General features: G+C 69.7%; 101 protein-coding genes, 1 tRNA gene, 1 pseudogene and 1 riboswitch (1 of these 104 cut by a window edge). Of the genes and pseudogenes, 62 read left to right on the forward strand and 41 right to left on the reverse strand.

Annotated elements, in window-relative coordinates; all coding sequences use genetic code 11:
• The 3 genes from ASD30_RS27620 to ASD30_RS18635 form a co-directional block, all read left to right on the forward strand.
• Positions 1 to 180, forward strand: a 180-nt coding sequence (locus tag ASD30_RS27620) for a hypothetical protein (protein ID WP_235532630.1), incomplete at its 5' end; no start/stop codon positions are given.
• A 139-nt stretch (positions 181 to 319) separates the two neighbouring features.
• The gene (locus tag ASD30_RS18630; protein ID WP_056685288.1) at positions 320 to 1,546 is read left to right on the forward strand and encodes a sensor histidine kinase; all 1,227 of its coding nucleotides are present in this window, start codon (positions 320 to 322) and stop codon (positions 1,544 to 1,546) included.
• The gene (locus ASD30_RS18635; protein WP_056685292.1) at positions 1,543 to 2,226 is read left to right on the forward strand and encodes a response regulator transcription factor; all 684 of its coding nucleotides are present in this window, start codon (positions 1,543 to 1,545) and stop codon (positions 2,224 to 2,226) included. Before ASD30_RS18630 ends, ASD30_RS18635 begins: the two co-directional genes overlap by 4 nt.
• Positions 2,227 to 2,259: 33 nt before the next feature.
• On the opposite strand, the gene ASD30_RS18640 is transcribed toward ASD30_RS18635, so the two are convergent.
• Positions 2,260 to 3,009 carry an SDR family NAD(P)-dependent oxidoreductase gene (locus ASD30_RS18640; RefSeq protein WP_056685295.1) on the reverse strand — a complete coding sequence of 250 codons (750 nt, stop codon included), beginning with the start codon at positions 3,007 to 3,009 and terminating at the stop codon, positions 2,260 to 2,262.
• Positions 3,010 to 3,147: 138 nt separating this feature from the next.
• Between ASD30_RS18640 and ASD30_RS18645 the strand changes: the two genes are divergently transcribed.
• From ASD30_RS18645 to ASD30_RS18665, 5 genes are all read left to right on the forward strand, one after another.
• Positions 3,148 to 3,498, forward strand: a complete 351-nt coding sequence (locus ASD30_RS18645) for a hypothetical protein (RefSeq protein WP_056685298.1) — start codon at positions 3,148 to 3,150, stop codon at positions 3,496 to 3,498.
• Positions 3,499 to 3,623: 125 nt separating this feature from the next.
• Positions 3,624 to 4,883, forward strand: a complete 1,260-nt coding sequence (gene mshA, locus ASD30_RS18650) for a D-inositol-3-phosphate glycosyltransferase (RefSeq protein WP_056685301.1) — start codon at positions 3,624 to 3,626, stop codon at positions 4,881 to 4,883.
• Positions 4,867 to 5,382, forward strand: coding sequence for a YbjN domain-containing protein (locus ASD30_RS18655; RefSeq protein WP_056685304.1), 516 nt, complete (start codon positions 4,867 to 4,869; stop codon positions 5,380 to 5,382). Before mshA ends, ASD30_RS18655 begins: the two co-directional genes overlap by 17 nt.
• 9 nt (positions 5,383 to 5,391) lie before the next feature.
• Positions 5,392 to 5,748: a DUF1304 domain-containing protein gene (locus ASD30_RS18660; protein ID WP_056685319.1), complete on the forward strand. Its 357-nt coding sequence runs from the start codon at positions 5,392 to 5,394 to the stop codon at positions 5,746 to 5,748.
• A 238-nt stretch (positions 5,749 to 5,986) separates the two neighbouring features.
• The gene (locus ASD30_RS18665; protein WP_056685322.1) at positions 5,987 to 7,369 is read left to right on the forward strand and encodes a peptidase C39 family protein; all 1,383 of its coding nucleotides are present in this window, start codon (positions 5,987 to 5,989) and stop codon (positions 7,367 to 7,369) included.
• A gap of 112 nt (positions 7,370 to 7,481) precedes the next feature.
• Here ASD30_RS18665 and ASD30_RS18670 read toward each other — a convergent pair whose 3' ends face one another.
• The 3 genes from ASD30_RS18670 to ASD30_RS18680 all read right to left on the reverse strand — a co-directional run bounded on the left by ASD30_RS18670 (position 7,482) and on the right by ASD30_RS18680 (position 10,425).
• Complete coding sequence (locus ASD30_RS18670; protein ID WP_082563994.1) at positions 7,482 to 8,420, reverse strand: DMT family transporter; 939 nt, start codon at positions 8,418 to 8,420, stop codon at positions 7,482 to 7,484.
• 200 nt (positions 8,421 to 8,620) lie between these two features.
• Positions 8,621 to 9,298 carry a response regulator transcription factor gene (locus ASD30_RS18675; RefSeq protein ID WP_056685326.1) on the reverse strand — a complete coding sequence of 226 codons (678 nt, stop codon included), beginning with the start codon at positions 9,296 to 9,298 and terminating at the stop codon, positions 8,621 to 8,623.
• The gene (locus ASD30_RS18680; RefSeq protein WP_056685329.1) at positions 9,295 to 10,425 is read right to left on the reverse strand and encodes a sensor histidine kinase; all 1,131 of its coding nucleotides are present in this window, start codon (positions 10,423 to 10,425) and stop codon (positions 9,295 to 9,297) included. Before ASD30_RS18680 ends, ASD30_RS18675 begins: the two co-directional genes overlap by 4 nt.
• Positions 10,426 to 10,545: 120 nt before the next feature.
• Between ASD30_RS18680 and phoU the strand changes: the two genes are divergently transcribed.
• Entirely contained in the window at positions 10,546 to 11,196 is a 651-nt protein-coding gene (gene phoU / locus ASD30_RS18685; protein WP_056685333.1) for a phosphate signaling complex protein PhoU, read from the forward strand.
• A 102-nt stretch (positions 11,197 to 11,298) separates the two neighbouring features.
• Here phoU and ASD30_RS18690 read toward each other — a convergent pair whose 3' ends face one another.
• Both ASD30_RS18690 and ASD30_RS18695 read right to left on the reverse strand, forming a co-directional pair.
• Complete coding sequence (locus ASD30_RS18690) at positions 11,299 to 13,302, reverse strand: M4 family metallopeptidase (RefSeq protein WP_082563995.1); 2,004 nt, start codon at positions 13,300 to 13,302, stop codon at positions 11,299 to 11,301.
• Positions 13,303 to 13,425: 123 nt separating this feature from the next.
• Positions 13,426 to 14,328: a hypothetical protein gene (locus ASD30_RS18695; protein ID WP_056685336.1), complete on the reverse strand. Its 903-nt coding sequence runs from the start codon at positions 14,326 to 14,328 to the stop codon at positions 13,426 to 13,428.
• Between the two features lie 142 nt (positions 14,329 to 14,470).
• Between ASD30_RS18695 and ASD30_RS18700 the strand changes: the two genes are divergently transcribed.
• The gene (locus ASD30_RS18700; RefSeq protein WP_200949848.1) at positions 14,471 to 15,103 is read left to right on the forward strand and encodes an NAD(P)H-binding protein; all 633 of its coding nucleotides are present in this window, start codon (positions 14,471 to 14,473) and stop codon (positions 15,101 to 15,103) included.
• A 91-nt stretch (positions 15,104 to 15,194) separates the two neighbouring features.
• On the opposite strand, the gene ASD30_RS18705 is transcribed toward ASD30_RS18700, so the two are convergent.
• The 3 genes from ASD30_RS18705 to ASD30_RS18715 all read right to left on the reverse strand — a co-directional run bounded on the left by ASD30_RS18705 (position 15,195) and on the right by ASD30_RS18715 (position 17,438).
• Positions 15,195 to 15,938 carry a phosphoglyceromutase gene (locus ASD30_RS18705; protein WP_056685339.1) on the reverse strand — a complete coding sequence of 248 codons (744 nt, stop codon included), beginning with the start codon at positions 15,936 to 15,938 and terminating at the stop codon, positions 15,195 to 15,197.
• Complete coding sequence (locus ASD30_RS18710) at positions 15,938 to 16,510, reverse strand: hypothetical protein (RefSeq protein ID WP_056685342.1); 573 nt, start codon at positions 16,508 to 16,510, stop codon at positions 15,938 to 15,940. Before ASD30_RS18710 ends, ASD30_RS18705 begins: the two co-directional genes overlap by 1 nt.
• A gap of 142 nt (positions 16,511 to 16,652) precedes the next feature.
• Complete coding sequence (locus ASD30_RS18715; protein WP_056685345.1) at positions 16,653 to 17,438, reverse strand: UbiA family prenyltransferase; 786 nt, start codon at positions 17,436 to 17,438, stop codon at positions 16,653 to 16,655.
• 214 nt (positions 17,439 to 17,652) lie between these two features.
• On the opposite strand from ASD30_RS18715, the gene ASD30_RS18720 reads away from it, so the two are divergent.
• The 8 genes from ASD30_RS18720 (at position 17,653) to ASD30_RS18755 (ending at position 28,405) form a co-directional block, all read left to right on the forward strand.
• A complete protein-coding gene (locus ASD30_RS18720; protein WP_056685347.1) occupies positions 17,653 to 18,138 on the forward strand; it encodes a CarD family transcriptional regulator in 486 nt (161 codons plus the stop codon).
• A gap of 295 nt (positions 18,139 to 18,433) precedes the next feature.
• Positions 18,434 to 19,936, forward strand: a complete 1,503-nt coding sequence (locus ASD30_RS18725; protein ID WP_321163491.1) for an MFS transporter — start codon at positions 18,434 to 18,436, stop codon at positions 19,934 to 19,936.
• 7 nt (positions 19,937 to 19,943) lie between these two features.
• Positions 19,944 to 22,088, forward strand: a complete 2,145-nt coding sequence (locus ASD30_RS18730) for a molybdopterin oxidoreductase family protein (protein WP_056685350.1) — start codon at positions 19,944 to 19,946, stop codon at positions 22,086 to 22,088.
• Complete coding sequence (locus ASD30_RS18735) at positions 22,085 to 23,464, forward strand: FAD-dependent oxidoreductase (protein ID WP_056685351.1); 1,380 nt, start codon at positions 22,085 to 22,087, stop codon at positions 23,462 to 23,464. Before ASD30_RS18730 ends, ASD30_RS18735 begins: the two co-directional genes overlap by 4 nt.
• 189 nt (positions 23,465 to 23,653) lie before the next feature.
• Positions 23,654 to 26,221 carry a nitrite reductase large subunit NirB gene (gene nirB, locus ASD30_RS18740; RefSeq protein ID WP_056685354.1) on the forward strand — a complete coding sequence of 856 codons (2,568 nt, stop codon included), beginning with the start codon at positions 23,654 to 23,656 and terminating at the stop codon, positions 26,219 to 26,221.
• Complete coding sequence (gene nirD, locus ASD30_RS18745) at positions 26,218 to 26,562, forward strand: nitrite reductase small subunit NirD (protein ID WP_056685357.1); 345 nt, start codon at positions 26,218 to 26,220, stop codon at positions 26,560 to 26,562. Before nirB ends, nirD begins: the two co-directional genes overlap by 4 nt.
• Positions 26,559 to 27,671, forward strand: a complete 1,113-nt coding sequence (locus ASD30_RS18750) for a uroporphyrinogen-III synthase (protein ID WP_056685361.1) — start codon at positions 26,559 to 26,561, stop codon at positions 27,669 to 27,671. The genes nirD and ASD30_RS18750 overlap by 4 nt, the downstream gene beginning before the upstream one ends.
• Positions 27,668 to 28,405 (forward strand): sirohydrochlorin chelatase, encoded by a 738-nt coding sequence (locus tag ASD30_RS18755; protein WP_056685364.1) that lies wholly within the window; start codon positions 27,668 to 27,670, stop codon positions 28,403 to 28,405. The genes ASD30_RS18750 and ASD30_RS18755 overlap by 4 nt, the downstream gene beginning before the upstream one ends.
• 12 nt (positions 28,406 to 28,417) lie before the next feature.
• Here the strand turns inward: ASD30_RS18755 and ispF are convergent, their stop codons facing one another.
• Positions 28,418 to 28,891, reverse strand: a complete 474-nt coding sequence (ispF, locus tag ASD30_RS18760; RefSeq protein WP_235529955.1) for a 2-C-methyl-D-erythritol 2,4-cyclodiphosphate synthase — start codon at positions 28,889 to 28,891, stop codon at positions 28,418 to 28,420.
• A gap of 9 nt (positions 28,892 to 28,900) precedes the next feature.
• Between ispF and ASD30_RS18765 the strand changes: the two genes are divergently transcribed.
• From ASD30_RS18765 to ASD30_RS18785, 5 genes are read left to right on the forward strand one after another with little or no spacing between them, the layout of a single operon-like run.
• Positions 28,901 to 30,445 (forward strand): molybdopterin-dependent oxidoreductase, encoded by a 1,545-nt coding sequence (locus ASD30_RS18765; protein WP_235532631.1) that lies wholly within the window; start codon positions 28,901 to 28,903, stop codon positions 30,443 to 30,445.
• A complete protein-coding gene (locus tag ASD30_RS18770) occupies positions 30,442 to 31,206 on the forward strand; it encodes an SDR family NAD(P)-dependent oxidoreductase (protein ID WP_056685367.1) in 765 nt (254 codons plus the stop codon). Before ASD30_RS18765 ends, ASD30_RS18770 begins: the two co-directional genes overlap by 4 nt.
• A 53-nt stretch (positions 31,207 to 31,259) precedes the next feature.
• Positions 31,260 to 32,690, forward strand: coding sequence for a cysteine--tRNA ligase (gene cysS / locus ASD30_RS18775; RefSeq protein ID WP_056685370.1), 1,431 nt, complete (start codon positions 31,260 to 31,262; stop codon positions 32,688 to 32,690).
• Positions 32,691 to 32,707: 17 nt separating this feature from the next.
• A complete protein-coding gene (rlmB, locus tag ASD30_RS18780; RefSeq protein WP_056685373.1) occupies positions 32,708 to 33,676 on the forward strand; it encodes a 23S rRNA (guanosine(2251)-2'-O)-methyltransferase RlmB in 969 nt (322 codons plus the stop codon).
• A 45-nt stretch (positions 33,677 to 33,721) separates the two neighbouring features.
• Complete coding sequence (locus ASD30_RS18785) at positions 33,722 to 35,302, forward strand: metallophosphoesterase (RefSeq protein ID WP_056685375.1); 1,581 nt, start codon at positions 33,722 to 33,724, stop codon at positions 35,300 to 35,302.
• Here ASD30_RS18785 and ASD30_RS18790 read toward each other — a convergent pair.
• The 4 genes from ASD30_RS18790 to ASD30_RS18805 all read right to left on the reverse strand — a co-directional run bounded on the left by ASD30_RS18790 (position 35,261) and on the right by ASD30_RS18805 (position 38,979).
• Positions 35,261 to 36,475, reverse strand: coding sequence for a DUF4032 domain-containing protein (locus ASD30_RS18790; RefSeq protein ID WP_056685378.1), 1,215 nt, complete (start codon positions 36,473 to 36,475; stop codon positions 35,261 to 35,263). The two genes, ASD30_RS18785 and ASD30_RS18790, sit on opposite strands and share 42 nt — an antisense overlap.
• An 86-nt stretch (positions 36,476 to 36,561) precedes the next feature.
• Positions 36,562 to 38,379, reverse strand: a complete 1,818-nt coding sequence (locus ASD30_RS18795) for a glycoside hydrolase family 13 protein (protein WP_082563997.1) — start codon at positions 38,377 to 38,379, stop codon at positions 36,562 to 36,564.
• Between the two features lie 23 nt (positions 38,380 to 38,402).
• A complete protein-coding gene (soxR, locus tag ASD30_RS18800; RefSeq protein ID WP_056685381.1) occupies positions 38,403 to 38,846 on the reverse strand; it encodes a redox-sensitive transcriptional activator SoxR in 444 nt (147 codons plus the stop codon).
• A gap of 57 nt (positions 38,847 to 38,903) precedes the next feature.
• Positions 38,904 to 38,979 (reverse strand) — tRNA-Thr (locus ASD30_RS18805).
• 154 nt (positions 38,980 to 39,133) lie between these two features.
• Here ASD30_RS18805 and ASD30_RS18810 point away from each other — a divergent pair.
• Together ASD30_RS18810 and ASD30_RS27260 are read left to right on the forward strand one after the other, a co-directional pair.
• Positions 39,134 to 39,715: a TIGR03086 family metal-binding protein gene (locus ASD30_RS18810; RefSeq protein ID WP_056685383.1), complete on the forward strand. Its 582-nt coding sequence runs from the start codon at positions 39,134 to 39,136 to the stop codon at positions 39,713 to 39,715.
• 58 nt (positions 39,716 to 39,773) lie between these two features.
• The gene (locus tag ASD30_RS27260) at positions 39,774 to 40,535 is read left to right on the forward strand and encodes a hypothetical protein (RefSeq protein WP_200949847.1); all 762 of its coding nucleotides are present in this window, start codon (positions 39,774 to 39,776) and stop codon (positions 40,533 to 40,535) included.
• A 153-nt stretch (positions 40,536 to 40,688) separates the two neighbouring features.
• Here ASD30_RS27260 and ASD30_RS18820 read toward each other — a convergent pair whose 3' ends face one another.
• On the reverse strand, positions 40,689 to 41,228 hold the full coding sequence (locus ASD30_RS18820) for a DUF305 domain-containing protein (protein WP_056685386.1): 540 nt from the start codon (positions 41,226 to 41,228) through the stop codon (positions 40,689 to 40,691).
• The gene (gene pdxY, locus ASD30_RS18825) at positions 41,225 to 42,076 is read right to left on the reverse strand and encodes a pyridoxal kinase PdxY (protein WP_056685389.1); all 852 of its coding nucleotides are present in this window, start codon (positions 42,074 to 42,076) and stop codon (positions 41,225 to 41,227) included. Before pdxY ends, ASD30_RS18820 begins: the two co-directional genes overlap by 4 nt.
• A 117-nt stretch (positions 42,077 to 42,193) precedes the next feature.
• Here pdxY and ASD30_RS18830 point away from each other — a divergent pair, with 117 nt between their 5' ends.
• Together ASD30_RS18830 and ASD30_RS18835 are read left to right on the forward strand one after the other, a co-directional pair.
• A complete protein-coding gene (locus ASD30_RS18830) occupies positions 42,194 to 43,816 on the forward strand; it encodes a GMC family oxidoreductase (protein ID WP_056685391.1) in 1,623 nt (540 codons plus the stop codon).
• 4 nt (positions 43,817 to 43,820) lie between these two features.
• Complete coding sequence (locus ASD30_RS18835; RefSeq protein ID WP_056685394.1) at positions 43,821 to 45,374, forward strand: succinic semialdehyde dehydrogenase; 1,554 nt, start codon at positions 43,821 to 43,823, stop codon at positions 45,372 to 45,374.
• 91 nt (positions 45,375 to 45,465) lie between these two features.
• On the opposite strand, the gene ASD30_RS18840 is transcribed toward ASD30_RS18835, so the two are convergent.
• Positions 45,466 to 46,245: a dioxygenase family protein gene (locus ASD30_RS18840; RefSeq protein WP_056685396.1), complete on the reverse strand. Its 780-nt coding sequence runs from the start codon at positions 46,243 to 46,245 to the stop codon at positions 45,466 to 45,468.
• 129 nt (positions 46,246 to 46,374) lie between these two features.
• On the opposite strand from ASD30_RS18840, the gene ASD30_RS18845 reads away from it, so the two are divergent.
• Positions 46,375 to 47,079 (forward strand): uracil-DNA glycosylase, encoded by a 705-nt coding sequence (locus ASD30_RS18845; RefSeq protein ID WP_056685399.1) that lies wholly within the window; start codon positions 46,375 to 46,377, stop codon positions 47,077 to 47,079.
• A gap of 75 nt (positions 47,080 to 47,154) precedes the next feature.
• Positions 47,155 to 52,698, forward strand: a complete 5,544-nt coding sequence (locus ASD30_RS18850; protein WP_056685402.1) for an ATP-binding protein — start codon at positions 47,155 to 47,157, stop codon at positions 52,696 to 52,698.
• 60 nt (positions 52,699 to 52,758) lie between these two features.
• Here ASD30_RS18850 and ASD30_RS18855 read toward each other — a convergent pair whose 3' ends face one another.
• From ASD30_RS18855 to ASD30_RS18870, 4 genes are all read right to left on the reverse strand, one after another.
• A complete protein-coding gene (locus ASD30_RS18855) occupies positions 52,759 to 54,183 on the reverse strand; it encodes a pyridoxal phosphate-dependent decarboxylase family protein (RefSeq protein ID WP_056685405.1) in 1,425 nt (474 codons plus the stop codon).
• Positions 54,180 to 55,538 (reverse strand): MFS transporter, encoded by a 1,359-nt coding sequence (locus tag ASD30_RS18860; protein WP_056685408.1) that lies wholly within the window; start codon positions 55,536 to 55,538, stop codon positions 54,180 to 54,182. Before ASD30_RS18860 ends, ASD30_RS18855 begins: the two co-directional genes overlap by 4 nt.
• Positions 55,539 to 55,650: 112 nt before the next feature.
• Complete coding sequence (locus ASD30_RS18865) at positions 55,651 to 56,976, reverse strand: MinD/ParA family ATP-binding protein (RefSeq protein ID WP_200949846.1); 1,326 nt, start codon at positions 56,974 to 56,976, stop codon at positions 55,651 to 55,653.
• 117 nt (positions 56,977 to 57,093) lie between these two features.
• A complete protein-coding gene (locus tag ASD30_RS18870) occupies positions 57,094 to 58,341 on the reverse strand; it encodes an alpha/beta fold hydrolase (protein WP_056685412.1) in 1,248 nt (415 codons plus the stop codon).
• 55 nt (positions 58,342 to 58,396) lie between these two features.
• Here ASD30_RS18870 and ASD30_RS18875 point away from each other — a divergent pair, with 55 nt between their 5' ends.
• Complete coding sequence (locus ASD30_RS18875) at positions 58,397 to 59,941, forward strand: FMN-binding glutamate synthase family protein (protein ID WP_056685415.1); 1,545 nt, start codon at positions 58,397 to 58,399, stop codon at positions 59,939 to 59,941.
• Positions 59,942 to 60,159: 218 nt separating this feature from the next.
• On the opposite strand, the gene ASD30_RS18880 is transcribed toward ASD30_RS18875, so the two are convergent.
• From ASD30_RS18880 to ASD30_RS27625, 3 genes are read right to left on the reverse strand one after another with little or no spacing between them, the layout of a single operon-like run.
• Positions 60,160 to 61,596, reverse strand: a complete 1,437-nt coding sequence (locus ASD30_RS18880) for an alpha,alpha-trehalose-phosphate synthase (UDP-forming) (protein WP_056685418.1) — start codon at positions 61,594 to 61,596, stop codon at positions 60,160 to 60,162.
• 44 nt (positions 61,597 to 61,640) lie between these two features.
• Complete coding sequence (locus tag ASD30_RS18885) at positions 61,641 to 62,636, reverse strand: adenylate/guanylate cyclase domain-containing protein (protein WP_056685421.1); 996 nt, start codon at positions 62,634 to 62,636, stop codon at positions 61,641 to 61,643.
• A gap of 43 nt (positions 62,637 to 62,679) precedes the next feature.
• A complete protein-coding gene (locus tag ASD30_RS27625) occupies positions 62,680 to 63,090 on the reverse strand; it encodes a Crp/Fnr family transcriptional regulator (RefSeq protein ID WP_082563998.1) in 411 nt (136 codons plus the stop codon).
• A 216-nt stretch (positions 63,091 to 63,306) separates the two neighbouring features.
• Here ASD30_RS27625 and ASD30_RS27630 point away from each other — a divergent pair, with 216 nt between their 5' ends.
• The 3 genes from ASD30_RS27630 (at position 63,307) to ASD30_RS18905 (ending at position 64,915) form a co-directional block, all read left to right on the forward strand.
• Complete coding sequence (locus ASD30_RS27630; protein WP_235532632.1) at positions 63,307 to 63,918, forward strand: hypothetical protein; 612 nt, start codon at positions 63,307 to 63,309, stop codon at positions 63,916 to 63,918.
• A gap of 195 nt (positions 63,919 to 64,113) precedes the next feature.
• Positions 64,114 to 64,410: a DUF3263 domain-containing protein gene (locus tag ASD30_RS18900; RefSeq protein ID WP_056685427.1), complete on the forward strand. Its 297-nt coding sequence runs from the start codon at positions 64,114 to 64,116 to the stop codon at positions 64,408 to 64,410.
• Positions 64,411 to 64,414: 4 nt separating this feature from the next.
• The gene (locus tag ASD30_RS18905) at positions 64,415 to 64,915 is read left to right on the forward strand and encodes a LytR C-terminal domain-containing protein (RefSeq protein ID WP_056685430.1); all 501 of its coding nucleotides are present in this window, start codon (positions 64,415 to 64,417) and stop codon (positions 64,913 to 64,915) included.
• 16 nt (positions 64,916 to 64,931) lie between these two features.
• Here ASD30_RS18905 and otsB read toward each other — a convergent pair whose 3' ends face one another.
• Positions 64,932 to 65,777, reverse strand: a complete 846-nt coding sequence (gene otsB / locus ASD30_RS18910; RefSeq protein WP_056685432.1) for a trehalose-phosphatase — start codon at positions 65,775 to 65,777, stop codon at positions 64,932 to 64,934.
• A 199-nt stretch (positions 65,778 to 65,976) separates the two neighbouring features.
• Positions 65,977 to 66,119: riboswitch (SAM riboswitch) on the forward strand.
• A 9-nt stretch (positions 66,120 to 66,128) separates the two neighbouring features.
• Between otsB and thrC the strand changes: the two genes are divergently transcribed.
• The 3 genes from thrC to ASD30_RS18925 all read left to right on the forward strand — a co-directional run bounded on the left by thrC (position 66,129) and on the right by ASD30_RS18925 (position 68,378).
• A complete protein-coding gene (thrC, locus tag ASD30_RS18915) occupies positions 66,129 to 67,397 on the forward strand; it encodes a threonine synthase (RefSeq protein WP_056685435.1) in 1,269 nt (422 codons plus the stop codon).
• Between the two features lie 87 nt (positions 67,398 to 67,484).
• Positions 67,485 to 67,763: a MoaD/ThiS family protein gene (locus ASD30_RS18920; RefSeq protein WP_056685439.1), complete on the forward strand. Its 279-nt coding sequence runs from the start codon at positions 67,485 to 67,487 to the stop codon at positions 67,761 to 67,763.
• Positions 67,764 to 67,913: 150 nt separating this feature from the next.
• Positions 67,914 to 68,378, forward strand: a complete 465-nt coding sequence (locus ASD30_RS18925) for an OsmC family protein (RefSeq protein ID WP_056685442.1) — start codon at positions 67,914 to 67,916, stop codon at positions 68,376 to 68,378.
• A 250-nt stretch (positions 68,379 to 68,628) separates the two neighbouring features.
• Here the strand turns inward: ASD30_RS18925 and ASD30_RS18930 are convergent, their stop codons facing one another.
• The 3 genes from ASD30_RS18930 to ASD30_RS18940 form a co-directional block, all read right to left on the reverse strand.
• Positions 68,629 to 70,260, reverse strand: a complete 1,632-nt coding sequence (locus tag ASD30_RS18930; RefSeq protein WP_156393708.1) for an AMP-binding protein — start codon at positions 70,258 to 70,260, stop codon at positions 68,629 to 68,631.
• Between the two features lie 179 nt (positions 70,261 to 70,439).
• Complete coding sequence (locus ASD30_RS18935) at positions 70,440 to 71,318, reverse strand: hypothetical protein (RefSeq protein WP_056685449.1); 879 nt, start codon at positions 71,316 to 71,318, stop codon at positions 70,440 to 70,442.
• Positions 71,319 to 71,322: 4 nt separating this feature from the next.
• Positions 71,323 to 71,964, reverse strand: coding sequence for a hypothetical protein (locus ASD30_RS18940; protein WP_156393709.1), 642 nt, complete (start codon positions 71,962 to 71,964; stop codon positions 71,323 to 71,325).
• Positions 71,965 to 72,061: 97 nt separating this feature from the next.
• Between ASD30_RS18940 and ASD30_RS18945 the strand changes: the two genes are divergently transcribed.
• Positions 72,062 to 72,877 carry an SGNH/GDSL hydrolase family protein gene (locus ASD30_RS18945; protein WP_056685455.1) on the forward strand — a complete coding sequence of 272 codons (816 nt, stop codon included), beginning with the start codon at positions 72,062 to 72,064 and terminating at the stop codon, positions 72,875 to 72,877.
• A gap of 12 nt (positions 72,878 to 72,889) precedes the next feature.
• Here ASD30_RS18945 and ASD30_RS18950 read toward each other — a convergent pair whose 3' ends face one another.
• Positions 72,890 to 73,699 carry a hypothetical protein gene (locus tag ASD30_RS18950; RefSeq protein WP_056685458.1) on the reverse strand — a complete coding sequence of 270 codons (810 nt, stop codon included), beginning with the start codon at positions 73,697 to 73,699 and terminating at the stop codon, positions 72,890 to 72,892.
• An 82-nt stretch (positions 73,700 to 73,781) separates the two neighbouring features.
• On the opposite strand from ASD30_RS18950, the gene ASD30_RS18955 reads away from it, so the two are divergent.
• From ASD30_RS18955 to ASD30_RS18975, 5 genes are all read left to right on the forward strand, one after another.
• Positions 73,782 to 74,651, forward strand: coding sequence for an ATP-grasp domain-containing protein (locus ASD30_RS18955; RefSeq protein WP_162251011.1), 870 nt, complete (start codon positions 73,782 to 73,784; stop codon positions 74,649 to 74,651).
• A gap of 59 nt (positions 74,652 to 74,710) precedes the next feature.
• Complete coding sequence (locus ASD30_RS18960) at positions 74,711 to 75,220, forward strand: SigE family RNA polymerase sigma factor (RefSeq protein WP_056685464.1); 510 nt, start codon at positions 74,711 to 74,713, stop codon at positions 75,218 to 75,220.
• On the forward strand, positions 75,220 to 76,428 hold the full coding sequence (locus tag ASD30_RS18965; protein ID WP_056685467.1) for a hypothetical protein: 1,209 nt from the start codon (positions 75,220 to 75,222) through the stop codon (positions 76,426 to 76,428). The genes ASD30_RS18960 and ASD30_RS18965 overlap by 1 nt, the downstream gene beginning before the upstream one ends.
• Positions 76,429 to 76,635: 207 nt before the next feature.
• Complete coding sequence (groL, locus tag ASD30_RS18970; protein WP_056685470.1) at positions 76,636 to 78,273, forward strand: chaperonin GroEL; 1,638 nt, start codon at positions 76,636 to 76,638, stop codon at positions 78,271 to 78,273.
• A 210-nt stretch (positions 78,274 to 78,483) separates the two neighbouring features.
• Positions 78,484 to 79,026, forward strand: a complete 543-nt coding sequence (locus tag ASD30_RS18975) for a hypothetical protein (RefSeq protein WP_056685473.1) — start codon at positions 78,484 to 78,486, stop codon at positions 79,024 to 79,026.
• Positions 79,027 to 79,178: 152 nt separating this feature from the next.
• On the opposite strand, the gene ASD30_RS18980 is transcribed toward ASD30_RS18975, so the two are convergent.
• Positions 79,179 to 79,526: a hypothetical protein gene (locus ASD30_RS18980; RefSeq protein WP_235529952.1), complete on the reverse strand. Its 348-nt coding sequence runs from the start codon at positions 79,524 to 79,526 to the stop codon at positions 79,179 to 79,181.
• A gap of 184 nt (positions 79,527 to 79,710) precedes the next feature.
• Between ASD30_RS18980 and ASD30_RS18985 the strand changes: the two genes are divergently transcribed.
• The 8 genes from ASD30_RS18985 (at position 79,711) to ASD30_RS19020 (ending at position 87,309) form a co-directional block, all read left to right on the forward strand.
• Complete coding sequence (locus tag ASD30_RS18985) at positions 79,711 to 80,334, forward strand: nucleotidyltransferase family protein (RefSeq protein WP_056685476.1); 624 nt, start codon at positions 79,711 to 79,713, stop codon at positions 80,332 to 80,334.
• A gap of 10 nt (positions 80,335 to 80,344) precedes the next feature.
• A complete protein-coding gene (locus ASD30_RS18990) occupies positions 80,345 to 81,226 on the forward strand; it encodes an AAA family ATPase (RefSeq protein ID WP_056685479.1) in 882 nt (293 codons plus the stop codon).
• Positions 81,223 to 82,344 (forward strand): vWA domain-containing protein, encoded by a 1,122-nt coding sequence (locus ASD30_RS18995; RefSeq protein WP_056685482.1) that lies wholly within the window; start codon positions 81,223 to 81,225, stop codon positions 82,342 to 82,344. The genes ASD30_RS18990 and ASD30_RS18995 overlap by 4 nt, the downstream gene beginning before the upstream one ends.
• A complete protein-coding gene (locus ASD30_RS19000) occupies positions 82,337 to 83,527 on the forward strand; it encodes an XdhC family protein (protein ID WP_056685486.1) in 1,191 nt (396 codons plus the stop codon). The genes ASD30_RS18995 and ASD30_RS19000 overlap by 8 nt, the downstream gene beginning before the upstream one ends.
• A gap of 129 nt (positions 83,528 to 83,656) precedes the next feature.
• Positions 83,657 to 83,926, forward strand: a complete 270-nt coding sequence (locus ASD30_RS19005; RefSeq protein ID WP_056685489.1) for a DUF4242 domain-containing protein — start codon at positions 83,657 to 83,659, stop codon at positions 83,924 to 83,926.
• A gap of 82 nt (positions 83,927 to 84,008) precedes the next feature.
• Complete coding sequence (locus ASD30_RS19010) at positions 84,009 to 85,229, forward strand: iron-containing alcohol dehydrogenase (protein ID WP_056685493.1); 1,221 nt, start codon at positions 84,009 to 84,011, stop codon at positions 85,227 to 85,229.
• Between the two features lie 2 nt (positions 85,230 to 85,231).
• Positions 85,232 to 86,638, forward strand: a complete 1,407-nt coding sequence (locus tag ASD30_RS19015) for a MadS family sensor histidine kinase (protein ID WP_056685495.1) — start codon at positions 85,232 to 85,234, stop codon at positions 86,636 to 86,638.
• On the forward strand, positions 86,626 to 87,309 hold the full coding sequence (locus ASD30_RS19020; protein ID WP_056685498.1) for a MadR family response regulator transcription factor: 684 nt from the start codon (positions 86,626 to 86,628) through the stop codon (positions 87,307 to 87,309). Before ASD30_RS19015 ends, ASD30_RS19020 begins: the two co-directional genes overlap by 13 nt.
• Positions 87,310 to 87,317: 8 nt before the next feature.
• Here the strand turns inward: ASD30_RS19020 and ASD30_RS19025 are convergent, their stop codons facing one another.
• The 5 genes from ASD30_RS19025 to mdo all read right to left on the reverse strand — a co-directional run bounded on the left by ASD30_RS19025 (position 87,318) and on the right by mdo (position 93,435).
• Positions 87,318 to 87,941: an acetate uptake transporter gene (locus tag ASD30_RS19025; RefSeq protein ID WP_056685500.1), complete on the reverse strand. Its 624-nt coding sequence runs from the start codon at positions 87,939 to 87,941 to the stop codon at positions 87,318 to 87,320.
• 449 nt (positions 87,942 to 88,390) lie between these two features.
• Positions 88,391 to 89,299 (reverse strand): mycofactocin oligosaccharide methyltransferase MftM, encoded by a 909-nt coding sequence (gene mftM, locus ASD30_RS19030; protein ID WP_056685503.1) that lies wholly within the window; start codon positions 89,297 to 89,299, stop codon positions 88,391 to 88,393.
• Between the two features lie 34 nt (positions 89,300 to 89,333).
• A complete protein-coding gene (locus ASD30_RS19035; protein ID WP_056685506.1) occupies positions 89,334 to 90,857 on the reverse strand; it encodes a VWA domain-containing protein in 1,524 nt (507 codons plus the stop codon).
• Positions 90,858 to 90,866: 9 nt separating this feature from the next.
• Positions 90,867 to 92,057: an AAA family ATPase gene (locus ASD30_RS19040; RefSeq protein ID WP_056685509.1), complete on the reverse strand. Its 1,191-nt coding sequence runs from the start codon at positions 92,055 to 92,057 to the stop codon at positions 90,867 to 90,869.
• An 85-nt stretch (positions 92,058 to 92,142) separates the two neighbouring features.
• On the reverse strand, positions 92,143 to 93,435 hold the full coding sequence (gene mdo / locus ASD30_RS19045; RefSeq protein ID WP_056685512.1) for an NDMA-dependent methanol dehydrogenase: 1,293 nt from the start codon (positions 93,433 to 93,435) through the stop codon (positions 92,143 to 92,145).
• A 229-nt stretch (positions 93,436 to 93,664) separates the two neighbouring features.
• On the opposite strand from mdo, the gene ASD30_RS19050 reads away from it, so the two are divergent.
• The 5 genes from ASD30_RS19050 to ASD30_RS19070 all read left to right on the forward strand — a co-directional run bounded on the left by ASD30_RS19050 (position 93,665) and on the right by ASD30_RS19070 (position 99,714).
• Positions 93,665 to 94,918 carry a hypothetical protein gene (locus tag ASD30_RS19050; RefSeq protein WP_056685517.1) on the forward strand — a complete coding sequence of 418 codons (1,254 nt, stop codon included), beginning with the start codon at positions 93,665 to 93,667 and terminating at the stop codon, positions 94,916 to 94,918.
• 249 nt (positions 94,919 to 95,167) lie between these two features.
• Positions 95,168 to 95,638 (forward strand): (2Fe-2S)-binding protein, encoded by a 471-nt coding sequence (locus ASD30_RS19055; RefSeq protein WP_056685520.1) that lies wholly within the window; start codon positions 95,168 to 95,170, stop codon positions 95,636 to 95,638.
• The gene (locus tag ASD30_RS19060; protein ID WP_056685522.1) at positions 95,635 to 98,091 is read left to right on the forward strand and encodes a xanthine dehydrogenase family protein molybdopterin-binding subunit; all 2,457 of its coding nucleotides are present in this window, start codon (positions 95,635 to 95,637) and stop codon (positions 98,089 to 98,091) included. Before ASD30_RS19055 ends, ASD30_RS19060 begins: the two co-directional genes overlap by 4 nt.
• Positions 98,088 to 98,942: an FAD binding domain-containing protein gene (locus tag ASD30_RS19065; RefSeq protein WP_056685526.1), complete on the forward strand. Its 855-nt coding sequence runs from the start codon at positions 98,088 to 98,090 to the stop codon at positions 98,940 to 98,942. Before ASD30_RS19060 ends, ASD30_RS19065 begins: the two co-directional genes overlap by 4 nt.
• A gap of 4 nt (positions 98,943 to 98,946) precedes the next feature.
• The gene (locus ASD30_RS19070; protein WP_056685527.1) at positions 98,947 to 99,714 is read left to right on the forward strand and encodes an SRPBCC family protein; all 768 of its coding nucleotides are present in this window, start codon (positions 98,947 to 98,949) and stop codon (positions 99,712 to 99,714) included.
• Between the two features lie 523 nt (positions 99,715 to 100,237).
• Here ASD30_RS19070 and ASD30_RS19075 read toward each other — a convergent pair.
• The 3 genes from ASD30_RS19075 to ASD30_RS19085 all read right to left on the reverse strand — a co-directional run bounded on the left by ASD30_RS19075 (position 100,238) and on the right by ASD30_RS19085 (position 104,001).
• Positions 100,238 to 101,386: an HAD family hydrolase gene (locus ASD30_RS19075; protein WP_082564000.1), complete on the reverse strand. Its 1,149-nt coding sequence runs from the start codon at positions 101,384 to 101,386 to the stop codon at positions 100,238 to 100,240.
• On the reverse strand, positions 101,386 to 102,621 hold the full coding sequence (locus ASD30_RS19080) for a helix-turn-helix domain-containing protein (protein WP_162251013.1): 1,236 nt from the start codon (positions 102,619 to 102,621) through the stop codon (positions 101,386 to 101,388). The genes ASD30_RS19075 and ASD30_RS19080 overlap by 1 nt, the downstream gene beginning before the upstream one ends.
• A 105-nt stretch (positions 102,622 to 102,726) precedes the next feature.
• A complete protein-coding gene (locus ASD30_RS19085; protein WP_156393710.1) occupies positions 102,727 to 104,001 on the reverse strand; it encodes a helix-turn-helix domain-containing protein in 1,275 nt (424 codons plus the stop codon).
• A gap of 366 nt (positions 104,002 to 104,367) precedes the next feature.
• On the opposite strand from ASD30_RS19085, the gene ASD30_RS19090 reads away from it, so the two are divergent.
• The gene (locus ASD30_RS19090) at positions 104,368 to 105,108 is read left to right on the forward strand and encodes a hypothetical protein (protein ID WP_156388522.1); all 741 of its coding nucleotides are present in this window, start codon (positions 104,368 to 104,370) and stop codon (positions 105,106 to 105,108) included.
• A gap of 61 nt (positions 105,109 to 105,169) precedes the next feature.
• A complete protein-coding gene (locus tag ASD30_RS19095) occupies positions 105,170 to 105,814 on the forward strand; it encodes a hypothetical protein (RefSeq protein ID WP_056685541.1) in 645 nt (214 codons plus the stop codon).
• A 263-nt stretch (positions 105,815 to 106,077) separates the two neighbouring features.
• On the opposite strand, the gene ASD30_RS26705 is transcribed toward ASD30_RS19095, so the two are convergent.
• On the reverse strand, positions 106,078 to 106,221 hold the full coding sequence (locus ASD30_RS26705) for a hypothetical protein (RefSeq protein ID WP_156388521.1): 144 nt from the start codon (positions 106,219 to 106,221) through the stop codon (positions 106,078 to 106,080).
• 243 nt (positions 106,222 to 106,464) lie between these two features.
• Between ASD30_RS26705 and ASD30_RS19100 the strand changes: the two genes are divergently transcribed.
• The 4 genes and pseudogenes from ASD30_RS19100 (at position 106,465) to ASD30_RS27265 (ending at position 110,066) form a co-directional block, all read left to right on the forward strand.
• Positions 106,465 to 107,421 (forward strand): hypothetical protein, encoded by a 957-nt coding sequence (locus ASD30_RS19100; protein ID WP_156393711.1) that lies wholly within the window; start codon positions 106,465 to 106,467, stop codon positions 107,419 to 107,421.
• Between the two features lie 133 nt (positions 107,422 to 107,554).
• Positions 107,555 to 108,697: a hypothetical protein gene (locus ASD30_RS19105; RefSeq protein ID WP_156393712.1), complete on the forward strand. Its 1,143-nt coding sequence runs from the start codon at positions 107,555 to 107,557 to the stop codon at positions 108,695 to 108,697.
• A gap of 483 nt (positions 108,698 to 109,180) precedes the next feature.
• Positions 109,181 to 109,579 (forward strand): annotated as a pseudogene (locus ASD30_RS28000) (lytic murein transglycosylase); the annotation flags it as partial.
• Between the two features lie 133 nt (positions 109,580 to 109,712).
• The gene (locus tag ASD30_RS27265) at positions 109,713 to 110,066 is read left to right on the forward strand and encodes a hypothetical protein (protein ID WP_200951201.1); all 354 of its coding nucleotides are present in this window, start codon (positions 109,713 to 109,715) and stop codon (positions 110,064 to 110,066) included.
• Between the two features lie 18 nt (positions 110,067 to 110,084).
• Here the strand turns inward: ASD30_RS27265 and ASD30_RS19120 are convergent, their stop codons facing one another.
• Together ASD30_RS19120 and ASD30_RS19125 are read right to left on the reverse strand one after the other, a co-directional pair.
• Positions 110,085 to 111,056 carry a helix-turn-helix domain-containing protein gene (locus ASD30_RS19120; protein ID WP_056685556.1) on the reverse strand — a complete coding sequence of 324 codons (972 nt, stop codon included), beginning with the start codon at positions 111,054 to 111,056 and terminating at the stop codon, positions 110,085 to 110,087.
• 27 nt (positions 111,057 to 111,083) lie between these two features.
• Positions 111,084 to 113,246, reverse strand: coding sequence for an MMPL family transporter (locus ASD30_RS19125; RefSeq protein ID WP_056685559.1), 2,163 nt, complete (start codon positions 113,244 to 113,246; stop codon positions 111,084 to 111,086).
• A 203-nt stretch (positions 113,247 to 113,449) separates the two neighbouring features.
• Here ASD30_RS19125 and ASD30_RS19130 point away from each other — a divergent pair, with 203 nt between their 5' ends.
• Positions 113,450 to 114,547 carry the start of a metallophosphoesterase gene (locus ASD30_RS19130; protein ID WP_056685562.1) on the forward strand. The gene runs 2,439 nt beyond the window's last position, so the window shows 1,098 of its 3,537 coding nt (coding positions 1-1,098); its start codon is at positions 113,450 to 113,452; its stop codon lies off the right edge, out of view.

The raw sequence follows: 114,547 nt of genomic DNA on the forward strand, positions 1-114,547 counted from the left end.
AGCCCCGCCTGGCTGGACTTCCTCCGCCGCCTCCTGCGTCGACTCAACCCCACCCGACGACGACGCTCGGCACCCCGAGTCATCAAGCGCAAGTACGTCAAGTGGCACGTCAAACGCGCCCATCACGCCACCTGGCCCCAGCCCAAGGGCCTACCGACCTACACGGTAACTCCGCCCTAACTGAACGGTATTGACGCTAGGCGCGGGCACCCTGGCCGGGCATCGCGCTGCGGTACCCATCCGGGCTCCGACCCTGGTAGGAGTCGCCACCCGCCCGCGGAGTGATGGCAACGGCGCGTGAGTTCCCTAGGCTGGCCACATGTCTGTCGACCTGGGCGCGTTCGTGCGTGCGCTGCGCGCCCGCATCGAGGACAAGGGCGCCTCCCGCGGACTCGTCTACCCGTGGTGGATCGCGGTCATCACCTCGGTCGGCCAGGTCGGCGCCATGCTGGTCGCGGCCGCACAGCGCGACGTTCTCTGGACGCCGCAGCCCGTGGTCCTGGCGGTGCTGCTGATCGCCGTCCCGCACGCCCTGCACTTCGTGCTGCGCGACTGGCTGCACTGGAGCATCGGCACGGCGTTCGGGTTGGCCGGTGTGGGCTGGATGCTGTCCGCGCCGATGGTCGTCGACACCAACGCCGACGCGACCGTGCTCGCCCTGGCCCTGCTGGTCGGCGAGATGACCACCACCGAAGGTGCGCGCCTCGGCCTCTTCGTGGGCGGGCTGTCGGTGGTGATGATGTTCGTCATCGAAGGACCGGATGCCCTCGAGCTGGGGCTGCCGTCGATCCTGGTGGCGTTCATGATCGGCTACACGCTGCGGTGGCAGATGCGCGCGATCTCCGCCGAACGCGACGCAGTCGACGGCGCCCGCGCCCGTGCCGCCCTCGAGGAGCGCCAGCGCATCGCGCGCGAGATCCACGACCTCGTCGCGCACTCGCTCAGCGTCACCCTGCTGCACGTGACCGGTGCCCGCCGGGCGTTGACCGAGGACCGCGACGTCGACGACGCCGTCCACGCCCTCGAGGACGCCGAACGGATCGGACGCCAGGCGATGGCCGACATCCGGCGCACCGTCGGCGTCCTCAACAACGGCCCGCGCTCCGACGTACAGGCGGCCCTGCCCGCGGCCGGTGACATCCCGGGGCTGGTCGACGACATCCGGGCCGCCGGGCTCGAGGTCGACTTCGCGGAGTCCGGCGACCCGTCCGGCGTGCCCGAGTCGGCCGGCCTCTGCCTGTTCCGTGCGGTGCAGGAGTCACTCACCAACGTGGCCCGGCACGCGCCGTCCGCGCCCGCGCAGGTGCGCGTCGACTACTCGTCGCGCGGCGCGACCCTGACGGTGCGCAACCCGGCGCCGGCGGCGGCGCGACGTGGCACCGGCGGCTCCGGGCTGGCCGGCATGGCGGCCCGGGTCGAGCAGTTCGGTGGCACCTTGTACGCCGGACGCGATCCGGGCGCGGCCGACCAGTGGTTGGTGGAGGTGGACCTCCCGGGTTCGGCGGAGTGGTGCGTGGTGAAGCGGATGAAGGGAAGGGCTCGATGAACCCGGTGCGGGTGCTGCTGGTCGACGACCAGGAGCTGGTGCGGTCCGGGCTGCAGCGCATCCTGCGCCGCCGTGACGGGTTCGAGGTCGTCGGCGAGTGCGCCGACGGTGCCGAGATCCCGGGCACGCTGGCCGAGCTCGCCGCGGCGTACGACGGCACGGGTGCCCCGGTCGACGTGGTGGTGATGGACCTGCGGATGAAGCGGGTCGGTGGCATCGAGGCGACCACGCGGCTGCGCACCGACCCGGAGGCGCCACCGGTGCTCGCGCTCACCACGTTCGACGACGACGAGCTGCTCTCCGGTGCGCTGCGCGCCGGAGCCGCGGGGTTCGTGCTCAAGGACTCGCCCGCCGAGGACCTCATCCGCGCCGTGCGCGCGGTCGCCGCGGGTGACTCGTGGCTCGACCCCGGCGTGACCGGGCGGGTGCTGAGCACCTACGTGCGCACCGGCCCCGAGTCGGCACAGCGCCCGGAGGAGCTGACCGCCCGGGAGTACGAAGTGCTCCAGGCCATCGGGCGCGGCCTGGCCAACAGCGAGATCGCTTCGGCGCTGCACATCTCCGAGCTGACCGTGAAGAGCCACATCGGCCGGGTGTTCACCAAGCTGGACCTGCGCGACCGTGCGGCCGCCGTGGTCTATGCGTTCGACCACGGCATCGTGACGCCCGGTGGCTCCTAGCAGGGCTCGGTCCAGAGCGAGGGCGCCCGGGCACTAGTCGCTGGTGCGGTGCACGTTGTTCTGGGCGGCTTGGGCACGCGGCTTGATGACCAGCTCGTCGATGTTCACGTGGGCCGGTCGGGTGGCCACCCACGCGATGGCGTCGGCGACGTCCTCGGCGACCAGGGGGTCGGGTACGCCGGCGTACACCGCGTCGGCCTTGGCCTGGTCGCCACCGAAGCGGACCAGGGAGAACTCCTCGGTGTGCACCATGCCGGGCGCGATCTCGCTGACCCGGATCGGTTCGCCGAGCAGCTCGAGGCGCAGGGTCTGGGTCACCACCTTCGTGCCGTGCTTGGCCGCGACGTAGCCGGCGCCGGTCTCGTAGGGGACCCGCCCGGCCGTGGAGCCGACGTTGACGATGACGCCGTCCCCGCTGGCTCGCAGGGCCGGCAGCAGCGCCTGCGTCACCCGCATCAGCCCGACCACGTTGACGTCGTACATCGCCTGCCACTGCTCGGCGTCGGCCGACTCGACGGGCGCGGAGCCGAAGGCGCCGCCGGCGTTGTTGACCAGCACGTGGACCGATTCGCCGACGGCTCGTGCGAGGCCGTCGACCGACGCGGCGTCGGTGACGTCACAGGCCACCGCGAGGCCGTCGATCTCGGCGGCGAGCTGCTCGATCCGGTCGGTACGGCGTGCGGCGCAGACCACCCGGAACCCCTCGGCGGCGAGCGCTCGGGCGGTGGCGGCGCCGATCCCGCTGGAGGCTCCGGTGACGACTGCTGTGCGGCGAGTGCTCATGGCGAGGATTGTGCCGGATGGAGAGACGAGTGGCAGGGACGGGCCAGCCACGGCACACTGGGTCGGTGGCGCGTCGGGGTGGCGTGCCTGCGCGTGCACGAGAGCGCGCCTGCGTGTGCACAGAGAGGAAGCGTCGACGTGCGTGGACTGGCCGCCGTGACCGGGATCCTGGGTGGGCTGTGCCTTGTCGTCCGCCACTTCATCGACAGTGCCGATCCCTTGCAGTGGGCGGGCTTCGGACTTCTGGGCGTCGCGGTCCTCTGCATCGGGCTGATGCTGGTCCCGAAGGCTCCGGTCTGGCTGCAGGCCATCGTCGCGGTCGGCGTCGTGTGCCTCGCCGGCTCGGTGCTGGTCACCCTGCACAGCGAGCTCGACCCTGACCCGGTCGATCTCGGCGTCGGTGTCCTGGCCGTCCTGCTGTTCCTGTTCCTCGCCGTCCGGTGGCGTGGGTCCCGTGCGCCACGCACCCACGGCTCGCACAGCCGCTGACGCCTGCACCCTCCCGCATGCCGCATGCCGCCTGCCGCCTGCCGCCTGCCGGCGGGAACAGCCGGGAATAGCAGGCCTGCCACCGTGGTTCTGGGGAGGATGACCCGAGGAGGTACGACGCGCAGATGAGCCGCATCGCGATGATCAGCCTGCACACCTCGCCGCTGGACCAGCCGGGCACCGGCGACGCAGGCGGCATGAATGTCTACGTGGTCGAGCTGTCCCGACAGCTGGCCCGTCGCGGCATCGCCGTCGACATCTTCACCCGGGCCACGTCGTCGACACTGGATCCGATCGTCGAGTTCTCCGACAACATCCTGGTGCGCCACGTGCACGCCGGACCCTTCGAGGGGCTGACCAAGTCCGAGCTCCCGGGGCAGCTGTGCGTCTTCGCGCGCGAGGTGCTGCGCGCCGAGGCGGCGAACCTGCCCGGCCACTACGACGCGGTGCACTCGCACTACTGGCTCTCCGGACAGGTCGGCGCGCTGGCCCGTGACCGTTGGGGCGTCCCGCTCGTCCACTCGATGCACACCATGGCGAAGGTGAAGAACGAGGCGATGGCCGAGGGAGACACCCCCGAGCCGATCGCGCGCGTGCTCGGCGAGGAGCAGGTCGTCGAGGCCGCCGACATGCTGATCGCCAACACCGACCTCGAGGCCAAGCAGCTGATCGAGCTGTACGACGCCGAGCCCGGACGGGTCGAGGTGGTGCACCCGGGTGTCGACCTCAACGTGTTCCGTCCCCGCATCGACGCCCGCGAACGCCTCGGGCTGCCGGCCGACGCCCAGGTGCTGCTCTTCGCCGGTCGGCTCCAGCCGTTGAAGGCGCCCGACGTCCTCCTCAAGGCCGTGCACGTGCTGCTGACCGAGGACCCGTCCCTCCGTGCGCGCCTCGTGGTGCCGATCGTGGGCGGACCCTCCGGGTCCGGGCTCGAGCACCCGGAGGCCCTGGCCGACCTGGCCCACGACCTCGGGCTCGACGACGTGGTGCGGTTCGTGCCGCCGGTCGCCCAGTCCGTGCTGGCCGACTGGTGCTCGGCCGCGACCCTGGTCGCCGTACCGTCCTACAACGAGTCGTTCGGCCTGGTCGCCGTGGAGGCGCAGGCCGCCGGAGCGCCCGTGGTCGCGGCTGCCGTCGGCGGCCTGCCGACCGTCGTCCGCGACGAGCACTCCGGCCTCCTGGTCGACAGCCACGAGCCCCGCGACTGGGCGCACGCCCTCGGCCGGGTCCTCCGGGAGCCCGGGCTGCACGCCCGCCTGGCCGCCGGTGCGGTCGAGCAGGCGCGGCAGTTCTCGTGGGAGCGCACCGCGGACCGTACCCTCGAGGTCTACCGCCGGGCTGCCGGACTGATGAGGGAGGACGAGGCGATTGTCACCGCAGGTTGAGGCAGAACGGCCCGATCACGATCGGGTCGAGGTCGTCCGCGCCTGGCTGGTCGACAACGAGGTCGCCTACGACGAGGGCGCCCCCGGCGTCTTCTCGTTCTCGCTCCCGGGTGAGAACAAGCTGCAGACTCCGGTGCGCGTCGACGTCGGCCCGCACGCGCTCGGCGTCCACGCGTTCGTGTGCCGCAACCCCGACGAGAACCACGAGGGCGTCTTCCGCTGGCTGCTGGAGAAGAACCTGCGGCTGTACGCCGTCGCGTTCGCCATCGACCGGCACGGTGACATCTACCTCGACGCCCGGCTGCCGCTCTCGTCGACCAACGCCGACGACCTCGACCGCCTGCTCGGCACGGTGCTGGCCACCGCCGACGAGTCGTTCAACACCATCCTCGAGCTCGGCTTCGCCTCCTCCATCCGCAAGGAGTGGGAGTGGCGCATCTCGCGGGGCGAGTCCACGAAGAACCTCGAAGCGTTCCGCGGGTGGCTCGAGCAGGAGTAGGTTCCGCCCATGACAACGGTTGCCTACGTGATCGCCGGCCTCGTCGCCGCACTGCACCTCTGGTTCCTGGTGCTCGAGATGTTCCTCTGGACGGCGCCGGCCGGTCGCAAGGCCTTCGGGCTCACGGCGGAGTTCGCGGAGGAGACCAAGGCGCTGGCCGCCAACCAGGGCCTCTACAACGGGTTCCTCGTCGCCGGCCTGGTCTTCGGGATGATCCGCGGCGACGAACCGACGATCGCGTTCTTCCTGGCGTGCGTCGTGGTGGCCGGCGTCTACGGCGCGGCCACCGTGAGCCGCAAGATCCTGTTCGTCCAAGCCGTGCCCGCCCTGATCGGCCTGATCCTCCTCATCCCCGCTCTCACCTGACCCGTCGCCAGTTCTGATCGACCCGTCGTTAGTTTCGATCGACCCGTCGTGAGTTCTGATCGACCCGTCGTGAGTTTCGTTCGACCCGTCGTGAGTTCTGATCGACCCGTCGTGAGTTTCGATCGGCACGAAAGACTGGCGACGGGTCGCCCAGAATTGGCGACAGGTCAACCTGAACTGGCGACGGGTCGCGTGAAGTCAGTCCCACGCGTCACTTTCGTCACTTACGCTGTCGGGCATGGCCTTCCCCTCCGCTCGTCGTACGCCGTCACGCCTGGCCGTCGTACTCCTGATCGCCGCGCCCTTGGCCGCCGCCGCACCCCTGGCCACGGCTGCGCGTCCGGCCGCGACTGCGCCCCTGGCCGCAGCGCAGGTTGCCGCTCCGGCAGCCATCACGTCCTCAGCCGGTACGTCGCACGCGTCGCCCGCGGTCGTCGTACAGCGGGCGGGGGCCGTCACGCCGCGGGTGCAGACCACCCGCTGGAGCAGCAACGCCGAGCTCGCGACCGGCCTGCGCAACGGCAGCCTGATCAGCAACGGATCGCTGCAGTTCGCAGCCCGGCCGATGGGGTCGGCCAGCCTGCGTGATCCCTACGGCTCGGGGCGCTCGGTCCGCTACGACTACGCACGCTGGACCTCGCCGTGGGTGGCGCCGGGCTTCGACGCGACCAACCTCATCGCATCGTGGAACGCCCGCGTGCCGGCCGGCACCTACCTGCGGATCGACGCGCGCACGAAGTCGGCGACGGCGGCCAGCTCGTGGGACACGCTCGCGGTGTGGGGCTTCACCGTCGAGAGCATCCATCGCTACTCCGGTGAGGCGCAGACCGACGACCTCAACAAGCTGAACACCGACACCCTGGTCAGCCAGGGCACCAGCCGGATGCGCCAGTGGCAGCTCCGCGTCACGCTGATGCGGCGCAGTGGCACCACCGCGACGCCGCGCCTCGACTCGATCGGCGCGGTCGCGGCGAACTTCACCACGCGCACCGCGGCGACTTCGCCGACCTCGATGCGCGCGACCAGCGAGAGGGCGGTGCCGAAGTTCTCCCAGATGATCCACACCGGCCACTACCCGCAGTGGGACGCGGGCGGCGAGGCCTGGTGCTCGCCGACGTCGACGGCCATGGTGCTGCGCTACTACGGCCGCGGGCCGAGTCCGGAGCACTACGCGTGGACCGGTGAACGCGATGGCCAGGTCGACCACGCTGCGCGCTACACCTACGACCACAACTACCAGGGCACCGGCAACTGGCCGTTCAACACCGCCTATGCCGGGCAGTACTCCACGGACGCCTTCGTCACCCGCCTGCTGAACCTGCGCGACGCCGAGCGGTTCATCCGGGCCGGCATTCCCGTGGTGGTCTCCATCGCGTTCGCGCGTGGCGGTCTCGACGGGTCGCCGCTGACCTCGACGCCGGGCCACCTGGTGGTGATCACGGGGTTCGCGGCCGACGGCCGGGTGATCGTCAACGACCCGTCTGCCGCGACGAATGCCGGCGTACGCCGGGTCTACCGTCGCGACCAGTTCGAGCGCGCGTGGCTCGGTGGGTCCGGCGGCGTGGCCTACGTGATCCGCCCGCCCGGCAGAGCCCTTCCCGGCGATTCCCCCCGCTGGTGACCCACCCGCGATACTCCCTGACGTTCCGGCCCTCCACCCGCGATACTCCCTGACGTTCCGGCCCTCCACCCGCGATACTCCCCGACGATTCCGTGGTCGGCCGTCGCGGCAGTCATGTCGTGACGGGTTGGTCGGCCGGTACGCCGGCCAACGGCTCCGGCTCGCGGGCCTTCGTACGGCGCCGTGAGACGAGCACGCCGACCACGCACAGCACCCCTCCGACGTACGCCAGTGCCGGAGGCGTCTCGCCGAGCAGCACGGCAGCCAGCACGATCGCGATGACCGGCACCAGGAACGTCGTGATCGCGAGGCGGCCGGCGTCCATGTGGGTCAACGCGAAGGCCCAGGTCGAGAACGCGAGGGCGGTCGGGAAGACGCCGAGGTAGAGGATCCACAGCCACGACGAGGCGCTGCCGTGCTCCACCAGGTCGACGAACTCACCGGTGAACGGCGAGGCGGTGAGCAAGCCGATCACGCAGGCCAGGAACGTGATCTCGAACGGGTGCAGTCGCCGGGTCAACGGCTTCTGGCAGACCACGCCGATGCCGTAGGTGATTGCCGCGAGCACGGTCAGCAGCACGCCCCACAGGTCGCGGTCGCCGGACTGGTCGTTGGCCAGCGCGATGATCGCGACGCCGGTGAAGCCGATGGCGATGCCGACCACCAGCCACTTGGTGAGGCGCTCGTCGAGGAACACCGCGGCAAGCAGCGCTACCAGCAGCGGGCCGATCTGGATCAGCATGGCCGCAGTGCCGGCGTCGATGCGGCGCTCGGCCTCGTTGAGGGCGAGGTTGTAGATGCCGAACCACATCACGCCGCACGCGATGAGCAGCGGCCACTCACGCCCACGGGGCCAGGTGCGCGGACGCCGATAGACCATGATGCCGAGCACGATCGCCGCGATGCCGAGCCGCCCGATGGTCAGCGCACCCGGGGTCACGTCGTGCCCGAGGTGCCGGATCGCCACGAAGGCGGACGCCCAGCACACAAGGGTGAATCCGGCGGCTGCGGTGGGCAGCCAGGTGCGAGTCAGGGCTGGGGAGTTCGTCACTCACCAAGCCTAGGGACCGGCGTACGTCGTTGCCGAGCGATTTTCGGACAGCGTTGCGCGACATCCCGCCGTACTCCCCGATACTGCCTGAGATGTCCGACCTCGAAGGGCCGAAACGTCAGGGAGTATCCCCAAGGAAGGGCCGAAACGTCAGGGAGTATCCCCAAGGAAGGGCCGAAACGTCAGGGAGTATCGGAGAGCTAGAGGTCGAGCTTGTAGCCGAGGCCGCGGACGGTGACCAGGAACTTCGGCTCACCGGGGTCGGGCTCGAGCTTGGCGCGCAGCCGCTTCACGTGCACGTCGAGCGTCTTGGTGTCGCCGACGTAGTCCGACCCCCACACCCGGTCGATCAGCTGGCCGCGGGTGAGCACACGGCCGGGGTTGCGCAGGAACATCTCGAGCAGCTCGAACTCCTTGAGCGGCAGCCGCTGCTCGTTGCCGTCGACGGTCACCACGTGGCGCTCGACGTCCATGCGCACCGGGCCGGCCTCGAGCGTGGCCGGCGACAGGTCGGGCTCCTGCCCGCGGCGGAGTACGGCGCGGATCCGCGCGACCAGCTCGCGGGGGGAGTAGGGCTTGGTGACGTAGTCGTCGGCGCCCAGCTCGAGCCCGACCACCTTGTCGACCTCGTCGTCCTTGGCGCTGACCATGATCACCGGCACCGTCGAGGTCTGCCGGATCTGACGGCACACCTCCGTGCCGGGGATGCCCGGCAGCATAAGGTCGAGGAGCACGATGTCGGCGCCCGCCCGGTCGAACTCGGTGAGGGCGTCGGGGCCGGTGTTGGCCACCGCGACCTCGAAGCCTTCCTTGCGGAGCATGTACGCCAAGGCGTCGCTGTAGCTCTCTTCGTCTTCGACAACGAGTACCCGGGTCACGGACGTGCCTCCTGCTTTTTCCTGGGAAGGGTCAGGGTGAACGTGGATCCCTGTCCCTCGACGGACCATACGCGGATGTCGCCACCGTGGGTGGCCGCGACGTGCTTGACGATGGACAGGCCGAGGCCGGTGCCACCTGTGGAGCGGTGCCTGGCCGGGTCGACCCGGTAGAACCGCTCGAAGATTCGGTCGATCTCCTCGGTCGGGATGCCGATGCCCTGGTCGGTCACCGAGATCTCGACGGACTCCTCGGTGGCGCGCGCGGCGACCAGCACCGACGACCGGTCGAGGGAGTAGTTCACGGCGTTGGCGACCAGGTTGCCCACCGCCACGGCGATCTGCTCGGTGTTGCCGAGGACCTTGAGGCCCTTCTCGCCCGAGGCCACCACCGACAGCCCTCGCGACTCGGCGTCGATCGCGACGGTGTCGACCGCGGTGGCGATGATCGAGTCGACGTCGACCGGCAGCGGCTGGTCGAGCGGGTCGTCGCCCTGGAGCCGGGAGAGCTCGATGATCTGCTGCACGAGGCGGGCCAGTCGCTCGCTCTCGATGATCATCCGGCCGGCGAAGCGCTCGACCGCCTCGGGGTCGTCGGAGGCCTCCTGCACGGCCTCGGCGAGGATGCGGATCGCACCGATCGGGGTCTTCAGCTCGTGGCTCACGTTGCCGACGAAGTCGCGGCGGATCGCCTCGACCCGGCGCTCACGGGTGCGGTCCTCGACCAGCACCAGGATCAGCCGGGCGCCCAACGGCGCCACGCGGGCGGTGACGTGGCGCGCGGGCGCGGCCGACGTACGGGCGACGACGATCTCGGTCTCCCGGATCTGCCCGTCGCGGCGCACCTGGCGCACGACCTCGGAGAGTCCGGAGTCCTTGAGCTCGTGACCGCCGACCAGGCCGAGGGCGTACGCCGGCGCGGAGGCCTTGCGTACGACGTCGTCGTCGTCGATCACCATCGCACTGGAACGCAGCACCGACAGCACCTGGGCCACGCCGGTGGGAACCACGGGCTCGGCGGTGTCGGGGATCCGTTGCTGCTGCCGCTCGCTCATCACGAAGGCCAGCACGACCCCGGCCACGAAAAGGCCGATGAGCAGCGCAAACAGGACCGTTTGCGATGTCGTCACGCCATGATCGTACGCAGCGTTTCACCTGGAGTTCGCCAACGAGTCCAATGCTTCACACTGTTCATCCCCAGTTCACGCATCAGCGACGGCTGGTCACTTGCGCCCCTTACTGTCTCCCGCATGCGTGAGGCCTTCCATGACGAACTCGATTCCATCTTCATCGACCTGGCGGGCATCGCCCGCCAGGTCCAGCACGCCGTGTCGCGTGCCACCGAAGCCTTGATGACCGGTGACGTGCACATCGCCGAAGAGGTGATCAGCGGCGACAAGGCGATCGACCTCGCCCGGGAGGCGGTGGAGGAGAAGTCATTCGAGCTGCTCTCGCTGCAGCAGCCGGTCGCCCGTGACCTCCGCACGGTGGTCGCCGCGCTGCGCATGGTGGCCGAGCTCGAGCGGATGGGCGACCTGTCCGTCCACGTCGCCAAGATCGCCCGGTTGCGCGTCCCGTCGGTCGCCGTACCGGCGCAGGCGGAGCCGACCATCCGCCGGATGGCCACGGTGGCCGAGATGATGACCGCGAAGACCGCGGAGATCATCGAGAAGCGCGACGTCGAGGCTGCCGCCGAGCTGGCCCAGGACGACGACGAGATGGACCGCCTGCGCCGCAACTCCCTGCGTGAGCTGCTCAGCTCGGAGTGGACCCACGGTGTCGAGCCGGCCGTCGACCTGGCCCTGCTGGGCCGCTACTACGAGCGGATCGCGGACCACGCCGTCTCGGTCGCCCGTCGGGTGGTCTTCGTGGTGACCGGCGAGACCGTCGTCGACGACTGAGTCCAGGCTGGGACCGCAAGGACAAGACGTCGGCCCGCACTCCACTGTGGAGTGCGGGCCGATGCCCTTCTCGGCCAGGCCCTCGGGGGACCCGGTCGTCGGTCAGGGCTTGGAGAGCCTCATCGAGTAGTCGCCCGATCCGCGGTAGGACTGGACGACGTACGAGTAGGAACCCGCCGTGCCCTCATAGGTGATCTCCTCGTGCGAGCTCGAGGAGTCACTCTTGGCCACCCGCACCCACGAGCTGCCGTTCCACTTCTCCAGGTAGAGGTCGTAGTCGGTGCCCTCCGGACCGTCGAGGCACGCCTTGTGCGTGCCCGCAGCGGCCGAGGTGTAGTAACCCTCGGCGCCCGGCTCGTACGAGTAGTCGTTCGTGCCGGTCAGGCTGCCGTTGTCGGTGAGCGTGAGGTCCGGGCAGGTGCCCGGCTCCGGGTCGGTTCCGCCGCCGGTGCAGGCGACGTCGTTCTCCGGCACGCCCACGCCGTCCCATGCCTTCTCGACTCCGGCGCACTCAGCGCTGTCGGCACCGTAGATGTCGGTCGCGGCCTGCACCGTCGCGTCACGCGCCTCGGGGTAGGTCGTGGTCGAGGTCATGTAGGCGTCGAGGGCCTTGAACCAGATCTGCTCGACGTTCTCACGGCCGATGCCCTCGACGGTCGAGTCGTCACAGGTGGGGCTGTCGTAGCTGACCCCGTTGATCTCCTTCGCGCCCGAGCCCTCGGAGGCCAGGTAGAAGAAGTGGTTGCCCGGACCCGAGGTGTAGTGCGGGTCGTCGTTGCCGATCTCGGGGGTCCAGCAGTCGTAGCTGGCACCGTCCTTGGAGGGCTGGTCCATGTAGCGCAGGGGTGTCCCGTTGCCGTTGATGTCGATCTCTTCGCCGATCAGGTAGTCGCCGACGTCCTCTGCGTTGTTGGCGTTGAACTCCACCGCGGTGCCGAAGATGTCGCTGGTGGACTCGTTGAGGCCGCCCGCGTCGCCGTAGTAGACCAGCCCGGCGGTCGCCTCGGTGACACCGTGGCTCATCTCGTGGCCGGCCACGTCCAGCTCGGTGAGCGGGTTCTCGTTGTTCTCGCCGTCGCCGTACGTCATCTGCTGGCCGTCCCAGAAGGCGTTGACGTAGTTGTCGCCGTAGTGGACCCGCGAGGGGACGCCGACGCCGTCGTCGAAGATGCCGTGGCGGCCGTGCTTGTCGAGGAAGTAGTCCCACGTCTGCGCGGCGCCGTAGTGCGCGTCGACACCGGCCGAGTGCGGGTCGGCCATCGTTCCGTCGCCCCAGTCGTCGTCCTCATCGGTCATCACCGAGCCGCCGGACTCGCCGTTGCCGAGGTCTATGGTCGTGCCGTTGCCGCGCTCGGTGTCGGTCATCTCGAAGCCACCGCTGACGGCCTTGGTGCCGATCTCGACCTCGCCGACGAAGATTCCGTGGCCGGTGCCGGTGTGGATCTCGTCCCAGCTGGCCAGGGTCTTGCCGGTCTGGGCGTCGACGATGACGTGCAGGCGGCTGGGCGTCTGGTCCTTCTTCACACCCTTCACGACGACGTCGTAGGCCAGCCGGTCGCCACCGTCGGTCGCGAAGACGACCTGCTCCGCGGACTTGCCGGTGACCTTGTAGCCGGCCGTGCGGACGCCCGCGTCGAGGGCCCTGGCCCTGCTGACCTTGGCCGTGCTGCTGGTCGGCTTCACCGCGGCCCGGCTGGCGTGCTGGACGCCGGTCACCGCTCCCTTGGCGTTGGCGTGGACGATCATGTCGCCGCCGATGACCCGCATGCCCTGGTAGGTGCGCTGGTAGCGGGTGTGCGTGACGCCGTCGGTGTCCTTGACCACGTCGGTGGCGGTGAGCTCCTGGCTGGCCGGGAGCCCGATCTTCTTCGCCATCGTCGCCTCGCCGGAGCGGGCCCGGGACAGCAGCTGCTTCTGCTCCTTGACGGTGACCGTCTTGGCGCTGTTGCGCTGCTGGGCCTGGAGGTCAGACGAGCGGTCTTCGCGCGGCTTCTGGACGTCGTCGTCGCCCCCGAATGCCTGCGCGGTCGGCGCGAGGCACATGAGGGCGATCGTCGCGGAGGCCACCAGTGTGCGGCGCCTGCGCGAGATGAGGTTGTGACTCATTGATCTCTCTTTCCCGAGTTGGTGCCGGAGTCGACACTGCCTTCGACCTTGTGTCGTCGTACGCCGGCAGGCAAGAGAGGCGGGCTTGTTAACTTTTGACTCGTGGACGGGCCGACCCGAAGGTCAGTAGTGCCAGGCGAGCCCGGTCGTGCCGGGGGCACAGTCGAGCACCACGTAGTGCGCGTGCCCCAGCGAGTCGACGGTCACCCGCCGGGCCGAGTCGCCACCCTCGTCACGGGGCCGGTGGTAGGCCTCCACCCACTCCGGCAGGTCATTCGTCGGGAAGTGCACCTCGACGACGTACTCGCGGATCGCACGCGCACAGCTGGCGTCGTACGACGTGTCGAGCGGGCCGGGCCCGTCGGCGGTGATCTCGTAGTCGAGCACGACGGTGTCGCCACGGCTCAAGGACTGGGCGAAGCGCAGCTCCGTGCCGAGCACCCGGTGGGCCGTGTCGACGTGCCGGGAGGCGACCTCGGCGCCGGCATGGACGGTGAGCCAGGGGGTCCCGGCGGTGCGGTCCTCGAAGAACTGGGTGACCCCGATGCCCTCGAGGCCGTCGGCGTCGGCCCGGGCGACGGTGCGGATGCGCACCGACTCGATGCGTCGCGCGGCGTCCAGGCGTACGACGTCGTGCTGGCTGATCCGTGTCAGGTGCTGGCCGCCCGAGTGTGCCTGCACCTTCTCGGCGATGCGACGTACGGCCTCGCGCTCGACGAAGCGCGGCACCAGGCCGACCTGCTTCGGGGCCCGGACGGGGCCTCGTGGACGTGGTGCCGGGACCAGCACCCGCAGGCTGCGTGGGGCCAGGCCGAGCACGCTCTCGAGGTGGGCGACGACCATCTGCGAGCGCTTGCGGCCGGGGACCCGGTTGCCGCTCTGCCAGTAGCTCAGCGTGGCGACGCTGACCTCGACCCCGCGTTCGGCGAGACGCTGCTGGATGTTCTCCAGACACAGCCCGCTGCGTTCGACCGCTTCGCGCAGCGCGGTGGCGAAGTCGTTGGGGCGTGTGATCAGCGCGGGCACGGTTCTCCGATCGTGCCCCAACCCATCTCCCCGAGCGTCGAAATCTAGCAGCACGCTCCCGGCAGGCCGCCTGCTGCTGAGCCTCCACGCGTGATCGGGTCCGACTCGTGATCGACCCGGGTGGGTCGCATAGCCTGCATCAGTGACCACACTCCTCATCCTCGGCGCCACGGGTGCCGTGGGCTCCCGAGCTCTCGAGATGGCCCTCGCCGACACCCGGGTCGACCGCGTCGTCGCCCCCACCCGGCGTCCCCTCGCCGAGCGCGACGGTCTGACCAACCCGGTGCTCGACTTCCACGACCTGCCCGGGGACAGCGACATCTGGAGCGTCGACGCCGTCGCCTGCGCCCTGGGTACGACGCGCAAGCTGGCTGGCTCGCGTGACGCGTTCCGACAGGTCGACCACGACCTCCCACTCCGGGTTGCCGAACTGACCCGCCAGGCCGGGGCGTCGTCGTACGCACTGGTCTCGTCGGTGGGCGCCGACGAGAGGTCGCACACGTTCTACCTGCGGGTGAAGGGCGAGACTGAGAACGCTCTCGAGAAGTGCGGCTTCGAGTCGCTGACCCTGCTGCGCCCTGCCGGCCTGGTCGGTGGTGTCCGCACCCGTGCGACCGGCATCGGTGACCACCTCGTCGAGGCCAGTCGCGCGATCAAGCCGCTGATGCCGGCCCGATATCGTCCCGTGCACGTCGACCGGGTGGCCGCGGCACTCGTCGGGTCAGCGGTGGCCGCCGACCCCGGCGTGCACGTGCGTCAGAGCGAGTCGCTCTGACCGCTGGTCTGCTGCGCCCCTGCGGACACTTCGACCCCCGCCAGCAGGGTGCAAAGCAGCATGGACGGAGCGTTACTCGCGGGGTGGGTGGTCAGCGGCCCTGGTTGGCCACGGCGGCGGCGGCCTCGGCGGCGGCCTCGGGGTCGAGGTACTCGCCACCCTTGACCGTCGGTGCGAGGTCGTCGTCGAGGCGGTAGACCAGCGGCATGCCGGTGGGGATGTTCAACCCGGCGATGTCGGTGTCACTGATGCCGTCGAGGTGCTTGACGATCGCGCGCAGACTGTTGCCGTGGGCGGCGACCAGCACCGTCTTGTCGGCGCGCAGGTCGGCGACGATGTCGGACTCCCAGTAGGGGAGCAGTCGCGCGATGACGTCCTTGAGGCACTCGGTGCGGGGCATCTCGTCGCCCAGGTCGGCATAGCGGGGATCGCCCACCTGGGAGAACTCGTCGTCGTCGGCCAACGGCGGAGGCGGGGTGTCGAACGAGCGGCGCCAGGTCATGAACTGCTCCTCGCCGTACTCGGCGAGGGTCTGCTTCTTGTCCTTGCCCTGCAGGGCGCCGTAGTGGCGCTCGTTGAGGCGCCAGCTGCGCCTGACCGGGATCCAGTGGCGGTCCGCGGCATCGAGGGCGAGCACGGCGGTGTTGATCGCGCGGCGCTGGAGCGACGTGTGGACCACGTCGGGCAACAGGCCTGCGGCGACCAGCTGCTCACCGCCGCGGACGGCCTCGGCGCGGCCCTTCTCGGTCAGGGCCACGTCGACCCAGCCGGTGAAGAGGTTCTTCGCGTTCCACTCGCTCTCGCCGTGGCGGAGCAGGATGAGGGTGTAGGTCATCAGTGGTCGTCGCCCTCGGTGGCGTGCTCCTCGCCCGAGTGGCCGACCTCCTGGCCCTCGGTCAGCTCGTCGCCGTCCTGGCCGGCCCACTGGCCGGCGTTGGCCACGATCGGCACCTCCACCTTCACGGGGTCGGAGTGGCTGAAGCTCAGCGTCAGGGTGGCCCAGCCGCCGATCTTGAAGTCGCCGGTGACCTTGATGCCGTCGACCGAGTCGCCGCTGGCGGCGGGCAGGTCGTCGGTGGTGTTCGCGATGCGGGTGGCGCCGCCGGGGGCGACGGTGACCTTGCCCTTGACCTGGGCGGTGACACCCTCGCCGGTGATGCCGGTGAGCGTGTCCTCGTTCTCGAGGTCGTTGTTCGACAGCGTGGTCACCAGGGTGCCCTCGCCGTCGGCGGTGGCGACGATCACGGCGTTGAGCACGTCGACGGCGTGGTCACGGTTGTTCGCGCCGGGAGCCGGCGTGTAGACCTTGTCCGTGGCGTAGTTGAAGCCACACGACGCCAGCATGGGCGCGGCGAGCACGAAGGTGCCGGCAGCGATGGCGCGGGCAATCCGGTTGCGAAGCAGCATCTGAAGGCCTTTGGTGTCGTCGGCGGGCCGTGTCTGACCGGACCGCAGTCGGGTCACAGCCTAGACGACATATTCCGAGTGGGAGATGCCGGGCTCGCGGTGTCCGCATCCCGACCCGGCGGCGGGTTCACGCCTCATTCATTCACTGCACGAGGCCGACGGTGAGGGCGGTCGCGATCAGCGCTGCCCCGACCACGATCGTGTAGATGACGGCGATCACCATCAGCTTCGGAGCCCCCGTCCTCAACGCGATCCGGAGCGGGAAGCTCGTCGTACCGTCCTTGTTGTCGTCGACCAGGCCGGGCAGGGAGACGAGCAGGTGGACGCCGATGCCGAGCAGTGCGGCGCACACGGTGAGGGCCAGGGTCGGCGGACCACCCGCGCCGTCGCCACCCCAGCCGCCGTACGACAGGAACGCGGGGAACAGGCCGAACGTGGCCATCCAGGGCAGGTAGGAGAACTGGCTGCGACGCAGCAGCCCGGCGTTGGTGAGCATGGCGATCAGCAGTATGCCCAGCCAGGTCAGGCCGGACGTGAGGCCGTGGGAGATCGCCAGCGGGATCACCAGCAGTGCCGCGACGGCGATCGAGAAGACCACCGTGCCCTTCTCGAGGTAGCCCGCGGCGACGGGCTTTCCCTCGCGGGCGTGGGACTTGTCGCGGTCGGCGTCGACGAGGTCGTTGTGCCAGCCGAGCAGCACCTGTCCGACGAGTGCGGTGGCCAGCACCAGGCCGACCTCGCGCGTGGGGCGGCCGGCCAGGGCGGCAGCGACCGTGAGGCCGAGCGTGACCAGCACTGCCTGCCGCGGGTGGCTGGCCCGGAACAACGCGACGGGCAGGCTCCGACCGAGCTCGAAGACCGCGCCCGGTGTGCCGTCGGCGCGCGACGAACGGACGCGTCGTGCGGGCTTGTAGTTCTTGGCAGACATAGGCCGAAGTATTGACCAAGGGGCCCGTGATTGCAGGGATTCGACGCGCCAGTGCGGTACGGCGGCGGCGCCCGATCGAGGCCTCGAGAACACTTGCCCACCACAGGCAATGCGGTTCTGTCAAGCCCGGATTGGGCACCTGACCTGCGCAAACGTGGAAAGGGGTGTCTAGAACTCGTGTTAGACTGGTCACCTAGGAAGGGGTACTTGGCACATGACATTTACCGTCGGCGAAACGGTTGTTTACCCAAATCACGGAGCGGCTGTCATCGAGGACATCGAGACGCGCACCATCAAGGGAGAAGACAGGGAATACCTGGTTCTCCGCATCGTCGCACAGCAGGACCTTGTCGTTCGGGTTCCTGCCTGCAACCTCGACCTGGTCGGGGTTCGTGACGTCGTGGACAAGGAGGGCCTCGACCGCGTGTTCGACGTCCTTCGTGCCGCGCACGTCGAGGAGCCGACGAACTGGTCGCGTCGCTACAAGGCGAACCTCGAGAAGCTGCACTCGGGTGATGTGATGAAGGTTGCCGAGGTCGTTCGCGACCTGTGGCGCCGTGAGCGTGACCGCGGCCTGTCCGCCGGTGAGAAGCGGATGCTGGCGAAGGCACGCCAGATCCTCGTCTCCGAGCTGGCCCTGGCCGAGCACACCAACGAAGACAAGGCAGAGGCGATCCTCGACGAGGTCCTCGCTTCCTGATCCCTGTTTCACGCAAGAGCCCCACGGTCCCCAGGGCCGTGGGGCTCTCGTCATTCCATCGACCCGTCGTGAGTTGCGGTTGACCTGTCGTGAACTGCGGTTGACCTGTCGTGAACTGCGACCAGGGATGGAAACTGGCGACGGGTCGATCGGAACTGGCGACGGGTCGGCGGACGCTTGTCCAGTGGCCGTGAGGTGGTGAGGACAAGTTGACACCTGCGTGAAACAAACCGTTCCCGGCCCGAAATCTGCACTGCCTAGGTTCCTCGACATCCGCACACTCGAGGAGTCGATCGTGACCACCACCGCACCCCTGCCCTCCCGGCCCGCGCCGTCCGCCATGAAGGGCGGCACCTGGATCGAGGACTGGCGCCCCGAGGAGCCCGAGTTCTGGGAGAACGGCGGCGCCAAGGTCGCCCGCCGCAACCTGATCTGGTCGATCTTCTCCGAGCACCTCGGCTTCTCCGTGTGGCTGCTGTGGAGCGTCAGCGCCGCCATGCTGCTCAAGGTCGGCTTCGACTTCACCACGTCGCAGCTGTTCCTGCTGGTCGCCGTACCCAACCTGGTCGGGTCGCTGATCCGGTTGCCCTACACCTTCGCGGTGCCCAAGTTCGGCGGGCGCAACTGGACGGTGGTCAGCGCCACGCTGCTGCTGATCCCGACCCTGCTGTTCGCGCACTTCGTGCAGCGCCCCGAGACGCCGTACTGGGTCTTCCTGGTGATCGCGGCGACAGCCGGCTTCGGCGGCGGCAACTTCGCCTCCTCGATGGCGAACATCAACTTCTTCTACCCGGCCAAGCGCAAGGGCACGGCGCTGGGCCTCAACGCGGCCGGCGGCAACCTCGGCGTCGCGGTGATCCAGTTCTTCCTGCCGATCGTGGTCGGTGGCGCGGGTGCCTTCGGCCTGGTCAAGGCGAGCGAGAGCGGCCTGGCCCTGCAGCGTGCCGGCTACCTGTACGCCGCACTCGCGGTGCTGGGTGCGGTCTGCGCCTGGTTCTTCATGAACAACCTGGCCGCCGCCCGCTCCAAGCCGCGCGAGCAGCTGGCCGTCGTGAAGTACAAGCACACGTGGGTGATGTCGTTCCTCTACATCGGCACCTTCGGCTCGTTCATCGGCTACTCCGCCGCGATGCCGCTGCTGATCAAGCTCAACTTCTGGGTGCCCACCGCCGACGGTGCCGGCGCCGGCATCAACTTCGCCTACTACGCCTTCCTCGGCGCACTGGTCGGCTCGGTGGCCCGCCCCTTCGGTGGCTGGCTGGCCGACAAGTACGGCGGCGCGCGGGTCACCCTCTTCACGTTCGGCGCGATGATCGCCGGCACGCTGGCGGTGCTGTGGACCCTCTCGCAGCTCACCCCGAACCCGACCGCGAGCGTGGCGATCGCCGAGGAGAACCAGCAGTGGTTCCCCTGGTTCCTCGGCTTCTTCCTCTTCGTCTTCGCGGCCAGCGGCATCGGCAACGGGTCGACGTACCGGATGATCCCGCTGATCTGGGCCCGCCAGGCCCGCACCACCACCGCGGAGGGCACCCCCGAGCAGGCCGACGCACTGGCCCGCGCGACCAAGGAGTCGTCGGCCGTGATCGGCATCGCCGGGGCCGTGGGCGCCATCGGCGGCTTCCTGATCCCGATGACGTTCGGTGCCCCGTGGATCGAGGACCCGGTGTCGGCCGTCAGGGGTGCCTTCCTCGTCTTCACCGCCTTCTACGCCGTGTGTCTGGGCGTGACGTGGTTCTTCTACACCCGACGCGCGTTCCTGGTCGGCCGGGTGCCGAGCCTGGCCGGCGCCGGAATCTAGGACCTGCATGAGCACCGAGACCCACTGTCCCTACTGCTCGCTGCAGTGCGGGATGCGGCTCGCGCCGGCCGGGGCCTCCGTCGGGGCTTCGACCGGCGCGAAGCCCGCCCCCGCACGGGCCGCCCTCGAGGTCACCGAGTGGCCGGAGTTCCCGGTCAACCAGGGGGCCCTGTGCCGCAAGGGCTGGACGTCGACCGGGTTGCACAGGCATCGCGAGCGGTTGACCCAGCCACTGGTGCGCTCCGCCGAGACCGGGGAGCTGGCGCCGGCGTCGTGGGAGGAGGCCCTCGACCTGATCGGCGACCGCCTGCTCGCCGTGCGCGACGCTCACGGGGCCGACGCGATCGGCGTCTTCGGTGGGGGCGGGCTGACCAACGAGAAGGCCTACCAGCTGGGCAAGTTCGCCAGGGTCGCGATCGGCACCAGCCAGATCGACTACAACGGTCGCTGGTGCATGTCGTCGGCCGCCTCTGCAGGCACCCGGGCACTGGGTCTCGACCGCGGTCTGCCCTTTCCCCTTGCGGACATCGAGCAGCCCGACGTCGTCGTGCTGGTCGGGTCGAACCTGGCCGAGACCATGCCGCCGGCCGCGCGTCACCTCGCCGCACTGCGTGAGCGGGGCGGCAAGGTCGTGGTGATCGACCCCCGCCAGACCTCGACCGCCGCGCAGGCCGACGTGTTCGTGCAGCCCGTTCCGGGCACCGACCTCGCGCTCGCGCAGGCCGTGCTCCACCAGGTCGTCGCCGACGGCAACGTCGACTCGGACTATGTCCAGGCTCGGACGACGGGCTTCTCGTCCGTGCGCGACTCGGTGGCGTCGTGGTGGCCCGAGCGGGCCGAACGCGTGACGGGGGTGCCGGCGTCGGAGATCCGTTCCCTGGCTGCGCTGCTGGGCTCCGCGGACAAGGTGATGGTGTTGACCGCCCGCGGCGCGGAGCAGCACGCGTCCGGCTCCGACACGGTGCTGGGCTGGATCAACGTGGCGCTGGCACTGGGCATGTGCGGCAAGGAGTACGCCGGCTACGGCTGCCTCACGGGGCAGGGCAACGGGCAGGGGGGACGCGAGCACGGGCAGAAGGCCGACCAGCTGCCCGGCTACCGCATGATCGACGACCTGGAGGCTCGCGCGCACGTCGCGTCGGTGTGGGGCATCGACCCCGATTCCCTGCCTGGCAAGGGGAAATCGGCCTACGAGCTGCTCTCCTCCCTCGGTGAACCGGACGGGGTGAAGGCCCTGTTGGTCTTCGGCTCCAACATCGTGGTCTCCGCACCCAACGCCTCGTTCGTGTCGCAACGCCTGGACGCCCTCGACCTCCTGGTCGTCGCGGACATCGTGCTCAGCGAGACCGCCGCGCGCGCGGACGTCGTACTGCCCGTCACGCAGTGGGCGGAGGAGACTGGCACCATGACCAACCTCGAGGGACGCGTCATCCTGCGTCAGCAGGCGATCACGCCGCCGGCCGGAGTGGTCAGCGACCTGGCCGTCCTGCGTGGGCTGGCGACCAGGCTGGACTCGCCGGTCGACTTCTCCACCGAGCCGGAGGAGATCTTCGCCGAGCTGGGCCGGGCCTCCGCCGGTGGCAAGGCCGACTACGCCGGGATCACCTACGACCGGATCCGCGACGAGCAGGGCGTGTTCTGGCCCTGCCCCTCACCCGACCACGCGGGCACACCGCGGATGTTCCTCACGGCCTTCGGCCACCCCGACGGTCGGGCCCGCTTCCACGTCGTCGAGCACCGGGGCGCGGTCGAGCAGCCGGACGCCGACTATCCGCTGCACCTGACCACCGGGCGGGTGCTCGCGCAGTACCAGTCCGGCGCCCAGACCCGCCGGGTGCGCGACCTGCCCGACACCGGACCCTTCGTGGAGCTGCACCCGATGCTGGCCCGGCGCCTGTCGGTGTATGACGGAGAGGAGGTCCGGCTGGCCACGCGACGCGGCGTGATGACCGCACCGGCGCGGGTCGTCGACACGATCCGCCCGGACACCGTCTTCGTGCCGTTCCACTGGGTCGGTGCCAACCTCCTCACCAACGACGCCCTCGACCCCGCCTCGCGGATGCCCGAGTTCAAGGCCTGCGCCGTGGCGGTGTCGCGCGCCGATCTGATTGCGTCCGGTCGTGACCTGCCCGACGTGGTGGCTGCGTCATGAGCGAACGGCTCGTCATCGTCGGCAACGGGATGGCCGCCACCCGGCTGGTCGAGATGCTCGTCGCGCGGCGGTACGACGGACACATCACCGTGATCGGCGAGGAGCCGGTGCCGGCGTACAACCGGATCCTGCTGTCGGCCGTGCTCGAGGGCACCCACCGCGCCGAGGCCCTGACCATGCGCGACCCGGAGTGGTTCGCCTCGGTGGGGGTCGACCTGCGCCTGGGCAGCCGGGTGCTGCAGGTCTCGCGCAAGGAGTCCGACGTCATGCTGGTCGACGGGACGACGATCCCCTGGGACCGGCTGGTGCTGGCGACCGGCGCCATCCCGACGCTGCCACCGATCCGCGGGCTGGTGCAGATGGACGGCCAGCTGCATCCGAAGGTGCACGCGTTCCGCAGCCTTGCCGACTGCAACGGGCTGCTGTCCGCACTGGCGGAACGTGAGGGACAACGTGCCGTGGTCGTGGGCGGCGGACTGCTCGGGCTCCAGGTCGCGCGCGCCCTCAGCGTGCGCGGCGTCGCGACCGAGATCGTCGAGGGCACGGAGCACCTGCTCTCGACCCAGCTCGACGAGCGCGGGGGCTCGATTCTCAAGCGTGGGTTGAAGAAACTCGGCACGGAGGTCTACACCGGCGCACGCGCCGTACGCCTGACCGACGAAGGTCTGAAGCTCGACAACGGCTACACCCTGGAGACCGATCTGGTCATCCTCACCGCCGGCGGACGCCCGTCGACGGCACTGGCTCGGCAGGCGGAGCTCTACGTGCGGCGCGGGATCGTGGTCGACGGCCACCTCGCCTCGATCACCGACCCACGGGTGCACGCTGTCGGCGACTGCGCCGAATTCGCGGGGAAGGTGACCGGGTTCGTGCCACCTGCCTGGGAGCAGGCCGTCGTCCTCGCTGAGCACCTCTGTGGCGGCGACGTGGCGTACGACGGATCACGCTCGGTGGCGCGGCTGAGGGCCAGCGACCTGGAGGTCGCCGTGCTCGGGGACCCGGAGCACACCGATGGTGAGGTGGTCGAGGTGACCAACCCGATCGCCGGGACGCACCGCAAGCTCGTCGTCCGGGGCGGGGTGATCGTCGCCGCCGCGCTGGTCGGGGACCTGGCCCGGGTCGGACTCATCACCCAGCTCTACGACCGGCGCACCATCCTGGGCGCGCACGAGCCGGGGGAGCTCCTCTCCGCCGAGCGCGCGACCGCCTCGGAGGCGACGGAGCTGCCCGACGACGCGGAGGTCTGCGCCTGCGCCGGCGTCAGCGCCGGCCGGATCCGCGGCTGCCGCACGCTCGACGAGGTGCGCGGCTCGACCCGGGCCACCACCGGCTGCGGCGGCTGCAGCTCCGTCGTCGAGCAGCTGCTCGCCCGCTGACGGACGAGTCCTGATCGACCCGTCGTGAGTTTGGATCGACCCGTCGTGAGTTTCGAGAACTGGCGACAGGTCAACCGGAACTGGCGACAGGTCGGTGAAGAAGGGTTTTCATGCCCGAAACAAAGCGAAACCCTCCAGTCAACATGGGCCGCATAACTTCCAGTCACAGGTTGTCAGGAAGGACTCCTCATGAGCACACGCAAGACACTTGTCGTCATCGGGCACGGCATGGTCGGTCACCGTTTCGTCCAGGCTGCCATCGAGCGGGGCCTCACCGAGCGGTTCGACCTCGTGGTGGTCGGCGAGGAGCCGCGTCCGGCGTACGACCGGGTGGCGCTCACCTCGTTCTTCGAGGTCGGCGCCGAGCAGCTCTCCTACCTGCCCTCCGGTGCGTACGACGACCCGCGGGTGCGGCTGGTGCTCGACACCCCCGTCACCGCGATCGATCGTGACGCGCAGACGGTGACCCTGGCCGACGGCGAGGTCGTGGACTACGACGTCGCCGTGCTGGCCACCGGTGCGGCGCCGTTCGTGCCGCCGGTGCCGGGCAAGGACCTCGGCAACGTCTTCGTCTACCGCACGATCGAGGACCTCGAGGCGATCCGCGAGGCATCGAAGACCGCGAAGTCCGGTGCCGTGATCGGCGGCGGGCTGCTCGGCCTCGAGGCCGCGAATGCCCTGCACCAGTTGGGGATCGAGGCCCACGTGGTCGAGATGGCGCCGCGCCTCATGGCGGTGCAGATCGACGATGCCGGTGGTGCCACTCTCAAGCGGCACATCGAGCAGCTCGGCCTCACCGTGCACACCGGCGTGATGACGGAGTTCATCGACGGCAACGATGACGGCCTGGTCAGCGGGCTCAAGTTCAAGGACGCCGACGAGCCGCTCCCGGTCGACCTGGTGGTCTTCTCCGCCGGCATCCGACCGCGGGACCAGCTGGCCCGCGACTGCGGCCTCGAGGTCGCCGAGCGTGGCGGCATCCTGGTCGACCCGCAGATGCGCACCAGCGATTCGTCGATCCTGGCCATCGGGGAGTGTGCGGCGCCCGGGGGGAAGATGTACGGCCTGGTCGCGCCGGGCTACCAGATGGCCGAGGTCGCGGTGGACGGCCTGCTCGAGGGACCGGGTGAGTTCACCGGTGCCGACATGTCCACCAAGCTCAAGCTGCTCGGTGTCGACGTGGCCAGCTTCGGTGACGCGTTCGCGGCCACCGAGGGTGCCCTCGAGCTGGTCTTCGCCGACGCCGTTGCCGGCGTCTACAAGAAGCTCGTCGTCTCCTCGGAAGGGGATCGGCTGCTCGGTGGCGTGCTGGTCGGCGATGCGTCGGCGTACGGCGTGCTGCGGCCGATGGTCTCCAGTGGCATGGCGCTGCCGGAGAACCCGGAGGAGCTGATCCTCCCGGCCGCGCGTGGGGGCGGGGCCGCGAAGCTGGGCATGCCCGACGAGGCCGTGGTCTGCTCCTGCAACAACATCACCAAGGGCTCCATCTGCGGCACCATCGACGCCGAGGGCTGCGCCGACCTGCCGTGCGTGAAGTCGTGCACGAAGGCCGGCACGGTGTGCGGCTCATGCGTGCCGATCGTGAAGAACCTGCTCGCCGAACGACTCGAGGCGGCCGGCAAGGCGGTCAGCAAGGGCATCTGTGAGCACTTCGACCTGACCCGCCAGGAACTCTTCGACGTCATCGCCGTCCACGGCTTCCAGCGCTTCGACGACATCGTCACCGCGCACGGCCGCGGTCGTGGCTGCGACATCTGCAAGCCGGCCGTCGCGTCGATCCTGGCCAGCCAGTTCAACGGCCACGTGCTCGACAAGACCACCGCCAACCTGCAGGACACCAACGACGCCTACCTCGCCAACATCCAGCGCAACGGCACCTACTCCGTCGTCCCGCGTATCCCCGGCGGCGAGATCACCGCCGACAAGCTGATCGTGATCGGTGAGGTGGCCCGCGACTTCGACCTCTACACGAAGATCACCGGTGGGCAGCGGATCGACCTGTTCGGCGCCCGCATGGAGCAGCTGCCACAGATCTGGAAGCGACTCGTCGACGCCGGGTTCGAGTCGGGCCACGCCTACGGCAAGTCGCTGCGCACCGTGAAGTCGTGCGTGGGCTCGACCTGGTGCCGCTTCGGCGTGCAGGACTCGGTGCAGATGGCGATCGACCTCGAGCTGCGCTACCGGGGGCTGCGCAGCCCGCACAAGCTGAAGGGCGGCGTCAGCGGCTGCGCCCGCGAGTGCGCCGAGGCCCGGGGCAAGGACTTCGGGGTCATCGCGACCGAGAAGGGCTGGAACCTCTACGTCTGCGGCAACGGGGGAGCGATCCCGGCGCACGCACAGCTGTTGGCCAGCGACCTGAGCTCCGAGGACCTGGTCCGCTACCTCGACCGGTTCCTCATGTACTACATCCGCACCGCCGATCGGCTGCAACGTACGTCGACCTGGCTCGGCACGATCGACGGTGGGCTCGAGCGGGTCCGTGAGATCGTGGTGGACGACGCCCTGGGTCTCGGCGCCGAACTGGAGGCGGAGATGGCACGGCACGTGGACTCCTACTTCGACGAGTGGAAGGAGACCATCGAGGACGAGGAGAAGATGTCCCGCTTCGTCTCCTTCGTCAACGCGCCGGGTGTTCCCGACCCGAACATCTCTTTCTCCACGACGCGCGGCCAGATCGTCCCGTCGCAGTCGGAGGAGCCGGTCTCGCTCGGCGCCACGATCCCCGTGGGCGCCCCGACCGGAGCGGGTGCGCTGTGACCTCGCGGGAGTGGGAGCCGATCTGCGACCTCGCCGCCCTCGAGGTGGAGCGCGGTGCGACGGCGCTGGTGCACGGGCAGGCGGTGGCGATCTTCCGCACCCATGACAACGAGGTCTTCGCGCTCGGCAACTACGACCCGTTCGCCAAGGCCAGCGTGCTGGCCCGCGGCATCGTCGGCACCCGCGGCGAGATCCCGTTCGTCGCCTCGCCGATGCACAAGCACGCCTTCGACCTGAGGACCGGCCGCTGCCTCGACGACGACCACGTCCAGGTGCCGTCGTACGACGTGCGCGTGGTTGCGGGCGTCGTACAGGTCGGGCCTCGCCTGGAGGTCGCATGACCGTCGACGGGCCGCTGGCCTCCTTCCGGATCGGCGTCACCGCCGCCCGGAAGGCCGAGGAGCAACGCACGCTCCTCGAGCGACGCGGTGCGCAGGTCGAGTGGGCGCCCGTGCTGTCGGTGGAGCCGAACAAGATCGACGCGGTGGCGCTGCGGGCAGCCACCGAGCAGGTGCTCACCGCCCCCGTCGACCTGTTCATCGCGACCACCGGCATCGGCCTGAAGTCGTGGTTCGCGGCGGCGGAGGAGTGGGGCCTGCTCGAGCCGCTCCTCGAGTCCCTCAACGGTGCGGAGATCCTGGCCCGCGGCCCGAAGTCGGTCGGCGCGCTGCGTCGTGCCGGGCTGCGCGAGCTGTGGGCGCCGGAGTCGGAGTGCTTCGAGGACGTGCTGGCCCACCTGCGTGGCCGCGACCTGACCGACCGGCGGATCGTCGTGCAGGAGCACGGCCAGTCGCTCTCGAACGTCGCGCACGCGCTTCGGCGTCAGGGGGCCACCGTCGACGTGGTCACGGTCTACCGCGTCGAGGGGCCTGCAGACCCGGCACCGGTCTTCCGCATGGTCGACCTGATCGCCGACCGCAAGCTCGACGCGGTCACCTTCACCGCGGCGCCGGCGGTGGCGTCCCTGATGGACGTCGCCGGCGCGATGGGCCGCCGCGACGAGGTGATCGCCGCGTTCCAGGCCGACGTCGTCGCCGTCTGTGTCGGCCCGGTGACCGCCGCCGCGTTCGAGATGTGGGGCGTGCCGACGGTCCAGCCGGACCGTGCCCGCACCGCCGCGATGGTGAAGCTGCTCGAGACCGAGCTGCCGGTACGCCGGGCAGGGCAGGCCTTCGACGTAGCGGGCCACGTGCTGTTGCTCCATGGTGACCAGGTGCTGCTCGACGGGGTGGCGGTGCACCTCTCGCCCTCTCCCTTCGCGGTGCTCCAGGCGCTGGCGGTCAATCCCGGTCACGTGGTCCCTCGCCGGGAGCTCCTGGCCGCCCTGCCGACGGGGCAGGCGGCCTCCGAGCACGCGGTCGAGATGGCCGTGGCCCGGTTGCGTGCCGCGCTCGGCACCCGCGTCGTACAGACAGTGGTGAAGCGGGGCTACCGATTGGCGACGCCATGACCGGCGCGGTCACCGCACTGCCGGACGCCGGCCCCGCCGCCGGGCCCTCGCTGGTCACCGTTGCGCACGGCACCAGGATGTCGGCCGGCAACCGGATCGCGGTGGCGATCACCGCCCAGGCCCGACGCCGGTTGGACGTCGCGGCCACCGCGTCCTACGTCGAGCTGTGCCAGCCGCACTTCGCCGACGTGATGACGAGCGCCCAGGGCCCCACGGTCGTCGTACCGCTGCTGCTCTCGTCCGGATTCCACACCCGCGTCGACCTGCCGGGGGCGGTGACCCGCTCGGCGTACCCGGTGCGGCTGGCCGGGCCTCTCGGCCCGCACCCGCTGCTGGCCGAGGTGATGGTGCGGCGGCTGCTGGGGGCCGGCGCCCGACCCGACGACCCGGTGGTGATGGCCGCCGCGGGCTCGAACGATCCTGCGGCGCTGGTCGACCTCGCCGAGATGACCCGGTTGCTGCGGCGTCGCTGGGACGGTCCGGTGCACCTGGCCACCGTCGGCGGTCGCGGCCGTCGGGTGCACGACACCGTCGTGGCCGCGCGCGCCGGGGGGCGGGTCGCCGTGGTGCCCTACCTGCTGGCGCCCGGACACTTCCTCGGACAGGTGCGCCGTCGGGCGGCCTCGGCCGGGGCGACCGTGGTGGCGGATGTGATCGGTGCCGACCCGCTGGTCGCCGAGCTCGTCGTACGCCGGTATCTCGCCTGCACCCGCGACCACACCCTCGCCGCCTGACCCCACGTTTGGTCAGACGATGAGGGCGGTGGCGATCGCGGCGACGCCCTCGCCGCGGCCGGTGAGGCCGAGGCCGTCGGTGGTGGTGGCCGAGATCGAGACGGGAGCGCCGACCACCTCGGAGAGCACCCGTTCGGCCTCGGTACGGCGGTCGCCCAGGCGTGGCCGGTTGCCGATCACCTGGATCGCCACGTTGCCGATCGTGAAGCCGGCCGCACGCACGCGTCGTACGGTCTCGGCCAGCAGCGCGCTGCCCGAGGAACCGGCCCACTCGGGCTCTGCGGTGCCGTAGTTCGTGCCGAGGTCGCCCAGTCCGGCGGCCGAGAGCAGTGCGTCGCAGGCGGCGTGCGCGGCGACGTCCGCGTCTGAGTGCCCCTCGAGCCCGGCCGGCTCGTCGGGCCAGGCCAGACCGGCCAGCATCATGGGTCGATCGACGGCAAAGCGGTGTACGTCGGTGCCGATGCCTGTGCGGGGGGTCGAAGTCACGAGATGATCATGCCTGAGACCATGGACGGCGTGACGACTCCCCGAGGTGCCTGGTCGGCTGCCGGCGCCGTGGCCGGTGTGGCCGGACTGGCGATCAGCCATGCGGCGACGATGGTGCTCACCCTGCGCTCCTCGCCCCTGGTCGCCGTGGCCGAGCTGATCATCCAGCACGTGCCGGGTGGTCTCGCCGAGCGGGCGATCAAGGTCCTCGGCAGCAACGACAAGCCGTTCCTCGTCGTGGTCATCTTCCTGATCATGATGCTCTTCGCGATGTGGGCCGGGCGCCTGGCCGAGCACTCGTGGTGGAAGCCGATCCTGGTCTGGGTGGGCATGGGCGCCGTCGGCCTGCTCGCCGTCCTCACCCGCTTCGACGCCACCGCGCTCGACTACCTGCCGGTGACCGCGGGTGTGGTCACGTGGATCGTCGCGTTGTCGTTCCTCACCGAACCACTGCACCACGTCGACGCGGAGCACGACACCCAGTCCGACGGCAAGTCGCGGCGCAGCTTCCTGATCCGCTCCGGAGTGCTCGGCGCGGCCGGCATCGGGGTGGGCATCTTCGGCCAGAACTTCGGCGCCAAGCGGCGTCACGTCGAGGAGACCAGGCGCCTGCTGAACCTTCCCGTGACCGACCCGAAGGCGCCGCGCGGGACGATGGTCGACGTCCCCGACATGCCGTCGTGGAAGACGCCGACCGGGGAGTTCTACAAGATCCACACCGCCGTCGTGGTGCCGACGATCGAGCCGCAGGACTGGTCGCTGCGCATCCACGGCAAGGTCGACCGCGAGATCACCCTGACCTACCAGGAGCTGGTCGACCGGCCGCTGATCCAGCGCTGGATCACCCTCAACTGCGTCTCGAACCCGGTCGGCGGACCGCTGATCGGCAACGCCTGGTGGTCCGGCGTGCTGCTCGCGGACCTGCTCGAGGAGGCCGGGGTGTCCGGCGACGCCGACGCGATCCTCCAGACCTCGCACGACGGCTGGACCTGTGGCACCCCGCTCGACATGGTCACCGATCGTCAGCGGCACGCGATGCTGGCGATCGCGATGAACGGCGAGCCGCTGCCGATCGACCACGGCTTCCCCGTGCGCACCCTGGTGCCGGGGCTGTACGGCTACGTCTCGGCCTGCAAGTGGGTGGTCGACATCGAGGTCACGAAGTTCGAGGACTTCGAGGCCTACTGGACCGACAAGGGCTGGTCCGAGAAGGGTCCGGTGAAGATCGCCTCCCGCATCGACGTGCCGGAGAACGGCGACGACGTCGAGACTGGCACCGTCAGGATCGGCGGGCACGCATGGGCGCAGCACACCGGTATCAGCGGCGTCGAGGTGGCGGTCAACGGCGGCGAGTGGACGCGGGTCGACATCGGCTCGAGTCCCAACACCGACACCTGGGTCCAGTGGATGACAGAGGTCGATCTCGAGGAGGGCGACCACACCGTGTTGGTGCGGGCCGTCGGCTCCGACGGGGAGACACAGACCGGGGTCGAGCGCGACACCCGGCCGGATGGTGCCACCGGTTGGCACCAGATTGAGATCAGCGCCTCATGACCTTCACCTCAGACGGAGTGGCCCTCGTCGTCGGCGGCAGCGGCGGGCTCGGTGCTGCGATCGCGCGGTTGCTCGCCGAGCGTGGCAGCAACGTCGCGGTCACCTTCCGCGCCAACGAGTCCGCCGGTACGACGACCGCGGCGTCCTGCCGCGAGTGGGGCGTGCGCTCCTCGGCGTACCGTCTCGACGTCGGCTCGTCGACCGACTGCGCCGACGTGGTGGCGAAGGTCGTCGAGGAGTACGGCGGCCTGCACACGCTGGTCCACGCGGCCGGACCGCACGTGCCGATCGTGCACCTGTCCCGCGTGGCACCCGACGACATGGCGCGACAGCTGGCCGACGACGCGGGCGGGTTCTTCAACGTCGTGCATCCCGCGCTGACCCACCTGCGGGCCGACGGCGGGTCGATCGTGGCGGTGACCACGGCGGCGACCGCCCGCTACCCGGTGCGCGACGGCCTCTCCGCCGGACCCAAGGGGGCGGTCGAGGCGCTGGTGCGCGGACTGGCCGCCGAGGAGGGCCGGTTCGGCGTGCGGGTCAACGCGGTCGGGCCGGGCATGCTCACCGACGGCATGGCGGCCCGCCTGATCACCTCCGGCGAGCTGTCCGAGGCCGCCCTCGACGTGACCCGCGACAACATCCCGCTGCGCCGTTTCGGCAATGCCCGCGACATCGCCGAGGCGGTCTGCTTCCTCGCCTCCGACGCCGCCGGCTTCATCTCGGGCCAGAAGCTGGACGTCGACGGCGGCTACACCGTCTGACCTCCTGCCTCGGAAATCGTCAGGGGGGTGGCCGGACCTCTAGGATTGCCCGGGTGAGCCTCAAGTTCTATGACACAGCGACCCGCGAAGTGCGTGACTTCGTGCCCCTCGAGGAGGGGAAGGTCGGCATCTACCTGTGTGGGCTCACGGTGCAGTCGGAGCCGCACGTCGGGCACATCCGCTCGGGCGTGAACTTCGACGTGCTGCAGCGGTGGCTGCGTGCCTCTGGTTACGAGGTCACGTTCATCCGCAACACCACCGACATCGACGACAAGATCCTGATCAAGGCCGCCGAGCAGGGTCGCCCCTGGTACAACCTCGCCTACGAGATGGCGCGCGAGCTGTCGAAGGCGTACGCCGCCCTCAACGTGGCCCCGCCGACGTACGAACCCGCGGCCACCGGTCACATCCCCGAGATGGTCGAGCTGATCTCCGAGCTGATCACCCGCGGCCACGCCTACGCGGCCGAAGACGGCTCGGGCGACGTCTACTTCGACGTCCGCTCCTGGCCGTCGTACGGCGAGCTCTCGGGGCAGCGCATCGACGACATGGAGGCGGCCGCCGACGCCGACCCGCGCGGCAAGCGCGACCCCCGTGACTTCGCCCTGTGGAAGGGGTGGAAGAAAGAGACCGAGCCCGAGACCGCTGCCTGGCCGAGCCCCTGGGGTCCGGGACGTCCGGGTTGGCACATCGAGTGCTCGGCGATGGCCGGCAAGTACCTCGGCACCGCCTTCGACATCCACGGCGGCGGCCTCGACCTGCGCTTCCCGCACCACGAGAACGAGCAGGCGCAGTCCCGCGCTGCCGGGCACCCGTTCGCGTCGTACTGGCTGCACAACGCCTGGATCACCACCTCCGGCGAGAAGATGAGCAAGTCGCTCGGCAACTCGCTGCTGGTGCCCAACGTGCTCGAGCGGGTGCGGCCCATCGAGCTGCGGTTCTACATGGTCTCCGCGCACTACCGCTCGCACGTCGAGTTCAGCTTCGAGGCGCTCGAGGAGGCCGCCGTCGGCTTCCGTCGCATCGAGAACTTCCTGGCCCGCGCGGCGGCCGAGGTCGGCGAGGTGCCGACCGTTGGGTTGCTCTGCGCCGACTTCGTCAACGCCATGGACGACGACCTCGGTACGCCGGCCGCGGTCGCCGCGATCCACGACGTCGTGCGCGAGGGCAACAAGCTGATCGGCACCGGCGACACTGACGCCTTGCGGGGCAATGCGGCGTCGGTGCGCGCCATGCTCGACGTGCTCGGCCTGGACCCCCAGGACCCGTCGTTCGCGACCGGCTCGACCGGCGAGACCGACAAGCTGAGCGCCGCCGTCGACGTACTCATCAACACCCTGCTGGAACAACGCAACGAGGCGCGCGCGGCCAAGGACTACGCCACCGCCGACGCCATCCGCGACCGCATCAAGGCGGCCGGCATCGAGATCGAGGACACGCCCAGCGGTCCGAAGTGGTCTCTCGAGACAGACACGAGCAACTGAAGTGGAGCACAACTGACATGCCCGGGAACTCCCAGCGTCGAGGCGCCATCAAGAAGACGGGCAAGGGCAACCCCACTGCCGGCTCCGGCGGTCGCGTCAAGCGCGGCCTCGAGGGCAAGGGCCCCACGCCTAAGGCGAAGGACCGCCCGAACCACAAGGTCTACAAGAAGATCAACAAGGTCGACAAGTCGGCTGCCGCGCGCCCGAAGCGCCGCACCGCCAAGGGCGGCGACTCCGAGTGGGTGGCCGGCCGCAACTCCGTGGTCGAGGCGCTTCGCGCGCACATGCCGGTGACCGCGCTGTACGTCGTCGAGGGCACCGAGCGCGACGCCCGGCTGCGTGAGGCGTTCGCGCTGGCGGCCGACGGCGGCGTCTCGCTGCTCGAGGTCTCGCGCGGCGAGATGGACCGCCTCACCAGCGGCGCCGTCCACCAGGGCCTCGCCGCGCGCGTCCCTGCCTACGAGTACGCCGACGCGGACGAACTGATCGACTTCGCGGCGGCGAACGACGAGAAGCCGCTGATCGTGGTCCTCGACTCGGTCACCGACCCGCGCAACCTCGGCGCGATCGTGCGCTCGGCCTCCGGGTTCGGTGCGCACGGCGTGGTCATCCCCGAGCGTCGGGCCGCCGGCATGACGGCATCGGCCTGGAAGACCTCCGCCGGTGCGGCGGCCCGCCTGCCGGTCGCGCAGACGGTCAACCTGGTGCGCCAGCTGAAGGCCTACCAGGACGCCGGCTGCATGGTGATCGGCCTCGCTGCCGACGGTGACCTGTCGCTGACCGACCTCGACAAGCCCGAGGTGGACCTCTCGAAGAACCCGCTGGTCGTGGTGGTCGGCTCCGAGGGCAAGGGACTGGGCCGACTGGTCGCCGAGACCTGCGACCACCTCGTCTCGATCCCGATGGCCACCGGCCTCGAGTCGCTCAACGCCGGCGTCGCCGCCTCGATCACGCTCTACGCGATCGCTCAGGCCCGCCAGGCCTGAGGGGTTCGCCTGCGTGGGCCTTGCCGGGTCGTTAGGGTCGAAGGCATGGCTGTCGGGAAACGGAACGTGCTGCGTGCGGGCGGCTACGTGCTGGCCTGGCTGCTGCTCGCCGTGCCCTCGGCGCTGGCGATCTTCCTGAGCTCCAGCACCACAGTCACGGTGGCCAGCCACGACGCGACGGTCAGCCCGAGCCTGGGGCAGTACGTCACGATCCGCACCGGGCCGTTCCTGCCCGACGTGCGCCGTGACTCCGGCGGCCCGATCGGCGTGGACATCGTGCTCGGCAAGACCGAGGCCGACTCCACCGAGATGCTGGTCGAGCGCTACGCGTTCATCGCCAGCCAGCCCCAGTCGCAGGTCGCGATCGTGGAACGCGCGGTCACCCGGCTGGTCTGGGACGCCGCAGCGCGCGGCGCCGTCCTCGCCGTGTTTCCCCTGCTGTTGTGGGCGTTGATCGGCAGGCAGCGCCGCACCGAGATCTTCGGTCGTACGCCGAAGCACCTGATCGTGGCGACACTGGCCACCGGCACCACGATCGCGGCCGTGGTGGTGCTGGTCATCAAGCCCTGGCAGACCGACGAGACGAAGGTCGTCGACCAGTCCCAGTGGCAGAGCCTCCAGTCCTACCTGCCGGAGTTCGACGTACCGGCCGAGGCCCGCGACATCGAGGTGCAGGGCACCCTGGCCGCCAGCGGCACCAAGCGGCTGGTGCTCAGCGCGGTCGACACCTACCGCATGAGCCGGGAGTTCTACGACGCCGCGCGCGACAAGGCCGAGACGCTCGAGCTGCGCAGGCCCGGCGAGGACGAGTCCGTGGCGGTGATCGTCTCCGACCGACACGACAACATCGGCATGGACCAGGTGGCTCGTGCCATCGCCGACCGGGCCGACGCGAGCGCGGTGCTCAACGCGGGTGACGACACGTCGACCGGATCGGAGTGGGAGGCCTTCTCCCTGGACTCCCTCGACGACGCGTTCAAGGACTACGACGGCCGGTTCTCCGTGCAGGGCAACCACGACCACGGCACGTTCGTGCAGGGCTACCTCGACGACCTCGGCTGGCAGACCGCGAGCGGCAGCGTGCTCGAGGGACCGGGTGGTGGGCGTCTCCTGGCCTACAACGACCCGCGCTCCAGCGGGCTGGGCACCTGGCGCGACCAGCCGGGGATCAGCATCGACGAGCTTGCGGTCAACATCGCGGACCGGGCCTGTGAGGCGGGCCAGCGCATCAACACCCTGCTGGTGCACGACATCGACATGGGCACGGTCGCCCTCGAGCGCGGCTGCGTCGACCTCGTCATCTCCGGCCACGTGCACGTGCAGGTCGGACCCGACCTGGTCAAGGGCTCCAACGGCGAGTCCGGCTACAACTACACGAACGGCACCACCGGCGGTGCGGCGTACGCCGTGGCCGTGGGCAGCAAGCTGCGCCGTCCGGCCGAGGTCACGTTGGTGACCTACCGCGACGGCCGCCCGGTCGGCCTCCAGCCGGTGACCCTGCAGACCAACGGCGTCTTCGACGTCGGCGACTACCTCCCGCTCACCTACCGGAGTGAGGACACGCGCCAGGTGGGTGCGAACGGCTCAGGTGGGTCCGGCGGCGGGCAGGACCGGGCGCTTCGGTAGCTCGACGGCGATGTAGTCGCGGGCGGTGTCGAAGATGTCCACCTCGTGGCCGGCCGCCTCGGAGAGGAACCACCGGTGGACGAGGATCTCGTGGAAGATCTCCGCCGGCTCGAGACGGCCACGCAGCTCCGGCGGCACCATCGCCTTGATCGGCTCGTAGACCCGCACGAGCCACTGGTTGGCCACGATCTCCGGGTTCTCGCCGGCCAGCCCGAGGTGCGCGGTGTAGGCGGCCAGGTCGTTGAGCAGTCGCCGGGCCTGGTTCTCCTCGACGCTCAGGCCGGTCAGCCCCTGCAGCTCCCGGGCGTGGTGGCCGAGCTCGACGACCTTCGGCTGCAGCCGGTAGCAGTCGCCCTCGGGTGCGGCGACCATCTCGATCTCGTCGACGTCGAAGCCGAGCTCGTTGAGTCGCTCGATGCGCTGCTCGACCCGCCACATCTCGTCGCGGCCGAACTCCTCCGCGCGGGTCAGCTCGGCCCACAGGAGGTCGTAGCGCTCACGCAGCAGCGCGATCACCTCGGCCGGGTCGACGGAGTCCTTCAGGTCGCCGCTGGCGGTGAGGTCGAGCAGTTCGGCGTACACGTTCTCGCAGCCGACCTCGACGTCGTGCTCGCGCATCGCGTCGGACAGGGTCGCCTTCAGCTCGCCGGTCTCGGCGTCGACGAGGTACGCCGAGAACTCGCCGGCGTTGCGACGGAACAGCACGTTCGAGAGCGACACGTCGCCCCAGTAGAAGTGGGTCAGGTGCAGCCGCACCAACAGGACCACCATCGCGTCGATGATCGCCGGGAGCTCTGCTGCGCCCAGCCCGTTGGAGAACAGCCAGCGGTAGGGCAGCGAGTAGCGCAGGTGCCGGGTCACCAGCACCGACGGCAGCGGGCGGTCCTGGTTGTCGGTGCGGCCGGAGATCACGCACTGCGGCTCGACGCACGGCAGTCGCTTGGCGCCGAGCTCCCGGAGCATGCGGTACTCCCGGTTGGCGATCTCCTCCTCGGTCTCCTTGGCGACATACGTGTTGCCGCCCGGACCCGTGGTGATGATGCGCACGACGTGGCGCGAGAGCCCGCGCGGGAGCGGCACCAGGTGCACCTCGTCCCAGTCGGCCAGGGGCTGCGACCAGGGCAGGGGCAACAGCGCAGGATCGGGTCGAGTCGCCACCACGCGCAACGCCATCTGCCCATCGTGGCGGCTCGCCCGCGGGGGCACAAGGTGGTGGTTCCGACACCCGTCCCCGCGACCACCGAACGCCGGGAGGGCGGTCAGAGGGAGATGACCAACGCCCCGGGGCCGTCGGCGGAGGCGACGACGAGGTGCTGGTCCTGTTGGTCGAGGGTGGCCGACCCCGTGGCGAGCAGCACGGAAGAGGCGCGCAGTCCCGTGATCGTGAGCGCCGGTCCCGCGGAGCGGCGTACGACGACCAGCACGTCGCCGTCGGGGTGCTCCCGCACGAACGCCAGCACGTCGTCCTCGACGTGGACCCAGCGCAGGCCACCACGGCGCAGTGCGACGTGCTCCCGACGCAACCGTGAGAGCGCGGAGTAGACGGCCAGGGTGTCGCGGTCCCAGGACTCGGGACGGTGCCACGGCATGGTGCGGCGGGAGTCCTCGCCGAGCACGCCCTCGAGGCCGATCTCGTCGCCGGCGAAGACCATCGGCACCCCGGGCAGGGTGAACTGCAGGGTCGCGGCGACCTGGTGACGCGCGGCCGACCCCGTCACCGTGCGGATCCGCGCGCTGTCGTGGGAGCCGAGGATGTTCCACGACGACGAGAACGTGCGCCAGCCGTAGCGGGCCAGCCACATCCGCATCGAGGCGACGACCTGCGCGCCGGTGCGGGTCGGCACCGGCACGGGAGTGCCGAACGAGCGTGCCGCCGTGTCGTCCGCGCGCAGCCACTCCCACACCGGCCAGGAGAAGCCGGAGTAGTTCATCGTGCCGTGCCACCCGTCGCCGGGCACGTCCTCCGACCCGTCGTGGTTGTGCTCGCCGAGCACCAGCGCATCGTCGCGGATGGCAGTCGCCGTGCGGCGTACGGCGCGAGCCACCTCGTGGTTCAGGTCGACCTCGCGCAGCCGCCCGGTCATGTTGGCGACGTCGATGCGCCACCCGTCCAGGTCGTACGGCGGCAGCAGCCAGCGCCCCACGACCGAGTCGGGCCCTTCGGTGAACGCAGCCCGCAGGGCCGGATCGCCGTGGTTGAGCTTGGGCAGCGTGTGGTGACCCATCCAGGTGGCGTAGCTGCCGTCGGGTTCGAAGCAGTACCAGCTGCGGTGCGGGTCCTGCTCATTGCCGGCCGCCGAGGTGAACCACTCGTGGGTGTCGCCGGTGTGGTTCGTGGTCAGGTCACCGAGGATCCGCCAACCGCGTTCGTGCACCGCGTCGGACAGTCGCACGTAGGCCTCGTCGCCGCCGAGCAGCGGGTCGACCGACTCGAACGTGGAGGCGTTGTAGCGGTGGTTGGACTCACCGGGGAAGACCGGCGTCGTGTAGACGATGTCGGCACCGACCTCGGCGACGTGGTCGAGGTGGTCGGTGATGCCGTCGAGGTCACCGCCGAAGAACTGCAGGGGAGTGCGGGGGTCGCTGCCCTCGAAGACGACGGTGTCGTCCCACCCGGCCGGCGTGGCCCAGGTCGGGGTCTCGCGTTCGTCGGCCGCGCGCGACCGGGCGAAGCGGTCGGGGAAGACCTGGTAGACGACGCCGTCGCGGGACCAGTCGGGCGCCGGGTCGTGGGAGGACAGCTTGAAGTCGAAGGCGTCGGGGACGTCGTGGTCGAAGACCCCGGCCCCGGTCAGCCAGCGTTGGGTGCGGTCAGCGTGCACGAGCAGGAAGCGGTAGTTCATCACCGGGTTGTGCAGGGGGAGTTTCGCCTGCCACCACTGGTGATTGTCGTCCTCGGTCGCTGCGGCGCGCAGGAAGATCGGCTCTGCGTCGGTCGTCGTACGCACCCAGACCTCGGTGATCGCGTCATCGCGGTGGGTCCGGCAGCGGATGCCGACCAGGTCGCCGGGGGCGGGGGACTCGTCGTCGACGTAGAGGGGTGACCCGTCGTGGTGGGGCTCGCGCAGGAGATCCATGGCTCCAGTGTGGCGGGTCGGGCTCACCGCGGCCTGCTGGGCTCCAGGAACACGGCGCCCGGGCCGCGCGGGGCGACGATGTCGTGCGGATTGCTGAGCGCGCAGGTCTTCAGGCTCAGGCAGCCGCAGCCGATGCAGCCGTCGAGCCGGTCGCGGAGCCGCTCGATGCGCTCGATCTGCTCGTCGAGACGGTCCCTCCAACGCTTGCTCAGCCGGGCCCAGTCGGCCTTGGTCGGCGTACGGTTCTCGGGCAGCGTGGCGAGTGCCTCCCCGATCTCCTCGAGGCTGAGCCCGACGGTCTGGGCGCTGCGGATGAACGCCAGCCGGCGCAGGGTCGACTGCGGGTAGCGGCGCTGGTTGCCCGTCGTGCGCACGGACTGCACGAGGCCGCGCGACTCGTAGAACCTGATCGCCGAGGTGGCCACCCCGGCGCGTTCGGAGAGATGCCCGATCGTCCACTGCTTCATGGTGGCTCCAGACTTCAAGTGACCTTCAACTTGTTGTCCATGGTGCCACGGTCGTGGTGGAGCCGCGTGAGAGAATCGAACTCTCGACATTCGCTTTACAAGAGCGATGCTCTGCCATCTGAGCTAACGCGGCGTGCGCCGTCGTGCAGCGCGGCAGGAAGTCTATCTGCTGGTCCGGTGCGTCGTCGCCCAGACCCGGCCGCAGACCCGGCCGCACACCCGGTCGCCCGGCACCGATGAGTTCCGGGCTCTTCGCGGGTCTCACCTGAAAACCACCAGGAGGACACATGCACGATCTCGGAAACGCCACGAGCGCGATGGCGGCCGTCGTCGCCGGAATCCGCGACGACCAGCTCGCCGTACGCACCCCGTGCCCGGCGTACGCGCTCGGTGACCTGCTCGAACACGTCGACGGCCTGAGCCTCGCCTTCGCCATGGCTGCCCGCAAGGAGCTGCCAACCTCGGCCGGCGCGCCGCCCGCGGGCGACGTCAGCAGGCTGGCCCCGGACTGGCGCACCCGCGTGCCGGAGCAGCTCGAGGCGCTGGCCGCGGCCTGGCGGGAGCCCGACGCCTGGACCGGACAGACCGCGGCCGGTGGCGTCGAGCTGGACGGCGAGACGGCCGGACTGGTCGCCACCAACGAGGTGGTCGTGCACGGCTGGGACCTGGCCCGGGCCTCCGGGCAGGAGTTCCCCATCGACGACGAGAGCGTGGCGCGGGCCCGGGCGTTCGTGGCGATGTTCAGCGGACCCGGCACGGAGGGGATGCGCGGTGACGCGTTCGGCCCCGAGGTGGCGCCGCCCGCCGATGCCTCGCCATTGGAGGAACTGGTCGCGATGAGCGGTCGGGACCCGCGCTGGCAGCCCTGAGCGACGTTCCCCGCCGGTGGGCTCCGGCACGCCGGCAGACGGGCCTACGATGGCGGGCATGGCCACACCGCTGCGTCACAAGATCGTGAACAACTCCGCCTCCTACCTGCGCCCCGGCGAGCAGGTGCAGGCGGTCCTGGCCGGGCAGACCATCACCGGGTGGTGGGCCCTGCTCACCTACCTGTTCTTCTTCTGGCTGCGCTACCGCGCGGTCCTGGTGACCGACCAGCGCATCCTCGTCCTCGACACCGGCAGGTGGTCGATGACCAAGCCGAAGGGTGTGGTCGCGGAGCTGCCGCGCAACGTGATCATCGGGCCGGCCAGTGGCCTGTGGTGGAAGTGCCTGACGCTCGGCGAGAAGCTCTACGTGCACAAGCGCTTCCACAAGGACGTCCTCGCCGCCGACACGGCGCTGATGGAGTCGGGCGTCCCGCCGCAGCAGATCCCGCTCGGCGGCCACGCGCAGTCGCAGGGGCAGCAGTCGCAGGGGCAGCAGTTCCCGGGGCAGGACCAGTGGCAGGCGCCGGGGCAGCACTCCGCGCCCCAGGGTCAGCAGTGGCCGGCGCCGCAGGAGCAGTACGCCGCACCGCAGGACCAGTGGCCGGCTCCGCAGCAGCAGTGGCCCGCGCCGGGCCCGCAGGGCGCACCGCAGGACCAGTGGCAGCAGTGGCCCCCCGCCCCCGGGCAGCAGCAGTGGCCGGCTCCGCAGCAGGCGCCCGAGCCGCCGGCCCCGAAGAAGGCCGACCCCTGGCAGTCGGGAGAGCTCGACGAGCCCGACTTCGACAACCGCACCCGGATCCGCCCGCGCCCGGAGGAGTGAGCCCGGACTGAGCCGTCCGGCGCTCCGAACCCTGCCGCGTCCGGCGGACCGTGGAACATGCAGTTCGGTCGCTGAGGCGCGGCTCTCACGCTCAAGGACGGACGTGGAAGCCCGAACTGCATGTCGGACGGTCCGCGTGAGCCCCGTGGGCGACTAGTCCAGGGTGTCGAGGGCGGCCTGCGACTGGCGCTCGGCCGCTTCGGCGAGCTCGCCGGCCGACTGGTCGGTGCCGTCGTACGCCGAGGCCGCGGTCGTCGTACCGTCCAGGGCGGCGCGGAGCAGCTCGGTGAACGCCGTGGCGAAGTCGTCGCCGGACAGTTCCTCCAGGCCGTGGATGTCGTCCTCGGTCGGCGTGCCCTCGAGGTCGGGGGCGTCCGCCTCGATGCCGTGGTCGACCCCGTGGTCGCGCACGGTCACGGGCACGTCGGCGCCCCACTCGGCCAGCAGGTCGGCCGAGGTCTCGATGCGCGCCGTGGCGTCGGCGCGGACCGTCTCGACCGCCGTCGAGGTGGTCGTGGGCAAGGTCTGGCCGAGGGAGGCGTCGAGCAGGTTGAGCAGCGCCGCGTCGCGGTGCATCAGCTCGGTCGCGAAGGCGGCGCGGTCGGCGCTGCCTTCCTTGGCGTCGGAGTCGTCGGACGAGCAGCCGAACAGCAGGAACGCCAGCAGGCCGGTGACGAGCAGGCGGAACCTCATCGCACCCGACGTACGTCGAACTGCGAGGCAGGGTTGGCGATCGACTCCTGGCCGAGCACGATCTGGAGCTCGCGTTCACCGGAGTCGATCGTCGCCTGGAGCACGCCGAGCACCGACGACGCCGTGGCGCCCAGGGCGTACGCCGGGTCGCCGGTCGTGCGCAGGTGGGCGGTGAACAGGGCGGCGGTGAGGTCGCCGGACCCGTTGGCCTTCAACGGGAGCCGCGGCGTCTGCACGATCCACGCCCCGTCGTCGGTGACCGCCAGCATCTCGAGGGTGTCGGCGGGCGCGTCGGGCTGCTCGACGCTGGTCACCAGCACGGTCGAGGGGCCCATCGCGCGGGCCAGGTCGACAGAGGCGAGGGTCTCGTCCAGGGAGAGTGGCGAGGTGTCGGTGAGGAAGCCGAGCTCGAACTGGTTGGGCGTGATCAGGTCGGCCGCGGGCACCACGCGGTCGCGCAGCAGCGGCGGGATCGCCGGGTTCACGAAGCAGCCGCTCTTCGCGTTGCCCATCACCGGGTCGCACGCGTAGATCGCGGCGGGGTTGGCCTTCTTGACCCGGGCGACGGCGTCGAGGATCACGTCGCCAATCTCCTCGCCGCCCTGGTAGCCGGACAGCACCACGTCGACCTGGTCGAGCACGCCGCGTTCCTCGATGCCGGTGATGACCTCGCGCACGTCGTCCGCGGCGAGCATCGGCCCACGCCAGGCGCCGTACCCGGTGTGGTTGGAGAAGTGCACGGTGAACACCGGCCACACCTCGTGGCCGAGGCGCTGCAGCGGGAAGACGGCGGCGGAGTTGCCGACGTGGCCGTAGGCGACCGAGGACTGGATGGAGAGGATCTTCACCGGCACATCCTCCCATCCGGATTGGCGTACTCAAGGTACGGAAACCCCTTCCCGGCGAAACTAGAACTTGTTACAGTCGGCTGTCCGGCGAGATCGAACACATGAGGGTGGAGAACGATGGCCAAGCAGGGGAGCGTCAACGAGGCCGAGTACGTCGTGGTGGGCGCCGGGAGTGCCGGATGCGCCGTGGCGGGTCGGCTCGCCGACGCCGGGCACAGCGTCGTACTCCTCGAAGCCGGCGGCTCCGACAAGTCGATGATGTTCCGCAAGCCCGGCATGATCACGATGATCCATGCCGAGCCGAAGCTGAAGGCGAAGTTCGACTGGGGCTACTACAACGCCCCGCAGGAGCACCTCAACAACCGCAGGATCCCGGCCACCCGCGGCAAGCTGATGGGCGGCTCGAGTTCGGTCAACGGGATGATCTTCGTGCGCGGCAACCGGGCCGACTTCGACTCCTGGGCCGACGAGGGCAACAAGGGCTGGTCGTACGACGACGTGCTCGAGACCTACAAGAAGCTGGAGAACTGGGAGGGCGGCGCCGACGACTACCGCGGCACCGGCGGACCGGTCCAGGTGATCGAGAACCACGACATCACCGACGCGGCGAAGTCGTTCGTGCAGGCCGGCGAGGCTGCCCTCGGGGTGGCCAGCACGCCCGACTACAACGGCGCCGAGCAGTCCGGCATGCACGTCATCCAGGAGTCGACCCGCGACGGCGTCCGCTACTCCGCGTCCCGCGCCTACGTCACCGACAACGCCTCGCCCGGCCTCTCCGTACAGACCGGCGCGACCGTGGCACGTGTGGTGATCGAGGCCGGCCGGGCCACCGGCGTCGAGGTGATCGAAGGCACCTCTCGCCGCACGATCAGGGCCACCAAGGAGGTCATCGTCAGCGCCGGAGCCTTCGGATCGCCGCAGATCCTGCAGCTCTCCGGCATCGGCCACGCCGACCACCTCGCCGGCTTCGGCATCCAGGTGCACGCCGACCTTCCGGTGGGTGACAACCTGCACGACCACCTGTTCGTGCCGACCACCTGGCACGTCACGAACTCGCCGCACAAGGGCAACGCCTTCTACTTCGGCAAGGGCATCCTCAAGGACCGGCTCAAGCCCGGCCGGACCTTCATGGCCCACTCGGTCTTCGAGTCCGGCGCGTTCGTGAGCACGTCGCTGGCCGAGGGCGGACCCGACATGCAGCTGCTGGCCCTGCCGTGGTCCTACCCGGCGCCCAACCAGGACGCCCCGGTCCGGATGAAGCCCGACCAGCGCACGTCGTGGAGTGCGTTCTCGACGCTGATCCAGCCGAAGTCGCGCGGCACCCTGCGGCTGGCCAGCGCCGACCCGACCGTCGCGCCGATCATCGACCCGCAGTTCCTCGCCGAGCCCGACGACCTCAAGGTGCTGGTCGAGGGGCTCGAGATGATCCGCGAGATCATGCACCACCCGTCGATCGCCGCCACCGTGAAGGGCGAGTACGAACCCGGACCGGCGTACGACGGCCAGAGGCTGGTCGACGAGGTGCTGAACCGGGCCACGACGGTCTACCACCCGGTCGGCTCGTGCCGCATGGGCGTCGACGACCGTGCCGTGGTCGACCCCGAGCTCAAGGTGGTCGGCATCGAGGGCCTGCGCGTCGCCGACGCCTCGATCATGCCGACCATCATCCGCGGCAACACGAACGCACCGTCGATCATGATCGGCGAGAAGGCCGCCGAACTCATCCTCCAGGGAGCCTGACGCCATGAACCGACCTGTCTCCGTCACCGATGCCTTCCTCCAGCAGCTCGTCTCGCGAGTGCCCTCGACCTCGGGCGGCACGTGGAAGCTGACCGAGGTCTACACCGGCGAGGTGCTGGTCGAGCTGCCCCAGTCGACGCCCGACGACATCACGGCGGCCTTCGAGGCCTCTCGCCGCGCGCAGGCGGAGTGGTCGCAGTGGCCGTTGAAGAAGCGGCTGAAGGTCTTCAAGAGGTTCCACTCGCTGGTGCTGTCGCGCAACGAGACGATCGTCGACCTGATCCAGGTCGAGAGCGGCAAGGCCCGACGGATGGCGTTCGAGGAGACCCTCGACATCCCGATGGTGGCCGGCTACTACCTCAAGCGCGCGGCCAGGCTGCTGGCGCCGAAGAAGCATGCCGGCCCGGTGCCCGTGGTGTCGTCCTCCCTCGAGGTGCGCCAGCCCAAGGGCGTCGTCGGCATCATCGCGCCGTGGAACTTCCCCTTCGCCACCGGCATCTCCGACGCCATCCCGGCCCTGATCGCCGGCAACGGCGTGGTGGTCAAGCCCGACAACAAGACCGCGCTCTCGCCGCTGTACGGCGTGCAGCTGCTCGAGGAGGCCGGGCTGCCGCGCGGTCTCTTCCAGGTGGTGTGCGGCGAAGGTCCCGACGTCGGGCCGACATTGATCGACAACGCCAACTACGTGATGTTCACCGGCTCCACGGCCACCGGCCGGGTGATCGGCGAGCGGGCCGGGCGCAACCTGATCGGCTGCTGCCTCGAGCTCGGCGGCAAGAACCCGATGATCGTGCTGCCCGACGCCAACCTCGACGACGTGGTCAAGGGTGCCCTGTTCGGTGCGTTCGGGAACACCGGCCAGATCTGCATGCACATCGAGCGGATGTACGTCCACGACTCGATCTACGACGACTTCAGGTCACGGTTCGTCGCGGCCACGGAGAAGCTGCGGGTGCGGGCGACGTACGACTTCGAGGCGGAGGTGGGCTCGCTGGTCTCGGTCGACCACAAGAACCGCGTCGCCTCGCACGTCGAGGATGCCGTCGCCAAGGGCGCCGTCGTGGTGACCGGTGGGCGCGAGCTGCCCGAGGTGGGGCCGGCGTTCTACGCGCCGACGATCCTCGAGGGCGTCACCAAGGACATGCTGGCCGGCGTCGGCGAGACGTTCGGGCCGGTCGTGGCGCTGCACCGCTACTCGTCGGAGAACGAGGCGATCGCGCTGGCCAACGACACCGACTACGGGCTGAACGCCTCGGTGTGGGGCGGCGACATCGACCACGCGACCAGCGTCGGCCGGCGGATCCACTCGGGCAACGTCAACATCAACGACATCCTCGCCACGGCGTACGCCTCGAAGGGCACGCCGTCCGGCGGCGTGAAGCAGTCGGGCGTCGGCGCGCGTCACGGCGACCAGGGCCTGCTGAAGTACACCGACGTCCAGAACGTCGGCATCCTGCGCAAGCAGGTGATGGGCGCGCCCGACGGCATCCCGTTCGAGAAGAACGTCGAGCAGCAGATCAAGGGCCTGGCCATCATGCGCAAGCTCCGCATCCGCTGATACGAGCCTGCAATTGTTGATGCGCGAACCGGCAGTTGTTGCGTCGCGAACCGGCGATTCTTGATGCGCGAACCGGCAGTTGTTGTTGCGGTCAGGCCATCTGGAACGAGCGCTTCGACAGGCCCATCCAGTAGCCGTCGATCCTCTTGTCCCGCGGGTCGTCGGCATTGCGCGAGGCGCCGAGCGAGATGAACAGCGGGATGTAGTGCTCGACGGTCGGGTGCGCGTAGGGCATGCCCGGCGCCTTCGTCTTGTACGCCGCCAGCTCGTCGATGTCACCACGTGAGAGGGCCTCGGCGGCCCAGAGGTCGAAGTCCTTGGACCATCCCGGTGCGGCGGCCTCGATCGACCAGTCCTTGAGGAACGGCAGCCCGTGGGTCAGGAATCCGGAGCCGATGATCAGCACGCCCTCGTCCCTCAAGGGGCGCAGGCGCTCGCCGAGCTTGAGCAGCTTGTAGGGGTCCTCGGTCGGCAGCGACATCTGCAGGACCGGGATGTCGGCGTCGGGGTACATGATCTTCAGCGGCACCCACGCGCCGTGGTCGAGCCCGCGGCTGCGGTGCTGGTGCACGGGCTCACCCTGCGGCATCATCGCCGCGACGCGCTTCGCGAGTGCGCTCGCGTCGGGCGTCGCATAGGTCATCTGGTAGTACTTCGGCGCGAAGCCTCCGAAGTCGTAGACGAGCGGCACGTTCGACGCGGAGAGGCTGACCGGCGCGGACTCCCAGTGGGCACTCACGATCAGGATCGCCTTGGGGCGCGGCAGGTCGCGCGCCCAGGACGCGAGCTCGCCCGCCCAGACCGGGTCGTCGAGGAGCGGGGGAGCGCCGTGGCCGATGTAGAGCGCCGGCATCGTCATCGTGGAGTCCATGTCTCTCACAATAGTTTAACCTTCAACTTTATTCCACCCCTCTTTCTGGACAGTCCCCAACGTCTGGCACCTCTCCCTGCTCGAATCGGGTGTCAAACGTGGGGGGCCATCTCGGTAGGGTCGGGAGGCATGAGCGTGTTGCCGGGGTTGGTCGAGAAGGGGCTCGTCGCCGAGGACTGGGCCGCTGCCCTGGCGTCGGTCGACGACCAGATCGCCTCGATGGGGCGGTTCCTACGGGAGGAGCTGGCGGCCGGGCGTCCCTATCTTCCGCACGGCGATCACGTGCTCCGCGCGTTCCAGCGCCCGCTCGCCGACGTACGCGTGCTGGTCGTCGGCCAGGACCCCTATCCCACGCCCGGCCATCCGATCGGGCTGAGCTTCGCGGTGGCGCCCGACGTACGACCGATCCCGCGCAGCCTGACCAACATCTATCAGGAGCTGCACACCGACCTCGGCCTCGAACCTGCCGCCCACGGAGACCTGACCGCGTGGTCCGACCAGGGCGTCATGCTGCTGAACCGGGTGCTGACCGTGCGCCCCGGCGAGGCCGCGTCGCACCGCGGGCGGGGCTGGGAAGCGGTCACCGAGTGCGCGATCCAGGCGGTCGTACGCCGGGGAGGGCCGCTCGCCGCGATCCTGTGGGGCCGTGACGCGCAGTCGCTGAAGCCGATGCTGGGCGCCGTGCCGTGGGTGGAGTCCGCTCACCCGTCGCCCCTGTCGGCGCACCGCGGTTTCTTCGGGTCGCGGCCGTTCAGCCGGGTGAACCGGATGCTGGAGGAGCAAGGTGGCCGGGCGGTGGACTGGAGGTTGCCGCAGGTCGCTGCGGCGATGTGACTGGTTCGTAACGTTCAACCCGTGGCAGCCTGCGGACGTGCACACTGTGCGCCACCGTCACCAGGGAGGTCTGCGTTGCTGACTCGAATCGCTGTCGTCAACCGTGGAGAGGCCGCGATCCGGCTGATCCGTGCCGTGCGAGACCTCAACGCCGAGGGCGGTGCCCAGCTCACCACGATCGCCCTCTTCACGGACGACGAACGGTCAGCGATGTTCGCGCGCGAGGCCGACGAGGCCCACGGCCTCGGCCCCGCCTCCGCGCGCCCCTACCTCGACCACGCGGTCCTGGAGCGCGCCCTGGTCGAGACCCGTGCCGACGCGGTCTGGGTCGGCTGGGGCTTCGTCGCCGAGGACCCCGCCTTCGCCGACCTCTGCGACCGGCTGGGCATCACGTTCATCGGCCCGTCCGGTGAGTCCATGCGCAAGCTGGGCGACAAGATCGGCTCGAAGCTGATCGCCGAGGAGGTCGGGGTGCCCGTAGCCCCCTGGAGCCGCGGCGGGGTGGACACCCTCGAGGAGGCGCTGGCCTCCGCCGAGCAGGTCGGCTACCCCCTGATGCTCAAGGCCACCGCCGGCGGTGGCGGCCGAGGCATCCGCAAGGTCGAGAACCCGGCCGACCTCGAGGACGCCTACCAGCGCACCCGCGACGAGGCCGAGCGCGCCTTCGGCAGCGGCGTGGTCTTCCTCGAGCGCCTCGTGACCGGCGCCCGCCACGTCGAGGTGCAGCTGATCGCCGACGGGCAGGGTACGGCGTGGGCGCTCGGCGTACGCGACTGCTCCGTGCAGCGCCGCAACCAGAAGGTGATCGAGGAGTCCGCCTCCCCGCTCCTCGACGAAACCCAGGTCGCCGAGGTCAAGGAGTCGGCCGAACGCCTGGCGCTGGCCGTCGGCTACCGCGGCGCCGGCACCGTCGAGTTCCTCTACCACCCCGAGACGCGCACCTTCGCGTTCCTCGAGGTCAACACCCGGCTGCAGGTCGAGCACCCGATCACCGAGGTCACCACCGACGTCGACCTCGTCAAGGCGCAGCTGCACGTCGCGGCCGGTGGCCGCCTGGAGGGCGAGCGCCCGGCCGAGGTCGGCCACGCCGTCGAGGCCCGGCTCAACGCCGAGGACCCCGACCGCGACTTCGCGCCCTCACCCGGCCGCATCGCCCTGCTGGAGCTGCCCGCCGGCCCCGGCATCCGGGTCGACTCGGGCGTCGCGGAGGGCGACACGATCCCCGCCGACTTCGACTCGATGATCGCCAAGGTGATCGCCTACGGCCGCACCCGTGCCGAGGCACTCGCCCGGCTGCGCCGCGCCATGGCCGACACCACCGTCGTGATCGAGGGCGGCGCGACCAACAAGAGCTTCATCCTCGACCTGCTCGACCAGCCCGAGGTCGTCGACGGCAATGCGATGGTCGACGGCAGCGCGGTCGGATGGGCCGACACCGGGTGGATCGACCGGGTCCGTGCCGAGGGCCGGCTGGTCGCGCACAAGCACTCGGGAGTGGCCCTGGTGGCCGCGGCGATCGAGGCCTACGAGGACGAGGAAGCGGTCGAGATCGCCCGCCTCCTCGAGACCGCCCGTGGCGGTCGCCCGCAGGTGCAGCACACCGTCGGACGGCCGGTCGAGCTCAAGCTGCGCGGCACCGTCTATCGAGTCACGGTGGTGCAGACCGGTCCCGAGACCTATCGGGTGACCGTGGCGCTCGGGGACCAGTCCGAGACGTTGACGGCCTCCCTCGACCGGCTCGACGAGTTCCACGCCCGGCTCACCATCGACGACCAGAGGTTCCGACTGGTCAGCGCCACCCACGGCCCGATGCACCTCGTCGAGGTCAACGGGGTCGCGCACCGGGTCAGCCGTGACGAGGGCGGCGTCGTACGCTCGCCGGCGCCGGCGCTGGTCGTGGCCACGCCCGTCCGTGCCGGCGACGTGGTCGAGGCCGGTACGCCCGTTCTCGTGCTCGAGTCCATGAAGATGGAGACCGTCCTCCACGCCCCCGTCGCCGGGACCGTGAAGGAGCTGCTGGTCACCACGGGCTCACAGGTCGAGACCGGCGCGCCGCTGCTCAGGCTCGAGCCCGACGCCGAGGCCGATGCGGCTCCGGCCACCGCGGCTCCGGGCGAGGCTCCCGGCCTCGACCTGCCGGTCGCCCGTGGTGAGGTGACGCTCGACGAGCGGGTACGCCGGGGTCTCGCTGACCTGAGTGCCGTCCTGATGGGCTTCGACCTCGACCACAGGGCCGACCGTGCGGTGGTCGACGACTACCTGGGCGCCCGCGAGGCATTCCGTGCCGAGGGTGGCGACGTGCTGACCGACGAGCTGGCCCTGCTCGCCATGTTCGCCGACTTCGCCGAGCTCAGCCGCAACCGGCCGGCCGGGGAGCAGCTGCACACCGAGCTCCGGGTGCACAGCTCGCGTGAGCACTTCCACACCTACCTGCAGAGCCTCGACGTGGAGCGCGGCGGCCTGCCCGACGAGTTCCGACAGCGCCTGATCCGTGTGCTGGCCCACTACGGGGTGGTCGACCTCGACCGTACGCCGCAGCTCGACGAGGCGGTCTTCCGGATCTTTCTCTCCCAGCAGCGATTCGCCACCGACCTCGCGCTGGCCACGTCGCTGCTCGAGCGCTGGATGGCCGAGCCTCCGCCGGCGACCGAGATCGGCGCCGGCGTGCGCGAGCTCCTCGACCGCCTGGTGCGTGCCACGCAGCTCCGGTTCCCGGTGGTCGGCGACCTGGCCCGCAGTGTGCGGTTCCGCTGGTTCGACCAGCCGGCCGTCGACGCCGAGCGCGCCGGCGTACTCGCGGCCGGGCGCAACGAGGCCGCAGCGCTGGCCGCGGACCCGGACCTCTCCGATCGCGACGCCCGCCTCGACGCCCTGGCCGACATCCCGGAGCAGATCGTCGGGTTCCTCGCCGAGCGGCTCGAGAAGGGCATCCCCGCCCACGAGCCGATGCTGGAGGTCCTCTTCCGCAGGCACTACCGCGAGTACGACCTGCACGACGCCCGGCCGGTCCACATCGACGACCGCCCCTGCGCGGTCGCCGACTACACGCTCGACGGACGCCCCACCCACCTGGTCTCCACCGTCGGACACGTCTCGGAGCTCGTCCCCGGCAGCGGACTGGGCGACGCCGTCGACCAGCTGGTCGACGGGGGCGGGGACGGCGTGGACGTCGTCGCCGACCTCTACCTCGGCTGGGCCGACGCGCCGGCCACCCCCGACGCGATGTCGGCCGAGCTGGGTCGCCTGGTCAACGCGCTCTCGTTCTCCGCCGCCGTACGCCGCCTCGTGATCGCGGTGTGCCCCGGGTCCGGCCGTCCCGTGGAGTACTTCACCTTCCGGCCTGCCGAGGGCGGAGCCGTCGAGGACACCCTCGTGCGCGGCCTGCACCCCATGGTCGCGCGCCGCCTCGACCTGTGGCGCCTGCGCAACTTCCACGTCACCCGCCTCGACGCCCCCGAGGACGTCCTGCTCTACGAGTGCGTGGCGCGGGAGAACACCCAGGACCGGCGCCTGGTGGCGCTGGCCCAGGTGCGCCAGCTCGCCATCATCCGCGACGACGAGGGCCGGGTGATCGCCGTACCCCATGCCGAGCGTGCGGTCGAGAACTGCCTCGAGGCGATCCGTCGGGTGCGCACCTCCCGCGGGGCCGCGGGGAGCAAGCTCGACGTCAACCACGTGTGGGTGCAGGTGTGGCCGGTGGTCGACGCCGACGTCGACCAGCTCACCACCCTGCAGGGCAAGATCACGCCGCTCACCGACGGCGCGGGCATCGAGGAGGTCGTGGCCCAGGGCCGCATCGCCGGGCCCGACGGGCAGGCGACCCCGGTCGCCATCCGGTTCCACGCCCGGCCCGGGTCCGGCGTCACCGCCTCGATCGAGCCGCCGCCCACCGAACCGCTCAAGCCTCTCGACGAGTACGCCGGCAAGGTGCTCCGGTCGCGTCGCCGCGGAATGGTCTACCCCTACGAGCTGACCGGAGTCCTGGCCGGCAACGGCGGAACCCTGGTCGAGCACGACCTCGACGAGAACGGTGTGCTCGTTCCGGTCGACCGCGCACCGGGCCTGAACAAGGCCGGGATCCTCGTGGCCGTGGTCACCACCCCGACGACCCTGCACCCCGAGGGAGTCACCCGCGTGGTGCTCTGCGGTGACCCGACAAAGGCGCTGGGAGCGGTCTCCGAGGCCGAGTGCGCGCGGCTGATCGCGGCGATCGACCTGGCCGAGCAGATGCAGGTCCCGGTCGAGTGGTTCGCGATCTCGGCAGGCGCCCGCATCTCGATGGAGTCCGGCACCGAGAACATGGACTGGGTGGCCGCCGGCCTCAAGCGGATCATCGAGTTCACCCAGGCGGGCGGCGAGATCAACATCGTGGTCGCGGGCATCAACGTCGGCGCCCAGCCCTACTGGAACGCCGAGGCCACGATGCTCATGCACACCAAGGGCATCCTCGTGATGACGCCCGACAGTGCCATGGTGCTGACCGGCAAGCAGTCGCTCGACTTCTCCGGAGGCGTCTCCGCTGAGGACAACTTCGGCATCGGCGGCTACGACCGGGTGATGGGCCCCAACGGCCAGGCGCAGTACTGGGCGCCCGACCTGGCCAGCGCGTTCGGTGTGCTGATGGCCCACTACGACCACACGTACGTCGTACCCGGTGCCTCGGGTCCGCGGCGTGCGCCGAGCAACGACCCGGCCGACCGGGACATCACGTCCTTCCCGCATTCGGCACCCGGGAGCGACTTCGCGACGGTGGGCGAGATCTTCTCCGCGGCGACCAACCCCGACCGCAAGAAGGCCTTCGACATCCGGACCGTCATGCGGGCGCTGGCCGACCAGGACCACCCGACCCTCGAGCGCTGGGCCGGCATGGCCGACGCCGACACCGCGGTGGTGCAGGACGTCCACCTCGGTGGCCATCCGGTGTGCCTGCTGGGCATCGAGTCCCGGCCGGTGGCACGACGCGGCTTCCCGCCCACCGACGGCCCCGACACCTACACCGCGGGCACGCTGTTCCCCAGGTCGTCGAAGAAGGCGGCCCGGGCGATCAACGCCGCCAGCGGCAACCGGCCGATGGTGGTGCTGGCGAACCTCTCCGGCTTCGACGGCTCACCCGACTCGATGCGCAACCTGCAGCTCGAGTACGGCGCCGAGATCGGGCGGGCCATCGTCAACTTCGACGGTCCGATCGTCTTCTGCGTGATCTCGCGCTACCACGGTGGTGCCTTCGTGGTCTTCTCCAAGCGGCTCAACCCGCGGATGACCGTGCTGGCGATCGAGGGTTCCTACGCCTCGGTGCTGGGTGGCGCCCCGGCCGCGGCCGTGGTCTTCGCCGGCGAGGTCGACAAGCGCGCCGCGGCCGACCCGCGAGTGGCTGCCCTCGAGGAGCGGATCGGCGAGGCCTCCGGCACCGACCGTGCCGGCATGGTGCTCGAGCTGGCGACGTTGCGGGCCGAGTTGCGGGCCGAGAAGATCAGCGAGGTCGCCGCCGAGTTCGACGGTGTCCACGACATCCACCGCGCCGTTCGCGTGGGATCGGTCGACGAGGTCATCTCCGCCGCGCAGCTGCGGCCGAAGATCATCGAAGCGATCGAGAGAGGCGCACGAGCCGGCAGTTGTTGATGCGCGAGCCGTCAGTTCTTGCGTCGCGAACCCGCGCATCAAGAACTGCAGGTTCGTGGGTCAGGGGACAGGGCGTTGGAGGCGGTCGAGGAACGCGATCAGCAGGGCCTCGCGCATGGCGGGGGAGGCCACGTCGAGCATGGCGTTGACCTCGGCCATCCGCGCAGGCAGGGCCAGTGAGCCGTCGTCGGACGCGCTGACCAGCCCCGAGGCGGCCAGCAGTCCGTCGAAGTCGTCGTCGGACAGAGTCGTCGGGTCGAGCGCGGCGATGAAGGCCACCACCTCGGGGTCGACCGACACAGGGCCAGCCGTCACCGCGGACTCGACGGCCGCCTTCAGTGCTGCGAGGAAGTCGTCGACATGGGCCAGGGTCGCCGCCGAGACCGACAGGTGGATCGTGGCCGGCGCGTCGGCGTACGACATCTGCGGCTGGACGTACCACCCGGCCGCGGCCATCTCGTCGCAGACCGTGAACGGGTCGCACGCGTCGGTGCAGGCCAGCGCGACCAGCGTCGAATCCGGCTGTACGACGACCCGCAGCTCGGGGATCGACGTGATGCCTTCGACGATCCGGTCGACCGCGGTGAACACATCCTCGGCCAGGCGCAGGTAGCCGTCGTCGCCGATCGACTGCACCACGGCCCACGCCGCCGCCAGCGGGCCACCCGACTTGGTCGACTGCATCGTCGAGTTCAGCATCGTGTAGCCGGGCCAGTCCGCCGAGGCGAAGTACTGCGCCTTGCGCAGCGCGGGCGTGCGGTGCAGCAGGATCGACGTGCCCTTGGGTGCGTAGGCGTACTTGTGCAGGTCGACCGAGACGCTGGTGACCCCGTCGACCGCGAACGTCCACGGCGTCACCGGCCGCCCCAGCCGGGCGGCGTACGGCAGCACCCAGCCGCCGATGCAGGCGTCCACGTGGCAGCGCACGCCACGGGCCGCGGCAGCCGCCGCGATGTCGGTCACCGGGTCGACCACGCCATGGGCGTACGACGGTGCGCTGGCCACCACGAGGACGGTGCGGTCGTCGATCGCAGCGGCCATTGCATCTGCGTCCGCGCGGAAGTCGGACGTCACCGGGACCACGACGGCTTCGACCCCGAAGTAGTGGGAGGCCTTGTGGAATGCGGCATGTGCGGTGGACGGCAGCACCATGCGCGGGCGCTCGACGGACGGGTTGGCGTCGCGAGCCGCCTGCACGGCCAGCAGCACGGACTCGGTGCCGCCCGACGTCACGGAGCCGACCACGGACGGTGGTGCGTCGAGGAGGCCGCAGGCGAAGCCGACCAGCTCGTTCTCCATGGTGAGCAGCGACGGGAAGGCGGTCGGGTCGAGACCGTTCGAGCCGGCGTACGCCGCGACCGCGGCCCGGCCGACCTCGTCGACGTCGGGCAGTCCCGAGTCGTAGACGTAGGCCAGGGTGCGTCCGCCGTGGACCGGGAGGTCGCCGGCCTGCAGGGCGCGGAGGCGGGCGAGGACGTCGGTCATACGGGCTCCTGGGAGTCGGGTGCGGTCTCCTCGATCGAGGGGACCAGCAGTGTGGGGTCGCCGAGCGAGTAGCGCGAGAGCCACCACAGCGATGCGAGGGTCAGGGCAGCCGGCACCAGTGAGAAGCCGAGCACGATCGCGGTGACCGCCGAGTCGGGCTGATCCACGTCGCCGGAGGTCGAGGAACGGTAGTCGCCGGCGGCCAGCATCAGGGCGAAGAGCCCCGGTCCGAGAGCGAGCCCGAGCGTCTCGGCCGCCGTCCACACGCCGGTGAACACCCCGACCCTGTTGGAGCCGGTGCGCAGGGCGTCGGCCGCGGCGGCGTCGGGCAACATCGCCATCGGGAACACCTGGGCGCCGGCATAGCCCACGCCGATCAGGCCGGTGGCGGCGAACACCACGGCGGCCGGGGCCTCGCGGGACACGATCGCCAGCAGCGCGCCGGCGGCCAGCACCAACGACGCCGCGACATATCCCTGCTTCTTGCCCACCCGGGTGCCGAGCCGCGCCCACAGCGGCGTCAACAGCAGTGCCGGCCCGACGAAGCAGACGAACAGGATCGTCGACGCGCCCTGCCACTCGAGCACGTCGCCGGCGAGGTAGTCGACGCCGGCGAGCATGCAGCCCGTGGCCAGTGCCTGGAGGACGAACGTGATCAGCAGGAGCCTGAAGTCCCTTGCCTGGCTGACGATTCTCAGCTGGTCGGCCAACGACCCGGCGCCGGCACTGACCTCTCGATGGGGCGCGTTGCGGGTGCCGACGTACGTGCCGACGACACCGATCGCGATCAGCACGGCCATCACCACGCCCATCACGCGGTAGCCGTCACGGCCGCCGATCGCGTCGCGGATCAGCGGCGCGGTCGCACCGGCGAGCATGATCGTGAACGCCAGGATCGCCACCCGCCACGACATCAGTCGCGTGCGTTCGTCGTACGAGTCGGTGATCTCGGCGGGCATCGCGACGTACGGCACCTGGAAGAAGGCGTACGCCGTCGCGCAGCCGAGGAAGCAGACCAGCACCCACAGCGCGTCGAGACCCTGCGAGCCGGACGACGGCCCCGCGAAGAGCAGCGCGAACGCCACCGCGAGGGACAGGCCACCGCGTAGCAGCCACGGACGCCGCGGGCCGCGCGGGTCGTCGGTCCGGTCGCTGATCCGGCCCGCGACGGGGTTGAGGATCACGTCCCACGCCTTCGGCAGGAACACGATCAGTCCCGCGTAGAGCGCGCCGATGCCCAGGCTGTCGGTCAGGAACGGCAGCAACATCAGGCCCGGCACCGTGCCGAACGCCCCGGTCGCGACCGAGCCGGTGGCGTAGCCGACGCGTACGCCGCGGGTCAGGGGCTCGGACATGTCCGAACACTAGCCATGCAACCGGCTGGGCGTCGGGAGTTGCGCAGAGTCAAGGATCCACGGTTCTGGCACCAACACGTGCAGGGTCGGGACGCAAGGAATGCCAGCTCGGTCAGAGGGCCTCGGCCATGGCGGCGCAGGCCTTCAACCACGCCGAGCGTGTGGCGTCGGAGAGCTGGTCGTACTGCACGACCGACCCGGCCACCAGCGCCGGGTCGTAGGGGATCCGGAAGACGTCACGCGTGCGCTGCGCATAGACGGCCGTGAGGTCCTTGGCCAGTTGCGCGTCGACGTTCGGTGACGGGTCGGCCAGCACGGTGATCGTCTTGTCCTTGATCTGCGAGTGCCCGGCGTCGGCGAGCGCGTCGAGCATCCACAGGCCGGAGTAGCCGGTGTCCTCGCGCACCGTGCAGGTCACCACGATCAGGTCGGCCATCTTGGCGGCGGCCAGCCAGTTCTCCGCACGCAGGTTGTTGCCGGTGTCGACCAGGATCAGGTGGTAGAACCGCTCGAGCAGCCGGTGCACGGCGTCGAAGTCGTTGGCCTTGATCGTGCCGGTCACGTCGGCCCGCTCGTCGGAGGCGAGCACGTCGAAGTGGGCGTCGCCCTGGCTGCGCACGAAGGCGCTGAGGTCGCCGATGCGCGACTCGTAGACGTCCTGGAACCGCTCGAGGTCGTCGAGCAGCTCGCGGGTCGTGTTGTGGTGGCCGACCTGCTCGCCACGCATGCCGAGCGTGCCGCGGGTCTCGTTGTTGTCCCACGCGACCACGCCTCCGCCGCGCACGGTGCCGAACGTGTAGCCGGCCGCGAGCACCGACGTGGTCTTTGCCGCGCCACCCTTCGGGTTCGCGAACACGACGGTGCGCGGCCCCGCGAACGAGCGTTGTACGGCGGCCCGCGACTGGCGCCACGTGCGTTCGGCCTTGCCCATCTTGGGCTTTATCAGGCCGAACGTGAGCTTGCGGACGACGCCCCGCCAGCCCCACGTCGCCGGGCCGATGTCGATCGCCTGGTGCCGGGCACGTAGGAAGTCCTGGGCGGTGGGAACGGGCTCAGGTTCCTGCTGGGGTGGGAGGTTCGGCTGCTGGCCGGCGTACTGCCCGCCCTGGGGAGGCCCCTGCTGGCCGGCCGGCGGTGGCTGCTGGCCGGTGGGCGGCTGCGCCTGGTGGGCGCCGGCAGGTGGTCGCTGGTGCTGGGGTGGCTGTGCGTAGGACGGTGGCGCGCCGTTGTACGCCGCAGCACCGTCTGTCGGCCCGGGCTGGCGCCTACGGGCGCCCGGGTTCGTCGACGGTCCGTTCTGCTGGCTGTTCTGGTGACCGGTCGCCGTCGGGGGATGCGCGGCGTACGGCCCCGAAGGCCCCGCGACCGGACTGGGCTGGAGCTGCCAGCGAGGGTGCTGGTCCGGGCCGTTTCCGCTGACCGGGGCGTCGTCGGGCATCGTTACCTCCGAGTGTGGTTCGAGCATCCGCTTGGCATTGTTGCATCCCGCCACGGTGACTCGGTGGCCCCGACGGCACGGCTCACAGGCCGCGGGCGTCCACCAACCCCGAGGGCGCTACTTCGCCAGGGAGCGTGAGCTGCCCGATCCGTAGCGCCGGGTCGGGCTGGCACCGATGCCGGCTGCCTCCGAGGCACCGGGCTTGGCCTTCTTCGCAGCAGGCTTCCTGGCAGGGGCCTTGTCGGGCGGGGAAGCCTCCTCGGGCTCCCTGTCGCTGGACCACTTGCTGATCCAGCCGTCGATGAACTTCCACGTCGTCTCGCGTGCCGAGCGTCCGGTGAGCATGCCTAGGTGACCTCCTGGGACGACCTCGAAGCGCACTTCGGGTGACCCGGTGAGTAGGGGAACAACTGCCTTCACGCACGCGACCGGAGCAATCCCGTCGGTGGCGCCGCCGAAGACCAGAACCGGCTTGTCGACGTCCTTGATCTCGATGCGACGATCACCGAACGCGAAGTAGCCGTACTTCAGGTCGTTGGTCTTGAAGAACCGATGGTAGAGCTGCCCGAACGTGCGGCCGGGGTAGGCGATCATGTTGGCGGTGAAGACCTCGACCGCCTCGATCTGCGCCAGGAAGTCCGTGTCGTCGAGATTCTGCAGCTTCACCAGCGGCTTGGAGACGAGCTTCTGGGCGGCGGAGAGCTGGAACGCCCACCGCACCAGGGGCTTCGGGGCGCCGCCCATGGCCTGGTAGACCCGCGTCACCGGGCCGCGGCCGTCGGTCAGGCCGCCGAGCCAGGGCCGGTCCGCCATCTTCACGAGCGGGCGCAGGGGCGCCATCAGCGGCACCTTCGCCACGTCGAACGGCGACCCGACGATGGTCATCGAGGCGATCGGGAGCGTCGGGTCGTCGGCGGCGGCCAGCGTCATGAAGATTCCGCCCAGGCTCCATCCGATGACGTGCACCGGTCGACCCCCGGCGTGTTCGGAGGCGGCCCGGATCGCCATCGGCACGACCTCGTCGATCCAGTGCTCCATGCCGAGGTTGCGGTCGCGGAACGACACCTCGCCGTACTCCACGAGGTACGTCGGTCGTCCGCCGGTGACCAGGTGCTCGACCAGGGAGCAGCCGCGGCGCAGGTCGAAGCAGATCGACGGCGCGGCCAGCGGTGTCACGAGCAGGACGGGGTCGCCGTCCTCCTTGACCTTGCCGCTCGGACGGTAGTGGTAGACCTGCCGCAGGAGCCCTTCGTCGATCAGGGTGCGAGGCATCTTCCTGAGGTCCGCCACGCCGCCGTACAACATCTTGTGGGCGACGTTGCTCGCGGCTGAGACGACCTGATCGGGTTTCGGGATCAGATCCATGTTCGCAAAGTACCCGAACCTCGACATTCGTGGGCGCGACGACTAGACACTGACCATGAAGTGGAACGCGATCAGGACAGTGGGGGCCGCGGGAGTCGCGGCCATCGGTGCAGTGGCGGTGCACGACCTGACCCAGAAGAGGCATGCGCTCAAGCGGAACTTCCCGGTGGTCGCCAACCTGCGCTACCTGCTCGAGTCGATCGGCCCCGAGCTGCGGCAGTACATCATCACCGACAACGACCAGGAGCGGCCCTTCAGTCGCGACCAGAGGCGCTGGGTCTACGCCTCGTCGAAGCTGGAGAACAACTACTTCGGGTTCGGCACCGACAACAACATGGAGAACAACGTCGGCTACCCGATCATCCGGCACCGCACGTTCTCCGACGTCGCGCCGAACACCAGCATCCACGACGGCGAGGAGCAGCCGCTGCCGTCGGCGAAGGTGATGGGCGGGCCGCGGGGTCGCACGCACGCCTTCCGGCCGAACTCCATCGTGAACGTGTCGGCGATGAGCTTCGGCTCGTTGTCGGGAGCCGCGATCGAGGCCCTCAACAAGGGGGCGGCACTCGCCGGCACGCTGCACAACACCGGTGAGGGCGCCCTCTCGCCGCACCACAAGCAGGGTGGCGACCTGGTCTTCCAGATCGGTACGGCGTACTTCGGCTGCCGCGACGAGCAGGGGCGGTTCGACCTGTCCCGGCTCAAGGACGTGGTGGACTCGGCGCCGGTCAAGGCGATCGAGATCAAGCTGAGCCAGGGCGCCAAGCCCGGACTGGGCGGCATGCTGCCGGCGGCCAAGATCAGCCAGGAGATCTCCGAGATCCGCGGCATCCCGATGGGGCACGACTGCTCGAGTCCCTCGCGGCACACCGAGTTCAGCGACGTCGACAGCATGCTCGACTTCGTCGAGACGATCGCCGACGCCACCGGCCTGCCCGTCGGCATCAAGTCCGCAGTCGGCAACATGGACTTCTGGCAGGACCTGCTCGAGCAGATCACCCCGGAGCGCTCGGTCGACTTCATCACCATCGACGGTGGCGAGGGTGGCACCGGCGCGGCTCCGCTGGTCTTCAGTGACTCGGTCGCGCTGCCGTGGCGGCTGGGTTTCAGCAGTGTCTTCAAGCTCTTCGCCGAGGCCGACAAGGACGGCGACATCACCTGGATCGGCTCTGCCAAGCTCGGCCTGCCGGAGAACGCGATCGTGGCGATGGCGCTGGGTGCCGACATGGTCAACACCGCCCGCGGCGCCATGCTCGCGCTGGGCTGCATCCAGGCGCAGAAGTGCCACACCGACCACTGCCCGACAGGCGTCGCGACCCAGAACCCGTGGCTCGCACACGGCCTCGACCCCGAGCTGAAGTCGGTGCGGGTGGCCAACTACATCAAGACGATGCGGCGGGACCTGCTCAAGATCGCCGAGGCCTGCGGTGTGCCCCACCCCGGGTTGATCGGGATCGACGACGTCGACATCGTGGACGGCGTACAACAGACCCGGTCGTTGGGCGAGGTGTACGGCTACCGTCCCGGCTGGGGCCTCCCGCCGGAGCCGGTGCGCAGCGACATCACGGCGCTGATGGCGCCCCACGTGCCCACTCCCTGACCAACCGCGTGCTTTTGATGCGCGAACCGTGTGCTCTTGCGTCGCCAACCGCGTGCTTTTGATGCGCCAACCGTGTGCCCTTGCGCCTCGAACACCGGGTTCTTGATCTGAGACATCAAGAACCCGGTGTTCGCGCATCAAGAATCCACGGTTGGCGCATCAAGGATCCGGTGTTCGCGCATCAAGAATCCACGGTTGGTGAGGCGGGAGGGGAGGGGTCAGGAGAGGCGGGCGGGGCGCACGGGTTTGCCGTGCGAGGGGCGCACGGACGTCAGCTCGGACAGGAAGCTGTTCGCCCAGCTGGCCACGTCGTTCTCGGTGACGGTCTTGCGCATCGCCTTCATGCGGCGGGTGCGGTCCTTGTCGTCGGAGCGCGCCGCATCGAGGATCGCCGACTTCATGCCGTTGATGTCGTAGGGGTTGACCTGCCACGCCTGCCGCAGCTCGTAGGCAGCCCCGGCGAACTCCGAGAGCACCAGCGCACCGTCGTTGTCGAAGCGGCAGGCGACGTACTCCTTGGCGACGAGGTTCATGCCGTCGCGGTACGGCGTGATCACCATGATGTCGGCCGCCCGGTAGAGCGCGGCCATCTCGTGGCGAGGGTACGCCGAGTGCAGGTAGGCGATCACCGGCTGCCCGATGCGACCGAGGTCGCCGTTGATGCGGCCGACGAGGCGGTCGATGTCGTCACGGAGCACGCGGTACTGCTCGACGCGCTCACGGCTGGGGGTCGCGACCTGCACGAACACGCTGTCCTTGACGTCGAAGTGGCCGTCGGCGACCAGCTCCGAGTAGGCGCGCAGCCGCGGGTAGATGCCCTTGGTGTAGTCGAGCCGGTCGATGCCGAGCAGCACCCGCTTCGGGTTGCCCAGCGCAGCCCGGATCTGTGCGGCGCGCTCGGCCACCGACTCCGAACGTGCCAGCTCCTCGAAGCCGGCGGTGTCGATCGAGATCGGGAACGCGGCGGCCAGCACGGTGCGACCGTCGGGCAGGTAGACCAGGTCGCGGTGGGTCTTGTGGCCGACCCGCTGGCGGACCAGCCGGACGAAGTTCTGCGAGGCCCCGGAGAGCTGGAAGCCGACCAGGTCCGCGCCGAGCAGTCCCTCGAGGATCTGGCGCCGCCACGGCAGCTGCTGGAAGAGCTCGCCGGGCGGGAACGGGATGTGCAGGAAGAAGCCGATGCGCAGGTCGGGCCGCAGCTCGCGCAGCATCTGCGGCACCAGCTGGAGCTGGTAGTCGTGCACCCACACGGTCGCGTCCTTCGAGGCGATCTCGGCGGCGCGGTCGGCGAAGCGCTGGTTGACCGTGACGTAGGAGTCCCACCACTCACGGTGGAACTCCGGCTTGGCGACGACGTCGTGGTAGAGCGGCCACAGCGTGCCGTTCGAGAAGCCCTCGTAGAACTCCTCGATCTCGAGCTCGCTCAGCGGGACCGGGACGAGCGAGAGGCCGTCGTCGACGAAGGGCTCGCTGGTGTCGTCGGCGACGCCGGTCCAGCCGATCCAGGCCCCGTCGTTGCTGCGCATCACGGGCTCCATGGCGCTGACCAGTCCGCCGGGGGAGCGGCGCCACTGCTGCGACCCGTCGGGCAGGGTCACCCTGTCGACGGGCAGGCGGTTGGCAACGATCACGAGGTCTGCGGATCCGGTCGTCACGCCCCGACCCTATAGGGCCCACCTCGGTGGGTGGGCGCCAATCGCTAATCCCCGCGCGGGGTCTTCGGCGGTTTCACGGCCCACGTCTCGAGCCGGGAGTAGCCCTTCACCGGTGTCGTCCGCGCCCGTCGTACACGGAAGAGGTCGTCGTGCTCACGCAGCTCGTCGGCGAGCTCGCGGTTGACCAGAACGCGGCCGGGCCGGGCGATCGAGGTGAGTCGAGAGGCGATGTTGACGACCTCGCCGAACACGTCGCCGAGCCGCGCGAGCACCCGGCCGTGTGCCATGCCGACGCGCACCTGCGGGAAGTCCTCGTCGATCTCATGGGCGCCGGCCAGGCGCAGCGCGATGCGGCCGGCCGCGACCGGGTCGTCGGCCACGAAGAGCACCTCGTCACCGATCGTCTTGATGATCCGGCCGCCGTCGTCGGAGATGACGGCGTTGACCGTCGACTCGAAGCGCTCGACCATGTCGGCCAGCTCGTCGGCGTCGAGGCTGCGGGTGCGGCGGGTGTAGCCGACGATGTCGGCGAACCCCACGGCCTGTACGACGGCATCGTCGGAGGCCTGCAACAGCAGCCGGCCGGCGGCGTTGGCCAGGTGTCGCCGCCAGACGTACTCCTGCAGGTCGGAGAGGGCGGGCAGCGCGGTCTTGATCACCGGCTCGATCTCGGCGAAGTCGAGGCGGGCGCCCGAGCCGAGCATCATGGTGGCGACCTCGGCGATCTCCCACTCGGCAAGGCGGGCGAAGCTGCGGCCCATGCTGCGGGTCAGCGCGTTCTCGGTGCGTGGGTCGACCATTCCGCTGGCGACCAGCCCCTCCAGGGTGCGCACCGCCTCGACGTCCGCGTCGGTGAACAGCACCTCGTCGTCGGAGGCGGGGGAGGGGAAGCCGAGTGAGAGCCAGAGCTCCCGGGCGCGCTCGTCGGTGACGCCGGACTGCTCGATGACGTCGAGCCGGGTCAGGTGCGGAGCCTGGCCGAGCAGCGTGGCCTCGAGGGCAGCGAAGAGCGCAGGGTCGAGCCCGGGAGTCTGGGCCACCTCAGGCCGTGTCTCGCAACGGCGCCCGTCTGAGCGTCATGGTCTAGGCCGGGGTGTCGGGCAGGCGGTCGTGCGCGGTCTGCTCGAGGGCGGTGCGGAAGGTCGGGACCGTGTCGATGAGGTCCTGCACCGCCTCGCTGGTGAAGTGCAGCACGGACAGTGGCGTCAGCGACACCACGCTCGCGTTGCGCAGCTTGTGGTTCACGATCGCGGTCTCGCCCACGGTGTCGCCCGGGCCGAGCCGGGCGATCTCCTGGCCACCTCGACGTACCGAGACCTCACCCTCCAGGAGGATGTAGGCCTTGTCGGCAGGGGTCTTCTCCCAGATCAACGACCAGTTGGCCGGGATGGTGACTGCGGTGCCGTGCTCGACGAGTGCCTTGACCTCGGAGTCGCTGAGGTCGGCGAAGCGGTCGAGGCGGGCAAGAGCCGCCTTCTCCTGTGAATGGTTCACGTGATTGATCCTCTCGAAGGGTCGACGTGTGGCGCCGCGCTCCGTCCCGGGTAGATCTTCGCGGTCGGGTCGCCGCCTGTCCAGAGAACGGCCGTTGCTGTCCGCGGATCGAGCGTGCGGCGTGGGTGAGCGTGCCGCCACGGAGGCCGGCGAGATGCTGGTTGCGCGGGACGACACATGGGAGCATGCGGACCGACCAGGCAGGGGAGGACATCGGTGAAACCAGTGGACGAGGTGGTCCGCGACCGGATCGCGCCGGTGCTCAGGCGCGCCGGGTTCCAGCGCCGGCGCCGCCACTTCTGGTTCGACAGCGCGTCCGGTGATCGGGCGTACGTCGAGGTGCGCCCGTTCAAGCTCGGCTTCCGTGAGGCCGAGTTCTTCGTCGACCTCGGGGTGCAGCCGCGGATCTGGGCCGACTGGCTCGGCCGCGACGGGGGAGAGACCCGGGACGTGCTCTGGGCCGACCGGCTGATGGTGCCCGGACGGCGCCCACCGATGGCTGATCACTGGTCCTTCGACCTGGTCGACGAGCCGGCGGGGGACCTGTTGGCCACCGAGCTGTCCGCACGTCTGCCCGAGATCCTGGGCCTGCTCGACCCGGCGTTGCTTCTGGGCTATGCCCGCACCCTGCCCCGACCGGGCCGGAAGATCAGCGTGCGGCCCGAGATCGCGCTGGCCGTGATGCTCGCCACGCAGGGCCCCTCCGACGAGCTGGAGCAGAGCCTGGGCGCGCTCGCGACGGACCCGGACTGGGTCGCGTTCGACACCGAGTTCGTCGCGTTCGTCCGTGGCTGGATCGCCCAGCACCCCGCCGACGCGCAGGACTGACCGGGCGGATCGCCCCGTTGACGGGGTCGCCGGCTGTCCAGAAAAAGGCAGTCGGTGTCCGCTGGTCGGTCGCCGTACCGCTTCCTCGGGCGCGTCGTCAAGGACTCGCCGCGAATCGAATGACATGCGTGTGATTCAGCGTCTAGGATGAGGGTCGAGCCTTCGGGCAATCACAGCAGTTAGGGGTCGAGACGCATGGACGCTGCAGAGTCCGTCAACCACGAGCAGTCCGCGGACGGGGTCTCCCTGTCGACGCGTGACAGTGAGATCCTCGAGTTCGAACGCCAGTGGTGGAAGTACGCCGGCGCGAAGGAGCAGGCGGTCCGCGAGAAGTTCGACATGTCCTCGACGCGTTACTACCAGGTGCTCAACGCCTTGATCGACAAGCCGGAGGCGCTGGCCTCCGACCCGTTGCTGGTCCGTCGCCTGCGCCGCCTCCGGGCCGCACGCCAACGCCAGCGCTCGGCCCGCCGACTCGGCTTCGAGGTCTGATCCGGTGCGCGCGAGAGACGACCGTGGTGTCGCCTTCCCCTCTCCGCTCGTCATCCTGAGCATCATCGCGGTGGCCATGGCCGGCATCGCCTACGTCACCACCATGGACCGCGGCGGCGACGGCAAGATGGAGTCCGTCTCCCAGCCGGCACCCTCGCCCACCTCGTCGTCGCCGACGGCCGACCCCGAGCCGGCGCCCGTGGTGAAGAAGAAGCCCAAGAAGGTCGTCAAGGGCAAGGTCTACGTCGAGGTCTACAACAACTCCAACATCTCCGGACTGGCCGGCTCCACCGCCTCCAAGGCGCAGTCGTTCGGCTGGCAGGTCGTGGCCTCCGACAACTGGCACGGCACGATCCCGGCCTCCACTGTCTATTACCCCGCCCGGCTCAAGGCGGCCGGCAAGCTGCTCGCCAAGGACCTCGGCATCGCCCGCGTGATCCCCGCGGTCGACCCCATGGGCGGCGACCGCCTGACCGTCATCCTCACCCCCGACTACACCTCCTGACCCGCCCCTCGAGCGGTCAGAGTCGGGCGGAGGCGGCGTCGCGACTGAGCTGCCGCAGGAGGTCGAGCACGCCCTCGGGCCCGTCGACCGAGACGTCCGCACGCCGCAGCAGCGCGCCCTGTTCGTCGGACGACGAGCACACCAGCAACGTGGCCTGGCCCGCCTGCCGCAGCTCCTCGACTGCCGCGAAGGCCTCCAGGTCGCCCAGGTCGTCGCCGGCGAACATGAAGCCGCGCGTCGACAGCTCCTCGGCGATGGTGTGCACGGCGTCGCCCTTGTGGGTGCCCGGGGCACGCACCTCGATCACGCTGCGCCCCGGCTCCACGGTCAGGTCGTTGGCCGCGGCGAGCTCGGAGACCGGGCCAAGGAGTCGCTCGAACGCGGCGGTCGCGTCCGGCAGCCGCCGGGTGTGTACGGCGACCGCCAGCCCCTTCTCCTCGACGTACGCGTCGAATGCATCGGCCCGTCGCAGCAGTGAGGGCAACCCGAGCAGGAAGCTGGCCAGGCCGTGCGGCGGACGCGGCGAGATCACCCGGCGGTTGACCGAGGACCACCGCTCGTTGCCGTACTGCCCGAAGATGTAGAGCTCCTTGCCCATCTCGCCGATCGCGTTGCCGACGTCGTCGAGTCCGCCGAGCGCGAGGGCCTGGCGGGCGGGCCGACCGGTGATGATCGCGATCGCGGCCACGTGCTCGGCCAGCTCGACGAGGACCTCGCCGGCGTCGGGGTGGATCCGGGCCAGGCTGGGGTCGTCGACGATCGGCGACAGGGTGCCGTCGAGGTCGAGTCCGATGACACTGTCAGCGGCGACACGCACCAGCGCGGCGTACCGCTCCTCACCTGTCGCGGAGATGAACTCCATGGGTCCACCCAATCATGTCCGTTCGGTGCGCGTTCCGGATGCTGCCGTCGTACGACGAGGCGCCCTGGTGCGAGACGGCGTACGACGACCGCGCGTGGCGACGCACGACGACGGATCGACGCGACTCCGACGCCTCGAGCGTGTCCGCATCCCGGACCCGATGTGCACATCGTGAGACAGGCTGCGTAGGCTGAGCAACAGCTCATCGAGAGGGACTGAGGGAACGGCCCAGTGAAGTCCCGGCAACCGCCACGAGCCCCCTGACCCGGCCCCGCCGGATCAGTCGTGGAAACGGTGCTAATTCCGGCCCGCGGCGAGATACGCCGTTGGGGAAGATGAGAAGGAGGACTCATGAGCGCACCAACAGTCGAGGCCGGCAAGACACTCCGCGAAGGCGCCTTCGGCAATGCCACCGGCCTGTCGTGTCGCGAGTGCGGCCACCAGATCGCGCTGGGTCCCCACTACGCGTGTCCGGAGTGCTTCGGACCCCTCGAGATCGCCTACGACTTCCCGGCCGTGACCCGCGAGCAGATCGAGGCCGGCCCCGCGAACATCTGGCGCTACAAGGCCCTGCTGCCGGTGCCCGACGACATCGAGCAGAGCCCCAACACCGAGCCCGGCTTCACCCGCCTGCTCAAGGCTGACAACCTCGGTCGCGAGCTCGGCATCGACAACCTGTGGGTGAAGGACGACTCGACCAACCCCACCAACTCGTTCAAGGACCGCGTCGTCGCCTGCGCACTCAGCGCCGCCCGCGAGTTCGACGCCAAGGTCTTCGCCTGCCCCAGCACCGGCAACCTGGCCAACGCGGTCGCCGCCGCCGGTGCCCGTGCCGGCATCAAGACGGTCGTGTTCATCCCGAGCAACCTCGAGCAGCCCAAGCAGGTGAACTCGGCGGTCTTCACCGACAACCTCATCGCCGTCGACGGCAACTACGACGACGTCAACAAACTGGCCTCCGAGATCGCCGGCGAAGAGGACGGCTGGGCGTTCGTGAACGTCAACGTGCGTCCCTACTACGCCGAGGGCTCCAAGACGCTCGGCTACGAGATCGCCGAGCAGCTCGGCTGGCGCCTGCCCGACCAGATCGTGATCCCGGTGGCCTCCGGCTCCCAGCTGACCAAGGTCGACAAGGCCTTCCAGGAGCTGATCAAGCTCGGCCTCGTCGAGGACAAGCCCTACCGCGTGTACGGCGCGCAGGCCGAGGGGTGCTCGCCGGTCTCGGTGGCCTACAAGGCCGGCGTCGACGCGATCCGCCCGGTCAAGCCCGACACCATCGCCAAGTCGCTGGCCATCGGCAACCCGGCCGACGGCATCTACGTGCTCGACGTGTGCCGGCGCTCGGGCGGAGCGGTCGAGGACATCACCGACGACCAGGTCCGCGACGCGATCGTGCTGCTGGCCCGCACCGAGGGCATCTTCACCGAGACCGCCGGCGGCACCACGGTCGGCGTACTCAAGAAGCTGGTCGAGACCGGACAGCTCGACACCTCGCTCGAGACCGTCGTGATCAACACCGGCCACGGTCTCAAGACCCTCGACGCGGTCTCCGAACGGGTCAGCGCCCGGGTCACGATCGCCCCGTCCTACGACGCCTTCGTCGCCGCCAACATCATCTGACGAACCGTGGATTCTTGATGCGCGAACCGTGGGTTCTTGCGCCTCGAACCCGCAATCCTTGATGCACACCCGACCCCAGGAGTAGCCATGAGCGTTTCCGTCCGCATCCCGACCATCCTGCGCACCTACACCGGTGGCGAGTCCGAGGTCACCGCCGAGGGTGGCACGCTCGCCGAGGTGCTCGACAACCTCGACGCCAACCATGAGGGCATCAAGGCGCGCGTGCTCGACGACAACGGCGCCCTGCGCCGCTTCGTCAACGTGTACGTCGGCAACGAGGACGTCCGCTTCCTCGACAACCTCGAGACGCCCACGGCCGACGGCGTACAGGTCTCGATCATCCCCGCGGTGGCCGGCGGCTGCTGAGCCCGGGCCCGTCGCAGCTGCGGTGCCGGACGTGCGGACGCCGCGCGGTGAGGAAGTGCGGCAGTTCGACCGCTTAGACGTGGTGTTGAGCGGGCGCCGTTGCCCGGTGTGGGTGAACTGCCGTAGTTCCTGACGCGCGATGATGAGCACATGGACCACACCTACGCGCTCGACCTGACCTGGCAGGGCAACCGCGGCACCGGCACCAGCGGCTATCGCGACTACACCCGCGACGTGCTCCTGCGTGCCGACGGCAAGCCGGACCTCGAAGCATCGGCCGACCCGACCTTCCGCGGTGACCGCGGCCGCTGGAATCCCGAGGAGCTGCTGCTCGCCGCGCTCGCCGAGTGTCACCTGCTGTCCTACCTGCACTCCGCGGTCAACCACGGCGTCGTGGTCACGGCGTACGACGACTCGCCGGTCGGCACCATGGCACAGGTCGGCCAGGGCGGACGCTTCACCTCGGTGGTGCTGCGTCCTCGCGTGGTCGTCGCCGCGCCGGACCAGGTCGAGACCGCGCTGGCCATCCACCACGAGGCCAGCGAGAACTGCTTCATCGCCGCGTCCGTGAACTTCCCGGTCACGCACGAGCCGACGGTCACCGTCGCCCCCTGATCGACCTGTCGCCAGTTCTGATCGACCCGTCGTGAGTTCGCGAACTGGCGACGGGTCACCTGGAACTGGCGACGGGTCACCTGGAACTGGCGACGGGTCACCTGGAACTGGCGACAGGTCACCCGGATGACGTGGGGGCGTACGACGAGCGGCCCTGCGTTCATTTCGACATACAGTTCGACCCGGCAACGACGGGGTTGAGCCGGCCGACCGCGACCACCTCCGCGAACTGCCTGTTGAAATGAACGGCTCACGGCTCGTTCAGCAGTTCCAACGCGAGGGACGCGCTGGCGCGGTAGTCGACCTTGCTGACCGGGGTGCGCGGCACCTGGTCGACGAAGACGAACACCTTGGGCACCTTGTAGTTCGCGATCAGCGCGTGGCAGTGCTCGCGGAGCTCCTCGGCCGAGACGGACACCAGACCGGGTCCGGAGTCGGCAGCGGCGCCGTCCACCGAGACTCCCTCGCGCAGCTGCACGAGAGCAGTCACCTGTTGCCCCCAGCGCTCGTGCGGCGTGCCCACGACCACCGCGTCGAAGACGTCGTCGTGGCGCAGCAACACCGCCTCCACCTCCTCGGGGTGCACCTTCTCGCCGCCGGTGTTGATGCAGACCGAACCGCGGCCAAGGACGGTGACCGAGCCGTCCTCCTCGCGGCGCGCGAAGTCGCCCGGGACCGCCCACCGCACCCCGTCGATCTCGCGGAACGTCGCCGCGGACCTCACCGGGTCCTTGTAGTAGCCCAGAGGCACCGGTCCGGACCGACCCAGCATGCCGGTCACCCCCGGCGGGCAGGGCTCGAAGGACGCGTCGAAGACCTCGACCTGGTCGCTGACGTCGAAACGCGGCGCACCCGCTGCGGCCGTGGAGCCGTCGTCGATGCGGGCACCGGTCGCGCCGGACTCCGAGGCGCCGTACGAGTCGAGGATGAAGCGGTCCGGCAGGGCCCGACGGATCTGCTCCCGCACGCCTTCCGACAGGGGCGCCGCGCCGTTCGACACCGCGACCAGGGATGAGAGGTCCCATCGGGTAGGGGCGGCCAGGATCGCCTCGGCCACCGGTCGGCCCATCGCGTCGCCGAGGAAGGTCAGCGAGTTGACTCGCGCCCGCTCGACCAGGTCGAGGATGCGTTCGGCGTCGAAGTTGGGCTCGGTGAAGAGCCCCACCGCGGCGCCGGCCATGTGCGCGTTGCCCATGATCCACTGGCTGCCGCCGTGCATCATCGGGCCACAGGCGAGCAGCACCAGCGGGTTCTCGTTGGCCGTGGCCTCGTTGGCCAACTGCTCCACGGAGTCGAAGGGCGCCCCGAACCTGCTCTGGTTCAACGCCGCCCGCATGAGGTCCTCCTGGCGCCAGACCACGCCCTTGGGGCTGCCGGTCGTGCCGCCGGTGTAGAGCACGTAGTGGTCGTCGGACGAACGCCCGGCCAGCCGTGTGGCGGAGGCCGCGGCCAGCGCGTCGTCGTACGCCGGACCGAGCTCGACCATGTGCTCCAGCAGCGGCAGGTCGAGCGCGCGTACGGCGTCGACGTACGCCGGGTCCACGAGGGTGGCGACGCAGTCGGCGTTGTCGTAGAGGTAGGCCAGTTCGTCGCTGAGGTACTTGTAGTTGATGTTGATCGGTACGGCGCGCGCCTTCAGGCAGCCGTAGAACGCATCGACCCACTCGATGCGGTTCGCGGAGTGCACCGCCACGTGGTCACCGGGCCGGATGCCGAGCGAGACCAGGTGGTTGGCCAGCCGGGTCGACCGGTCGTCGATCTCGGCGAAGCTCCAGTCGCGGTCGATCGTGCGTACGGCGGCGCGGTCCGGGATCGCGTCGGCCATGGCCTCGATCAGGTCGGCCAACGTGAGGGGACGCCCCGGTGCTGTGGTCTGGGTCACACGAGAAGGATCGCGGTTGGGCCGTCGCGCGTAAATGGCGGGTCTCGGTGGATGGCTCGGGTCGAGGTCGTCGGCGTCGAACGCCGGGTCATTGGGTCGAGCGGGGGCGCCGGGTGAGGGAGGTCCAGTCGCCGAACTCGGGCCAGTCTTCCCAGTGCGTCGTGCTGAAGTCGCGTGGGTCAGCCGACGTCGTTCACGGTGGTCTGGATCTCGCCGATCTGCAGCTGAGCGGCGGGGCCGGGCACTCCCGTGACCTGCTGCGTGACTGCCTGGCCGTCGGGAAGCGTGAAGGACACGTCGTAGACCGTGGACACGGTCACGGAGTATTCGCCCTTGCGGTCATAGCCATGCTCGACGGAACCCGCCTGGCCCACCTCGGCACCTTCGATGCCGGTGCCGGTCGCGCTGTTGCCGTCGCCGAAGTCCCACGTGGTCTCGCCGCCGGTGAACCGGACCGCGATGGAGTGGCCGAACAGGTTCACCGTGCGGGTCACGTCGGGTGCGTCGGCGTAGTAGTTGTTGGGGATGTTCACGTAGGACTGCGTCGCGGGCTCGACGTGCGGCTGTGTCTTGGGCGCCAGAGCACGGGCCACCTGGACCACCATCTCGGCGGTCACGACGGGCGTGGTCGGCATCGGGTCATCAGGGCCCTTGCACACCGTCGCGACCTGATCCCACGCGGTGGGCTTCCGGCCGTCGGCGAAGATCGTGCGGCGGTAGACCCAGAAGCGAATGGCTCCTGTTTCGCCCATGGCGTCGCAGGTGTTGACCGCGGCACCGCACAGGACGTCCGCACCGCCCTCGGGCGCGTTGATCGAACAGGTGGGCACGTACTTGTACTCCGGCCACTGGGTCGGGGGAGTGTAGGTACCGTCGTCGCCGATGCTGTGGTCGATGACGTCCTGGAAACCATTCTCCTGTTGGCCCGTGATCTCGGTGCCGTGTTCCGTCTCGCCGCTACCCCAGCCGTCGTCGTCGCCCGCGATCGCTGCGTTGACGGGTGCCAGGAGAACGCCGAGGAAGAGCGCCAGAGACCCAAGTGCGCGGTACGCCTTCATCTGCTCAACCCCCGTAGGTGAGTCGGTAATCTTCGAGGAGCCACGACTTGTCGCCCTGCGACCAGCGCAGGTCGGCCTCGAACGACCCCGGTGTCGGAGTCTTCGGCCCGAGCTTCCTTCCGGCGTCGTTGATCTTCTTTCCTGCCGGCATCTTGAACGTCGTCACAAGGGAGTAACGGTCAGGCGACTGATCCATGACGTAGACCTGCTCGGCAGTGGGCAGTCGGTTCGGAATGTAGGCAATGCCTTCCTCGATCTGCTGTCGAGTGACCTCGGCATCGCTCTTGCAGGACTTGCACTTGCTCCAGTCGGCGACGATCTCCCGGGCCACGGAGACATCGCGGGCTGCAAAGCCGTACTGCACCAGCTGGAGGGCAAAGCCCGTGAACTCCTTGGCAGAGGCCAAGGTCTTCGTCTGGGTCTCAGGTGCGCTGGGCTGTGTCATCCCCGCCGGGAGGTTGGCTGGCACATCGCTCGACTCGCTCGAGGTCTCCGAGGGGCTGGACGAGGCGGACTTGTCGAGGTTGAGGTCGCGATCCTTCTCGTCATCGCCGCAAGCGGCGATGAGGGTCAACGACAGGACAGCAGCAACGATCCCGAGCTTTCGCACCACAGGGTCTCCAAGTTTCGTCGGCGGGGCATCCATGAAACTACCCGGCCCGACCTTTGTCGAAACCGACCGTTCACTCCGGACCCCAACGCCGTTGGGCGCCCGGTCGGTTCCGCATGGTTCAAGTGGAGTGATGAGACTTCGACCGCTCACCCTCGTCGCGGGAGCGATCAGCGTCGGCGCCGCCGGCTTCCTGGTGGGCTCGCGCCAACTGCTGCGCGCCCAGGCCGCCCAGGCCCGCGCGTTGATCGGCAAGCCGCTCGGGGAGGAGGCACTCGACGCGGACCGCACCTTCAAGAAGAGGTACGGCGACCCGATCCACCTGCTGGTGCTCGGTGACTCGATCGCTGCCGGACTCGGTGCCGAGCTGCCCAGTCACACCCCCGGGGCCAGGCTCGCGAAGTACGTCGCGAAGCAGGCGCACCGGTCTGTCGTGCTGCACACCGGTGCGCAGGTCGGGGCGGAGAGCTCGATGCTGGCCGACCAGCTGGGCGCGCTGAAGTCGTCGTACCGCCCTGACGTCGCGGTCGTCATCGTCGGGGGCAACGACGTCACCCACCGGGTGCCGGTCTCCGAGTCGGTCGACCACCTGTCGGCCTGCATCAGTGCACTCCAGGAAAGAGGAGCGTCGGTCGTCGTCGGCACCTGCCCCGACCTGGGCATGCTGCGACCGGTGCCGCAGCCGTTGCGGGCCCTCGGCTCGCGGGCGTCTCGACAGCTCGCCGTCGCGCAACGCGCGGCCGCGTTGACGTTGGGTGCCCGGGCAGTGGACCTGGCCGAAGTGGTCGGGCCGTTCTTCATCACGAACCCCGACGAGATGTTCAGCCTCGACCGCTTCCACCCGTCGTCGCTCGGCTACAAGCGCACCGCCAAGGCCGTGTTGCCTTCGGTGCTGGCCGCGCTCGGGATCGCCGACGACGTGCCGTTCGGCCACCACGCCCCGGCCTGACCTCAGTCCGGATCAGCGACAGGCCTGGTCCAGCAAGGCCTGTGCCCGGGCCCGGGTGCGCACGTCGGGCAGCCGCAGCACCCTCACCAGCGGATCGTCACCCAGCCGCGCAGCCATCAGGAAGTGGAAGGTCTGGCTGCTCTCGATCAGTGCGTGCACGTCGCACCGCGGGACCACCATCGTCATGGGGAAAGTCCGTCGGTCCACCCCGGGAGGCAGCACCGCCGGCTGGTCCAGATGCAGTTCGAGCAGGACGGATCCGACGATCTCGGGCACCACGATCCGGCGTTCCTCGGACCGGCGGGTCAGCGTGATGTGGCCGGCCAGCTGCGTACGCCGGCCGCTCCCGACCAGCTGCCTCGGCCCGTCGTAGGAGAGTCGTACGGCGGACTCGACCCGGCGTTCGTCGCACTCCCGTTGCCAGATGCGGGTGACGAAGCCGGTGCCACTCGCATCCAGCGTGCGGCGTACGACGTCGTTCCCGACGCGGACCCGGCCGATCACCGGCTTGCTCGTCGGCGCGAGTGCCGAACAGTCCGGTGTGGGGAGCGTGATGTTGAGATCGAGCGTCCGACCAGCCTCGACGGTCGTGGAGTAGTCGTCGAGGAACTTCCCGTAGCCGGGCCAGTCGAGCCCCACGCCGGTGACCGTGAGGTCGTCCGACGAGGAGTTGACCACCCGCAGCTGTGCGCGTGGCGTGCCCTCGAAGACACGTTGCTGCACGAACGACATCGCCACGTCGGGCACCTCGGGCTGGGTCTCCACGGCGCACCCGGCAGTCAGCAACAACAGGGCGCCGCCCAGTCGCTTCGCGATCGACATGCTCCCCAGTCTCACGCATCTCACCGAAACCCGGTTGGTGCGCGAGGGCCGCGCACCCTTCGCCCGGGCTTACGCTCGCCGCATGACCAACGTGTTGCTGGCGACCTGCACCGGCTGGCCCGACGGCGAGCCGGGGGCGCCGGCCCTCGAACAGGCCCTCACCGCCCGTGGACTGTCGTCGCGCTGGGTGGCCTGGGACGACGAGACTGTCGACTGGTCGAAGGCCGACGTGGTCGCCGTGCGCTCGACGTGGGACTACGTCAACAGGTACGCCGAGTTCGTGACCTGGGCACGCGAGGTGGAGCGCGAGACCGTGTTGCTCAACGGCGCCGACGTGTTCGCCTGGAACCTCGACAAGGCCTATCTGGCCCACCTCGACGGTGTGCCCGCCGTACCCACCATGACCGCAGACTCGGTCGCCGAGCTGGCAGACGGTGTGCGCAGGTTCGGCACCGCCGTGGTGAAGCCGCGCGTGGGCGGCGGCGGCTCGGGCGTGCTCGTCTTCGACGACCCCGACGACCCGAACCTTGGCCGCGCAGAGCACGAGCACCCGCTGCTGCCGCGGCCGGAAGGGCCATGGGTGGTGCAGCCGTTGGTCGAGTCGGTGCGCACCGAGGGCGAGACGTCGGTCTTCGTGCTGGGCGGCCGCGCGGTCTCCCAGGTCGACAAGCTGCCCGCGGGCGACGAGATCCGGGTCCATGAGCACTTCGGTGGCTCGTCGCGACCGGTGCCGCTGCGCCCGGAGTGCGCCGATCTGGCCACCGAGGCGTGTACGGCGGCGTCGCGAAAGCTCGGTCGGACCCTGCACTACGGGCGGGTCGACATGATGCGGCTGGCCGACGGATCCCTTGCGGTCAGTGAACTCGAGCTGATCGAGCCGGGCCTCTATCTCGACGTGCTGCCGGGCAATGCAGAGCCCTTCGCGGAGATGGTGGCCAGAACAGTCTCCTGACCTCCAACCATTTGGCTGTCGCCCGCGTTTGACTGTCATGCAGCGAACGGGGAGACCAGATGACCACCGGTGACAGGGAGTCGTTCACGCTGTGGGCGACCGAGCGGCAGGGCGCGTTGCTGCGCACCGCCGTCCTCGTCACCGGCGACCACCAGCGCGCCGAGGACCTGGTGCAGGAGGCGCTGACCAAGGTCGCGCTGCGCTGGGGCAGGCTGCGCGACGGCCAGCCGGACGCCTACGCCCGGACCGTCATCGTGCGCGACAACATCTCCTGGTGGCGCCGGCATCGCCGCGAGAGGGTCGGCCTTCCTGAGTACGACGACCGCGCGGCCCCGGTCTCCGGTGCGACCAGTGAGCGGCAGCTGATGCTGCGTGACGCGCTCGCCCGGCTGACCGCCCGACAGCGGGCGGTGATCGTGCTGCGCTTCTACGACGACTTCACCGAGACCCAGACCGCGGACGTCCTCGGCGTCGCGGTCGGCACGGTCAAGAGTCAGACCCACCTGGCCCTGCGCCGACTGCGCGAAGCCGCGCCCCAACTGGCCGAACTCCTGACGGAGGACTCCTGATGACCGAACGACGATTGAAGGACCTGCTCCACGAGAGCGTCGACGGACTGCCCCCGGTGCCACTCGCCGACGCCGCGTGGACGGACGCCGTACGGCGCCGGCGCCGCACCCGCATCGCCGGTACGGCGGCAGCGGTCGCCGCGGTGGCGGTGATCGCCGGGTCGGTCTCCTTGCTGGGTGGTCCCGACGATGACGGGAGCGCGCCCCCGGCCACGCAGCCGTCGAACACGAGGCCCGCCGACCCCCGCCTGCCGAACTCGACCGACGCGGCGTCGACGGGTACCGAGCCCGACGGGCGCCACGGTGACTGGCGGGTCTACTGGGGCCCGGCAGACAAGCAGGAGGCGCGCCTGCCGCGAATGGATTCGCCGCTGCCACGGCAGGTCGACCTCTCGGCCGATGCCACCGACCTCGCGGACGACCCGATCGACACCGCCCTCGCGGCGTACGCCGTCATGGACGGCAGCGGACTGCGCACGGTGCTCCTGCTCGCTCCCGACGGTTCCCTGCGCAGGGTCGACGTCTCCCGCGTCCAGCCGTTGGTCGACGACTCCGGCAACGTGATCGCCGCCGGCACCAACATGCTGTCGCCCAAGGGCGACCACCTGCAGTTCCCGCAGAACGGCAGCGTCCTGATGCTCACCCTGGCCACGGGCGAATGGCGCAGGATCGAGGTCGGCGAGGCGGTCACCGAGCACGCGACGTGGGTCGGCGATGACCTCCACCTGCCGAGCACCGTCGGAGGCGCGGGTCCGCTCTACGGCGTCGACGGCCAGAGGACGGGTGCGTCCCGACGAGGCCTGCCGACGGCTCCGCCGGGCGACGACGTGACGCCGTACGGCCTCGCTCGGTCGGGTCCGAAGGGCGTCGCCCAGAGCTGGTCCGGGGCCGACGGACTTCCGGTCGCCGACCACGAGGTCACGCCGTCCGAGGTGATGGTCGTGCAGGGCTTCGACGAGAGCGACAGCGCGCTGCTGGTCTTCGGCTCCAAGGCGTTCGCCAACCTGGGTGGCGAACGCAACAAGGAGTGCTGTCCCGTGAAGTTCTGGCTCGACGACGACTGGGTGGTCTATGAGGCACAGGACGGGAGCCCCCGGTTGATCGCCTGGCAGGTCGGAACCCATGACTTCCGCAGGGTCTCCGAGCTCACGGGACTGAAGCCCGACCAGGAGTACGCCGTTTCCAGCTACGCCCGGATCTGGTCCTGACCACGACTCGAGATCATTTGCACTCTCATGGGTCGAGTGCTAAACATGAGGCTGGCACTCTCATCAAGAGAGTGACAACAACGGGACCGGTGAGTTGAGGTCCGAAGCGTCGGCGGGAAGGGTCCGCCGGGTCAGCCGGATCGTCCGTCGCGGGCAGCTCTCCGACTCCGTTCCAACTCTTATGCACAGCAAGGAATCGCAGGAGTTATGCCGAAGCTGATTGCTTTCAACGAAGAGGCGCGCCGCGGCCTCGAGCGGGGCATGAACACCCTCGCCGACGCCGTCAAGGTGACCCTCGGCCCCAAGGGCCGCAACGTCGTCCTGGAGAAGAAGTGGGGCGCCCCCACGATCACCAACGACGGTGTGTCGATCGCCAAGGAGATCGAGCTCGAGGACCCGTACGAGAAGATCGGGGCCGAGCTCGTCAAGGAGGTCGCCAAGAAGACCGACGACGTCGCCGGTGACGGTACGACGACGGCCACCGTCCTCGCCCAGGCAATGGTCCGCGAGGGTCTGCGCAACGTGGCCGCGGGTGCGAACCCGATGGGCCTCAAGCGCGGCATCGAGGCCGCTGTCGCCGCCGTGTCCGAGCAGCTGCTCGCCATGGCCAAGGACATCGAGACCAAGGAGCAGATCGCCTCTGCCGCCACCATCTCCGCCGGTGGCGACACCACCGTCGGTGACGCCATCGCCGAGGCGATGGACAAGGTCGGCAAGGAAGGCGTCATCACGGTCGAGGAGTCGAACACGTTCGGCATCGACCTCGAGCTGACCGAGGGCATGCGGTTCGACAAGGGCTACATCTCGGCCTACTTCGTCACCGACCCCGAGCGCATGGAGACGGTTCTCGAGGACGCCTACGTCCTCATCGCGAACCAGAAGATCTCCAACGTCAAGGACCTGCTCCCGCTCCTCGAGAAGGTCATGCAGTCCGGCAAGCCGCTGCTGATCCTCGCCGAGGACGTCGACGGGGAGGCCCTCTCGACGCTGGTCGTCAACAAGATCCGTGGCACCTTCAAGTCCGTGGCCGTCAAGGCCCCCGGCTTCGGTGACCGCCGCAAGGCCATGCTCCAGGACATCGCGATCCTGACCGGTGGCCAGGTCATCTCCGAAGAGGTCGGCCTCAAGCTGGAGTCGACCGGCATCGAGCTGCTCGGCCAGGCCCGCAAGGTCGTCATCACCAAGGACGAGACCACCATCGTCGAGGGCTCGGGCGACCAGGCCCAGATCGAGGGCCGGGTCAACCAGATCCGCGCCGAGATCGAGAACTCCGACTCCGACTACGACCGCGAGAAGCTGCAGGAGCGCCTGGCCAAGCTGGCCGGCGGCGTTGCGGTGATCAAGGTCGGCGCGGCCACCGAGGTCGAGCTCAAGGAGCGCAAGCACCGCATCGAGGACGCCGTTCGCAACGCGAAGGCTGCCGTCGAAGAGGGCATCGTCGCCGGCGGTGGCGTGGCGCTGGTCCAGGCTGCCGACGCCGCGTTCGAGAAGATCAACCTCGAGGGTGACGAGGCCACCGGCGCGAACATCGTGCGCGTGGCCACCGACGCTCCGCTGAAGCAGATCGCGATCAACGCCGGCCTCGAGGGCGGCGTCGTCGCGGAGAAGGTGCGCAACCTGGAGTCGGGCCACGGCCTCAACGCCGCGACCGGCGAGTACGTCGACATGATCGCCGCGGGCATCATCGACCCCGCCAAGGTCACGCGCTCGGCGCTGCAGAACGCTGCGTCGATCGCCGCGCTGTTCCTCACCACCGAGGCAGTCGTCGCGGACAAGCCCGAGAAGGCTGCTCCGATGGGCGACCCGTCCGGCGGCATGGGCGGCATGGGCGGCATGGACTTCTGATCGCCAGATCACCACGCTGCACACAGCATCAACCGAACGGCCCCGGGTTCTCCCGGGGCCGTTCGGCCATTTCGTCCCGCGAGCCGTGGATTGTTGATGCGCGAGCCGTGTGCGGTTGATGCGCGAGCCGTGGATTGTTGATGCGCGAACCGTGGATTCTTGGTGCTCCGTGCACGTGGCCGGCTGGAACCGGGGCCTAGACTCGCCACCATGCGCAGATCTCTCGTGGCCGTTCCGCTGTTGCTCGTTCTCGCCCTCACCGCCGGTTGCGGAGACGACGACAAGGACAAGAAGGACGAGTCCAAGCCGAGCGAGACCACGTCGACGACGACCGAGCCCAGCGAGGACTCTTCGACCTCACCTTCGACGCAGCCGACCGAGCCGGTGACCTCGAAGCAGTTCTGCGACGACGCCAAGGACGCGTTGAAGGGCGACTCGGCGAGCCAGGTGTTGCAGCAGGTGGCGACGGTGGTCGCCGACGGCCTGCCCGAGGACATGCCGCAGGACGCGGTCGACGGCATCCAGGTGCTGATCGACATCGCGCCGCAACTCGAGAAGACCTCGACGGCCCTGAAGGCCTACACCGACCTCTCGTCGGAGAAGCGCGGCAAGGTCAACGCGCTGGCCACCTACCTGACCACCACGTGCGGGCAGAACCTCGTGGCGGACATCATCCCGGCGCTGAAGGACATCCCGTCCGAGCTGCTCTCGCTGCTGCCCAGCGACCTGCCCACCGTGATGCCCTCGAGCTGACCTGCTCGAGGTCGACCCGGATCCGCCGTTCGCCAGTCTCCTGGTCATCGAGCGTTGCAGTTCGTACCACTCCCGGCTCGGAACACGTATGAACTGCAACTCTCGCCGTACACCTGCGCACGCCCAAACGCGCCGTACGCCCGCTGCCGGGCTCAGGAGTCGGTGCTGAGCTGGCCCAGTGCGGCGACCACGGCGCCGGACTCCTCGCAGACCCAGACCGGGTCGGGGCCGCCGAGCTCGGGGTGGATGTGCAGGGCGTGTACGGCGTCCTCGCAGCGTGGGCACACCGGCCACCGGCCGACGCGCATCAGGAGGGCGTCCTGCACGTCCTGGGCGACCAGCCCGCCGACGTACGGCTCGCCGGCCGGCCACTGCTCGGCCCACCATCGGCGCTCGGAGACGGCGTCCTCCAGCAGCGAGACGGTCTCTGCGGAGGCGACCCCCGTGGCCTCCAGGTCTCGCATCACGACGGCGCGGGCGGAGAGCAGTTGGTCGGTCACCCTCCCATTGTGCGTCGCCCCCGGTGAGACCCCGCCAACCGTGGATTCTTGATGCACGAACCGGGTGCGGTCGATGCGCGAACCGTGGCTCGTTGGGGTGGGCACCAAGAATCCACGGTTCGAAGCGCAATCTTGCGGGGTTGGCGCATCAAAAGGGCGGTGTTCGCGGCCCTAGAGTGACCGGGTGAGGATTCATGGACTGCTGCTCGCCGCGGGGGCCGGCCGGCGGATGGGTACGCCGAAGGCGCTGGTCGACGACTGGTTGTCGCGCGGTGTGACCGCCCTGCGCGACGGAGGCTGCGACGAGGTGACCGTCGTGCTCGGTGCCGCGGCCGCTCAGGCCCGTTCCCTGCTCGAAGGCGTCGAGGTCGGCATTGTCGAGGCGGACGACTGGGCCGACGGCATGGGCGCATCCCTGCGTGCCGGGCTGGCCGCCCTGGCCGGGCTCGAGGCACTGCCGGACGCAGCACTGGTCACCCTCGTCGACCTCCCGGACGTCGGCGCGGACGTCGTACGCCGGGTGCTCGCCGCCCCGCAGACCAGCCCCGGGTCGGAGCCGGCGGGCGGTGAGTCGCGGACGCAGTCGATCACCCTGGGCGTGCTCCGCCGGGCGTCGTACGCCGGCGTGCCCGGGCACCCCGTGCTGATCGGCCGCGACCACTGGTCCGGCGTACGCGCATCTGCCGAGGGTGACCGTGGCGCGCGCGCCTATCTGGCCGCCCGCGAGGTCGAGCTGGTGGAGTGTGGCGACCTGGCCACGGGGCAGGACGTCGACAGCCCAACCCGCGACCAACGTCGCGCTGAGTAGCCTTGAATGCATGGACACTCCACACACTCCGGGCTCGGTCGCCGAGGTCGAGAAGTTCCTCGGTGACACCGGCTACGTGTGTGAGGAGTCGTTGGCGACCGTGGTGTTCCTCGCGCTCACCATGCAACGACCCCTGCTGCTCGAGGGCGAGCCCGGCACCGGCAAGACGGCACTCGCCGAGGCGATCGCGGAGGCCCAGGGACTGCCCCTGATCCGGCTGCAGTGCTACGAGGGGATCGACGCGACGCAGGCGCTCTACGACTGGGACTTCCCCCGCCAGATCCTGCACCTGCGTGCCCTCGAAGCCTCGGGCAACGCCGACGTGCAGCAGGCCGAGAAGAGCCTGTACGACGAACGCTTCCTGCTCGCCCGACCCGTGCTCCAGGCGCTGCGTGAGAGCCCGGCGGTGCTGCTGGTCGACGAGGTCGATCGGGCCGACGACGAGTTCGAGGCCTTCCTGCTGGAGGTGCTCTCGACGTACCAGGTGAGCATCCCCGAGATCGGCACGGTGCGCGCGGCGACGCCGCCGATCGTGGTGCTCACCTCCAACCGCACCCGCGAGCTGCACGACGCGTTGAAGCGGCGCTGCCTCTACCACTGGATCGACCACCCGGGGCTGGAGCGCGAGGTCGAGATCCTGCGCTCACGCAACCCCGAGGTCAGCGAGACGCTGGCCCGTCAGGTCGCCACCGCCGTCCAGTCGCTACGCACCGAAGACCTCCTCAAGCCTCCGGGCGTGGCCGAGACCCTCGACTGGGCGCGGGCCCTGCAGGCGTTGGGCGCCACCGAGCTCGACCTGGCCACCGCCTCGGCGACGTTGGGCGCGCTGGTGAAGTACCGCGAGGACGGCGACCGGGTGCGCCAGGCCCTCGACCGGCTGATGGCGGTGTGACGGTGCCGCATGCCGCCGACGAGATCCTGCTCGGCTTCACCCGCGCGCTCCGCGCCGCCGGTGTCCCTGTCACCCAGGACCGAACCCATGGGTTCGCCTCGGCGGTCGCGCTGCTCGGCGCCGACGACCACCGGGCGACGTACTGGGCGGGCCGCGCCACGCTCTGCGCCGGACCCGACGACCTCGAGCGCTACGACCAGGTGTTCCACGCCTGGTTCAACCACCGCGACGGACTGCCGCGCCCGGCGCCGTCGACCGAGGCGTCGGCCCCGCTCGCGACCGACCTGCTGGGCGGTGACGAAGACGATCTGGCCGGTGACGACGCGGCGGGTCATGACCCGGTGCGGGCGATGGCCAGTCGCACGGAGCTGCTCCGGCATCGCGACGTCGGCACCATGTCGGCCTCCGAGAGGCGCCTGCTGACCACGCTCTTCAGCGCGCTGCACCCGCGCCTGCCCATGCGGCGTACTGCCCGACAGCACGCGTGGCACAGGGGCTCCGTCGATGCCCGCCGCACCCTGCGGGCCAGCCTGCGACGCATGGGGGAGCCCGCCGACCTCGCGTGGCGTCGGCGGGGTGCCCGGCCGCGTCGGGTGGTGCTCCTGATCGACGTGTCAGGGTCGATGAGCAGCTACGCCGACGCCTTGCTGCGTCTGGCACACCGCTTCGCGACCACCGACGAGGGCCGTCACGTCGAGGCCTTCACGGTCGGCACCCGGCTGACGCACATCACCCGCGCGCTGCGACAGCGCGACCCCGACCGGGCCCTGGTCGCGGCCGGAGACACGGTGCCGGACTGGTCCGGTGGCACCCGGCTCGGCGAGGTGATGCGGGTCTTCCTCGACCGGTGGGGCGCCCGTGGCCTGGCCCGCGGTGCCGTGGTCGTGGTGTTCAGCGACGGCTGGGAACGCGGCGACACGGCCCTGCTCGGCGAGCAGATGGCGCGCCTGCACCGCCTCGCGCACAAGGTGGTCTGGGTGAACCCGCACCGGGGCAAGGCCGGCTACCTGCCCGTGCAGCAGGGCATCGCCGCGGCGCTCCCGCACGTCGACGACTTCCTTGCGGGTCATACCCTGACCACGTACGCCGAACTGTTGGAGGTCGTGGCAGATGCGTGAAGTGCTCCCGGAGCTCTTGGAGTGGTGGCGGGCCGGCGAGACGGTCGGCATGGGCACGGTCGTGGCGACCTTCCAGTCCGCACCCCGGCCCCCGGGCGCCTCGATGCTGGTCGGCCCGGAAGGTACGGCGGTGGGCTCGGTCTCCGGCGGCTGTGTCGAGGGTGCGGTCTACGAGCTGGCCGGCGAGGTGGTCGAGTCCGGCGCACCCGTCTTCCAGCGCTACGGCATCTCCGACGACGACGCGTTCGCGGTCGGCCTGACCTGCGGCGGCATCCTCGACGTGTACGTCGAGAAGGTGAACCAGGAGACGTTCCCCGAGCTGGGTGAGATCGCCGACGACCTCGAGGCCGGTCGCGCGGTCGCCGTGGCGACGGTGATCGAGCACCCCGACCCGTCCTGGGTGGGCCGTCGCACCCTCATCCGCCCTGACTCCGCGACACTCCCTGACGCTCCGGCCCCCAGCAGGACCGAAACGTCAGGGACTATCCCAGAGGAAGGGCCGAAACGTCAGGGAGTATCTCTGGGGAGTGCGCGGGTGGACGACGCGGTCCGCGACGACGCGCTCGGGCTGCTCGCGTCCGGGCACAGCGGCACGCTGTCCTACGGACCCGACGGCGAACGCCGCGGCGAGGGCATGCGCGTCTTCGTGTGGGCCTTCGCGCCCAAGCCCCGCATGCTGGTCTTCGGCGCGATCGACTTCGCCGCGGCGGTGGCGCGGATCGGCAGCTTCCTCGGCTACCACGTGACGGTCTGCGACGCTCGCCCCGTGTTCGCGACCAACACCCGCTTCCCCGAGGCCGACGAGGTGGTCGTCGACTGGCCGCACCGTTTCCTCGCCGCCGAACAGGAGGCCGGGCGCATCGACTCGCGCACGGTCCTCTGCGTGCTCACGCACGACCCCAAGTTCGACGTACCGCTGCTCGAGGTGGCGCTGCGGCTGCCCGAGGTCGGGTACGTCGGCGCGATGGGCTCGCGGCGTACGCACGACGACCGCCTGGCGCGGTTGAAGGAGGCCGGCGTGACGTCCGAGGAGATCGACCGGCTGTCCAGCCCGATCGGCCTCGACCTCGGTGCCCGCACCCCCGAGGAGACCGCGGTCAGCATCGCCGCCGAGATCGTCTCGTCGACCTGGGGCGGCAGTGGTCAGCCACTGGCCGCACTCGAGGGCCGGATCCACCGGTAGCGAACCGCCACCTGTCCGTTCGGGCAGGCCGGACCCGTCACCTTGCCGGGCTCTCCGGGCCGAGCACGCTCCTACTGTCGTGGGTGAAGGCGCCTGGTCGGCGCACACACCACCACGGAAGGCCACGACATGGGGCGGTACGTCATCGAGCGGGAGTTGCCCGGAGCCGGAGAGCTCGACGAGCAGCAGCTCCACGACATCAGCGCCAGGTCCAACGAGGTGCTGGCAGGCATGTCGCACATCGAGTGGGTCCAGTCGTGGGTCACCGACGACAAGCTCTACTGCGTGTACGACGCCGCGAACCCCGAGGACATCGCCGAACACGCCCGCCAGGGCGGGTTCCCGTGCGACCGGGTCAGCCCGGTGACCGGCACGATCTCGCCGGAGACCGGGCGCTGAGAGACTCCGCCTGGGCGGACCCAACGTTCTCGCAACGTTTGGCGGTGCACAGTGGTGCAGGTCACACAGTTGGGAGACTTTGATGAGCACGACGATGGTCCCGGCCAGCGGGGAACGCCACGGCAGCACCCTGCGGGAAGGCCCCGTGGAGACCTTTGAACTGGCCAAGTTCCACGCGCCCGAGGTGGTGCTGGGCACCGGCTCCCTCGCCGAGGCCGGTTTCGCGGCCGGGCGCCTGGGCGCCCGGCGTCCGCTGGTGGTCACCGACCCGGGCATCATCGAGGCCGGCTGGGTCGACGAGCTGCTCGGCCACCTTCGGGAGTCCGGTCTCGAGCCGGTGGTCTTCTCGAGCGTCACGCCGAACCCGCGCGACCACGAGATCCGCGCGGCCTACGCGCACTACGCCGAGTGGGACTGCGACGTGATCATCGGCATCGGCGGCGGTTCGGTCGCCGACGCGGCCAAGGGCGTGGCGATCCTGTCCGGCAACGGCGGCGACATCCTCGACTACGCCGGGGTCGACCTGATCACGCACCCGATCCCGCCGCTGCTGATCATCCCGACGACGTCGGGCACCGGTGCCGACGTCAGCCAGTTCTGCATCGTCACCGACACCGAGAGGTCGGTGAAGGTGACCATCCTCGGCCGGGCCCTCGTGCCCGACATCTCGATCACCGACCCGCGGCTGCTGGTCACGATGCCCGAGGACCTCAACGCCGCCACCGGCCTCGACGCGCTGACCCACGGCATCGAGGCCTTCGTCTCGCTGGCCCACAACCCGCTCGCCGACACCCATGCGATCAGCGCCGTCGGGCTGGTCTGTCGCAACCTGCGTACGACGATGACCACGCCGCGTGAGGCCGAGGCGAGGCGCAAGATGGCCCAGGCCAGCCTCCAGGCCGGGCTGGCGTTCTCCAACGCGATCCTCGGTGCCACCCATGCGATGAGCCACCAGGTCGGCGGACTGCTCGACGCCCCGCACGGCGTCGTGAACGGCGTACTCCTGCCGCACGTGGTCCGCTACAACGCCCGGGCCACGCCGGAGCGGTTCGTCGAGCTCGCCGCTGCGGCCGGGCTGTCGGTGCAGGGCATGCCCGGCGAGGAGGCGGCCGAGATGCTCGCCGACCACATCCGCCTGCTGGCCGACGACATCGGCGTGCCCCGTGGGTTGAGGGAGCTGGGGGTCACCGAGGAGGACATCCCGCGGCTGGCCCGCACCACGCTGGACGACGCCTGCCTGACCACGAACCCGCGGCTGGCGAGTGAGCAGGAAATCGCCGAGCTCTTCCGGAACGCTCTCTAGAGATGAGTGATCGGCACACTCCCACGGGGAGCGATCTCACCACCCTCACCGGCGTCCGGTCGGGCAAGGGCTCCTACTACCGCGCGTACGTGCGCTCCGACGAGCGGATGCAGCACGCCGTACGAGCGATGGACTCGATCAGCCGCGCCCTGGTGCGCACGGCGGAGGGCCCGCGCGCGCTCCTGGAGGAGGTGGCCCGTGCGGCCGCCCAGCACCTCGACGCACAGTGGACCGTGCTGGCCCTCTCCGACGGCCAGCTGCCGGGCGCACGCCCGCGCTTCCTGGCCGTCGACCACGTCGGCCGGGTGATCGACGACGACGCCGACCTGCCCCACCACGTACGCCGCGAGCTCGGCGCGATCCGTGCCGGACACGCCACCGGTGCACCCGGCTTCGACCGGTGGGTGCGGGTGCCGATGACGCTCGACAACGCCATGATCGGCAGCCTGGTCGGGCTGCACGGCCTCGACGCGGAGCCCGAGCCCGGCGACCTCTCCGTGCTGCGCATCCTGGCCAACGAGGCCGCGGTCTCCCTCTACAACTGCGAGCAGTACCAGGCCGGCCTGGCCCTGCACCGCCGGGCCCAGCGGTTGTACGACGACGCGGTGTCCCAGGCACTCGACCTCGAGGAGCGGACCCGCGAGCTTCGCCAGGCCGAGGAGCGACTGCTGGTCGCCCACCAGCGCGAGCTGGTCGACCACGAGCGGCACCGCATCGCCCGTGAGCTGCACGACAACGTCACGCAGTTCGTGCTCTCGGCGGGCATGTCGATGGAGATCGCGCGTGGAGAGGCCGAGGACCTGGGCGCGTCCGCGGCCGTGCTGCTCGGGCACCTCAGCACCGCCAAGAACCTCACCCAGGAGGCCGTCGACCAGCTGCGCCGCGCGATCTACGCGTTGCACCAACCGCACCGCGACACGGTCTGGACGCTGCCCGAGCTGTTGCAGGAGGTGGCCGAGCACCACCGGCCGCACCTGTCGGTGCACCTGCACATCGAGGGCGAGGTGCAGGTGCTGCCGGCCGACGCCGACCACGAGATCGCCCGGGCGGTCGGCGAGGCGTTGTTCAACGTGGCGGTGCACGCCGAGGCGACGCGGGCCGTGATCCGGATGCGCTACCGGACCGACGAGCTGTTCGTCAGCGTCGCCGACGACGGTGTCGGAGACCCGGGGGAGCTGGCCCGCAAGCTCCGCATCGGTCGGGGCCGGCCGGCCGACGGGCGCCACTGCGGCCTGGCCAACATCTACAGCCGCCTCTCCGACATCGGGGGGTCGCTCGCCTTCCGCCGCGCCCGCATCGGCGGCGTACGGATCGAAATGCGTGTCCCGCTGCCCCTGGCGGTCAACCGCCCGGGGATGATCACCGGCCTGGTGGGAGCCAGGCCAGAGGAGGAAGCATGCCCACCCTGAGCCCACCCGAGGCGCCCACCGGGCCCGACGTCGACACCGTCGACATCATGCTCGTCGACGACCACGCGATCGTGCGGCAGGGACTGCGCTCGATCCTGGAACGCGAGTCCGACCTGCGGGTCATCGCCGAGGCGTCGAGCCGTGCGGAGGCGCTGGCCGTGATCGCCGCGGCCCGCCCGCGCATCGTCCTGCTGGACCTCAAGCTCTCGACCTCGTCGGACTCCGAGGGCCTCGACCTCTGCGCCGAGCTGTCCGAGCAGTACCCCCATCTCGGCATCCTGGTGCTCACCACGTTCCTCGACGACGCGTTGGTGCTGCGTGCGGTGCGGGCCGGGGCCCGCGGCTACGTGGTCAAGGACGTCGACACCTCGGGTCTGATCCGGGCGATCCGTGACGTGGCGCGAGGCGAGAGCGCCTTCGACGCGCGTTCGGCCGCGGCCATGGTGCGCGGGCTGAACGCGCCGACGGCGGCCGAGCAGAAGCACCTCACTCCTCGTGAGTGTGAGGTGCTGGCACTGCTCGCCCGCGGCCTGTCGAACCGTGACATCGGCCGGAGGCTCTACATCTCCGAGACCACGGCCAAGTTCCATGTCGGGAACATCCTTCGCAAGCTGGGGGTGACCCGCCGCGCGGAGGCGGTCTACGAGGCTTCCAAGCTGGGCGTCATCTGATCGACTGATCAGGGAACGGCCAGCACCGTCCGCTCCCACGTGGTGTTCACGATGATCGCGGCCGAGGCGTAGAGCGCGACGACGGCGTCCGCGATCAGCAGGTAGCCGGCGAGGTGGCCGAGTCCGGCGCTCTCGAAGAACGCGCCGAAGGCGGCCAGGTAGAACACCGCGCACAGCAACGTGAAGATCACGATCGTGGTCAGGTTGGTGCGCAGCGCGGCGAGCAGCATGTACGTCGAGAAGATCGCCCACGCCAGCAGGAACATCCCGGTGATGGCGGCGGCGTCCGCGGTCACCATCGGGCCGTAGAACTGCACGAGAAGCGCGTAGCTGAGCCAGAAGCCGGCGTACGCCGTGAACACCAGCCCCGGGAACGTCTCGCCGCGCTGGAAGTGGATGATGCCGGCGACCAGCTCGGTGAGGAAGCCGAGCGAGAGGGCCAGGGAGAGCACGGCGGGAGTGGCGAGCGGGTCGATCAGCCCCGACATCACCGTCGAGAGCACGAGTGCGGAGATGCCGAAGCTGGCCAGGCCCAGCGGGAACGGGTCGCCCCAGCCGGAGGGCGCAGGGGCCACGGCAGGGGCGGGCGTCGTCGTGGCCGCATGGGCCGGGCGACTGTCGATGTCGGTCATGTTTCCTCCAGGAGTGGTTGGGCTTCTGACGCTAGGAGTCGCGGGTTCCCGGCGGACCGCCCGAGAGGCGGGGTGCCGGGCCTGTCCGGACAGTCCTCTCCCGGCCCTGCGTGAAGCCGAAGTACAGGTACGGCGTGCGTCGCACGCGTGCCGGCGTACGGGTGGGTGAAGTCGGGGAGAGGTGCGCAGGCATGATGATCGAGCCGAACGCCCGAAGACACGACAACGTGGTGGATCGCTGGCCGTTCGCTGACGCCCTGCACCGGACCGTCCGACAGGTAACTCGCAGGCTGCCGGCCCCGTCTGAGCGTGAACCGCTCCCTGACCCGCCTGCTCACCTGTCGTACGGCCCACCCCCGTCGGGTCGACCAGGTGCCGGCCGTGTCGGTGAGTGCTGCCTGTGACCGCAACAGCCACTGGGTGCGATCCACCACGTCGGTGGTTGAGGATCAGGCGAGGTCGATCAGGAGCCAGCCGCCGTGCGCCTCGCGGACGACGTACGGGTGGCCGATGGCGGCACCCCAGGCGTCGAGGTCGTCGAGGGAGACGGTGCGTACGTGGCCCCAGGTCGCGTCGGCCTCTTCCTCGAGGGGGACCGCGATCACGACGCGTCGGCGGGCCACGCGCAGGGCCTCGTGGACGACGCGTTCGCCATGGTCGGGCTCCAGGTGCTCGAGCAGGTGGACGGCGAGCACGTTGTCGCACGAGTCGTCGGCGAACGGCAGCCGGCCGGCGTCGGCGGTGCGCGTGTGCACCTCGCGGCCGAGGCGCGGGGCGACCGCGTCGAGCAGGCCGACGGTGCCGGCGGAGACGTCCGAGGCGATCACCGCGCGCCCGGCGGCGGCGAGCCGGAGGGACAGGAAGCCGAAGCAGCAGCCCAGCTCGAGCACCGTGCCGGGAGCCAGCGCCTGCTCGGCCAAGCCATAGACGGGTGCGTAGTCGGCGATGGTCCCGTGCCGGGTGCCGGTCGGGTCACCGGTGAGGGACTCAGCGACCCGGGCGAGGGTGTTGGCGTAGAAGTCGGTCCACGCGTCGAGCGGCTCCGCACGGGTGCTGAGCACGATGCCGGTGAGCAGCCGCTCGAAGAGGTCGGGTCCACGCAGCCATCCGGGCTGGAACAGCTCCTCGGCGATCAGGCCCGCCAGGTCGTCGTCGATCTGGTCGGGCCGCAGCGCGTGCGAGAGCTTGATCAGGGGGCCTTCGTGGAGGATGTCGAAGTGCTCGGTGCGCACGGTGCGCAACTGCCGGCGTGGGCGGGGGCCGTGCAGCGCCGTCACCTCGACCATGGCGTCGCGGTAGACGCCGTCGTGGGTCGCGACGAACGGGTCGATCGCCGAGACCGGTTCGACGGCGCTCATGCCGGGCCCCTGGGCGAACCGCAGCGCAGCACCCTCACGTCGTCACCTTCAGTGACGTGGTGACTTCCTCGAGGCCGTGCAGGTTGCGCACCACCTGCACCTTGTCGGTGTGTTCGGCGTACGCCGGCAGGTCGCAACCGCCCAGTCCCCATGAATAGCTGGGCTCCGGGGTCAGCCAGATCGTGGAGCGCGCCCGGCGGGTGATCTCCTCGAACGCCTCGAGCCCGGGGTCCTTGCCGTTGCCGCGTCCGTCGCCGAGCACGATCACGGTCGTACGCCGGTTGACCGCCGAGCCGTACTGGTCGAGGAACTGGCGGAACGACGACCCGTAGTCGGAGTCGGCGTCGACGTCGAGGATGCCGCCCGCCGGCAGGCCCGCCATCACGAGGGACAGCGCGTCCTCGATGCGGTGCTCGGAGAACAGGTCGGTGATCTCGACCATGTCCTTGACGAACGCGAAGGTGCGCACCGACGACGCGACCGACTGCAGGCTGTGCACCAGGTGCAGGGTGAACCGCGCGGTCGAGCGCACCGACAGCGAGACGTCGCACAGCACCAGCAATCTGGGTCGGTCGTGTGCCTTGGCGACGGTGACCGGCCGGAACGGGACGCCGTCGTACTTCATGTTGCTGCGCATGGTGCGCCGGCCGTCGACCACGCCGCGCGCGGCCGTCGTACGACGGGGGCGGGGCGCGCCGTGCAGGCTGCGCAGCAGGCGACGCAGCGACTCCTCGAGCTCGGCACGCTCGTGCTCGTCGACGGTCTCGGCCTGCGCGGCCTGGAGCTCGCGGGTCTCGATCTCGCGCTCGGTCTCCATCAGCTGCTGGAGGTGGTCGCGGATCCGCTCGGGCAGGCTGGCCAGCCAGGGCGCCAGCGCCTTGCGCAGCGCGGCGAGGTCGCCGTCGTCGACGAAGGTGTCCTCGGGCAGGCGTTCCTCGAGCCAGCTCAGCAGCGCCATCTCCTCGTGCACCGACAGCTCGGTGTCGAGCTCCATGCCGGGGCTGCGGACCAGGTCGCCGGGGTTGCCCGGGTTGTGCATGCGACGGGTCGAGAGCTGCACCCTGGCCGCCTCGCCGGCGCTGGTCTGGGTGTCGTTGGAGAGCACGATCTCATCGGTCAGTGCGGCGATGTCGATCTTGTTGGCCTCCTGGTGCAGGTTGTACTGCTGGGCCATGTCCTCGGGCTTGAAGAACTCCTTGATGTCGTCGGGCTTGCCGTGCGAGTGCCCGTCCTCGGGGATGTCGCCGGGCTCCTCCGACAGGGTGAAGTCGGTCAGCTCGCCGTCGTCGCTCAGGTCGTCGTGGGTGTGCTTGTGCTCCTCGCCGGCTTCGTCGATGACGGGACGCAGTCCGAAGAACCGGTCGAAGACGCGGTCGAAGGTGGCCAGGTCGCGCCGGTCCTTGACCAGGCTGACCGCCAGCGCCGCGCGGAGCACCTCGCGTTCGTCGAGCACGCTCGGTTGGGCCACCGCGTGCATGGCGTCGATGACCTCCGCCGTACTCACCCGCACGCCGTGGAGTCGCAGCAGGCGGATGAACCGGTGGACCGCGCCTTCCATGCCGTCGGCCTAGACCGGGCGCTTGCGCGCCGAGAAGGACCGGCTGCCCTGGCCGGGTGACACTGCACGCGACGGGCCGAGCTTGTTGTCCGCGCCGTAGTAGCCCTTGTCGTGGCGGCCGGGCTTGTCCTTGGCGGCGCGGGCGGCCTTGCCGTCGACATCGCCGGAGTCATCCCGTGCCGCGGGCGGCTGCGGCGCGGGGTCGTGGTCGTGACCGTGGCCATGCCCGTGACCGTGACCGTGCAGGCTGTCGGGCACGACGGCGTTCGGATCGACCATCTTCGGGATCGCGGCGAGCGTCTTCTTGAGGTCGCGTTCGTACTTCACGACGACGTTGAGGGTGCTGGACAGGATGTCGGAGGTCAGCTCCTCCACGCCCAGCACGGCGAGGGTGCGCGCCCAGTCGATCGTCTCGGAGATGCTCGGCGCCTTGCGCAGGTCGAGGTCGCGCAGGTCGCGCACGATCTCGACCAGGCGTACGGCGAGTGCGTCGGAGAGGCCGGTGTCCTTGGAGCGGATGATCTCCAGCTCCCGCTCGGCGTCGGGGTAGTCGAGGAAGAGGTGCAGACAGCGCCGCTTGAGGGCCGCCGAGAGGTCACGCGTGTTGTTGGAGGTGAGGACGACGTACGGCAGGTGCTTGGCGCGGATGGTGCCGATCTCGGGAATGGAGATCTGGAACTCGGAGAGCAGCTCGAGGAGCACCGCCTCGAGCGCCTCGTCGGCCCGGTCGACCTCGTCGATGAGGAGTACGACGGGGTCGTCGGAGTCGATCGCCTCGAGCAACGGACGGGCGGCGAGGAAGCGCTCGGAGAAGAACACCGAGTCCTGCTTGGCGATGCGCTCGATCGACTCGTTGAGGTCGGCGGCGTCCTCGACGATCGAGCCGATCTTCTCGCGCAGGATCTGGGTGTAGAGCAGCTGCTTGCCGTAGTCCCACTCGTAGAGCGCCTTGGTCTCGTCCTGGCCCTCGTAGCACTGGAGGCGGAGCAGTCGCCGGCCGGTCGCGTGGGCCAGGCTCAGGGCCAGCTGGGTCTTGCCGACGCCGGCCGGGCCCTCGAGGAGCACCGGCTTGTCGAGCCGGGTCTGGAGGAAGACGGTGGTGGCCAGGCGGTCGTCGGAGAGATAGCCGTGCTCGGCAAGGCGCAGCCGGGCCTCCTCGACGTCGGCGAAGGCGGGGGCCGGTTCGGGCAGCGTGCTCACGTTCTCTCCTCAGGCAGTGGTTGCGTGTCCGGTGGGATCCGGTCCGGCCGCCGGCTCGATGGACGGCGACCGGACCGGGGCTCTGTCAGCTGATCAGGTCGTCCAGATCGCCGTTCATGCAGTGATCGATCACCGGGCGCACGGTCTCGAACGTGCACTCCTTGGCGTTGCCCGGCGTACAGGCGTCACCGAGCACGTGGTGGGTGATGCGGTCGATGTCCTCGTCGTCGCCCTTGATCACCGGTGCGTTCTCGTAGTACGCCGTCGGGCCGGTGCCCAGGCGGTTCTTCGAGTAGCTGTCCTGGGTGACGTCGGTGAACTTCTCCGGGATGCCCACGTCGCGGAGCAGCCGGATCGACGCGGCGAGGGCGGCGTCGGCAGCCTGCACCTTGGTCATGCCGTGGGTGTCGATGCCCATGGCCTCGGCGATGTCGGCAAAGCGACCGTAGACCGCGGGCATGTTGAACGCCCACACCCGGGGCAGCGCGATCGCGTTGTTGAGCCCGTGGTGGGTGTCGTAGAACGCCGACACCGCGTGCGAGATCGAGTGGATGATGCCGAGGCCGCCGGAGTTGAACGCCTGGGCGGCGATGTACTGGGCGTACATCATGCCCTCGCGACCCTTGAGGTCCTGGCCGTTCCACACTGCCTCGCGCAGGTTCTCCGAGGTCAGCTTGATGGCCCGGATCGCGTTGCCGAGTGACGGCTCGAAGTTGAGCCGTGACACGTACGGCTCCGAGGCGTGCGCCAGCACGTCGAACCCGCACTGGGCGGTGTAGTCGACCGGGCAGTCGAAGTACAGCACCGGGTCGTCGATCGCCAGGGTGGCGACAGAGGCGTCGTCGAAGGCGACGTACTTGTGCGGGTTGTCGGGGTCGGTCGTGGTGTCGGTGATGACGTAGGCCCACGACGTCTCGGAGCCGGTGCCGGCCGTCGTCGAGACCGCGATGTGCGGCGGGTTCTTCGGGTTCTCGGACATGTTGAAGCCCTCGAACTCGTTGACGTTGCGTCCGTCGTGCGCCACCGAGATGCGGGCGCCCTTGCAGGCGTCGTGCGAGGAGCCGCCACCGATGGAGACGAACGAGTCGCACGCGTTCTCCTGGTAGAGCTTCACCGCGTCCATGGTGTTGTAGTCCTTGGGGTTGGACTCCACCTTGTCGTAGAGCACGACCTCGAGGCCGTGGTACTTCATCGACTCGACGATCTTGTGCACGATGTCGGTGCCGCGCAGGCCCGAGGTCATCACCAGCGTCTTGCGGAAACCGAGCTTGAGCGCCTCGGGGCCGATCATCTCGTGCGCGCCGGGGCCCATCAGGGCCCGCGGGAACGGGTGGAACTCCTTGATCGGGAACGGCTTGAGCAACTCGTCAACTTGCATCAGAGAAACCTCCGGATTCGGGGTGGGTGCTTCGGACGCTAGGTCCGTCGGAAGGGCCCCGAACAGACGAGGATCGCGAAACCGGCCGCGGGGGGAGGGGTGCACCTGTCCGTCCCGACAGGTGCCACCGGCCGCTGCGATGGTTGCGGCGTTCTCGGGCGTCGAGACGGAACCGGTGACGCCGTCACGGTCCACGGGCTACGGTTGCGAGAGACCGTCAGGAGAGCCGATGTCCGTCGATCGTCAGCAGCTGCACGAGCGCAGGATCGATGCCGTGCGCGCCTGGACCGCCTTCGTCGAGCAGGGTGACCGGGCCGAGCAGCTGGTCCGTCCCGAGATCCTGCACTCGTGGCGACGGTCCGGCTCGCTGATCAGGCCAGACGTGACCGAGGCGCCGTTGGCCGACGAGGCCGACACCGCGGCGTACTGGGCCGGTTCGCCGCTCCAGGTCGGCGTCGAACGTGTCGAGGACGAGCTGCGGCGTACGGCGGACGACGGCGACCTGGTGCTCGCCGTGACCGACCCCGAGACCCGCATCCTGTGGACGTACGGCGGCCGCGTGATGCGCCGCAAGGCCGAGTCGGTCAACTTCGTCGTCGGCGGCAAGTGGGACGAGGCGAGCGTCGGCACCAACGCGCTCGACCTCGCGCTGCGCACCGGCGGGCCGTCGATGGTGTTCAGTGCGGAGCACTTCGCGCCGATCGTGCACAACTGGGTGTGCTGGGCGGCGCCGGTGCACGACCCTGCGACCGGTGAGGTGCTCGGCGTGATCGACCTGTCGACCACCTGGGACCGCACCCACCCGATCGGGCTGGCCACCGCGCGCATGATGGCGCGGGTGATCGAGGGGGCGATGCCCCGGTCGATGCATGCCGGAGGTCGGGCCCCTCACCTGGTGCTGCCCGACGACGAGATCGGGCTCAGCCTGCGGTTGCTCGGCTCGGCCGAGGTGCATCTCGACGGCGAGCGCCTGCTGCTCAACCGACGGCAGACCGAGATCCTCGCGCTGCTCACCCTCCACCCCGACGGGCTCACCCTCGAGCAGCTGCACGCGCTGCTCTACGGCGACCAGTCGATCACCCTGTCGACGCTGAAGGCCGAGGTCTCGCACCTGCGGCACGCGGTCGGTGGCCAGCTGGCGTCGCGGCCCTATCGCCTCACGCTCCCGGTGCAGGCCGACGTCGAGACCGTCGTACGCCTGCTCCGCCAGGGCAAGGTGCGCGAGGCCGTGGCGGCGTACGGCGGTGACCTGCTGCCCGGCACCGAGTCCCCGGGGCTGGGGGAGTACGCCGACTATCTCGCGGTCGCCGTGCGTGAGGCGCTGCTGGCCGACCCGGTGCCGGCGGCGGTGGTGCGCTACACCGAGTTGGCGCCCTATGACACCCAGGTGATCGAGGCCTGCCTGGCCTCGCTCGGCGAGGCCCCGCACCCGCTCAAGCCCCTGCTCCGCGGCAAGCTCGCCGCCGCTTCATCCTCCCGATAGTCCCTGACGTTCGGGCCCCCAATTCGGGATACTCCCTGACGTTCGGGCCCCCAAATCGGGATACTCCCTGACGTTCGGGCCCCTAAATCGGGATACTCCCTGACGTTCGCGTCCCCGGAGGGACCGAAACGTCAGGGAGTATCGCGGCGAGAGGGCCGAAACGTCAGGGAGTATCCAACCTTTCGCCAACCTCGGGTTCATAGCGTGAGCCGGGTCACAGGTAGCCAGTGCGTCTGCGAGGAGTCGTCCATGACCAGGATCGAAGTCACCGTCGACGGAGCAAAGGTCTCCGACGACGTCGAGCCACGGATGCTGCTGGTGCAGTACCTCCGGGAGAAGCTCGGCAAGACCGGCACCGTGATCGGGTGCGACACCAGCAACTGCGGGGCGTGCACGGTGCACCTCGACGGGCGCAGCGTGAAGTCGTGCAACGTGCTGGCCGTGCAGGCCGACGGCCACGAGGTGACCACGATCGAGGGGCTGGCCACGAACGGCGAGCTGCACCCGATGCAGGCCGCGTTCCACGAGTGCCACGCCCTCCAGTGCGGCTTCTGTACGCCGGGCATGATCATGCAGTCGATCGACCTGCTCAACGACAACCCGAAGCCCGACGAGAAGCAGATCCGCGAGGGCATCGAGGGCAACCTTTGCCGGTGCACCGGCTACCACAACATCGTGCGAGCCGTGCAGACCGCGTCCGGGCAGGAGGTCGGCAAATGACCGTCACCGAAGAGCCGCAGATGGAGATCGGCCGGGACCGGCGCCGCAAGGAGGACCAGCGACTGATCACCGGTCGCACCCGCTGGACCGACAACATCACCCTCCCGGGCATGCTGCACCTGGCCATGGTGCGCAGTCCTTTTGCGCACGCCAAGATCGTCAACATCAACGTCGACGAGGCGAAGGCGGCGCCCAACGTGGTCACGGTGGTGACCGGCAAGGACCTCGGCGAGGAGCAGGGCTCCCTGCCGAACGCGTGGCCGATCACGCCCGACCAGGTCACCCCGCCGCACCCGCCCGTCGCGATCGACCGGGCCACGTTCGCCGGCGAGATCGTCGCGGTCGTGGTGGCCCGCAGTGCCGCCGAGGCGCGTGACGCGGCCGAGCTGGTCGACGTCGACTACGAAGAGCTGCCCGCGGCCCTCGACCTCAAGGAGTCGGCGGAGGACAAGGTGCTCGCGCACCCCGACCTCGGCACCAACAAGTCGGCACTCTGGGTCTTCGACTCGGCCGACGCAGGCACCGGCGGCAACGTCGAGGAGGCCATCGCAAAGGCGCGTGAGGACGGCATCGTCCTCGAGCGCGAGTACCGCCAGCAGAGGCTGATCCCCGCGTTCATGGAGCCCCGCTCGACCGTGGTCGACCCGACCGGCGAGCAGATCACGATGTGGAGCGCGACCCAGATCCCGCACATCCTGCGCTTCCTGCTGGCCGCCGTACTCGGTGTCTCCGAGGCGAAGGTGCGGGTCATCGCGCCCGACGTCGGCGGCGGCTTCGGCGGCAAGCTGCAGACCACGCCCGAGGAGTTCATCACCATGGTGCTGGCCCGGCGGCTGGGCAAGCCGGTGAAGTACACCGAGACCCGCTCCGAGTCGATGATGGCCGCCCACCACGGCCGCGACCAGTGGCAGAAGCTCACCCTGGCCGCCGAGAAGGACGGCACGGTCACCGGATTCAAGGTCGAGCTGCTGGCCGACCTCGGCTCGCACGTCTCCCTCGTCGGTGGCGGCGTCCCGGTGCTCGGTGCGTTCATGTTCAACGCGATCTACAAGTTCCCCGCCTACCACTTCGCGGTGCAGACGGTGCTCACCAACAAGGCCTGGACCGACGCCTATCGGGGTGCAGGGCGCCCCGAGGCGACGTTCGGGATCGAGCGCATGATGACCGAGCTGGCCGCCGAGCTGGGTGTCGACCCGCTCGAGGTGCGTGAGAAGAACTGGATCAAGCACGAGGAGTTCCCGTTCACCACGGTGGCCGGGCTCGAGTACGACTCGGGCAACTACGAGGCCGCCACCGCGTTGGCCAAGGAGCACTTCGGGTACGACGAGCTCCGGGCCGAGCAGAAGGCCAGACGTGAGTCGAAGGACCCGATCCAGCTGGGCATCGGTGTCTCGACGTTCACCGAGATGTGCGGCCTGGCGCCGAGCCGCGTGCTGGGCAGCCTCGACTACGGCGCCGGCGGCTGGGAGCACGCGACCGTGCGCATGCTGGCCACCGGCAAGGTCGAGGTGGTCACCGGAGCCAGCGCCCACGGCCAGGGCCACGAGACGGCGTTCAGCCAGATCGTCGCCGACCGGCTCGGTGTGGCCTTCGAGGACGTCGAGGTGCTGCACGGCGACACGATGGTCGCGCCGAAGGGCCTCGACACCTACGGCTCCCGGTCGCTCGTCGTCGGTGGTGAGGCGCTCGTGCGGGCCGCCGACAAGGTGATCGAGAAGGCCAAGCCGATCGCGGCCCACCTGCTCGAGGCATCGGTCGACGACATCGAGTTCTCGGCCGGTCGCTTCGGGGTCCGTGGCACCGACCAGGGTCTCGCGATGGCCGAGGTGGCGCTGGCGACCTTCGCCGCGCACAACCTGCCCGACGGTGTGGAGCCGTCGCTCGACTGCGACGCGACGTACGACCCGGTGAACTTCAACTACCCCCACGGCACGCACCTGTGCGCGATGGAGGTCGACACCGAGACCGGTGCGGTCAAGATGCGCAAGTACACCTGCGTCGACGACATCGGCAACGTGATCAACCCGCTGATCGTGGCCGGCCAGGTGCACGGCGGACTGGTGCAGGGCATCGCGCAGGCGCTCTGGGAGGAAGCCGTGTACGACGACTCCGGGACGCTGGTCTCGGCCTCGTTCGTCGACTACCTGGTGCCGACCGCGGCCGACACGATCAGCTTCGACGTCGACCACACCACCACGCCGTCGCTGACCAACACGCTCGGCACCAAGGGCGTCGGCGAGGCCGGCACGATCGCCTCGACACCGGCGGTGGTCAACGCGGTGGTCGACGCGATCCGGCAGTTCGGCGTCAACGACGTCCGCATGCCGTGCACGCCGGAGAGAGTGTGGAAGGCGATCAACGACGGCGGCGGCGGCGACAAGACCACGGAGGCGGCCGCTCCGCACTTCGACGACAGCGGCGACACAGCCATCGCGGACGGAGCCCCGGAATGATCCCCGCAAAGTTCGACTACCTCGCACCCACGACGGTCGAGGAGGCCCTGGCCGCCCTGGCCGAGCACGGTGACGACGCCAAGATCATCGCCGGCGGGCAGAGCCTGCTGCCGGTGCTGCGGATGCGCCTCAACGCACCCGAGATGATCATCGACCTCGGCCGCATCGAGTCCCTGCGCGGCGTGACCGAGGACGGCGACGCCCTCGTGATCGGCGCGATGACCACCCACACCGACGTCGGCAAGAACGCCCTCGTCGCCGAGCACGCGGCGGTGATCACCAAGGCGATCGAGCACCTGGCCGACGCGCAGGTCCGCCACCGCGGCACGTTCGGTGGCGCCCTCGCGCACGCCGATCCGGCGGGAGACCTCGGTGCACCGGTGCTGGCGCTCGATGCGGAGTTCGTGATCACCGGCAGCGGGGGAGAGCGCCGGGTGTCGGCGTCCGACTTCTTCGAGGACTTCATGACCACCGCGATCGGCGACGACGAGATCCTCACCGCCGTACGCATTCCCAAGCACACCGGCTGGGGTGGCCACTACGAGAAGTTCGTGCGGGTCGCCCACCAGTGGCCGATCGTCGCGGTGGCCGCGACCGTGCGCGCCGAGGGCGGCACCATCGCCGAAGCGCGCATCGGCCTGACCAACATGGGCTCGACGCCACTGCGCGCGACCGCCGTCGAGCAGGCACTGGTCGGTCAGCCGGCCACCGACGAGGCCGTACGCCGCGCAGCGGAGTCGGCCGCGGAGGGCACCAACCCACCGTCGGACCTCAACGGTGACGCCGACTATCGCCGACACCTGGCGACGGTGCTGACCCGTCGGGCCGTGCTCGCGGCCGCGGGAGCGTGAGCCCGTGCAGCTGACCCACGAGTTCACCGTGCCCGCCTCGCGCGCCGAGACCTGGGCCGCCTTCAACGACATCGAGTCGGTGGCCGGGTGCTTCCCGGGCGCCACGGTCACGTCCTTCGAGGGCGACACGTTCACCGGCAGCTGCAAGGTGAAGCTGGGCCCGATCGCCCTTGTCTACAACGGATCCGGCTCGTTCACCGAGAAGGACGAGTCCGCCGGCGTCATGAAGATCAAGGCGATGGGCAAGGACAAGCGCGGCAACGGCACCGCCGGCGCCGACGTCGTGGCCACCATGAGCGAAGCCGGCCCCGGCGAAACCCGGGTCGAGGTGGTCACCGACCTCAACATCACCGGCAAGCCCGCCCAGTTCGGCCGCGGTGTCATCCAGGACATCAGCGACAAGCTGCTGGGCCAGTTCGTCGACTGCCTGAAGACGAAGGTCGGCGGCACGCCCGAGCCAGACGCGGACTCCGAACCGGCCTCGGTGCCGACGGGTGCTGCGGCGGTCTCCGCACCCGGCGGCGACCCGGACGCTGGTCCGGCGTCGGCGCCCGCCGCGGAGAGCTCGGCCGCGCCCGCCCCACAGGCGAGTACGCCGTCGCGCCACAAGGCCGAGTCCTCCGGATCCTCGGGCTCCTCCGGCTCGGACGACGCACTCGACCTCGGTGCGACCGTGCTGCCGATCCTGCTCAAGACCTACGGCAAGCAGCTGGCTGCCGCCCTCGGCGTACTCGCCCTGGTCGTCTGGATCACCCGCCGCCGCTGCTGCTGAACGAGCGCCCTTCGAGACGGCTCGTCCCTCGCCTCCTCGGAACCCATCTCGAGACCACGCCGCGAGATGAACGCCCGCGGGCCGGCCGGGTGGAGTGGGGTAGGCGGGCCCGCGAGCGTTCCTTGGCCGGTCAGGCATCAGGTATGCGGGCTGATGCGGACCGTGGGCGCCGCCAGTTCTTGGGAGGGAGAGGCGGCCCGTGCCAACGATTGAGCCAGTACGACGACCGCACGGCAAGGGCAAACGTCCAACGCACTGACAAACAACCTCAAACTTGGCACCTACGTGACAAGAAATGCCGTCCCGCCTTTCGTTGGCCGAGTGGCGAGCGTCGACCAGCGGAGCCTTCGCGGTGTGGTCTCGATACACCGCCTCGTCCCTCGGCGGCACTCGACCACCGAAGGTCCCTCGGCGGCACTCGACCACCGAAGGTCCCTCGGCGGCACTCGCACAGCGGAGCTTTCGTTGGTCGAGCAGCGAGCGCCAGCGAGCGTATCGAGACCGGGTCACCAGCCCGATCAGGTCAGAGCTTGGCGGCAGCCCGCAGGCGCAGGGAGTTCCCGATGACCAGCAGGGCCGCCACGACGCCGAACACCAACCCCAGCAGGGGACTGAGCACACCGAGCCCGGCGCCGACGAGTCCGACAACTGGCGTGATGAGACCGATGACCCGGTTGGTGCGGATCACCGACAGGGCAGTCCGCGAGAGAGACAACGCGCCGGCCACCGCGTCGACCGCCAGCGTGTCGAGCCCGATCGACGACGGGCCCGGCGCTGGCCCTGAGCACACGGCCAGGTCGGCAACCTCCAACGCGTCGGCATTCGCAGGGGACGGCCCGACCATCGCGACCACCTGACCCGCCTCCTGGAGCTCGGTCACCACGCGAGCCCGCTTCTCGGGCGCGACCTCGGCATGCAGCACGTCGATGCCGACGGCAACACCCAGTCGTTCGGTGTTGTGGCTGGTGCCGTCAGAGACAAGCACCGGCGCGAGGCCGAGTGTGCGCAGTCGGTCGACGGAGGCCAGGGCGTCCTCGCGGACCACGTCGTCGACGGTGATGTGGCCGAGTGCCCGGGCGTCCACCTCGACGGCGACGGTGGTGCCGTCCCCGCCGACGTGGTCGAGGCCGATCCAGTCGGGGCGTCCGACCCGCACCGGGTGCCGGTCGACGGATCCGCTGATCCCGAACCCGGGGGTCTGCACGACGTCGGTGAGGTGACCACGTCCGGCGAGCTTGGCGATGGCACGTCCGACCGGGTCCTCGGCGGAGTGCTCGAGGGCGCCGGCGAACCACCGCAGGTTGCGGTCGTGGTCGGGCTCGACCGGGTCGACGGAGACGACGGCGAGCTCGTCCGCGGTGATCGTGCCGCTCTTGTCGAGCACGATCGTCGTGATCCGTTGGGCCGTGTGCAGCGCCGGCTCGGTGAGGCGCAAACCGACAGCGGCCCCGCGTCGTACGGCGAGGCGCAGCGGCAGCCACGCCGACAACAGGTAGCCCAGCGGGAACGCCGCCAGCAACGCGGAGGTGGCGACCCGCATGCCGGCGGAAGCGTCGTCCAGGACGGTCCACGCGAGGCCGAGAGCCACCACAGCCGCACAGACGATCGGCAGTACGGCGACCGTCGGAAGGCCCGAAGACACAGAAGAAGAGCGACGAGGCAGAGAAGTCATCACTCCTCCTCGTCCGCGCGGAAGCGTTCGAAGTCGCTCTGGTCGCCCGCCTTCCAGAGCGGGACGCTGGCCTTGAGCAACATGGTCATCGTGGTCACGAAATCCGGGTCGTGTAGGTCTTCGCCGAACAGCTCGTTGATGCGCTTCCACCGGTAGCGAACCGTCTGCGGGTGCACGCCCAGTTTGGCAGCGATGGCGGGAGCGCTGTCTCGTGTCTCAAGCCAGACCAGCAGGGTCTCGGAGAGGATCTCGCGCGAGTTGGGGGTCTCGGCCAGCAGTGGCGGCAGCAGCTCCTGGCACAGCTGTTGACGCAGCGTCGGCTCGGCGTGCAGCCAGAGCTGGGTGCGGTGGTCCTCGCAGCGGATCACCCGCTCCGAGGGGATCACGCCGCGGAGTGCGAGGCGCACCGCGCGCGTCGCCCAGCGGTAGGCGCTGCGAGCCTCGGTGATCGCGACCGGCCAGGAGATCGCGATCGCCTTGACCAGCGGTTCCTTGTCGAGCCGGGTCAGCACCTCGTCGCTGCAATCCCGTGCGGTGACCAGCACCCGCCCCGTGGGGTCGGAGCCGACCAGGCACCACGGGGTCAGGTCGTCGAGGGAGAGCGCGTCGGCGTTGCGCTGGGTCTGGACGCTGAGCACGACGACCTCGTTGGGCAGCTCCCAACCGGCCAGTGAGGCCTGGTGCTCGAGCTCGGCAGTGCCGTCGCCACGGAGCAGGCCCTCCAGGAGCCGCGAGGTGGCGACTCCCTGGTCGCGGTCGAGCGCCTTCAGTGCGCCGACGTGGCCGAGCCGGGCCTGTTCGGCGAGGTGGTCGATGTGGGCGAAGAGCGCGTCGCCGAGGTTGGCCAGCGCCGCCGCCGAGAGCTGGTTCTCGATCGCGAAGGAGCGGAGGTACTCCCACGACTCCTGCGTGGCGAGGCGGAAGGCGGTCTGCATGGCCTCGAGCGGATGCCCGTCCATGGCCTCGCCGTGGCCCATCCGCCGGAAGAGCTCGTCGGCGCGACGGCCCGTCATCGTCGGGTTCTCGAGGTTCTCCAGGAACTCGTTGATCGCGCTCGACACCGCGAACTCGATCAGCTGGTGCCGCCGTCCGGTGGTCGACTGGCCGTAGCGGTCGATCTGTCCGTGGATGGTCGCCACGATCTCGGAGACCAGTGACGGCATCATCGGCCGGAACAGGCGCGCCAGTTGTACCGCTGAGATCGTGACTGGCTGACCCGGGTCAACCCCCGTCATTGCATGCTCCCCGCCCCCGGTCGTGGCGCCCTCCAGTGACGTCGTCCCGACGGTTCGTCGGGCGATGGGCGCTGCGCACATGCCTACCGTGTCCGGTGGTGGTGGTCAACGGCGACGAACGCTCTGCACCAGTACCGCCGTACGACGACGTCCGTCGTCCGGCTCGCGCAGCCAGCGTGGCGTCATCGACTCCAGCGCCGTCAACAGGCCGACCGTCTCGGCCGGATCGTCGAGGCGATCGCCGAACAGGTGCTTGATGTGCTTGAGACGCGAGCGCACGGTCTGTTCGTGCACCTTCAGGAGGCGAGCCACAGCGGGTGCGGTGTGCCCGGTCTGCAGCCAGACCAGCATCGTCTCGGCCAGGGCCGCGCGTCGTTTCGGGGTCTCGGCCAGCAGTGGCGCCAACACCTGTTCATCGGCGCAGCGGCGCAGCACGGGGTCGGCATGCAGGCACAGCTCGGCCTGGTGGGCCTCACACCAGACGACGCCGTCGCCGGGCGCATCGATGATCCGATCGGCGACGAGCTTCAGGGTCTGGAGTCCCCAGCGCAGGGCATGTGCTGACGCGTCCGGCTCGACTCCCCAGCTGATCGCGACCGGGCCGTGGGAGGTGGCAATGACGCGGGCCTGCTGCTCCACGTCGTCGGGTGCACCGAGCAGCACGAGTGCGCCGTCGTACGTCCCGACCAGTACGGCGCCACACGGTGCGGTGAATGCTGCAGGGGAAGGGTCGCCCGCCACCGCGACCGCGACGAGGTCGGGGATCGTCCAGCCCACTCGCTGCGCGAGGGCGCGTACGTCGGCGTCGTCCGCACCGGTGGCCAGCGCCGTCAACAGCCGGAGTCGTGCGTCGGGCGTGCGCCGAGGTGCGCCGAACCCGAGGAGCGCGTGCTCGAGGAGCTGTCGTTGGTAGTCGAACAACGCGTGCATGAGGTGGTCGACCGCGACCAGCGGAAGGTCGAGTTCACGGGCCAGAGTGCGGAGGTCATCCCACGACTCCTGGGTGGCTATCTGGTGGGCCGCCCGCATCGCGTCGAGGTCGTGACCGGCCTCTGCCTCCAAACTCCCGAGTCGCCGGTAGGCCGCGGCCACGGAGGCGCCACGCACGGGGGCGCCGGCGAGGGCGTCGACGAACAGGGTCACGGCGGAGTCGATTGCCTCGGTGATGAGGTCGCGGAGGCGCGGATCGCGGAAGCCCACGACGTCGCAGCTGATGCGTTCGGCGATGCGGCGGGTGAGCTCGACAGCGCGAGGGCGGTAGATCGCCACCATCTCCGGCGTGATCGAGGGAGGTGGCGCCGCGATGGTCAGGCGCGGTGCTCGTGCCTGGGGCAGGCGACCTCCGACTCGCTGTGTGGGGCTCGGCGTTGGCAGCGACATCACTTCTCCTCCCGCACGACGGACCACGCGCTCCTGGGAGCGAGGGGCACCGTCAAATGGTTCTCCCGAGCACAGTGAATGCGTCGGCGGCGCGCACGTAAAGGTTGTCGGGCACGTGGAGCGAACTTGGTCGGGAGACTTGTCACGCACGTGACAAGTTCTTCTCCCCCCAATGCGTGATCGGCCAGCCCCGGGCGACGCAGAAACTGTCACCTTTCTGACAGTTTTCGGCCCAGTTCGGAGCCAATGTCGGGGCCGGGGTTGTCGCCGTGAGCGCGGATCCACCTGAATGGCGATGTCATCGCGAGTGTGGCCTTGGTCCGCAGAAGGCCGGCATCGCGTCAGTCTCGAACCACAGGGGAATCCGTGAAATCTCAGTTGGCGCCACGACGGCGCTCTCGCCTCGCGATGGCAGCCGCCGCCGTCCTGTCCATGCTGCTCGTTGCGGCCGCGCCGTCCGCGCAGGCCGAGGACGAGAATCCCACCCTGAGCGTCATCTACGACGCGGTCGGCTCCACTCACGTCGGCGCGCAGGTCGACGCAGACCTGGCTCTCGGGCCCACCGAGATCAAGGTCGTGATGGATCTGGTGACGGCACAGATCGTCGATGGAACGTTGACGATCCCCAGCAAGGTGATGAACTTCGACATCTTCGGGATCCCGTCGCGGGCAAGGGTCACAATGACCCAGGTAGGCCCGGTCACGGGCACGTTGACCAAGCTGCCCTCGCCTCGCCAAGCGCTGAGCCTGGACACGCAGGTCAAGTACGACATCAGGCTCAGCAACGTCGAGGCAAAGGTGTTCGGCGTCTGGTGGCCGCTGGCCGTGGGCAGCAACTGCCACACGATCAACCCGGCCACGATCAATGCCAAGAGCCCGATCAGCAACACCACACCGCCGACCGGCTACTTCACCATCAATGCAGGTGGCCCGCTCGTGGCCAACTACACGATCGGCAACTTCACCGGCTGTACGCCGCTGAACTTCTTCGACATCCCCGGCTTCTTCCCGTGGTTCGGGTCGGTGCCGATCAACGCGCTGGTTCCTGGCAGCAACAACACGCTTGAGCTGAACCTCAGCAACCCGCGCAACGGCGACGGCCTCTAGCCCCACGCCTCACCTCACGAATCTGCACAGCCCGGCAACATCCAACCCAAGGAGAAAACAGATGATGAAGCGCAACAAGCTGGCCACAGGCCTGGTCGCAACCTCCGCTGTCGGAGCAGCTGTCCTCGCGATGTCCGGCCCGGCGCACGCACTGGCAACCAACTACACGCCGACCAGCAGCAACTCCGGCGCGGCCGTGACCTTCACGGGCACCAACGTGAGCTTCACGGACATCCCGGCAAGCCAGACGCTGACCTGCACCACCTTCAACCTCACTGGCACGGTCACCAACAACGGCGTCAGCAGGCTCATGGGTGCCGAGGCCGGCAGCCTCGGATCCCTGACCTCCAGCGGGTGCACGAACCCGATCGCTGGCGCCACGACGGTCACGCCCACCGGCACCTGGAAGGTGAAGATCACTGGCGACGAGGTGAGTGGCGTCTCCCCTGCAACGCTGTACGACGTGAACGCGGACGTGACCGCAGCAGGGTGCACCTTCGACGTGGCTGGTTCAGTGGACGGCACGTTCAACGAGACCAACCAGCGGTTCACCCCCACGGCGTACGCCACGGACCCGAACATCGAGCTCGAGATCTCCAGCACCCCGGTGGGCTCGACCTGCCTTCTGCTCGACGTCCAGCTCGGTGACCCGATCGACGTCGGCGGTTACTGGACGACCAGCGGGTTGACCATCACCAACCCGTGACGACAACGGCCTGATCCGAAGCCGGTGGTGCAGGTCGCATGACGCGACCTGCACCACCGGCTTCTCGTGTGGGTGACAACCACAGGGAATCCGTGAAGAAGCCAACCCGAGGGCAGCTGCGTTGATCGCGTTCGCACGGCGTCGTCGGCCTTCTTTGCCTGACTTCAGTTCCTCCGGGCCCGACGACCGACGGAGGCCTCGGGTTCGTGGACGAAGGCTGGGGACCCGACAGCGATTGCGAACCCGTGACCGACCAGAACTTGTCACGTCGGTGACAACTTCCGGCGCTGCACAGAGATCGGCTCTGCCAACGAGTAGCGCGCGTCATCTGGATCACCTTCACTGGTGCCAGCACCACTATCGACACTGGACCTGAACTGCATCATCGGAATGGTGATGTGCTTCATCCGCCCCATTCGAGGCCAGGAGGGCCACAGACCGTGCGAACCCCGTTCATGCTCTTACGCAGAACAAGGCGATACCACCGCACGGCTGCTCTGACATGCGTCGCACTCCTCGGTGCCTTGACGTTTCCCTCGAGTGCGGCACCCGCCGATGAGTCACACGAAGCTGCAACCCCGGCACAGGCCGAAGCCACTGTCATGAGCGGGCTGCCAGGTTCGGAGGACCTTCCTCAAGAGAAGATCGCCTTGACCCAGGGCCTCGTCACGTTGACACAGACGGCCGCCGCTCGGGCGTCCAAGATGTTCATCACGATTGGTCCTGACTCACCAATCTGGGGCGGCCTCTACCAAGGCTTGTACAACACTCCGATCGAGAACCCGGTGTCGTTTCTGGCAATGTGCACCCGTGGTCGGGCGTGTGTCGACAACCCGTTCGATCAACCCGACTGCGCCGACCCATCTGTTCCCACCAGCATGAATCGGGGCAGTTTCTTGCGCGTGGCGATCTACGCGCTTTCGCCTCTCACGTCCGGGGGAGTGGACGCTGGGCTCGTGGCCCGGGTGCCCGTCAACCTGGTCGCCTTCGGCTCGATCCCGGCGACCGCGACGTTGACCTTGCGGCAGCCCAAGCTGAACGGCAAGCTCCGTCCCTTCACCGCGAACATATGGGATACGAACAGCCCTTTGAACAAGGGCTGCGATCCGAATTTCACCACTCGGACGTCAACCATAGTCGAGGGGAAACTTGAGGTGACGCTCAGTGACTTGACGGTGGACGGGGTGCCAGTCGACCTCGGGAAATCGTGCCGAACCGAGAGCCTTGTCGACCTGCGGATGTGGAATGAGGGTGCCTACACACCTGGCGGTGGAGGAACTCTGGCCGCCTACGACGGTCTTCATGGTCCTTCGCTGGGCCCACTGAACTCGCCCTACCACCAGGAACTCGACGGCCAACAGATTCCAGCGTCCACGGGGATTACGATTCCACCGTTCACGGGTTGCGGCGTCGGTGGCGAGGATCTGAGCCCGATAGTCAGCGCCATGGCGTCTGGACCCAACAACCCCGTCCGCGCGGTCCAGAGCCCGATGGCTTCATTTGACGAACTGCCCCTGGACGACCTCGGCACCTGCAGCAACGTGTGCCCCAAGGATGTGATTCCGGACGTTCCGGCCAACCCTCCGCTTCCGGAGGGCGACGAGTGATGTCGGGGCGGCGAACCACATGAGTGAGATGACAACACCTGCGTGAACCACGGCCGCGATCGCTGCAGACCGCAGCGACGTGCGGTCCCGCTCAGCATCTGACCAACTATCCACCTGCTCCCGGGAGCTGTCCATGCGCCTACCTCGCCCACGAATCGGGTCACGTGCTCGCCGTACGGTCGTTGCTGTCGTTGTCCTGGTCGGCAGCGTCCTGGTGCTACCCAGCGGTGCCGTCCAGAGCGACGAGCCCAACCGCACCGAAGGGCAGGCGGCAGCTGATGACCTGCCGACGGGTGAGGGGTATGTCCTTGCGGGGGTGGTGTCGTCGACCCAGGGGGCGGTCTCGCGCCGGTCCAAGACCTACATCACCCTCGGACCGGACAACCCGATCATCGGGATCCTCCGTTATGCGCGCTTCAACGATCCGATCGAGAATCCCACGCGTTACAGCGCGCGCGTGGCAAACGTCGACTGGCCCTTTGGCCCCGTGCCCTGCGCGACGGTGCCGGTCGATCAATACAAGAAGACCCGGATCGACCTCTCAGACCTCACCGTGGTCACCATCACAGACGACGGCAAGCCCAAGGAGGTCGGTGCTCTGCCCGACACCACGGTCAGACTCGTGGCGTTCGGGTCCATCCCCGCCACGGCAACGCTGAGCATGAAGATGGTCCGCGAGAACGGGGCGATTCAGCCGTGGACGGTGGCGACGTGGGTGACGGGCGCGACCAACTTCCCCGGCTGTGACGGTCCGACGGCGAACAGCTATTTTCGAACGTTGATCGCAGGGCAGGTGCAGATCAGCCTCAGTGACCTGGTGGTCGACGGCGTCCCGGTCGACCTCGGTCCCTCGTGCCGGGCCGCGCACCCAGCCGATGTGTGGCTCTGGGGCGTCAAGCCGTACATACCTCTGCAGGGCGGGTCCCTGGGGCAGTATGAAGGCGTCGTCGACCGCAACGGAGACCCGCTGCGCGGGTCCACCGGCCCGCTCGACTCTCCCTACTACCAGGAGCTGAACGGAAAGAGCATTCCCGATCCGCGTGGTGTCGACATCCCTCCCTTCATCGGCTGCGGCTCGGGCGGTGACGACCTCAGCCCGCTGGTGACCGCCATGGCATCCGGCCCCAACAACCCCGTTCGCGTGAACCAGGGTGGTCCGATGTTCACGCCCTATGACCCCGACGACCTCCTCAAGTGCGACTCGCCCAGTCGCTGCCCGCTGCCCGCCCCGGCCGCGCCGGAGATGCCGCCGCTGCCGGACGGGGAGACGCCGTGAACCTCGTGCCCGGCCAAGTCCAGAACTTGTCACGCCGGTGACAACTTCTTGCGTCTGGTGAAAGTACGTCTTGCCAAGGTGTGGCACTCCTCTCCGCGAGCACCTTGACTCATGGTCACCACCTCCGACACCACCTCTGGGGAACAGCGCATGCATCTCGGTATTCGGCGACGTCCGCTCTCGACCCGCGCGCGTGCTGCGGCCATCGCGCTGTCGTGCGTGATTGCCGGAGCGTCCGGTGTCGCTGGCGCCGCGGTGCTGATCTCCGACGGTGACCAACCTCAGAAGTCGTCGCAGTCGCCGCCGACCGATGGCGTCGCGGTGCTCCCGGCGGCGCTCGAGGCGGCCCGCGTTGATGGCGCCGAGGTGCAGGCCAATGCGCACGTACGCCGAGAGGCCGTCGGCGTCCCGAGGTCCTACCCCGGCTCGATCGCCAAGGCCCCGGAGGTCGCGGTGGCGGCGTACCAGCGCGCGAGTGCCGTCATGAACGCCGCGTCGTCGTGCCAACTCGACTGGCTCACTCTGGCGGCCATCGGTCGCGTCGAGTCCAACCACTCCCGCGGGGCGAAGCTCGAGCACCGGCTCACCAAGGCAGGCGTCGCCAGGCCGGCCATCGTCGGTCACGTGCTCAACGGCCGACGCGGGCTGGGCACCTTCGCCGACACCGACGCCGGCACCCTCGACCGCAACCAGCGTTGGGACGCGCCCGTCGGCGCCCTCGCCCTGATGCCGACCACCTGGAGCACCGTGGCGGTCGACGCCGACGGCGACCAGCGGCGCAACCCGCAAGACATCGACGACGCCGCCCTCGGGGCCGCGGTGTTCCTGTGTGCCGACGGCCGCAAGCTCAAGAAGCCGGCCCAGCTGCGCGTCGCGCTCGCGACGTACCACCGGGCGCAGCGCTTCGTGAGCACGGTGCTGGCGCTGCAGAAGCGCTACGAGAAGCAGGCCTCGAAGGTGCCCGACTACACCCCGCCCGGCGGCGTACGGATCCCTGACGACATGCCGGCCCTGTGTGCCTGCGACACTCCTGCGGCCCGCACGGCCGGTGATCCTGGCCGACTACGACGTCGATGTCGACCTGCGCAACCGGGTGCTCGCCCGCGGTCCCCGACCGGTCGGGTTCGACGTCCGGCTGGCCCACGCGCCGGGCGCGGCGGCGTCGCCGATCAGCGACGTCACCGTCGAGGCGTCGTACGACGACGGGCGCACGTGGCGCGCGGCCCGGGCGACCGGGCGTGCTGGTGGACGCTGGCACGTCGAGCTGCCACGCGGAACCGGCCACGTCTCGCTCCGGCTGCACGCGGCCGACACCGCGGGCTCCACGCTGGACCAGACGATCGTCCGGGCCTGGTACGTCGCGCGCTGACGGCCCGGGCTGACCGGCTCAGCCCGGCGGCGGGCGGTCGTCGTCGGGCAGCCAGCCCAGGCGCACCGCCTGCACGCCGGCCTGGAAGCGGGTGCGCACGTGCAGGCGGTTCATCAGCTCGGAGATCCGCCGGCTCAGCGTGCGGGTACTGGTGCCGAGGTGGCGGGCCAGCACGTCGTCCTTGGAGCCCGAGGCCAAGAGCGCGGCGAGCTGCCGGTCGCTCACATGGGGGTCGGCCTCGGGCGCGATGAGCGGGGTGGCCTGGTCCCAGAGCAGGTCGAAGTGCTGGACGAGTGCGTCGAGCAGGGCAGAGGGGCGGATGCACAGGGCGGCCTCGACCGCCTCGTCCACGCCGACCGGCAGGATCGCCACGGCCCGGTCCCCGATGGCCAGCTTCATCGGCACGTCGGCGTGCACCCGTGACAGCTCGCCGGCCCGGGCCGCGTCCTGGGCAGCCTCGAGAGCACCGGGCAGCTCGAGGGCCTCGGGCGCATAGATGCCGCGCACCGTCACCTCCTCGCGCAACAGTGAGCGGACCGAGGAGTCGGAGCTCTGCGCGTCCGCGACGTACGGCGGCCGGTCGAGCACGAGCAGCTCCTCGCGGGTGCCGGTGAGCACCTGCTCGAAGCGAGACGCGATCGCCTCCCGCCCGACCACCACCTCGACGATGTCCTCGGGACGGTGGCGCTCCTGCGCCGGCATCACCGAGAGCAGGTCGCGGGCCGCCAACTGGGCGCGGGCCAGCTCCTCCTGGCGCCTGCTGACCAACACGTCGATCGCGACGTCCGGGCGGGCCGCCCGCATCCGCAACGGACGACCGGGCAGCCGGTGCACGAGGCCCAGGCCCTCGAGCCGGGTCAGCGAGCCCTGGACGCTCGACCTCCCGCGGTCGAGTGCCCGTGACAGTTCGTCGAGCGACGCCTCACTCCGGGAGAGCAACTCGCGGTAGAGCGCCTCGTCGTCCGGTGGGACACCAATCGACTCGAGCATCTCGTCATGGTCGCACCTCGGGACCGTTCAGTCCCGGGCCGCGACCTCCTCGCGGGGTGCGACGGTCTCCTCACGCTTCTCGTCGCCGTGGCCCGGCCACCACGCGGCGTGCCCGACCAGGGCGGTCAGCGCCGGCGTGAAGAACATCGCCATCACGAAGGCAGCGACGAAGATGCCGAACGACAGCGCGAAGCCCATGGACACGATCAGCGAGTTGCCGCCGAGCATGAGGGAGGCGAACGTGCCGGCCAGGATCACGCCGGCCGCGGCGATCGTCGGACCTGCGTGCCGGACCGCCTCGGCCGCGGCATCGCGTGGATTGCGGCCCTCGCGGGCCTCCTCGCGTAGTCGCGCCACCATCAAGATGTTGTAGTCGGTGCCCAGTGCGGTCACGAACAGATAGATGTAGATCGGCAGCATGAAGATCAGGCCGGGCTCGCCCTGGATGTGCTGGAACACGATCACCGTCGCCCCCAGGGTGGCGCCGAAGCCCAGTCCCACGGCCAGCATGAGGTACCACGGCGCGACGAGGCTCCGGAGCAGCATCGCCAGGATCAGCATGATCACCAGGGCCGCGACGGGGAACACCACGGAGTAGTCGCGCGCCATCGCCTTCTGCAGGTCGGCGAAGACCGAGGGCGTGCCGCCGACGTACGCCGAAGTGCCCTCCGGCGCGGCGTCGTGGACCGCCGTACGGATCGGACCCTTCACGTCGGCCAGCGCCTCGTCGGAGGCCGGGTCGTGGTCGAGGATCACCGAGAACTGCGCGGTGGCCTTGTCCTTCGACAGCTGCGGGCCCTGCACCTGGTCGACGCCCTCGGCGTCCTTCAGCGCAGCGCCGACGGCGTCGGCCGCGGCCGGGTCGAGTGCTCCGCCGTCCTTGCTGGTCACCAGCACCGGGACGGGGTCGCTGGCACCGGCGGCGAAGTGGTCCTGGAAGGTGTTGATCGCCTCGGTCGACTCCACGCCCTTGGGCAGGCTGGAGTTGAAGTCGAAGCTGGGGTTGAACTGGAGGCCGAAGACCGCGAGCGCGGCCAGCACCAGTCCGGAGGCGGCGGCGAACACGCCGGGCCGGCGTCCGAGGGCCTTGCCGACGCTGCCGAAGTGGGCCGCCTCGGGCTCCTTGCGCCACTTCTTCGACGGCCAGAACAGGGAGCGTCCGAGGACCGTGACCACGGCAGGGACCAGGGTCAGCGCGGCGACCAGGGTGACCGCCACGGCGATCGCCAGCGCTGGGCCGATCGAGCGGAAGATGCTCAGTGAGCTGAGCAGCAGCGCCAGGAACGCCACGATGACGGCGCCACCGGCCGACGCGATCGCCTCACCGGCGCGCTCGAGCGCGTGCACCACAGACGATCGGGTCTCGTCGCCCTGGCGCAGTCTTTCGCGATAGCGGAACAGGAAGAAGAGGATGTAGTCGGTGCCGATGCCGTAGAGCACCACGATCAGGATCACCTGGATCGAGGAGTCGGCCTTGAGGTCGAAGGCCTCGTTCGCGGCACCGATCAGTCCGGTGGCGATCAGCGACACGACCGTGACCACCACGATCGGCATCAGGCAGATGATCACGCTGCGGAAGATGATCGCCAGCAGGAGCACGATCAGCACCACGGTGGCGATGCCGACGATGGCCATCGTCGACTCGCTCGACTCCTGGGAGTCGAGGCTCTGCGCGGCCGCGCCGGTGCTCTTCACCTCGAGGTCGGTGCCCTTGGTGAGCGGCTCGAGGTCGTCGCGCATCTTCTTGGCGTCGTCCATCGCCTGGGTGTCGAAGCCGTTGGCCTTGTCGGCCAGACCGATGAAGCCGATCGCGATCTGCCCGTCGGCCGACACCGAGGGCTTGCCGTCGGCGCCGACCGTGGCCACCTGCTGGGCGAAGGTCTTCTCGCCGAGCTTCGGGCCGAGCTCCTTGCCGATCGTGGTCACGTCGGCGACGTCGGCATCGGTCAGCTTGGCGCCGTCCTTGCGCTCGAAGACCAGGATCGCGCCGGGTGTGGTGGCGTCGGGGAAGGCCTCCTGTTGCAGGTTGGCGGCCTTGATCGACTCGTAGTGGTCGGGCAGGAACTCCGACTCGTCGGTGGTGGAGGTCAGTGCCGGCGCGGTGAGCACCACCACGATCGCGATCACCACCCACGTGGCGATGACATACCAGGGATGACGCGACACGAGTCGACCGAGAGCACCGAACATGGCGCAAACGCTAGCCGGAAGACAGGTGGGTCAGCCAACCAATTTCGCCGGTGGCGGGAGGAACCGCAGGAACTGCCGGTTCGAGGCGCAACGACTGCAGGTTCGCGCAACAAGAATCCACGGTTCGCGCGGTTGATCCCTTGTGTTCACCAACTGACGAAAGCGTCAGCGGCATCATCCCTCACTCGGAAGATTGATGCCCGATGCGCACGATCGCGTCCAGCCGGTCACTCTCGAAATTCGCAGGTCTCTCCCTCGCCCTCGCCCTGGTCGCCGTTCCGCTGACCAGTGCCGCCCCGTCGCTGGGCCTGCTGTCCACGGCCCATGCCGACCCGACCCCGCCCGAGGTCGGCGCAGCCCCGACCCTGACCCCGAAGGACGGCGCCTATCTCGCCGGCACCCAGAAGGTCGCCAGCACGCCGACCGCTGCCGAGGACGACGTCACCTCGCTCGCCGTCGACGGTGAGAAGCTCGACGCCGAGACGACGTACGGCGACTCGATGCTGACCTTCGAGGTGGCCGACAACTCGATCGAGGCGCGCTACGGCAGCAAGCTGGTGATCAACGGGGAGCACAGCATCGATCTCGGCGACCACGTCAGCGAGACCGTGCGCGAGCCGATTCCCAACACCTGGTTGAAGACCGGGGAGAACACCGTCGAGCTGAAGGTCGGTGCGATCGAGACGTCGTGCGGCACGAACTACGACGACTACGACCTCTCCAACGTGCGCCTCGAGCTGCTCGGCGAGAGCGCGAACGGCGAGGAGAACGAGTGGAACTACTCGCTCGGCGACGGCTCCTGCGGCACCAACACGGCTCGGGTGAAGGAGGCCAGCCTCAGCTTCTTCATCACCGGGGACCCCAAGGCCTCCACCGGCCTCGAGACCGAGCTCGACACGACTGAGCTGGACAACGGCAGCCACGAGATCACCGCCACGACCCTCACCGGCGAGTCGGTGACGCACACGGTGACGGTGAACAACGCGCCCGCCGGTGCTCCGGACATCACGCCGCAGGACGGTCACCTGACGCGCGGCACCCAGCAGGTGTTCGCCAACCTGCCTGTCGGTGGCGACACGTCGGTCGACACGCTCACCGTCGACGGACGGGCGCTGCCCACGACGCCGACCCTCGGCTCCGGTGACGCCACCTTCACCTTCACCGTCGGCACGAACTCGATCGAGGCCCGCTACAAGAACTACCTGACGGTCAACGGCATGCCGGTCGACGTCGGTGGCGACTGGGTCAGCCAGGCGGTGCCGCTGGTGATCCCCAACGAGTGGCTGCAGCCGGGGGAGAAC

The organism is Nocardioides sp. Root140 (assembly GCF_001426745.1).
Classification (GTDB): domain Bacteria; phylum Actinomycetota; class Actinomycetes; order Propionibacteriales; family Nocardioidaceae; genus Nocardioides.

Coding starts and splice junctions, on each gene's coding strand:
- ASD30_RS19080 (WP_162251013.1), bottom strand. CDS start 102,621: ATGACGGGGGTTGACCCGGGTCAGCCAGTCACGATCTCAGCGGTACAA.
- mshA (WP_056685301.1), top strand. CDS start 3,624: ATGAGCCGCATCGCGATGATCAGCCTGCACACCTCGCCGCTGGACCAG.
- ASD30_RS19000 (WP_056685486.1), top strand. CDS start 82,337: ATGCGTGAAGTGCTCCCGGAGCTCTTGGAGTGGTGGCGGGCCGGCGAG.
- ASD30_RS18830 (WP_056685391.1), top strand. CDS start 42,194: ATGGCCAAGCAGGGGAGCGTCAACGAGGCCGAGTACGTCGTGGTGGGC.
- ASD30_RS27260 (WP_200949847.1), top strand. CDS start 39,774: ATGGCCACACCGCTGCGTCACAAGATCGTGAACAACTCCGCCTCCTAC.
- ASD30_RS18660 (WP_056685319.1), top strand. CDS start 5,392: ATGACAACGGTTGCCTACGTGATCGCCGGCCTCGTCGCCGCACTGCAC.
- ASD30_RS18920 (WP_056685439.1), top strand. CDS start 67,485: ATGAGCGTTTCCGTCCGCATCCCGACCATCCTGCGCACCTACACCGGT.
- ASD30_RS19060 (WP_056685522.1), top strand. CDS start 95,635: ATGACCGTCACCGAAGAGCCGCAGATGGAGATCGGCCGGGACCGGCGC.
- ASD30_RS18690 (WP_082563995.1), bottom strand. CDS start 13,302: ATGAGTCACAACCTCATCTCGCGCAGGCGCCGCACACTGGTGGCCTCC.
- mftM (WP_056685503.1), bottom strand. CDS start 89,299: ATGAGCGCCGTCGAACCGGTCTCGGCGATCGACCCGTTCGTCGCGACC.
- thrC (WP_056685435.1), top strand. CDS start 66,129: ATGAGCGCACCAACAGTCGAGGCCGGCAAGACACTCCGCGAAGGCGCC.
- ASD30_RS18935 (WP_056685449.1), bottom strand. CDS start 71,318: ATGAAGGCGTACCGCGCACTTGGGTCTCTGGCGCTCTTCCTCGGCGTT.
- ASD30_RS19050 (WP_056685517.1), top strand. CDS start 93,665: ATGTCCGTCGATCGTCAGCAGCTGCACGAGCGCAGGATCGATGCCGTG.
- ASD30_RS18705 (WP_056685339.1), bottom strand. CDS start 15,938: ATGACCTACACCCTCATCCTGCTCCGCCACGGCGAGAGCGAGTGGAAC.
- ASD30_RS18950 (WP_056685458.1), bottom strand. CDS start 73,699: ATGTCGATCGCGAAGCGACTGGGCGGCGCCCTGTTGTTGCTGACTGCC.
- ASD30_RS18640 (WP_056685295.1), bottom strand. CDS start 3,009: ATGAGCACTCGCCGCACAGCAGTCGTCACCGGAGCCTCCAGCGGGATC.
- ASD30_RS18715 (WP_056685345.1), bottom strand. CDS start 17,438: ATGTCTGCCAAGAACTACAAGCCCGCACGACGCGTCCGTTCGTCGCGC.
- mdo (WP_056685512.1), bottom strand. CDS start 93,435: ATGCAAGTTGACGAGTTGCTCAAGCCGTTCCCGATCAAGGAGTTCCAC.
- ASD30_RS18635 (WP_056685292.1), top strand. CDS start 1,543: ATGAACCCGGTGCGGGTGCTGCTGGTCGACGACCAGGAGCTGGTGCGG.
- groL (WP_056685470.1), top strand. CDS start 76,636: ATGCCGAAGCTGATTGCTTTCAACGAAGAGGCGCGCCGCGGCCTCGAG.
- ASD30_RS18875 (WP_056685415.1), top strand. CDS start 58,397: ATGAAGTGGAACGCGATCAGGACAGTGGGGGCCGCGGGAGTCGCGGCC.
- rlmB (WP_056685373.1), top strand. CDS start 32,708: ATGCCCGGGAACTCCCAGCGTCGAGGCGCCATCAAGAAGACGGGCAAG.
- ASD30_RS18710 (WP_056685342.1), bottom strand. CDS start 16,510: ATGCTGCTTCGCAACCGGATTGCCCGCGCCATCGCTGCCGGCACCTTC.
- ASD30_RS26705 (WP_156388521.1), bottom strand. CDS start 106,221: ATGAAGCACATCACCATTCCGATGATGCAGTTCAGGTCCAGTGTCGAT.
- ASD30_RS18810 (WP_056685383.1), top strand. CDS start 39,134: ATGCACGATCTCGGAAACGCCACGAGCGCGATGGCGGCCGTCGTCGCC.
- ASD30_RS19125 (WP_056685559.1), bottom strand. CDS start 113,246: ATGTTCGGTGCTCTCGGTCGACTCGTGTCGCGTCATCCCTGGTATGTC.
- ASD30_RS19085 (WP_156393710.1), bottom strand. CDS start 104,001: ATGTCGCTGCCAACGCCGAGCCCCACACAGCGAGTCGGAGGTCGCCTG.
- nirB (WP_056685354.1), top strand. CDS start 23,654: ATGAGCACACGCAAGACACTTGTCGTCATCGGGCACGGCATGGTCGGT.
- ASD30_RS18955 (WP_162251011.1), top strand. CDS start 73,782: ATGACCAACGTGTTGCTGGCGACCTGCACCGGCTGGCCCGACGGCGAG.
- ASD30_RS19025 (WP_056685500.1), bottom strand. CDS start 87,941: ATGACCGACATCGACAGTCGCCCGGCCCATGCGGCCACGACGACGCCC.
- soxR (WP_056685381.1), bottom strand. CDS start 38,846: ATGAAGCAGTGGACGATCGGGCATCTCTCCGAACGCGCCGGGGTGGCC.
- ASD30_RS19105 (WP_156393712.1), top strand. CDS start 107,555: ATGCGCCTACCTCGCCCACGAATCGGGTCACGTGCTCGCCGTACGGTC.
- ASD30_RS19095 (WP_056685541.1), top strand. CDS start 105,170: ATGATGAAGCGCAACAAGCTGGCCACAGGCCTGGTCGCAACCTCCGCT.
- ASD30_RS18790 (WP_056685378.1), bottom strand. CDS start 36,475: ATGGCGTTGCGCGTGGTGGCGACTCGACCCGATCCTGCGCTGTTGCCC.
- ASD30_RS18960 (WP_056685464.1), top strand. CDS start 74,711: ATGACCACCGGTGACAGGGAGTCGTTCACGCTGTGGGCGACCGAGCGG.
- ASD30_RS18840 (WP_056685396.1), bottom strand. CDS start 46,245: ATGGACTCCACGATGACGATGCCGGCGCTCTACATCGGCCACGGCGCT.
- ASD30_RS18765 (WP_235532631.1), top strand. CDS start 28,901: ATGCCTGAGACCATGGACGGCGTGACGACTCCCCGAGGTGCCTGGTCG.
- ASD30_RS18795 (WP_082563997.1), bottom strand. CDS start 38,379: ATGGATCTCCTGCGCGAGCCCCACCACGACGGGTCACCCCTCTACGTC.
- ASD30_RS18820 (WP_056685386.1), bottom strand. CDS start 41,228: ATGAGGTTCCGCCTGCTCGTCACCGGCCTGCTGGCGTTCCTGCTGTTC.
- ASD30_RS18900 (WP_056685427.1), top strand. CDS start 64,114: ATGGACGCTGCAGAGTCCGTCAACCACGAGCAGTCCGCGGACGGGGTC.
- ASD30_RS18770 (WP_056685367.1), top strand. CDS start 30,442: ATGACCTTCACCTCAGACGGAGTGGCCCTCGTCGTCGGCGGCAGCGGC.
- ASD30_RS18965 (WP_056685467.1), top strand. CDS start 75,220: ATGACCGAACGACGATTGAAGGACCTGCTCCACGAGAGCGTCGACGGA.
- otsB (WP_056685432.1), bottom strand. CDS start 65,777: ATGGAGTTCATCTCCGCGACAGGTGAGGAGCGGTACGCCGCGCTGGTG.
- ASD30_RS18735 (WP_056685351.1), top strand. CDS start 22,085: ATGAGCGAACGGCTCGTCATCGTCGGCAACGGGATGGCCGCCACCCGG.
- ASD30_RS18750 (WP_056685361.1), top strand. CDS start 26,559: ATGACCGTCGACGGGCCGCTGGCCTCCTTCCGGATCGGCGTCACCGCC.
- ASD30_RS19035 (WP_056685506.1), bottom strand. CDS start 90,857: ATGGAAGGCGCGGTCCACCGGTTCATCCGCCTGCTGCGACTCCACGGC.
- ASD30_RS19020 (WP_056685498.1), top strand. CDS start 86,626: ATGCCCACCCTGAGCCCACCCGAGGCGCCCACCGGGCCCGACGTCGAC.
- ASD30_RS19120 (WP_056685556.1), bottom strand. CDS start 111,056: ATGCTCGAGTCGATTGGTGTCCCACCGGACGACGAGGCGCTCTACCGC.
- ASD30_RS18630 (WP_056685288.1), top strand. CDS start 320: ATGTCTGTCGACCTGGGCGCGTTCGTGCGTGCGCTGCGCGCCCGCATC.
- ASD30_RS18755 (WP_056685364.1), top strand. CDS start 27,668: ATGACCGGCGCGGTCACCGCACTGCCGGACGCCGGCCCCGCCGCCGGG.
- ASD30_RS18665 (WP_056685322.1), top strand. CDS start 5,987: ATGGCCTTCCCCTCCGCTCGTCGTACGCCGTCACGCCTGGCCGTCGTA.
- ASD30_RS18785 (WP_056685375.1), top strand. CDS start 33,722: ATGGCTGTCGGGAAACGGAACGTGCTGCGTGCGGGCGGCTACGTGCTG.
- ASD30_RS19055 (WP_056685520.1), top strand. CDS start 95,168: ATGACCAGGATCGAAGTCACCGTCGACGGAGCAAAGGTCTCCGACGAC.
- ASD30_RS19010 (WP_056685493.1), top strand. CDS start 84,009: ATGAGCACGACGATGGTCCCGGCCAGCGGGGAACGCCACGGCAGCACC.
- ASD30_RS18730 (WP_056685350.1), top strand. CDS start 19,944: ATGAGCACCGAGACCCACTGTCCCTACTGCTCGCTGCAGTGCGGGATG.
- ASD30_RS18835 (WP_056685394.1), top strand. CDS start 43,821: ATGAACCGACCTGTCTCCGTCACCGATGCCTTCCTCCAGCAGCTCGTC.
- ASD30_RS19065 (WP_056685526.1), top strand. CDS start 98,088: ATGATCCCCGCAAAGTTCGACTACCTCGCACCCACGACGGTCGAGGAG.
- ASD30_RS18855 (WP_056685405.1), bottom strand. CDS start 54,183: ATGACCGACGTCCTCGCCCGCCTCCGCGCCCTGCAGGCCGGCGACCTC.
- ASD30_RS18720 (WP_056685347.1), top strand. CDS start 17,653: ATGACATTTACCGTCGGCGAAACGGTTGTTTACCCAAATCACGGAGCG.
- ASD30_RS19075 (WP_082564000.1), bottom strand. CDS start 101,386: ATGACTTCTCTGCCTCGTCGCTCTTCTTCTGTGTCTTCGGGCCTTCCG.
- ASD30_RS19015 (WP_056685495.1), top strand. CDS start 85,232: ATGAGTGATCGGCACACTCCCACGGGGAGCGATCTCACCACCCTCACC.
- ASD30_RS19005 (WP_056685489.1), top strand. CDS start 83,657: ATGGGGCGGTACGTCATCGAGCGGGAGTTGCCCGGAGCCGGAGAGCTC.
- ASD30_RS18990 (WP_056685479.1), top strand. CDS start 80,345: ATGGACACTCCACACACTCCGGGCTCGGTCGCCGAGGTCGAGAAGTTC.
- ASD30_RS18945 (WP_056685455.1), top strand. CDS start 72,062: ATGAGACTTCGACCGCTCACCCTCGTCGCGGGAGCGATCAGCGTCGGC.
- ASD30_RS18940 (WP_156393709.1), bottom strand. CDS start 71,964: ATGGATGCCCCGCCGACGAAACTTGGAGACCCTGTGGTGCGAAAGCTC.
- phoU (WP_056685333.1), top strand. CDS start 10,546: ATGCGTGAGGCCTTCCATGACGAACTCGATTCCATCTTCATCGACCTG.
- ASD30_RS18865 (WP_200949846.1), bottom strand. CDS start 56,976: ATGCCCGACGACGCCCCGGTCAGCGGAAACGGCCCGGACCAGCACCCT.
- ASD30_RS18975 (WP_056685473.1), top strand. CDS start 78,484: ATGCGCAGATCTCTCGTGGCCGTTCCGCTGTTGCTCGTTCTCGCCCTC.
- ASD30_RS18860 (WP_056685408.1), bottom strand. CDS start 55,538: ATGTCCGAGCCCCTGACCCGCGGCGTACGCGTCGGCTACGCCACCGGC.
- ASD30_RS18870 (WP_056685412.1), bottom strand. CDS start 58,341: ATGGATCTGATCCCGAAACCCGATCAGGTCGTCTCAGCCGCGAGCAAC.
- ASD30_RS18845 (WP_056685399.1), top strand. CDS start 46,375: ATGAGCGTGTTGCCGGGGTTGGTCGAGAAGGGGCTCGTCGCCGAGGAC.
- ASD30_RS18925 (WP_056685442.1), top strand. CDS start 67,914: ATGGACCACACCTACGCGCTCGACCTGACCTGGCAGGGCAACCGCGGC.